Here is a 115,343-nt window from a genome sequence, read left to right as displayed (position 1 = left end):
TCGCCGCGGCCGCCATCGTCGGTCTGTTCGGGGCATTCATCCCCGCCGCGGCCGTCGGCTGCCTCGGTGGCATCGTCGCGGTCGGCGCGCTCGGTGTGCTGGCGGGTCAGATCCTGGTGACCGCTCCGGTCGCGATCGGTGCGGCAGTGCAGTACTTCACCACGGTTGGTGCCCCTTTCCAGGGGAAGTAGCCCGGCTCCGCACCACCAACCCTTGGCCGATCAGCGCGGACCGTCGGCACCGTTGAGGGCGGGCAATGCCTGTAGGCCGCACCGAGATCGAGTACCACCTGTGGACCGACCAAGGATCGACCGGTCAACTGCTCGACCCTGCGGGTCCGGTAGCGGACCGTATCGGCGTGAACGTACAGGCGCCGGCCGAACCGCCTGCTGCGAACCAATACTCGAGGGTTTCCAGCAGCCGGGTCCGCTCCTCGCGTAGCAGCGCGAGGAGCGGACCCGCGGGAAAGGCCAGTACAACGATCTGCTGGTCGGGCAGCTGCCGCCGGTCCGACAGAATCTGCGAAACCCGAAGGGCCGCTTCGATACCCGGCACAGCCTCGCGGCCGGGCGGCGGCACTGAATTCCGCACAACGCCACCCGCATCGGCCCGCACCGCGCTTCGGTACGGCGACGATGACCTACGCAAGCCCGGACCCATCGGGATCCCGATTCCGGGCGTCGAGGTGCGGCTCATCGACGTGGCGGAGGGGATCAGCGAAATCACCTCCCGCGGACCGAATCTCGTGAAGGAGTACTGGGAGATCCGGAGGCGACCCGGCCGCCATCCCGGACGGCTGGCTGCGCACCGGGGATCTGGCCCGACAGACGGCTACCTGTTCATCGTCGACCGCAAGAAGGACATGATCATTCGCGGCGGCTATAACGTCTACCCGCGCGAAATCGAGGAACTACGCTACGAACATCCGGATGTGGTGCAGGCCGCGGTGATCGGCGTTCCTGACACCCGGCTCGGCGAGGAAGTCGCCGCCGCCGTCGTGCTGCGAACCGGCGCGACGACGACAGCCGATGAGTGCGGATCTTCACCCGCGCGCATCTAGCTGCGGACAAGTACCGGCGGCAGGTTTGACTGCTCGATGAGCTGCCCACCGACCGAGCGGCAAGATCCTCGAGCGCGCCACCCGCCTGCGCCCGAGAAGGTGACATTACTTCCCACACAACCACTTTCGCCTCGCACCACCGATCGCAGCACACCAGGAGCCAGCAGATGTTCACCTTCCCGAGCGCGGACGGCGTCACCATTTACGTGCACACCTGGGCTCCGGCCCGACCGCAGGTGCGTGGAGTCATTCAGATCGCGCACGGCATGGGCGAACACGCCGCCCGGTACGCCCATCTGGCCGAACGGCTTGTCGCCGCAGGCTATGTCGTCTACGCCGCCGACCAACGCGGCCACGGGCACAGTATCGCCGGTACGCCGGGTGATCTCGGACCCGACGGCTGGAATATGTTCGTCGCCGATATGGTCGCGCTGACGAAGATCCTGCGCGATCGGCATCCCGCGGTGCCGCTGGTATTGCTCGCGCACAGCCTCGGCGCCATGGCCGCGCAACAGTATCTACTCGACGAGGCCGAATTACTCGATGGCGTAGCACTTTCCGGCGCGACAGCGGTCGACAAGCTGTTCGAGAACATCGCGGCCGCGGGCGGCGATCTGCTCGGTTTGTTCAATGCCGCATTCCAGCCCCTACGCACCGCCGCCGACTGGATCAGCCGCGACGAAGCCCAGGTCGATGCCTATGTCGCCGACCCGTGGTGTGGTTTCGCCATCGACGAGACGAGCATGACCACCCTCGCCGCCAACGGGGTCGACCTGCTCGCCAGGCCGACCCCGGTCCCCGCGGACCTACCGTTCTACATCATGGTCGGCGACCGCGATCCCCTCAACGACGGCCTGAAGCTGAGTGACCTTGCGGTGCAACGCTATCGAGATGCCGGTGCCACCGACATCACCTACCGCAGCTACCCCGACGCCCGGCACGAAATCCTCAACGAACTCAACCGAGAAGAAGTCGAAGACGATCTGATCGCCTGGATCGAGCGCGTCACCAGCTGACACGCATTTTGCCGACTCAGCGATAGGTGTATGCATCGACGACCCGTTTTACCTTTCCCAGCGCTTGGCGCAGGGTGTCCAGATTTGTCGAGCCGAGAGCCAGCCGGAGCGCATGTGGCGCGTGCGCAGACGTGGCGAACGGTTCCGCCGTGGACACCAGTACGTGTTCGCGCATGAGCGCGGCCGCAATCTGGTCGGCTCGTACGTCCTCGGGCAGCGGGAGCCAGAGGAAATACGACGACGGATTGCTGACCTGAGGTAGCCCTGCCAGCACGTCGCGGGCGATCGACTGCCTGATCCTCGCATCATCGCGCTTTTGCGTCTCCAGCTCGGCGACGGTGCCGTCGTCGAGCCATCGGCACGCGATCGCTGTCATCACCGCAGGGGTGTTCCAGGTCGTGGCGCGGATCGCACGCTCGATGGCGGGCACCAATGTTTTTGGGGCAGTGACGAATCCGAAACGCAGGCCGGTCGCGACGTTCTTGGAGAGCCCAGAGACGTTGACAGTCCTTTCCGGTGCGAGCGCCGCCAGTGGGGGTGGTGGCTGTTCGGCCAGGAAGGCATACGCGGCGTCCTCGATGATGAGCAGTTCGTATCGGCGCGCGATCTCGACCAGCTGCTCACGGTGGTGTTCCCCGGTGACCCATCCCAACGGGTTGTGCAGTGTCGGCATCGTGTACACGGCACGGACTCGCCGCGTCGCGCAGAGCTGTTCGAGGGCGTCGAGTCGGGCGCGTGGCCCGCCGCCGGAAGTGGTGCCAGTTCCACGTGGAGCGCATGGGCGAGCACCTTGAAGCCCGGATAGGTCAGGGCATCGGCGGCTACGACGTCTCCGGGCCGCAGCGTCGCCATGGCGGTGGCGGCCAATCCGTGCTGAGCGCCATTGACGATCAGCACCTGATCGGCGCCGACCGCTAATCCATTCCGCCGCAGATGGCGGGCTACGGTGGCCCGCTCATCAGGTCGCCCACCATGGGGCTGGTAGCGCAACAGGGCCTCCAGGTCACCCCGGGACGCCAACTGACGTAATGCCTGCCGCAGCATCTCGGCCTGACCAGGTAGTGCTGGGTAATTGAAGTTGAGATCCACCACGTCCGCCGCAGCCGCCTGCAGGTCGATGCCATGGCTGGGCGGCAGCGCGATCTCGCGCACAAAGGTGCCCCGGCCGGGTTCCCCACTCACCAGGCCCATGGCTTCCAGCTCGGCATAGACCCGCGACGCGGTCACCAATGCCAGCCCTTCGCTGGCCGCGAGTCGGCGATGGGTCGGCAGCCGCGTCCCGGCCGGCAACCGCCCCGCCCGGATATCGGACGCCAACGCGTCCACGACGCCTTTGTATCTCGAAACTGCCACGCCCCGATTGTATGCATGACAATTTCTTGATTGTATTGGATCGCGGTCATACGGTGCCTGGTAGCGACCGGGAAAGGCAACCGTCATGCATATCGCCATCCTCACCTTCGAGGGCTACAACGAACTCGACTCACTCATTGCGCTCGGCGTTCTCAATCGAGCCAAGAAGACCGACTGGCGGGTATCGATCGCCAGTCCTACGCAGCGAGTCCGGTCGATGAACGGTGTGGTCATCGAGTCGATGGCCACCCTGGAGGAAGCCAGCGCCGCGGACGCGGTCATCGTGGGCAGCGGGGTGCAGACCCGCGAAGTCGTCGCCGACCAGGAGCTGATGGCGCGGCTGCGACTCGACCCGTCTCGGCAACTGCTGGCCGGACAATGTTCCGGGGCGTTGGTGCTGGCCGAGCTCGGACTGCTCGACGGCGTTCCCGCCTGCACCGATCTGACGACCAAACCGTGGGTCCAGGCAGCCGGAGTCGCTGTGCTCGAGCAGCCGTTCTTCGCCAAGGGCAACCTCGCCACCGCCGGCGGCTGCCTCGCATCGCACTACCTCGCGGCCTGGATGATCGCCCGCCTGGAAAGTGTCGAAGCGGCCGAAAGCGCTCTGCACTACGTCGCTCCGGTCGGCGAGAAGGAAGACTACGTGGCACGCGCGATGGGCAATATCAGGCCATACCTGCACGAGGAACTGGCCACGGCGTCAGCTGGACGCAACGGCTGACCGGCCTCGCAAGACCAGCACCATCGACATGGGCGCCAGATCTTCGTAACCGCCTACTCGCGATCGGTGTGGCGGGACGAGTCAGCGCGCATGCTTTACGCTGATGGACAGCATCAGCCCTGGCTTCGTCGGGGGTTGGCGCGCGGCGGTGGGGCCCGCCGTACCCGAACCGCGGCAGCACCGCCGCCAACGGTCCCTGCTTGTGAGACATGCGCCCGTACCCGGGTGCCGCACGAGTGGGAGATATACCTATGGGAACACCTCACCCCGACAACATCACCGGCACAGACCCATTCGCTGCGACAGCACCGCGTGGACGACTGCGCGAGAACGCTCCGGTGGTGGCCGTCGTCGCTGTCGGCGGTGTGGTCGGGGCGTGTGCCCGGTACGGGGCGGCACTGTGGTGGCCGACCACGGCCGAGGCGTTTCCGTGGACGACGCTGGCGGTCAACGTCACCGGCTGCGCGGTAATGGGGATCTTCATGGTCCTGATCACCGAGGTGTGGTCGGCGCATCGGCTGCTGCGACCGTTCTTCGGCACCGGGGTGCTGGGCGGCTACACCACCTTCTCCACCCACACCGCCGATATCCAACGCCTGGTCGAGTCCGGCCACGCGGCGCGCGGGCTGGCCTATCTGTCGTTGACTCTGATCGCGGCGCTCACCGCGACGTGGACCATGGCCGCACTCACCCACCGAATCTTCACGAGGAGGACGCGATGACCAGGCTCACCGGTACCGCGCTGCGGCTGACCGTGTTCATCGGCGAAAGCGACACCTGGCACCACAAGCCACTGTTCACCGAAATCGTGCACCGCGCCCACCACGCCGGGCTGGCCGGTGCCAGCGTGTTCCGGGGCATCGAAGGCTACGGAGCGTCCTCGCACGTCCACACCACCCGGTTGCTCTCACTCAGCGAAGATATGCCCGTCGCGATCGTCATCATCGACGCGGCCGAACGGATCCGCGCCTTCCTGCCACAACTCGACGAGTTGGTAGGTGAGGGCCTGGTGATCCTCGACGACGTCGAAGTCATCCGCTACGTCGGCCGAAACACGTAACGATGAACTGGCTACTCGTCATCGTCGGCGCGGCGGTCGGTGCACCCCTGCGCTATCTGACCGACCGGATCGTGCAATCCAAACACGACACCCTGTTCCCCTGGGGCACATTCGCCGCCAACCTCACAGGCTGTCTCAGCCTCGGCATACTGACCGGCGCAGTCACCGCAGGAGCTGCCTCCTCACACATCCAACTACTCGTCGGCACCGGATTCTGCGGAGCCCTGTCCACCTACTCCACCTTCTCCTACGAAACACTGCGACTGGCCCAAACCGGCGCACGCTTCTACGCCGCGGCCAACATCATCGCCAGCGTGATCGCCGGACTCGGCGCGACCTTCACCGGAACCGCCCTCGCGCAAGCCATCTGGACCTGAACCGCGAACCGTCAACGGCATCGGATCGCAAGCCCTGCCGGCACGCGGTGAGCGTCACTCGTGCACGCTCGCTGAAATCTGCCACTAACGGATGCGGCCCGCACGACATCATCGGTGCTGAAACGTCTTGAGCCACAGTGCTTCAGGAATGATGGTCGTCGAATCGCCAGCATGTCCGCTGATCACTTGTCGGAGCCGACCGGGCTAGCATGCTTCTACTTCCAGAGACTCTGGAAGCGGGAGAGGATAGAGATGAGCTTCGAAAACAAGCTGTTGCCGCGGATCGCCGCGCTCTCCGCGATGGCCAGCGCCGCCCTATTGATCGGTGCGGGTGCCGCCACCGCCGATGACTGGCCCTCGGATGGCGGGGGCGCATTGTCGGTGTATGAGACGAAGGACTTCGCGGTCCAGCCCGACCCCGACTACTGGAATCCACTGTCCGAGCGGAACCGGTTGACCTCGCCGTTCGGTACGAGCACCCGCATCGTGTGCACCGGTTTCCATGGCGTACAGCAGGATTGCTGGCAAGCAGACCTCGACGGTAACCCGCACAAGCTCAATATCGCCCCGCTCGACGTGCCCTACGCCGGCTCGAGCGGAACAGGCCACTTCGGGCCCAAACATTACCTCTACCCGGGCTGATGCCATCGGATTCATGACCGCGGATCGGCGACACAGGTGAAATACGCTCTGTCGCAAAGTGTTCGGGTTGTCAGCGGCGGCCGCGGAAGGTGCGGCGGAGGTCTTCGGTCCATTCGGTGGGGATTTCCCAGGGGATGAAGTGGCCGCCGTTGGCGTGGGCGGTGAGGTTGACGTGGTTGTACCAGGGGGCACGGTCGCTATCGAGGAAGTTCTGGACGCGGTGGTCGGTGGTGACGCCGGGTGGGTTTTCGTAGCCGACGAAGGTGATGCCGGTGGGGGCTTCGATGACCGGTTGGCGGTTGTGCGACGGGGTCCAGGGGTAGCGGTTGTTGTTGGCGTAGGTGCGGATCGAGGTGCTGATCGAATTCGTCACCCAGAAGATCATGGCGTGCGTCAGCAGGTCGTCCTTGGGAAAGACGGTTTCGATATTGCCGCCGTCATCGCTCCATTTCATCCAGCGTTGCAGGATCCAGGCGAGCATTCCGGCGGGTGAGTCGGATAGGCCGAAGGACAGGGTGCTCGGTTCCAAGACGTGCGCGGCCAGGTGGACGGCGAAGCGGTGTTCCAGCTCGATGATTCGGGCGTGCACGTCGGCGGGGAGGCCGTCGGGAATGGGACGGCCGCCGGTGAGATCCCAGGCGCGTTCGCCCTCGAACAGCGTCAACTTCTGGCCGGATCCGATGTGGATCGCGTAGAGCTCGTCGGCATATTTGTGGCCGAGTTGACCGGTGACGAGCGCGCCGACATCACAGCCCGCCGCGGCGTACTTCCGATAGCCCAGGACCGAGGTCATGAGGGTGTGCCAGAGGTCGGCGACCTTCCAGAAATTCATATCCGGGTTGTTCGGCAGCGGGGTGGAGAAGCCGAAACCGGGGAAGGACGGCACGATCACGTCGAATGCTTCGGCGGGGTCGCCGCCATGCGCGCCCGGATCGGCGAGCGGGTCGATGACCTTGGACCAATGCCAGAACGTCCACGGCCAACCGTGCGTGAGGATCAGCGGTGTCGGGTTCGGGCCGACACCGGGCTTGCGCATGAAGTGCACGGGAACACCGTCGACTTCGACGCGATAATGCTCGTAGGCGTTGATCGCGGCTTCGGCCTTGCGCCAGTTGTATTCGGTATGCCAGTACTCGACGAGTTCCTGCAGGTAGCGGCGATCGACGCCGTAGTACCGGTCGTCATTGCCCGCGTCGTCGGGCCATCGGGTCATGGAGAGCCGCTGCCGGAGATCGGCGAGCACCTCATCGGGCACATGGATCGGCGTCGCCGGCAACGGAAACGGAAACGGCCGGTTCTGGGCGCGGTGTGATCCGATGGACTCGTGGCTCAATGGTCGTCTCCTGCGCGGCATCTCGGGTGTTTCGACCGTAACACCCCAGAGTCATCGATCCGCGTCGGTCATGGTTCGGGCGGCGAATCCGCCTCGGCGGCGGGCGCATCGACCTTGGTCGGCACCGGTACCGGCCGCAACACCACCCAGACCAGGAAGGCCAGCGCCACCGCACCCATGCCGATACCGGCCCAGAGGTTCACGTTCACGCCACCTGTCTTGGCCTCCTCGGCGGCGGTGTCGTGCACGAGCCCGGTCACGATCAGGATGACGGCATAACTGCCCAACAGCGTGCCGACAATGGTGCGGATATCGAAAAGCATCGGCTGGCCTCCCTATCCGACGATGATATTGAGGGCGATGACCAGGATCAGCGCAATGCCCGCGAGCAGCACCGGACGCTGATACCAGGGCAGACTGGCCTCGTCCGGATCGTGGCGCAGTTCCTTCGGCGTCTCCGAATAGACGAGCCCGACGAGTTCGGCATCGGGTTTCGACTGGGTCACCTGGGTGACCGCGACGCTGACGGCGATATCGACGACAAAGGCGACACCGGCCGCAACGAAACTCGATCCCTGGCCGGATAATTCGAAGACATCGGTTTTGTGCAGGATGAAAACCACAATGGCCGAGAGGGTCCCGCAGACCAGCCCCATCCAACCCGCCGTCGGCGTCATCCGCTTCCAGAACATGCCGAGGATGAACGTCGCGAACAATGGCGCGTTGAAGAAGCTGAACAGCGTCTGCAGATAGTCCATCATATTGCTGAAATTGCCCGCGATGAACGCGGTTCCGATCGCCGCGACGGTCGCGCCGACCGTGGCCAGCCGCCCCACGGTCAGGTAGTACCCGTCCGGCCGATCCCGGCGCACATACTGCTGCCAGAGGTCATAGCTGAACACCGTATTGAAGGCGGAGATATTGGCGGCCATCCCAGCCATGAACGCCGCGAGCAGGCCGGCCAGCCCGACGCCGAGCAGCCCGTTCGGCAGCACATCCTTCATCAGATACAGCAGCGCCTGGTTATAGGTGACATCACCGGAGAAGTTCGGATCGGCCGTCACCGCCGCCTTGTATTCGCGCATCTGCGGCACCAGCACCGCGCTGATCATGCCGGGAATCACCACGATCAACGGAATGAACATCTTCGGGTATGCGCCGATGATCGGCGTGCGCCGGGCGGCGGAGATGGAATGCGTCGCCAGCGCGCGCTGCACCTCGACGAAGTTGGTGGTCCAGTAGCCGAAAGAGAGCACGAATCCGAGGCCGAACACGATGCCGACCACGGACAGAAAGTTATTGGAGAACCCGCTGAGCGCGGTGCCCGGCCAGGATTCCAACTGTTCGGCGCCGCCCGGCGATCCGGTCACCTTGTCCCGCAGCCCTTCCCAACCGCCCGCCTTGTGCAGGCCGACCAGGGTCAGCGGCAGCAGTGCGGCGACGATGACGAAGAACTGCAGCACCTCGTTGTAGATCGCCGCGGACAATCCGCCGAGAGTGATGTAGGAGAGCACGATCACCGCCGCGACGATCACCGACACCCACAGCGGCCAGCCGAGCAGCACATTCAGGATGGAACCGAGCAGATACAGATTCACCCCGGCGATGAGCACCTGCGCGATCGCGAAGCTCAGTGCGTTGACCAGATGTGCGCCGGTGCCGAAGCGCCGTCGCATGAACTCCGGCACACTGCGCACCTTGGAGCCGTAGTAGAACGGCATCATCACCACACCGAGGAACAGCATGGCCGGCACCGCGCCGATCCAGAAGTAGTGGAAGGTCGGGAAGCCGTATTCGGCGCCATTGGCCGACATGCCCATGATCTCGACCGCGCCGAGATTGGCGGAGATGAAGGCGAGGCCGGTCACCCACGCGGGCAGCGATCGTCCGGAGAGGAAGAAGTCGATACTCGACGAGACGCGCCGCCTGGCCAGCAGACCGATGCCGATTACGAAGAGGAAATACAGCGCGACCAGCGCATAGTCCACGGGCTGCGCATCCAGGCGCAAGGTCGACGAGGCCTGGACCGAGACGGTATCCGGAGTTGATAGGAAAGCGGTCGAATCGGCAAGCGGCACAGCGTCGTCCCTCCAGGTGGTGAACCGGGCGTCGAGCCATCGTGCGTTCTACTGTGCGTGATTGTGCCGCACCCGCGCGACACAATCACGCACAAAGATTGGACATTTGCCCAATCGGTTGCTCAGTCGGCGCGGTGCGCGCCAGCGCCCGGCAGCACAACGAAAGTGCGCGGCGGATCGAAACCCGATCGCGCGAACCGAGTTCGCACCGCGTCCGCGACAGTCGCGGTGTCATCGCAATCGACCAGCGCGATGACACTGCCGCCGAACCCGCCGCCGACCATGCGCGCGCCGTGCGCCCCGGTGTCGAGCGCCGTGGCGACAGCGGTGTCGAGTGCCGATGTCGACACCGCGAAATCATCGCGTAGAGATTCGTGCGCCGCGGTGAGGATCGGTCCGATCTCGCGCGGATCCGCACCAGCTCGCAACTTTTCGGCAACCAACAGAACTCGGGCATTCTCGGTGACGACGTGTCGAGCCCGCTGACGCAACACCGGGTCGACGATCCGATCGAGAGTCGCGATCGAATCGACATCGCGCAGTGCGGGCACGCCGAGTTCCGCGGCCGCCGCCTCGCACTGGGTACGCCGGGCGGCGTAACCCCCGTCGACCAACTCGTGCGGCTGTCCGGTATCGATCACGAGCAGCGCCAATCCGAACCGGTTCAGGTCGAACGGAATCTGTTCGTATCCACCGCCGCGGCTCGCCGGCGCCGCACCGAGAAACCGACGAACGTCGAGGAAGAGCGCATGCCCCGCTCGGCACAGGACCGAGGCGCACTGATCGAGGACCCCGGTCGGCACGCCCGCGTAGTCGTTCTCGGCGGCCCGCGCGATATCGATCAACTCCCGATCGGTGACGCTGGGCGCGAACAGATCTCGCAGGGCGAGGGCCACCGAGCAGGACAACGCGGCCGAGGAGGACAACCCGGCGCCGATCGGTACCGCGCCGTCCAGGTCGAGATCGACCCCATCGACCGGATACCCGTGCCGGATGAATTCGGACACAACGCCCAGCGGGTACCGCGCCCACGGCGGCAGCCGATCCCGTTCGGCGCCAAGGTCACCCGGCTCGACGAGCACCACCTCGCCGGGGCGCTGCCGCGATGCCACCCGCACCAGGCCGTCTCGGCGCACCTCGGCCGCACACTCGACGACCAGCGGTAATGCGATGGGCAGCACGAAGCCGTCGTTGTAATCGGTGTGCTCACCGATGATATTGACCCGCCCGGGCGCCACCCATTTCGGCACGAAATCCTCACTTCGTCATATCGCCAGAGCCCACGCTTGCCATCCCAGCAACCACCGGAACCACACCCTACGAGACACGCCGCGCGAGCACGGTCTTCGGTCGGCGCGGATGCGCGATCGATCTTCTTGACGCACAGTCGAATTTGACGCAATACCGGCCTATAAAATCGGCCGACGGTTTCGGGAGGGCATTATGATTCACACGACCCCACGCAGCGGCCTACTCGGGCTGCAGTGGATCGATCGACTACTCCCGCCCATGGGCAGGCCGGAACGCGGCGATCAGCGTGACTCCGGAGCTCCACTGACGATCGAGATCGGCGCGGCGACCGGGGCGGGCCCGACGGCTATGTCGGCCTTCGATGCGGCACTGCGTGACCTGGGAGTGGGTGATGCCAACTTGATTCGCCTGTCATCGGTCATACCGCCGCGCGCTACCTTGGCCCGCACCGGTCGCGTCCGCAAGCCGATCCCCTGGGGAGATCGGCTCTACTGTGTGTACGCAGCGCAGCACGCCACCGCGGCGGGCGAGCGGGCCAGCGCCGGCATCGGCTGGGTACTGCGCGACGACGGCTCGGGCGCCGGACTTTTCGTCGAGCACGAGGCCGAAACCGCCGCGGAGGTCGCGCGACTGATCCGATCCAGCCTGACCGATATGACCCGCAACCGGCCGGAACGATTCGGCCCGATCCAGTTGTGCACCACCGAGGCCCGCTCCGATGGCACGCCGACCTGCGCGCTGGTGCTCGCGGCATATCACACCACCCCGTGGGAGCCACGATGACGGCGGTATCGCGTAGCGATTCGATCGGGGGTGGCGCTCGGGTGACGGGTGGGCGGCACGAGGTTCACGTCACCATCGAATCGAGCATTCCCGACGACCGGATCGAGATGTTCCACCGGCTCTACGAGGAGGCTTTCGGCCCGTTGCGCACCAAGGCCATTGCCAGACAGGTCCTGCACCGGTCCGAATTCCACGAGGAGATGGTCGACCCACGGGTCGCCAAACATGTCGCGCGCACCGCGACCGGCGAACCCATCGGGGTGACGACACTGACCAAATATCTCGAGACCGTGCCGTGGATCAGCCCGGAGTACTTCGCCGCCCGCTATCCCGAGCACGCGGCACGCGATGCGATCTACTACGCGGGTTTCACCCTTGTTGCGCCAAGTGCGCGACAAGGCGCCGCGTTCCATGCCATGATCAAATCAGTTGTCCAGGTATTGGTGGCCGAGCGCGCCGCGGTCGGTTGGGACATCTGCTCGTACAACAACACTCGGTTTTCCTTCGCCGACAGCATTCGAGCGGTGCTCGATGAGCAGCAGGCGAACGTCGAAGTCGCGGTGGAGGATTCGCAGACCTACTACGCGGCGCGGTTCACTGGGGATGGAGCGACCAAGGGGGGCTGATGACAGTCAGCGAAGAGCAGCCGACCGCCCGGCACCGCTTCGAAATGCGGTGGTGCACAGTACTTCTCGTGGGCGCCACGATCGGCCTCGCGATACTGCTCCTCGTTGATCGGCGCCCGCTGTCGCTGCTGACCATGGCCACCGTGGTCATCGCCGCGCTCACCATGATCGGCGTCGGTCTGCGGCGGCATCGGCCCGAGCGGCCGCTGCCCTGGTACCTGCTCTCGGCCTCGGCCGTACTGTTCGCGGTGGGCACGGCCACCCGCGAGATCGACGATCACGCGCTGCACCCGATCGACGACCTGTTCACTCTCGCAGGCTATTTCGGCATCGGCGTGGCTGCCACACTATGGCTGCGCCCGCGCCAGGTCCGGGCCGACTACGACCTGCTGCTCGACTCCGCGCTCATCGGGCTCGGTGCGCTGCTGACTTCGTGGACCTTTCTGATCTCACCGATTCTGCAGTCGCACGACACCACCACGAACACCCTGGTGGCCGCGACCTATCCGGTACTCGACGCATTGCTGCTGACCCTGGTCGCGCATTCGATGGCCACCGCGACCCGGTCGGAGACCTCGCTACGCCTGCTGCACGGCGGCCTGATCGCCGTACTGATCGGCGATCTCGGCTACAGCCTCGACACCGTCGGCAACGCACCCATCGGGCACGAGATGCTGCTGGCGCCGCTGCTGGTCGCCTACCTCATCGTCGGCGTCGCGGCACTGCATCCGACCATGGCCACCCTCGGTGCGCCCCGGCGCATCCACCCGCATCACTCGCGGCAGCGGGCCAGCTCCATCGCGGTCGCGTTGATCGTGGCCTCGCTGGTTCCGGTGGTCGGCTCCAGCCTGGACACCCTGGATCGGGTGGTGGTCTCCTCACTGTGCGCGCTGCTGCTCATCGGCGTGCTGGTGCGCAGCGAACGCGCCATCGTGCGCAGTGCGCGCAGCGAACGGCGCGCGCAGTACCAGGCAGATCACGACATGCTCACCGGATTGCTGAACCGGTCCGCCCTGCTGCGCGCGCTGAATCGCAATAGCGAGCACTGGATCGAGCAGCCGTTGTGCCTGCTGTTCATCGACCTCGACGGCTTCAAGATGGTCAACGACAGCTATGGCCACGCGGTCGGCGATGAGATGATCGCGAATGCGGCATCCCGGATCCGGCGGGTCATCCGACGCGAGGATGTGGTGGCCCGCTACGGCGGCGACGAATTCGTGGTACTCGCACCGCTCGACCGGCAAGAGGCGGCCATGCTCGCGGAACGACTACTCGGCGCCTTCGTTCGGCCGTTCGAGCTGAGCGCGGGCGAGATTCCGATCACCGCGAGCGTCGGGCTGGCCTGCGGCAGCCCGCGCAGCTCCCAGGACACCATCTACGACCTCATCCGGGACGCGGATTCGGCGATGTACCACGCGAAGGAGTACTCGCTCGGCTACGCGTTCCACGACGATCTTCGCCACGGCACCGACGCACGCAGTAGCGATACACGCCACGGCACCGCCGACTCGGGACGCCGGATCTGGCGCCCGAGCGGCAGATCGCACAATGCCAGCGGCAAGTCCGCCAGCACCGCGGTCTGATCAGCCAGCACCGCGGTCTAGTCCGACAGCTCCTCGAGCAGCCGCCGCGCTTCCTGTAACTCCACCTGCAACTGCTGCACCTTGGACTCCTGCACCACGCGGGCCGCCTCCAGAATTCCGGCCACTACCTCGGCCACCTCCGGATGCAGCACCTTGGCGGCCTGCGCCACCGCCGAGCTGGTCACCGGCAGCCCGCGCACGGACTTCTTCTTGCCGCTGACCACATCGACCGACCATTCGCCGTCCGCGGTTCCGGTGAGCGTCACCGTGACCTCCGGCGCCTTCGCCTTGGTCCGCGCGGCGGCGGTGGCCTTGGTCGCGGGTTTCGCGGGGCCCGCGGATGCCGCCGGCTTGGCCGGTTCGGCCGCGGGGGCAACGGGTTTCGGGGCGACCGGGGCCGGGCTGGGCGCAGGGCTCGGCGGGGTGGCGGTGCTCGTCGTGAAGGTCGACGGCTGGGTCACAGTGGATTCCTTCCTGGTTGTCGACTTCGGCTGGACAGGGCTAGCGGTTGCCGCCTTATCCCGCGGCGGCTTGGTCAACGTGACTTCGGTCGGAGAAAAGGACAGTACATCCTTCGATCCGGTCGGCTTGACCCGCAGGAAGTCACTCTCGGATCGATCACCGATCTCGACCACCTTGCCGGACCGTCCTTCCGGCACGCCCACCGCGGCCGCGGTGAACCACACCATCGGTGGGCGACCGCCCGCGATGTCCGTGGCGATCTGCTGAATCTCAGTGTCCGACAACGGCTGTGGTTTCGTTCTTGGGGACGGCATGGGGCACTCCGAGCGGTATTCGTGGATGGCTGCGTGCACAGATGATGCCGCACACCACCGACAGATTCACAGCCACCGCCGAAATCGCCCAGGAACAGGCAAGATTCCAAATCTCAGCGAATGTCTAGCTAACAGAACTTCGGGGTATTCGCTGTATAGCCCGACCCGCGCTACGTCGCGGGCGCTTGGAGTGCTGGGAACCAGATGTCGGTGAGGACCTCGGCGGCCTGGTCCGCGGTGACGTCGATGATGCCCTGCATGGCCCACCGGGTGAAGAAGCGTTCCAGTTGGGCAACAAGGAGTTCCACGCGAAGGCGGGCCTCATCTTGCCGGTCCTCGGGCCAACGAGCGAGGTAGGAGGTCATGGCGTTGGGCAGGGCGAGGATGCCGCTGCGGGCGATCTCGCGGAATTGCGGTTCCAGTGCGGTGGCCTCGTCCCAGGCGGGCAGCAGGTCCTTGTATTCGTGGAACCAGGCGATGGCCCGGGTCACCCAGTCCACGAACTCCGCGCGCGAACCGGTATCGAGCACCCGGTCCAGATCCTCATAGAAATGCAGGGCGGTCGGGGCGGTGCTCTGTTCGGCGATGGCGCGCAACACCTCCAGCTTGCTGGCGAAGTGCAGGTAGAAGGTGGCGCGGCTGCAGCCGACGGCGGCGACGATGTCGTCCACCCGGACCGCCGCGTACCCGCGTTCGATGAACAGCGCCTTCGCACCCTCCATCAGTTTGGCGCGGGTCTGCAGCTTCTGCTCCTCGCGCAGGCTCAGTGCGGGCGGGTTCGACTTGGTCGGCATGGTAGACATCATGTCATTCACTAGACACCACGTCCAGCCAGTGCTAGTTTGTTGCCTACGTCACTCCACGGCCGCAGGCGGCTGGGGATGGTTCGGGCACCGCATCCGGTGCCGCCGGTAGGTGACGGCAAGCCTTCAGACGAGGACTAGTGAATTGACTCAACGCAATCTGCCCCGGGTATGCGTCATCGGCGCGGGCCCCTCCGGTATCACCGCCGCAAAACGCCTGCAGGACTTCGACATTCCCTTCGACGTCTACGAGGCGAGTGATGAAGTCGGCGGCAACTGGTACTTCAAGAATCCCAATGGCATGTCGGCCTGCTACCAGTCGCTGCATATCGATACCAGCAAGTTCCGCCTCGCCTTCGAGGACTATCCGGCACCAGCGGAATGGCCGGATTTCCCGCACCATTCGCAGTTGTTCCAGTACTTCAAGGATTACGTCGACCATTTCGGCTTCCGCGACAAGATCCTGTTCGATACCAAGGTCACCGCGGCCGAGCGCCAGGACGACGGCAGCTGGCTGGTGACCGCGAGTGACGGCCGCACCCGCGGCTACGACGTGCTGATCGTCTGCAACGGCCATCACTGGGATCCGCGCACGCCCGACTACCCCGGCGAATTCGACGGGGTGCTGATGCACAGCCATGCCTACAACGATCCATTCGACCCGGTCGATATGCGGGGGAAGAAGGTCGTGGTGGTCGGCATGGGCAATTCCGGGCTGGATATCGCCTCGGAACTGTCCCAACGCTTCGTCGCGGAGAAGCTGACCGTATCGGCGCGGCGTGGGGTCTGGGTGCTGCCGAAATATGTGCACGGCACGGTCGGTGACAAACAGAGTGTGCCGCCGTGGATTCCGCGCAAGATCAGCATGAAGCTCAAGCAGCGCTTCGTGCGCAAGTTCCGCGGCGATATGGAGTTCTACGGATTGCCGAAACCGGATCACAAACCGTTCGAGGCACATCCGTCGGCCAGCGAGGAGTTCCTGCACCGCGCCGGATGCGGCGATATCGCCTTCAAACCGGCCATCACCGCACTGGAAGGTCCGCGGGTGCGCTTCGCCGATGGCAGCACCGAGGAGGTGGATGTGATCGTCTGCGCCACCGGCTATCACATCAGCTTCCCGTTCTTCTCGGATCCGCAGCTGGTGCCCGACGAGCAGAATCACATCCCGCTGTTCAAGCAGATGATGAAGCCGGGCGTGGACAATCTGTTCTACCTCGGCCTGGCCCAACCGCTGCCGACCCTGGTGAACTTCGCCGAACAGCAGAGCAAGCTGGTCGCGGCGTATCTGACCGGCAAGTACCTGCCACCGTCGCAGGCGCAGATGAACGCGGAGATCGCCGCGGCCGAACAGCGCCGCAGCGGCCGGTATTACAACTCGCCTCGGCACACCATCCAGATCGAATTCGAGCCGTACGTGCGCGATATGAACCGGGAAATGGCCCGGGGCGCGAAGCGAGCCGCCGCGGCGGGCAATGCCCTACCGGTGCCCGCCCGGACGCTCGAGAATGCCTGAGGGGCCACTCATCATGACGACATCAGGATTCTGTGCCGACGAATTCGCCGGTGTGCGAACCGAATTGGCGAATCAGATCGCCTCGGGCGAGGAGCTGGGCGCAGCGATCTGTGTAATGGTCGACGGCGAACCGGTCGCCGATATCTGGGGCGGACACCACGATCTCGAACGTACGGTGCCGTGGACCGAGGACACCCTGGTCAATGTCTTCTCCATCAGCAAGACCATGACCGCGCTGTCCGCGCTGCTGCTGGTCGACCGCGGTGAACTGGATGTGCAGCAAAAGGTCGCGCATTATTGGCCGGAATTCGCCGCGAATGGCAAGGGCGATATCGAGATCCGCCAACTACTCGGGCACACCTCCGGCGTCTCCGGCTGGGAACGGCCGATCGAGCTGGCCGATATCTACGACACCGAAGCGGCCAGCGCTCGGCTCGCCGCGCAGCCGCCATGGTGGGAGCCCGGCACCGCATCCGGATATCACGCGCTGAACTACGGACATCTGGTCGGCGAAGTGATCCGCCGCATCACCGGCCGCACGCTCGGGGAGTTGTTCGCCGAGGAACTCGCGGGACCGCTGCACGCCGACTTCCATATCGGCACCGGCCCCGAACATCACCACCGAATCGCGCCGCTGGTCCCACCGCCGCTGCTGGAATTCGATATGGCGGCCCTCGATCAGGAGAGCATCCTAGTCAAGACGCTCACCAGTCCATTGCTCGATATTCCCGAGGCCAATAGCGCCGCGTGGCGGGCGGCCGAGATCGGCGCGGTGAACGGGCACGGCAATGCCCATTCGGTGGCCCGCGTGCAGTCGCTGGTGTCCTGCGGTGGCGAGCTGAACGGCCGAAGGTTGTTGTCGGAGAAGACGATCGACCTGATCTTCGAACAGCAGTCCGACGGCGTCGATCTGGCGCTGCTGCTGCCGCTGCGCTTCGGACTCGGATACGGACTCCCCCAGCCGCAGACCGCACCGGAGGTCCCCGGCGGCCGGGTCTGCTGGTGGGCCAGATTCGGCGGCGCCATCGTGGTCAACGACCTCGAGCACCGGGTCACCTTCGCCTACACCATGAACAAGATGGCACCGGGACTCATCGGCTCCGATCGCGCGAATGCCTATCTGCGCGAGGTGTTCTCGGTGGTGCGGTCATGATGCGGGCATTGCAGCTCACCGATCCGGGTGTACTCGAGCTGCGCAAGGTCGCGGTGCCCGAGATCGGGCCGACGGATCTGCTGCTGCGCGTCGGCGCGGCCGGAATCTGCCATTCGGATCTGCATGTGCTGCATATCCCGTTCAAGATGCGCGAGCAACCGCTGACGCTCGGGCACGAGGTCGCGGGCACCATCGAAGCGGTCGGCGCGGGTGTCGAGGGTCGGGTGGCCGGTGAACGCGGCATCGTCTACCTGTGCTGGTCCTGCGGCGTCTGCCGAGAGTGTGTGAGCGGCAACGAGAATGTCTGTCTCGCCGCCGGTCGCACCGCCATGCCACCGTGCCCCGGACTGGGTCCGGACGGCGGTATGGCGGAGTACATCCGTATTCCCGCACGCTCTTTCGTGCCCATCGGCGACCTGGATTTCCTGCAGGCCGCGCCGCTGGCCGACGCGGCGCTGTCGAGCTATCACGCCATCGAGGGCGCTCGGGCACAGCTGCGACCGGGTTCGGTCGCGGTGGTCATCGGCATCGGCGGACTCGGCCATGTCGCGGTGCAGATCCTGACCGCGACCAGCGCGACACACGTGATCGCAGTGGATATGAGCGAGGACAAGCTCGCACTGGCCACACGCTGTGGTGCGGCCGAAGGGCTTATCGCCGGTGCCGATACGGCACGAGAAATCCTGGACCGCACCGACGGTCGCGGCGCGGATGCCGTCTTCGATTTCGTCGGTGTCGATGCGACCGCCACGCTGGCGGTGGAATCGGTAGCCCCCAACGGCGCGTACCGCATGATCGGACTCGGCGGCGGCGCACCGGAGATCACCGCGGGACCGGCGGGCGGCCCCGGCTGGCCATGGGGCGCTTCGATCCGAAAGTCCTACGGCGGCACCAAATCCGACCTGATCAACTCCGTGGCGCTGGCGGGGTCGGGCAGGCTCACGGTCGAGGTCGAACGCTTCGATCTCGCGGATGGCCGCGAGGCCCTGGATCGACTGGAGCGCGGTCTGGTCACCGGCCGCGCGGTCCTGGTTCCCTAGGCGACCATGATGCCCAACCAACCTCGTCGTTCCGAGGCAATGACTACCCATGAGGAAGAGCTACCTATGACAAAGCCCTTCGACCCACAAGCACTGGCGGCCGCGGCCGTGGCGAAGCTGACCGGGCCGGGTGGACAGTTCGAGATGTCGGTGGAGGATGTGCTCGGCGCCGCCATTCCGGTGATCAAGGACCGCGGCCACTCGCTGGGCGAGGTGCTCGGGGCCTCGGTCGCGATGGGTGATCGAGACTACCTGGTCACCGAAGAACGCCGGATATCCTATGCCGAGCACGCGGCGGCGGTATATGCGCTGGCTCGAGCGCTGCGGGACCGGTACGGCGTCGCGAAGGGCGACCGGATCGGCATTCTCGCGGCGAATACCCCCGAATGGGTGGTGGCGTTCTGGGCCGCACAGGCGCTCGGCGCGATCGCGGTCGGCTACAACGCCTGGTGGATGCCGCGCGAAATCGCCTACGGCGTCGAGCACACCGGTCCCGCCGTGCTGATCGTCGACGCGAAACGCGCGGCGCAGGTGGCCCAGCTCGACATTCAGGTGCCCGTTCTCACCATGGAACACGACCTGCCCGCGCTGATCGCCGACTTCGGCGACGGCGAGCCGCCGCACACCTCGGTCGACGAAGACGATCCCGCGGTCATTCTGTACACCAGCGGTACCAGCGGCCGCCCCAAGGGCGCGGTGCACACCCACCGAAATCTGGTGGCAGTCATCGACTATCACCGTTTCAACGACGCACTCGCCGCCGCCTTCCAGGGTGGTGTCGACGACGGAAGTCCGAAGGGCCGCCGCTTCCTGCTCACCTCACCGCTGTTCCACATCGCCAGCCTGCACAATCTGGTGCTGCCGCGGATGGCGACCGGCGATACCGCCGTCATCTATCAGGGCGCGTTCGACGCCGAGCGGATACTGCGGCTGATCGAGCGGGAGCGGATCAGCAACTGGGGCGCGATGCCGACCATGGCTACTCGACTGCTCGAGGTCGATGTGTCGAAGTACGACTTGTCCTCGCTTGCCGCCTTCTCGCTCAACTCCGCACCGTCCTCGGCGGCGTTGCAACAGCACCTGCGCGAACAACTTCCGGTCGCCAAGACCGCGTTGGTGACCAGTTACGGCATGACCGAATGCAGTACCGCGGCGACCATCGCGGCACCGGCCGAACTCGCGGCATTCCCGGATACGGTGGGTCGCCCGGTAGTCGGCGTCGAGCTGTCGATCCGCGACGAGCTCGGCGAGCCCGTCGATGAGGGGGTGGAAGGCGAGATCTGGGTGCGCAGCCCGTACGTCATGCTCGGCTACTGGGCCGACGACGCCGCGACCGCGGCCGCCATCACCCCCGACCGCTGGCTGCGCACCGGCGATATCGGCGTGGTCGAGCAGGGCCGACTCCGATTGTCCGGCAGGCGTTCGGATCTCATCCTGCGCGGGGGCGAGAACGTCTACCCGACCGAGGTCGAGCAGTGTTTGGACGAACATCCCGCAGTCGTTGAATCCGCCGTCGTCGGCCTGCCCGACGACGACCTGGGACAACAGGTCGCCGCCCTGGTGGTTATCGAGAATCCGTCCGCCACAACCGAACAGGAACTGGCGGAGTTCGCCGAGCAGCGCATCGCCTACTACAAGGTCCCCGCACGCTGGCGGCTCACCACAACACCCTTGACCCGCAATGCGACCGGCAAAGTCGTGCGCGCCGGAATCGCCGAAGCCCTGTCCGCCGACTCGGCCTCGGATCAGCACTGAGATGTGAGAAGTCATGTACGACACGATCATTAAAGACGGGCGCTGGTTCGACGGCGCGGCCTCCCCCTCGGCCATCCGCCATCTCGGCATCCGCGACGGCAGCATCGCCGTCGTCTCGGCCGAACCCCTCGATGAGACCGACTGCCCGAATGTCATCGATGCCGCCGGGAAATGGGTGATTCCCGGCATGATCGATATCCACACCCATTACGACGTCGAGGTGCTGCGGAGTCCGGCGCTCGCCGAATCCGTCCGGCACGGCATCACCACCGTACTGCTCGGCTCGTGCTCCCTGTCGACGGTGCATGTCGGCGCATCCGACGCCGGTGATCTGTTCGGGCGGGTCGAGGCCATCCCACGCAAACATGTGATCGCGGCGATGACCGAAACCAAGTCCTGGACTTCGGCGCACGAATATGTCGAGGCGCTGGAGGCGCTGCCGCTCGGGCCCAATCTCGCCGCGTTCATCGGACATTCCGATATCCGGGCCGCGGAGATGGGATTGGATCGCGCCACCCGCAAGGAGATTCGCCCCACCGAGGCCGAATTGACCGCCATGGCTGCCAAGCTCGACGAGGCGCTGGACGCCGGCTTCGTCGGCATGTCCTCCCAGCAGCTGTTGTTCGACAAACTCGACGGCGAGGTGTGCCGATCGCGCACCCTGCCATCGACCTATGCCAGCGCGCGGGAACGCCGCAGACTCAATGCGATCCTGCGTCGCCGCGGCCGGGCGCTCCAGGGCGGTCCGGATGTGGCCCGGCCGCAGAGTCTGGTCGCGATGGCGGCGAGCAGCCTCGGCATATTCCGCAAACCGCTCAAGGTCAGCTTGCTCTCGGCGGCCGATATCAAGGCCATTCCCGCTGTCGCCCAGATGTTTCCGCTGATCGCCCGCGTGCTCAACCGACTGGGCGGCGACTTCCGCTGGCAACATCTGCCGGTGCCGTTCGAGGTGTACTCCGACGGTATCGATCTGCCCGTCTTCGAGGAATTCGGTTCGGGTGCAGCGGCATTGCACCTGTCCAACCAGTTGGAACAGCGCGGGGAGCTGCTGCGCGACGAAGGCTATCGACGCCGGTTCCGCACGGACTACGACAAGAAGTTCGGGCCGCGGGTCTGGCATCGCGATTTCTTCGATGCCGAAATCGTGGAATGCCCGGATCAATCGGTCCTCGGCAAGACCTTCGGTCAGGTCGGGCTCGATCGCGGTGGACTGCACCCAGTGGACGCGTTCCTGGACCTGGTCGTGGAATATGGCAGCAAAGTGCGGTGGCGGACGACCATTTCCAACCACCGGCCGCAGGTGCTCGACAAGTTCGCGGCCGATCCCGGTGTGCAGCTCGGCTTTTCCGATGCCGGTGCACACCTGCGCAATATGGCCTTCTACAACTTCGGGCTGCGGTTCCTGCGCCGGGTACACGACGCCGAGCGCGCGGGGCGACCGTTCCTGTCCCTGGAACGTGCCGTACACCGCATCACCGGCGAACTCGCCGACTGGTACGGCATCGATGCGGGCCACCTGCGCCCGGGTGACCGCGCCGACCTGGTCGTCATCGATCCGGCACATCTCGACGAGACTGTCGAGGCCTATGCCGAACATCCGATCGCGGTATTCGACGACCTCTCCCGGATGGTCAACCGCAACGATGCGACCGTGACCGCGGTACTGGTCGGCGGGGAATACGTCTTCGGCAATGGTGTGGCGGCGTCGGTCCTCGGCACCGAACGCACGGGGCGATTCCTGCGGGCGGGCGCGGCGAAGAGCTGACCCGCCGTACCGACCGGCCGCTCGGCGATTCGCTTCGCCGCCCGATCCGCGCTACCTTATCTGTTACTGGCGAACACAGGTGTTCGCCTATCCACTCGCGAGGAGGCGATGTGGCGATATTCGCGCACCGGGGTCGGGATGTGGTCTATGACCGAGTCGGCAGCGGCCCACCCGTCGTACTCCTGCACAACGCGGGTACCCAACGCCATATCTGGGACGATCAGGTCGGCGAATTGCGACATCACTACGAGGTTTTCGCGCTCGACCTGCCTGGTTACGGAGAATCCGACCAGCCGGCCGACGGATACCGGCTCGCGGACTACGCGGATATGCTCGAGGCCTTCCTCGCCGCGCAGGATCTCGCCGATGTCGTGCTGATCGGGAACTGCCTCGGTGCCGCTACCTCGTTGCGGTACACGATGACGCATCCGGACACCGTGCGGGCACTGGTGCTGTGCAACCCCTTGACGTGGAATACCGTGCGCGCCGGGCGTCAGGCCGGACTCGCCTGGGTCGACGCCCGGCTCCCGCTCGGACCCGTGGCGCGCAGGCTGGCGCTGCCCGATGCGGTCGTCTCCCGGATCATCGCGGACCAGTTGGGCGCGGACGGACGGCGCCGCGATCTGCACCACTCGCCGCGCCTCACGGCGCACTGGGGCGATAAGGGGCGGCTGCAGGCGCTGCACGGCTTGGTCCAGGACTTCCCGACATATGCCGACCTGGATGCTTTCACCCCCGGCCCCGGATTCCCGCCCATCTGCACCATCTGGGGCGAGCAGAACCGCATCCTGTCGGCCCGCGCTGGCGCCCAGCTCGACGAGACGCTGCATCCGCACACCCGAATCCAGCTCCCCGAATGCGGCCACCTGCCTATGGTGGAGTCTCCAGAGAGCGTCACGAACATCATCACCACCTTCCTATCCAGTCAGGAGGTACGGCCGTTCGGCGCAACAGAACACCCGGTCAAAACCTGATTCCGAGGTGTTGATCTTGTTGTTTGTCGGTGCCGAACGCGGGAACCCGAACCTCAGCCACCGAGGAAAGGGATGTCATGTTGCTACGCCGATTCGCCCGACCACTGCTGGCGACCGCCTTCGTCGCCGATGGCGTCGATGCGCTTGTCCACCCTGAGCAGCGCACCAAAGCGGCCACGACGCTGGTACAGCAGGGCCAGCAATCGCTGCCCGACAATCTCGCCGTCAAATTGCCATCGGATCCGGGGACGGCCGTCAAACTCAACGCGATCGCCCAGGTCTCGGCCGGAGCATTGCTCGCACTGGGCAAGCTGCCTCGACTCGCCTCGCTCACCCTGGCCGCGACGGTGATCCCGGCGACGATCACCGAACAGGACTTCTGGGCGGAGAAGGATCCGGATCGCAAGGCGGCCAAGCGCACCGCCTTCCTCAAGGATGTGAGTCTGCTCGGCGGTCTGATGATCGCCAGCGCGGATACCGGAGGGAAACCGTCGCTCGGCTGGCGTGGCCGCCGGGCCGCGAGCAATGCCAGCGCGGCGGTCTCGGCCGCATTGCCGTTCGCGGCGGCGGATTCGCCGACCGGCGAGGCGCTGCGTCGACATGCGTACGACGCCGCCGTCCGCGCCAGGGAACTCGGCGATGTCGCCGCGACGAAGGTTGCCGCGGTCGCGCAGGAGCGGGGCTCCGAGATTGCCGATACGGTCAAGGAGCACGGTCCGGAGTGGACCGAACTCGCCAGGGCGCGTGGCGCGAAGCTGGCCGAGAAGGCCGCCGAACTCGCCGAGATAGCCAAGGAACGGGGTCCCGAACTGGCCTCGACCGCACGCGAACGCGGCGCACTCCTGGCCGAGAAGACTCAGTACCGCGGTGTCGAACTGGCCGAAATCGCCCAGCATCGCGGCGCCGAATTCGCCGAAAAGGCCCAGCACCGCGGCGCCGAATTCGCCGAAAAGGCCCAGCACCGCAGCACCGAACTCGCCGAAAAAGCCCAGCACCGCGGGATCGAGCTGGCCGGGATGGCCAAAGCGCGTGGGCCCGAACTGGCCTCGACCGCGCGGGCGCGCGGCGTTGGGCTGTCGGAGAAGGCACACCGGCGTGGTGCGCGTCTGGCTGCGAAGGCCGAGCGGCGGGCCAAGCGGGCGCAACCTCGGATCGATAGGGCCCTGCGCCGACTCGATAGAGCCCAGGAACGTATGGCGCTGGCGCAGGACCGAATTGCACAGGCGCGGGAACGCCTGGAGACGCGGCGCCGCTGAGTCGCGCCAGCCGAGATCGCCGGAACCTACACCGGGGCCGCACATCCCGGTGCGGTGTCCGCGAGTGCCGCGGCCAGGGAACCGACGCGGCAGAACATCGTGGACAACCCGGTGATCTCGAGAACGCGATCGACGCAGCGCACCGTGGTGATCAACACCATTCGGCGATCGGCCCTTTCGGCCGCCGCCTGGGCCTCGATCAGCGTCGTCAGCCCGGCGGCGGCGAAAAAGGTGACCGGTGAGAGATCCACGACCATGGTCGATTCCTGGGAACCGAAGGCGCGCAACAGCTTATCCCGCAGCAACGGCGCGGTGCACAGATCGACTTCACCAGCGACAACCACCAGTGTCACATCGAAGCGTGGGTGGCTCACCGAGAGCTTGATGATCCGGGCTCCGGGCACGGCCGAAATATCGACGCACTCACCGTGTTTCGGTTCGTCACGGTCAGCGGGTCGCCCTGGCGGATAAGCGAAGTGGGTGGACATGCGCTGGCTCCTGCGGTCCGGGTGCAGACCTGTCCCACCAGTGAAGCAGGGTCCGCCGGGTCTGTACAGGGTCGGCGCGCGCCCATGACAATACTCGGTTCGCGTGCGCGGCCCGGAAAATTGCCGGGAACCAGACCACTGGACCGGACGACCAAATGGTCATGCAACACACAGCACTGCGGGTGCGACCGCGCCACGGGCGCACCGAAAGCCCGACCCCGCCCCTGAAACATGCCGCTGTGCTCGCCTTGGCCGTCGGCGCCATCGCCGGATGTTCGACCACGGTGACCGAATCCGCGACCACCGCACCCACGGCCGCGACCGAGGGCGTCACCCACTATCCGATCACCATCGACAATTGCGGTAAGAGCTACACCTTCACCGAGCCCCCGAAGCGGGTCGTTGTGATGAACGGCGGCTCCATCGGCGAGGTCTCGTCACTGGTCGCCCTCGGTGTCGGCGACCGCGTCATCGCCAACGCCCAGTCCTACGGCACCTCCGAGGTGCCCGGCCGCGCCGCCGCCATCGCGGCGCTCCCGACCGGCGGTATCACCCCGAACAGCCTGCAGGACATCCCCCGCGAGGCCATGCTCGCCCAGCATCCCGATCTCGTCATCTCCACCGGGGGCGGCGGCTTCGCGGCCGATCAAGGCTTCGCCACCCGCGCGGAGCTGTCCAGCGCGGGCGCCAATACCTATGTGCCCCGGGCGAACTGTGGTGTCACCGGCGCGGTCACCGGCACGCCGACCATCGAGGACAGCTACGCCATGCTGCGCGATTTCGGGAAGATCTTCGACGTACCCGGCCGCGCCGAACGGCTCATCGACGACACCGAACGCAAGATCGCGGAGACGGCCGCGCGGGTCACCGGACAGCCCACAAAGAATGTGCTGCTCATCTTCCCGGGCATGGGTATGGGCGATGCGGGCGACTTCTCGGCCATCGCGGCGGGCGGCATCTGGAACGACATCATCGAACGGGCCGATGCGGTGAACCCGTTCAACCGCACCGACGGCACAACTTTCGTGACGATCAGCAAGGAACAGCTCGCCGTCACCCCGATCGACGGGCTCATCGTGGTCAACTACCGCAATCCCGATATCGATGCGGCGGCCAAACGGATCCTCGAGCAGTTCCCGCAGTGGAACGCCAGCAAGAACACCAACTACACGGTGCTCTCGGATTCCATCTACCTCGGCCCGAGCAATGACATCGCGGTGGCGAAAATCGCCGGACTCGTTCACCCCGAACAGTTCTGACCGATGACGCGCACCTCTCGACAACGGCGTCTGCTGGCGGCCACACCTCTGCCCATCGCGATTACCATCGCGCTGGCCATTCTGTTCGCGGTGATGCTGGTATCCATCGCCGTGGGATCGGTCACCGTCTCGATCACCGATACCGGCCGGGTCATCCTCGCCCACGTATCCGGTAGGACAGCCGACGTCGGGTTCACCGTCGACCAGATCGTCTGGAACTATCGGCTGCCCCGGGTCATCCTGGCCGCACTGTGCGGCTGCGGGCTGGCGGTCTCCGGCGTGATTCTGCAAGCGCTGGTGCACAATTCGCTCGCCGACCCCTATGTGCTCGGCCTGTCCTCCGGCGCGTCGCTCGGTGCGGTGACGGTCATCGTCACCGCGGGGGCGGCACTCGGCGGCATCGGTGTGTCCGCGGCCGCCTTCCTCGGCGCGATCGGCACCGCCGCAGTCGTTTTCGCACTCGGACAGCGGCGCGGCACACTGGCACCCACCCGCCTGGTGCTGGCCGGTGTCGCCGTCGGCTATCTGCTGCTGGCGGCGACCAACTACCTGCAACTGCGCGCCACTCCGAATGAACTACGCGCGGTGCTGTTCTGGACCATGGGCAGTGTCTCCGGCGCGAGCTGGTCCCGACTCGGCCCGGTCACGCTGGTGGTAGTCGTGGTCGTCGCCGTGGTACTGGCCTTCGGCCGACGTCTCGATGTGCTCGGCACCGGTGACGAACAGGCCACCGCACTCGGCGTCGACGTCCGCACCACCCGCATCGTTCTGCTGGTGCTGGCCTCGCTGCTGACCGGCGTACTGATCGCGGTGGCGGGCGGAGTCGGCTTCGTCGGCTTGATGGTTCCGCATCTGGTGCGCCTGACCTGCGGCATGGGCCACCGGCGGGTGCTGCCCCTTGCCGCACTGCTCGGCGCGGCGTATCTGGTTGCGGTGGATCTGCTTTCCCGCACCATCGACGCCCCCGACGAACTCCCACTCGGCATCTTCACCGCTGCCTTCGGCGCACCCTTCTTCCTCTGGCTGCTGCGCCGTGACGGAGGCCTCGCATGATCGGACACCCCAGCCGTGCACCGGGCAGCGCGGTTGGGCCACCGCGTACTCGGAGCGCCGAGCTGTCGATTGTCGGGGTGAATGTGGGGCTCGGGGGTGCGCAGGTGTTGGACGCGGTGACATTGCAGGCGCCGCCGGGGGCGGTGGTGGGGGTGATCGGGCCGAATGGAAGCGGTAAGACGACGCTGCTGCGGACGATCTACCGGTCATTGCGGCCCGACCGCGGCATGGTGCTGATCGACGGCTCGGATATCACCGGAATGTCCGTGCGCGGTGCGGCCCGGACCACCGCATCGGTCCTGCAGAACGGGGCCGGATCACCCGAACTCACCGTCGCGGAAATGGTTGGTCTCGGCCGCAATCCACACCACGCACTTTTCAGCCGCGATACCCCGGCAGACCACGAGGCCGTCGAAAAGGCCATGGCGCGAACGGGTGTCACCGCCTATGCCGATCGCGCCATCGGCTCCCTCTCCGGCGGCGAACGCCAACGCGTCCTGCTGGCCAGGGCGCTGGCACAGCAGCCGCGCCTGCTCGTCCTCGACGAGCTGACCAACCATCTCGATGTGCGCGCCCGATTCGAACTACTCGACCTGGTCCGCTCGACCGGCATCACCACCCTCGCGGTGCTACACGAACTCGACCTTGCCGTCCGCTGCTGCGACCGCCTGGTCGTACTCGATCGCGGCACGGTCGTCGCGGCGGGCGCGGTACTCGAGGTCATGACCCCCGAACTGCTGCGCACTGTCTTCGGCGTCAATGCAAGGGCCGGGCAACACGACGATGGCATCGTCCGATTGCATTACGCCGCACAACCTTTGGCCGCCGAGTGAGACCAGCGTGCGCGCGGATCAGCCGTTGGCGCGGCGCTGGCCGCCGAAACGGGTGGTGGCGGACCAGGTCCGCACGCGCACGCGCCACCGGGAACCGCACCGTCCCCACCGGACATCCGCGTATCGCCGCCGCGAGTGCCAGCCGAGTCGTCGCGGCATCCTCGGCGGGCGTCGGGAGCAACCGGTGGGAACTTTGCGATCGGCCCAGCCGACAATGTGGACGTGGAGTGCAAGATATGCCGGACCGCACTGTCGGCCCGGATCGATGGCGAACGCGAAGCCGTGCCCGCGGCGCGCGTGGATGAACACCTGGAACAGTGCGCGCGGTGCTGCTCCTGGTACGTCGCCGCCGTAGAGACCTCGCGCCTGCTGCGCAGTGGTTCGCGGTACGCACCCGACCTCACCGACGCCATCTTCGCCGCCGCCGACCTGCAACGCCCGCGCGGCTCGCGGTGGCGCACCGCATTGTCCGGAGTCGGCCGGCCCGAGTGGACCAGGCTGCTGCTCGGCCTGCTCGGCGTCGTGCAATGCGCAGTGGCGATCGGTCAGTTCGCCGGATTCGACTTCGGTATGACCCACCATCACGGCGCCGAGCCGACCCGGCATCTGATGAACGAGTCCACCGCGTGGAGCCTCGCGATCGGCATCGGGTTCATCTGTTGCGCGGTGCGGCCGCATGCGACCTCGGGGGTGCTGCCGGTGCTCGGCGTACTGGTCGCGACACTCACCGCATTCGTCATCGGTGATCTGTACTCCGGAGCCGTGCCGATCTCCCGGGTGCTCTCGCACGGCATCCTGGTCGCCGCGCTGGTGCTGGTCGTGGTGGTACATCGCACCCGCCGACCGGAAACCGCACCACCGACCCGGACGAGCAATCCGGTGCCCACCGACCTCGTCCTGCCGCCCGGCGCACGATTCGGCCGCCGCACCGGCCATCTGCGCTCGACCCGAGATCCTGCCGCCTGACCGAACGGAACCGCATGAATACAGCATTGAGGGAGGGCGCGACGGGTGGGCCCGGCCGCGCCACCGTGCCGCCGCCCGCCACCACCCGGATCTCGCTCGCGGTGTCCGGAATGACCTGTGCCGCCTGTGCCAACCGGGTGGAGCGCAAGCTCAACAAGGTCGACGGCGTGCTCGCATCGGTGAACTACGCGACCGGCGTCGCCACCGTCGATGCGGCCGAGGATATTTCGGCCGAACAGCTCTGCGCCGAGGTGATCTCGGCGGGCTACGGCGCGGAGCCGATCATCGAGGGCACCGGCCCGATCTCCTCGGCCCCCGAGGAGGCCGCGGTCCGCGATGTGTTCCGCCGCTTGGTCGTCGCGTTGCTGCTGTTCTTTCCACTTGCCGATCTTTCGGTGATGTTCGCGATGGTGCCCGCGACGAGGATCACCGGCTGGCAGGTCATGCTGACCGTGCTCGCGCTGCCGGTAGTGGTGTGGGCGGCCGCGCCGCTGCACCGAAAGGCGTTGGCGGGTGCGAAGAATTTCACCGCCAGCATGGACACCCTGGTATCGGTCGGTGTGACGACCGCGACGCTGTGGTCACTGGACACCATGTTCCTGCACGCGGACCGGACCGAAACCCCCGACGGTGTATGGGACGCGTTCTGGTCCGGTGATTCGATCTACCTCGAAGCCGCCGCTGGCGTCACCACATTCGTGCTCGCCGGACGGTATTTCGAGGCGAAGGCCAAACGTTCGGCGGGCAGCGCACTGCGGGCACTCGCCGCGCTCGGCGCCCGCGAGGTCACGGTGCTGACCCGCGACAAACGCGAAATGCGGGTTCCCATCGGCGAACTCGTCGAGGGACAGCGCTTCGTGGTGCGTCCCGGCGAAACCATTGCGACCGACGGCTTGGTGGTCTCGGGTGCATCGAGCGTCGATGCCAGCGCGATGACCGGCGAATCCATACCGGTCGATGTGATCGAGGGGATGGCGGTGATCGGCGGCACGACCGCACTGACCGGTCGCCTGATCGTGGAAGCCGCAGCGGTCGGCGCGGATACGAAGCTGTCCGGCATGATCCGGCTGGTCGAACAGGCACAGACCGGGAAGGCGCGCATGCAGCGCGTCGCCGACCGGGTCTCGGCGGTGTTCGTCCCGTTCGTCTTCGCCGTGGCGGCCGGCACCTTCCTCATCTGGTGGTTGCTCGGTTCCGGTGTCGACCGGGCCGCCTGCGCCGCCTTGGCGGTGCTGGTGATCGCGTGCCCGTGCGCGCTGGGGCTGGCGATTCCGACGGCGCTGATGGTGGCCTCCGGCCGCGGTGCGCAATTGGGCATATTCATCAAGGGCCATCAGGCGCTCGAGGCCACCCGCGATGTGGATACGGTGGTGCTGGACAAGACCGGAACCGTCACCAACGGCGTAATGAGCGTCGTCACGGTGACCGTGACCGATGCGCTGACCGAAACCGACGTGCTGCGGCTGGCCGGTGCGGTGGAGGCAGCCTCCGAACACGCCGTCGCCGCGGCCATCACCCGGCATGCCACGGCGACGCTCGACGAATTGCCCGAGGTCGAATCCTTCGCAGCGCTACCGGGATTGGGTGCGCGTGGCGTTGTCGCGGGCCGCGAGGTGCTGGTCGGACGCCTGCGCCTACTGCACGATCGCGGCATCGCCGTACCGCAGCAGCTGAGTCGTGCGGTGCGCCACGAGGAACGGGCCGGACGCACCGTGGTGCTGGTCGTGGTCGACGGCGCGGCCCACGCAGTGATCGCGGTCGCCGATACCGTCAAGGACTGCGCCGCCGACGCCATCGCCCGGCTGCACGCGCTCGGTCTGCGCGTCATGATGTTCACCGGTGACAACGCCTATGCCGCCCAGTCGGTCGCGGACGAGATCGGCATCGATGAGGTTGTCGCCGAACTACTTCCGGAGGGCAAGGTCGAACTCATCGCCGGCATGCAGGAGCAGGGCCGCCGCATCGTGATGGTCGGTGACGGCATCAATGACGGCGCGGCGCTGGCCACCGCCGACCTCGGCATGGCGATCGGGGCTGGCACCGATGTCGCGATCGCGGCCGCCGATGTGATCCTGGTCCGCGATGATCTCGCGGCCGTCGCCGATGCCATCGAACTCGCGCATGCCACCTTGCGCACCATCAAGGGAAATCTGGTGTGGGCCTTCGGTTATAACGTGGTCGCCATCCCGGTGGCCGTGCTCGGCTTCCTGAATCCATTGATCGCCGGTGCGGCCATGGCGTTCTCGTCGTTCTTCGTGGTCTCCAACAGTCTGCGGCTGCGCCGCGTTCGGCTCGCGCGCTGAGTCAGCGGCGCGACTGCGCCAACTTCTCCAACATCGCGTTGTAGGCGGCGAGTTCGGAATCCCCGTACTCGTCGTCCTTGCGGTCGGTGCGCACCGCGGTGCGGCGATCCTGGGCCACCCACTGGGTCAGCAGTGCGCCCACCACGAGCAGGATCGGGATTTCGCCGGAGACCCAGGCGATACCGCCGCCGACCCGCTGATCGGCCATCAGGTCGAGATGCCATGACAATTGGAGTTGCTGATAGAACCGCTCGCCGATGATGGTGTTCATCGACATCACCGCGACACCGAAGAAGGCGTGAAAAGGCATGATGGCGAACAACATGCCCAACCTGCCCAGATGCGGCAGGCGGCGCGGGCCGGGATCGATGCCGATGATCGCCCAGTAGAACAGGTAGCCGATGATCAGGAAGTGCACGTTCATCAGCACGTGCCCCCAGTGATAGCGGATCAGGTTCTCGAACAGCGGCGTGAAGTACAGGCCGTAGAGCGAGACCACGAAGGCGCTGATTGCGGTGCCGGGATGGGCGAGTATCGCGGTCGGGCGCGAATGCAGAATCCACAGCACCCATTCGCGCACACCGGGAACCGCGTCCTTCGGCGCCGCGGGCACGGTGCGCAGCAGCAGGGTCACCGGCGCGCCGAGCACCAGCAGCACCGGCACGAACATATTCAGGGCCATATGCGTGATCATGTGCATGCTGAACATGGCGTAGCCGTAGCTGCCGATCCCCGATGAGGTCGAAATCAGCAGGGCCACACAGCCACTCGTCCACGACAGGGTGCGCCAGGGCGACCAGGTGTCGCCGCGCCGCCGCAGTCGCAGCGCACCGGCGAAGTACAGCGCGATACCGGCCAACGCGGCGGTGCCCAGGACGATATCGAAGCGCCACATGGTCATCAGCTGCCAGAGGTCGGCCTTGTCCGGCAGATCGAACCCGAGGAAGACCTCCTGCGCGGTGAACGACCGATCGGCGAAGGCCGGGGCGGGTTGTACCGCCATCGACACCAATGCCGCCGTCGTCACCACCGACAGCGCACCGGTACCGGCGATCAGCTGTCCGGTGCGAGGCAGCGAATCCGGTTCGGCCGCAATCCTGCTCAGCATCAGTCCGATGCCGATGGCCGCCGCGACCACGAACAGTGCGAGCCGCCCGTAGCCGGTGTCGAACAGTGCCGACCACGGCACGAGGATCGCGCCGAGTACCAGCCCGCTGACGGTGGCGGCGGCCAGGCACAGCAGGCCGATGCGCGCGTAGCGCCGAACCGCGGTCGATACGTGGGAACCGTTGCGGCCCACCTGCGCCGCGACACACCACGCCGCACCCGGCAGCACCGAGACCGCCAGCTGGAAGATGATCATCGCGCCGGTCCCGAAGTCGTGATCCGGTCCCTCCCCCGCATTGCCGACCATCGCGGGCGGTAGCACCGCGAGCAGCGCGAGCACGGTCGGCACGACCAGACCGGTCCATGCCAAGGTCAGCCGCGTCACGAGCGCGACGACACCGGCCAGCGCCGCGACCACGATCCACGCCTTGGGCTTCTCACTCGCATCGATCAGCGCGCCGATCGCACCGCGCTCCAGCGCGGCGCTCATCGATAGTCCGCCCACATTCGCCGCGCTCATCGGAATGAGGATCAGCGCCGAAGCCAGCCACACCGGGCTCGCCCGCTCGGCCACCCGGACCCCGGCGTACCCGTCCACATCGACGCGCCCGCGCGCGGTGATCACGGTGCAGCACAGTGCGTAGATCAGCGCGCCGACGGTGACCGCACCCGCCAGCGCCGCCACCACCCGCAGCGCGACATAGCTCAGGACATCGAGGAATCCGGGATACCCGATACCCGCCGAGCGGTAGGGCATATCACCGGCCGCGATCACCGAGACGAGGACGAGCGCGCCGGCGGCGACCGCCGCGATCAACCAGATGAGGTGGTCGGGCGAGCGCTTCACCTGCACGTTTTCCACCAATCCTCGAAACGAAAGATGTGTGACGGGCATCGGACGTGCCAGCCCTCGCACATACGTCGGCCGCGGCGCGACACCAGTTCCCGGGCCGCGTGGGATGCGACGCACGTCACATGGCGGATCGATCAGGCGACGTCGAAGGTGGCCACGACCGGGGCGTGACCGGATCTGCGGATATTCGATATCGGTTGCGAACGCACCGCGCTGGCTACGGTTCCGCCTGAGGTGCTTCGGATTCGGCCTTCGCGTGTTCCGCGACCGCAGCGGCGTGTTTGGCGTCCGAGCCCCAGCCGACATGCAGTTCGGAGCGCATTCGATCGACCATGTGCGGGTAGTGCAGCTCGAAAGCGGGACGCTCGGACCGGATCCGCGGCAACTCGTAGAAGTTGTGCCGCGGCGGCGGGCAGGAGGTGGCCCATTCCAGCGAATTGCCGTAACCCCACGGATCGTCCACGGTGACGACCTCACCGTAGCGGTAACTCTTGAAGACGTTCCAGATGAACGGCAGCATCGACGCGCCGAGGATGAAGGCACCGATCGTGGAAATGGTATTCAGCGTGGTGAATCCGTCAGAGGGCAGGTAGTCGGCGTAACGACGCGGCATACCCTCGGCGCCGAGCCAGTGCTGCACCAGGAAGGTGGTGTGGAAGCCGACGAGCGTGGTCCAGAAGTGCCATTTGCCGAGGCGCTCGTCGAGCAGTCTGCCGGTCATCTTGGGGAACCAGAAGTAGATACCGGCGAATGTCGCGAACACGATGGTGCCGAACAGCACATAGTGGAAGTGCGCGACCACGAAATAGCTGTCGGTGACATGGAAGTCGAGCGGCGGGCTGGCCAGGATGACACCGGAGAGACCGCCGAACAGGAACGTCACCAGAAAGCCGACCGAGAACAGCATGGGCGTCTCGAAGGTCAGCTGCCCGCGCCACATGGTGCCGATCCAATTGAAGAACTTCACGCCCGTCGGCACCGCGATCAGGAAGGTCATGAACGAGAAGTACGGCAGCAGTACGGCTCCCGTGGCGTACATGTGATGGGCCCATACCGCGATCGATAGCGCGCCGATGGACAGCGTCGCGTACACCAGGGTGGTGTAGCCGAATAGCGGCTTACGACTGAACACCGGGAAGATTTCGGTGACGATGCCGAAGAACGGCAGCGCGACGATATACACCTCGGGATGTCCGAAGAACCAGAACAGGTGCTGCCACAGCAGGATTCCGCCGGTGCCAGGATCGTAGATATGCCCGCCGAGATGCCGATCGAAGGCCAGCGCCATCAGCGCCGCGGTCAGAATCGGAAAGGCGAGCAGGATGAGAATGCTGGTCACCAGGATGTTCCAGGTGAAGATCGGCATCCGGAACATCGTCATGCCCGGACACCGCAGGCAGATCACCGTGGTGATCATATTGACGCCGCCGAGAATGGTTCCGACACCGGAGACCGCCAGGCCCATGATCCACAGATCCGCGCCAGCGCCCGGCGCATGCTCGATGGTGCTCAGCGGGACGTAGCCGGTCCAGCCGAAGTCGGCTGCGCCGCCGGGGGTGACGAAGCCCGCCGTCGCGATCGTCGCGCCGAACAGGTACAGCCAGTAACTGAGGGCGTTGAGTCGTGGGAATGCCACATCCGGCGCGCCGATCTGCAGCGGTAGGACGCAATTGGCGAAACCGAACAGGATCGGCGTCGCGTAGAACAGCAGCATGATCGTGCCGTGCATGGTGAACAGCTGGTTGAACTGTTCCGTCGACAGGAACTGCATGCCCGGGCGGGCCAGCTCACCGCGCATCAGCAGCGCAATGAGACCACCGATGAAGAAGTAGGTCATGGCGGTGGTCAAGTACATGACCCCGAGCACCTTCGGATCGGTGGTCGTGATCATTTTCCAGAGATAGGAGCCCTTTGGCCCGACCCGCCGCGGATAGGGCCGAACAACTTCCAACTGAGTTGTACTCACGGCCGTCGCCACCTTCCGATCGCCGAGCAGCCTTGTCCGGATTATGCGCCTATTCGATCACCGACATGCCCGCTTTTGCCCCATTGACGCCGTCGCGCCGCGCGTACGAATCGCGACCGGTTGGCACTGAGCGACGCAACCACACCGCGGCAGCCCCGAACAGCGCGAGCGTCAGCCAGACGTAGCCGTTGTGGAAGAACACCGTGAGGTGGTTGCCCGAGGGATAGTCGAAGATGCTGACCACGGTGGGATCGAGGACGGCGATCAGACCACCCGACGCGGCCGCCAGCGCCACCAACAGTCCGAGCGGTGCGGCGACACCGCCACGGCGCAACGCCAGATCGGCCAGGTAGACCAACAGTGGTGCGAGCCAGACCCAGTGATGCACCCAGCTGTAGGGGGAGACCGCGGTGGTGGTGAGTCCGCAGAGCACGACGGCGGGCAGTTCGCGTCCGGTCAGTGACAGCCGCCGCGCCAGCAGCAGGCAGACCGCCGCGATGGCCGAAGCGGCTACCAGCCAGAGCAATTGGTGCGCACCATCGACGCCGATGGTCCGGGCGAGCAGCCCACGCAGCGATTCGTTGCGCGGATTCTCCGGCACGCCGACGCGGGTGGGATCGACGAAGGCACCGCTCCAGTACGTCAGCGAATCCTTGGGCAGTGCCGCGAAACCGATGAGCACGGTCGCCGCGCATGCGCCGATCGCCGTCACCGCGGCGCGGTACCTGCGGGTGACCAACAGATAGATCACGAAGAAGGCGGGGGTCAATTTGATTCCGGCCGCGATCCCGGTCAGCACCCCCTTCCAGCGCGAGGAGTCGGGCAGCGCCATATCCGCGAGCACCAGCAACAGCAGCAAGATGTTGATCTGCCCGAAGGCCATGGTTTCGCGCACCGGCTCGCACCACATCAGCAATCCGGCGATCGGCGGACCCAAGAGCACCAATCGCCGGTCGCGCCGGTAGCCGAGCATCGACAATGCCGCCCAGACGGACCCGGTCAGCATCGCGAAGTTCCCGAATGCGCCGACATAGGTGTACAGCTCGCCGTGCAGATCGACGAGCGGTACGAACAGCAGCGCGGCGAACGGCGTGTAGACGAACTCCCAGACGCCGCGCGTGTGGCCGAGTAGCGGGGTGTCATAGACGGAAACCCCGTCGACCACACGGTTCCCGGCGATCTGGTAGACGCCGAGATCCATCAGATGCATCATCACCTGCGGCGTGTGGAGAACCTGCCCGAGGTAGCAGATACCGGCGGCCGCCCCGAGCACCGAGATCGCCCAGTAGGCGAAGGTGGGGATGGTGCGGCGCTGCGGCACGTTGTGTTCCGCGGACGGCGGCGCCGTGTGCTCGATCGTCGATAATGACACGCTCATCTCCCAGCGATCGGGTCCCGATTCGCCGCCCCACGGTAGTGGCACTCGCGTCGAGCCGCACACCGCAGCCACGACCCGGTCCGCCCGGGACCGCTATGGTCCTGCGGTGACTGCTGGCCCTTCATCGCGGATGTACGACGGACGACCCGTCGCCGACCGCCGGGCCCAGCGGCGCGAGGAGTTCCTGGCCGCCGGGGTCGCGGTGTTCGGGAAGCGCGGGTATCAGCACAGCTCGATCACCGCGCTGTGCCGGGCGGCCGGGTTGGCACGCAGCCAGTTCTACGAGCTTTTCGACAATCGCGAGGAGCTGTTGATCGCGGTCTACGACATGATCCAGGTCGAAACCAGGCAGGCGGTCACCGCCGCGACGGCCGCGGCCGCCCCCGGTGATGCCCTCGGCCGGGCCCAGGCGGCGGTGCGGGCCTATGCGGAGTCGATCGGTCGCGACCCGCGCCGGGCCCGGATCGCACATGTCGAGGTCGTCGGCGTCAGCGAGCGGGTCGAGCAGCGCAGGCTCGAGCAGCGCGACCTGTGGATGGCATTCTTCGAGGACCAGATCCGGCGGGCGCTCGGACCGGATTTCGTGCCGCCCGGCGGGTTCAACGCCGCCGTGACCGGATACTTCGGTGCGCTGCTCGCCCTGGTGCAGCAGTGGAGTACCGGAGATCCGGGCACCGACCTCGCCGGGGTCACCGAGGTGCTGACCCGTTTCCTGGTCAGCCTGATGACGCCCTGATTCAGCGACTCGGCCGGATATTCGCGCGGACCGCGGCGATATCCGGATACCCGTTGACCGCCATCAGCAGATCGGCCTCCGCCAGCAGCATCCGGAGCACGTGCACCAGACCCGAAACCCCGCCCAGCGCAAGGCCGTACACGTACGGACGGCCGATGCCGACCATCGTCGCACCCAACCCGAGCGCCTTGATCACATCGGTGCCCGAGCGCACACCGGAGTCGAAGAGCACCGGTACCCGGTCGTCACATGCTTCGACCACTCCGGGCAGTGTCTCGAGCGCACTGAGACCGCCATTGGCTTGGCGTCCACCGTGATTGGAGCAGTAGATGCCGTCGACGCCCGCATCGATCGCCCGGCGCGCGTCCTCGGGATGCGAGATGCCCTTGAGAACGATCGGCAACTCGGTCAGTGATCGCAGCCACGCCAGATCGTCCCAGGTGAGCGGATTTCCGAAGGTCTGAACCCAGTGCAGCACGATGGATTGCGGATCGTCGGAACCGACCATCTTCCGGAAGACCGGATCGGTGGTGTAGTTCTTCAAGACGTGCCCGCGCAACTGCGGAAAGTTCCCACTCGACAGATCGCGCGGACGCCAGCCGGGCACCCAGGTATCCAATGTGACGGTGATACCGCGATATCCGGCCGTCTCGGCCCGGCTCACCAGACTCGCGGCCAGATCGCGGTCCTTGGGCGTGTACAGCTGGAAGAAGCTCGGCGTCGTACCAGCGTGCCCGATGACCTCCTCCAGCGGATCCTCCATCAGCGTCGAGAAGACCGCGGGCACACCGGTTTTCGCGGCGGCCTCGGCGACCGCGATATCACCGTGCTTATCCCCGACCAATCCGATCACACCGACCGGGGCCATGAAGATCGGGCTGGGGAAAGTGAGTCCCCATGCACTGACCGACAGGTCGCGCTGCGCCGCGCCGACCAGCATCCGCGGCACCACACCCCAGTCCGCGAACGCCTCGACATTGCGCCGCTGGGTCAGCTCGTCACCGGCACCGCCCGCGATATAGGAGTGCAGCGACGTGGGCAGTGCGGCGGCGGCCTTCGCCTCGAGCGTCGCGTAGTCCATCGGGAAATCCGGGGTGCGCCCACCGAGTGCAGCGAAGTAGATCTCGTTCTGGTAGTCGGCGAACGCCACTGTTCTGCCCTTCGGTAGGGGTCGATCGGAGGGGTGGTCTCCACTTGCCCGAATATTAGACGCTAATGTCCATGATCAAGACCGGACGAACAGCGAAACATTCGACCACGGCACAACGAAGGACTCTGTGCGATGTGCGTCACAGTGCCGGAGTGGTTCGAACCGGATGACCTGCGCATCGAGGTCCGATGACCGTACCTGCTGTAGCGCGAGTAACCGCTGTAGCGACGGGTATTCCGGGAACAGATGACAGATTGTGAGAACCGCGCCGTGAATCTCGACTACCTGCCAAGCCCCAGTGACCACGACATTCTCGTGGCGAGTCAGATCATGAGTAGCCCACTACGCCGCCTCGTCCATCTAGCGCTCGGGCTGTCCACGGAGTCCATGGACCTACTCACGGCACTCACCGACCGATTGCGGACCGCCGAGGGCGCGCTGGCAGACCCGGCGACCTACGGCGAGTTCTAGTTCTCCCCCACATCCGGCACCGCCTCGATGATCGAATGCGGCCCGGCCGTCGCCACCACACGACGTAGCCGGAGGCCGCCGCGTGCGAGCAGGTCGCCATATTCGGCGGCGGTACGTTCCCGGCCGCCGATGGACAACAGCACCGCCAGGTCGAGCCAGCGGCAGCGCGACGTCAATTCCGCTGTGGTGCAGACACTTCGAGGAAGCTCGACCAAGCCGGTGGACACAACTACCCGCTACTGGCGGGAGTTCGCGCGTCCGCGCGGGTCTGCCGCACCGCGGGCCTTGCTGGCGGCCCGGCCGAACTGTTGTGGCAGACGCCACTGCTCACTCTGTTCGTTCCATAGGCGCATCGCACCGAGCAGGTCGATGCGGCCGCAGCACGACTTGGCCGAACCGGTTCACGGCATCGGCCAAGTCGTCCGATAGTCATGCTGGCGGGGGAACGACCGGTGTCAGGAGCATTCGACCGGCGGCGGCAACGGTTTCCTCGAGGGCTCGCAGCGTCATTCCGCGGAGCAGGCTGTTGTCGCGTTGTATCCAGAGCATCTGTGTGGTGGCCCAAGCGCTGTCTCGGGCGCGGCTGATGCTGAAACTGGTCAGGATGTGCTTCAGCGCTTCGGCGTCCTTGGTCGTCAGCTTCAGCAGCGCGGGTTCATATTCCGCCCGGACCTCCGCCTCGATCTTGGCCAGCAGTTGGTTGACCTTGAGGTAGTCGGCATGCACCGGTTCGGTATCGGGCGTGGTGCCCCGCTCCTTACAGGTTTCGACCACCGCGACCGCCAAATCGTGGTTGATGTGGGCGTTCATACCCGCGAGCGCGAACTGCAACGGCCACACGGTGCGGTTGGATCGGGAATCGAAGACCGGTCGCCAGACCGGTTTGGGCCGCTTGCCGCGTTCGGCGGCGGCGACCGCGTCGAAATACAGCTGCGCGAAGTTCACATCGAGGCGTTCGACGAATTCAGGGCCCGCGAAGAATCCTTCCGTGATCTGCTGTCCCACCAATTCGGTGACGCGCAGGTACATGTTGTTGAAACTCGCGACTCCGTCTCGCGGATCGAGTTCGTCTTTGATGGTGCGCATCCGCCGGATTACCTGTTCGACGGGGCCGGGAATTTGGGTAGTCTTCATAATGTCCTCCTCCGCAGGGATTTTTTGTCGTGTCACTACCGGTTTCGAAATCCGACACGTCGGTTCAGGAGGCGATGATGCGGGCGCGGCGATAGGCGGCGCGGCTCCGCGATCCAGATGGGCTGCGGCCGTGGATGTACAGCTTCGCGACGTGTGCATGTGCCGACGTGACCTGCATTGCGAACACCGCCCCGCCCGCTCCGGTGGCGAGCACCTCCTCGCCACCGAGAAGTATCGGAGCAGCGGTGAGACTTACGGCTGTCAGCGGGCGGAGATGGGTGATTACTACGTGCCTGTATCAAACCGACGCCCCCAATTCGACGGCCGACTTCACGTACCGCCCAAATATACTGGCAAGCCACCATACTTACCAGACAACGACGATTTCTCTCAGTCGGACTTCGCCAAGCCGAAGATGCGACTCGCATTGCCGGACAGGAACAGTTCGCGGCATTCGTCGTCCAAGCCGAGATCGTCGAGTCCCGCCAGTGCCCGCTGCGGCAGGATCATCGGATAGTTCGTGCCGAAGAGCACCTTGCCGCGGCCGTGAGATTTCAAGTAGGCCACCAGTTCTGGCGGATACCTGCGTACCGTGTATGCGGAGGTATCGATGTAGACATTCGGGTATTTCGTTGCCACCGCGATCATTTCGGTGGTCCACGGATAGCCGATATGTCCGCCGACGATGACCAGTTCGGGAAACTCCAGTGCGACATCGTCGAGATACGGGATCGGGCGGCCGGTTTCGGAAGTGCGCAGCGGGCCGGTGTGCCCGACCTGCGTGCAGAACGGGATACCCAGTTCGACACATTCGGCGTAGAGCGGATAGTAGCGCCGGTCGTTCGGCGGCAGACCCCACAGCCACGGCACGATGCGCAGCGCCTTCATCCCCAATTCGGTGACCGCGCGGCGCAGTTCGCGCACCGCGACCATCGGCTTGCGCAGGTCGACCGAGGCGACGCCGACCAGCCTGCCCCCGGATTCGGCGACGAAACCGGCCACCTCGTCATTGGAGATCAGTACACCTTCCGGCCCGTACCAGGCACTGATCAATGCGGTATCGACCCCGCCCGCGTCCATGGCCGCCAGCGTCATCGAGACCGGTGGCGGCTGGTCCGGAATGGTGTCACCGGTCCAGCGGCGCAGCGAGTCGAGCATTTCGTGCCGCAGTAGCCGTACCGTCGGATGCTGGGCCCAAGCATCGATGATCGCCATCACCCCACTGTATGACTTCTCAGATAACGAAGGGGATCAATGCCTTTCGATCGACCGGATAATCGGCGAACTTCTCCCGGTACCACTTGTGTGTGGCGAAAGCCCGCGGCACCAGATTGCCCGCGGTGATCAACAAGATCACCACACCGGCCAACGACCAGGTGAGCAGCGCGAAGCCCGCCCAGGCGATCAACTCGGCGAGGTAGGCGGGGCTGGTGACGAACCGGAAACCCGCACCGTGCGGAATCCGATACTCGGTCGCGCCCGGATTGTGCTTATCGCGCAGATTGCGCACGATCGACTCGGAACGGACCAGCAGCGCGAAGCCGCCGAGGTAGGTGACCAGACCGATCGGGAAGCGCGGGTCCGTCAGCCAGTCGGTGCCGTACTGGTGCAGGTAGTCATGACTGAAGAGCGCGCCGTTGAGGTAGCCGTGCATTGCGGTGACGAACATGCCCGCGGCGATCACCGATACATTGAAGCTGCTGCGCTTACCGGGGACCTGGCGGATGGACAGCGGGAAGAACCAGCCGCGGTTGCCGTAGTGCAGCACCCAGATCGCGGCCAACACCAGCGAGGTCGGTTCGAACCGGTCCGGACCGGTCAGATAGAACACCGCGAAGACCACCGTCGCCGGAATCTCCATCAACCACCAGCCGAGCTTCGGGTTGAGGTTGAAGCCGAGCTTCGTGGTACCGAAGCGACCGTAGGGACTCTGCGCGAAAAGACCGCCGACCAGCACGAATGCCGCGAAGGCGAAGGCGATCGTCAGCGCGGTGTCGTAGGCGGTATTGCCGGTGTACCAATCCATGGGAGTCCTTGTCGAGCGGGACGCCGGGCGGTTCTCCTGAACCCACGGCGCCAAAATTAGAACATGTTCTACCATGTGACGCAGTAGCTAGGAGGAACTGTCATGCCGCTGGATTCCACAGCCCAAGACCTACTCGCGGCCGTCCAGGCGTCACCGCGCGCGGTAGCGGCACACGACAAGGCGGCCTGGGTCGACCTGTTCGCCGCCGACGCCACCGTCAACGATCCGGTCGGGTCGCGTCCGCATATCGGCCGCGCCGCGATCGAACGGTTCTACGACACCTTCATCGGCCCCAACACCATCGCCTTCCAGATCAACCACGACTTCGTCGGCCCACCGACGGTGGTCCGCGACCTGCTCATCCGGACCACCATGTCGACCGGCGCCACCGTGGCCGTTCCGATGCATCTGCGCTACGACCTTGTCGAGGAAGACGGCGTCTGGAAGATCACCCGACTGGCCGCGCACTGGGAATTAGCCGCGATGATCGTGCAGCTGCTGCGCACCGGCCTGCCGGGACTGGGCGCGGCACTGAAGTTGGGCCCACAGCTGATCGCCAACCAGGGCTTCGACGGCATGCTCGGCATGATGCGCGCACTGCGCAGCGTCGGGCGAGCGGGCAAACGTACCGCGGCCGAGGTGTTCTCGGCCGCGGCGGCCACCGATATCGCGCGGGTGCGGCGACTGCTCAGCGACCACACGATCCTCGAACTGCCCGCCGGAACCAGGATCTCACTCGAGGAGTTCACCAACCGCACCCGAAATATGCAGTGGGACAAGCTGATCGCCGCCGGTCGAACGGTGAGCGCCAGCGTCCGACTCGATGCGGCCCACGGCGTCGCCTTCATCGAATTCGCCACCGACACCCGCCATATCACCGCGATCCGGGTCTTCACCCACTCGAGCTGAGACCGCATCGCACCTGGCCGACTTCCCGGTGCGCAAGCCCGCCAGCGTGACCGCGGGCATATCGTTCCGCGCGCCCGAAACGCCGCTCGGCCGTGGCCGCGCCGATGACGAACTGCGTTCACTACACCCAGGGCTGATGAGTCTGCGCGCCTGGCTGATCCGCACTGGCGCGCAGCTCCTGCAGCCGCCACTGGTCACGACGCTAGGCGGCGACAGATCCCTTGACCGCTGACTCGGTGGCGAGGGCGGGCACGGTTTCGGGTCGCATGGTTTCCGACCAGCCGGGCGGGCCGAAGATGTAGCCGAGGCGGCCCTTCCACGTATTCGCATGGCGCACATCGCTGATCAGTACGCCGAGTTCGTGATAGTTGACCTTCAGCGGGTTGTCGGTGTCGATGTTCTTGGTCAGGCCGTAGCGAATGGGTTCGCTCTGTGCGGCGAAACTGCCGAACATGCGGTCCCAGATTATGAAGACGCCGCCGTAGTTCTTGTCGATGTAGGGCTGATTCGAACCATGGTGGATCCGGTGGTGGGCCGGGGTATTGAACAGGAACTCGATCGGGCGCGGCAGGGTGTCGATGCGCTGGGTATGGATCGGGAATTGATAGAGCAAACCGATGGTCTGCAGCAGGAAGATCATCCACGGCGGCAAACCGAGCAAAGCCGCTGGCACCCAAGCGAATCCACGCACGATGCTGGCCGCCGGATGCACCCACGGCAGCCGGATGGCGGTGGAGAGATTGAAGTACTGACTGGAATGGTGGACGCTGTGCGAGGTCCACAGCAGCCGGACCCGATGGTCGGCGCGATGCGCCCAGTAGTAGCAGAAATCGGTGACCACCAGCCCGAGCACCCACACCCACCAGCTGTGCGGCGACAGGTGCAGCGGCGTGATCGCGGCAGCGACCACCACCGCCGAGAACGGAATCAGATACTGCAACACCGGCTTCAGGAATCGACCGAGCAGGTAGGTGGCGATGTTGGACGCCGTATCCCGCCCGGAATATCCGTTGGCCGGGCGATCCGGATCGCGCCGATATTCGATCCACTCCACGAACATGAGTACGGCAAACGCCGGTAAGGCGTAGATGAATAGCTGCGCACCGTTCACAAGGGCTCCTCTGCTCTGCGTCGACCGCCACGTTACGGCCGCTGGCCTGCGCAAACATCGCGCTGACGAGGGATCGACCGTCCCTCGTGCGGGGGATGCACCGCGGCGCGAATCCGGGCAGAGTGCGGTCACGAGCACCGCGGCGAATGCTGAGTAGGATCGCCCGCGGACGGCTCGACCCGGACTCTCGGACAGCGCGAAGGTGGTGGCGAACTGTTGGATGTGAGCAGGTCGCTGGCGCGCCAATCACTGGTGGTCGCAGTGGTGGCCGCGGCTGTCGACGCCTCGATGCTGATGTTGAACGGGATCTTCGCGGTGGCGCCCTGGCAGGCGACCGCGGTGCTGATCGGAATCGTCGCGGCCGATCTCGCACTGGCCGCGCCGCCGCGCACCGCGGGTGCGGTCGCCGTGATCCAGGTGGCGCTACGGCTGGTGGAGGCCGTGATGCTGCACCGGCACGGCTTCGCCGCCCGATTCGCCGATGTCGGATTCCTGGTGGCCGGATATCGGGCCGGAGCCTGGATGGTCGGCCCGAAATCGGTCGCGACCGTCATCACCCTGTGCACCGGTTGCGCGACCGCGCATCTGCTCGTCGGCAGCAATACCTCGCACGATTGGCGATTGCTGCTGGCGTCGACGGTATCGGTCGGCGTGGTGCCGTGGCTGGTCGGCCGATACACGGCGGCACGGGGCGCCTATATCGCCGATCTCGAGCAGCAGGCCAAACTGCGCGAGCAGGAGCAACGGACCGCGCTCGCCCGCGCCGTGGCCGAGGAACGCGCCGCCATCGCCCGAGATCTGCACGATGTGATCTCCCATCACGTCAGCGCCATCGGCATCCACGCCGGTGCGGCCCGAATCGCCATGGCCGACACCGGCAATGCCGCCGCGACCCGCTCACTGACCGCGGTGGAATCGAGCAGCCGGGCGGCCATGGTCGACCTGCGCCGACAGCTCGACCTGCTGCACGGGCGCGAGGAGGACGGTCAGCGTCAACCGGGACTCGCCGATATCGATGACCTGCTGGAACGGGTGCGCGCGGCCGGTTTGGCCGTCGAATTCACCGTGCGTGGTGCCGCGGTCGAGCTGCCGGACTCGCTGAACCTGACGCTGTATCGGATCGTGCAGGAGATGCTCACCAATGCCCTGCGCCACGGCGACGGCGCGCACGCGGACCTGGTGGTCGACTACCAGCCCAACCGAGTGGTGCTGGAGACGGTCAACCCGCTCGCCGACACCGCCGACCGGAACGACGCGACCGCGCACCGCGGTCTCGGCGGCATCCGGCAGCGCGCCGAATTGTTCGGCGGCGAATTGCGATTCGGTCCCGACGACACCCGAACCCATTGGTATACCAGGGTTTCCCTACCGATCGGAGGATCGTGAGCGCATCGGTCCGCGTGCTGATCGCCGACGACCACAGCATGTTCCGCTCCGGACTGCGCGCCGTGGTCGACAGTCAGGCCGATCTCGAATGTGTCGCCGAGGTCGGCGACGGCCGGGACGCGATCGCCGAAACCGCCCGGCTGCGACCGGATGTCGCGATTCTGGATGTGCGGATGCCGAAGCTGGACGGGCTCGCGGCCACCGCGGCCATCGTCGCGGCAGGCGGCACCCGTGTCCTCGTGCTCACCACCTATGACAGCGACGCCAACCTCTACCGCGCACTCCAGGCGGGAGCCAGCGGATTTCTGCTGAAAAGCCTGCCACCGGAAGAACTGGTGGCCGCCATCCGCATCGCGGCCCGCGGCGATGCACTGATCGATCCATCGATGACCCGACGCTTGATATCGCGCTTCGCCGGCACACTCGCACCGCCGCACACCCCGCCGGAAGTGGAACAACTCACCGCACGCGAACGAGAAGTGTTGCTGCTCTTGGCCGATGCGCTCAGCAATGCCGAGATCGCCGCGGCCCTCGGCGTCGGCGAAGAAACGGTGAAGACCCATGTCTCCCGGATACTCGCCAAACTCGGTGTTCGTGACCGCATCCACGCGGTGGTGTACGCCCACAAGCACGGCCTGGTCCCTCCCACCTAGGGCCACGGTTTCCGGAACTGGTCATCATCGGAACCGGTGCGATACATCTCGCCGCCCGCTACGGAGATTCCGGCGTGGCCCTCGCCGCCGGCGCCTGGGCACCCCACACCGCATGTGCGCCGGAATCCCCCACCCGGTACACCTGCACGAGCGCCGCACCGCCCACGATGATCGCCAGCACCGCGGCCAGTACGGTGATGGCGCGTGCCACCGGCCGTCCGCGCTCGGCCCGCAAGTGCACGACGATGAGCAAGGCCGTGACGAGTAGCAGTGGCACCACGAAATAGATCATCGTGTTGCCGCGGTCCGCGTGCAGATCGATCGCCGGTGATCCGCCGAGCTTGTGCTCGAGCCATTCCCCCGCCTCTGTCGTCACCGGCGTCAGCGCGACGGTGATCGCGGCCAGTGCCGTGACCAGCCAGATCAGCCGACGGCGCGCTGCCGGCCAGAGTGCCGACAGGATCAGCAGGACCGCGGTCAGCGGTACGAATACGACAATGACGTGCACCAGCAGCACATGGGCGGGTATACCGTTGATCGTCGACATGAGGCGCTCTCCTGGGGTTATCGACCGCCGCGGCGTTGCGGCCCAAGTGTCTCCCTCACCTCACGGTTCTCCACGCCGACCGGTTCATTCCGGCACGGGTGTCCAGCCGTTTGGCCGCCGCGATGTAGTCCACGAGGTGGTGCAGATCCGGATACAGCCGGTGCGCGAGTCGCGGGGTTTCCTGGGTCGGCGGCGCCGGATCGGGCACCCGAATGCAGCGCAGCCCGGCAGCGTGTGCGGCGCGAACTCCGGCGAAGATCAGTCCGCCTCGACGACCTCCGTCTCCTCGACCACCGGATAGAAGCGGTGCACGGTGAGTGCTGCGGCGAGCAGCCGGGAGCCGTTGGGTTCGCTCGGATCGATGCCGGTGAGTTCGGCGATGCGCTTGAGCCGGTAGCTGAAGGTATTGGGGTGCACGTGGACCTCGGCGGCGGCGGCCTTGCGATCGGATCCATGCCGCAGGTGCGCTTCCAGTGCCTCGAACAGGTGCTGGCGCAATAGCAGTGGTGCGATGCGGTCGGCGAGGCGATCGCGGGCCGGACCCGGGCGGGTGAGCTGATACTCGAGCAGCAGATCGTCGAGGTCGTACAGACCGCTCGGCCGGTTGAGCAGCCGGGCGAGTTCGGCCAGATCGGTCGCCTCCTGAACCGCGTGCGGGAGCAGATCCCGTTCGACCGCACGGCGTTCGGCGAGGAAGACATCGACGCCGAATTGTTCGGTGAGTTCGGCGGCCAGCCGCTGATACTCCTTGGAGTCGGATCCGCTCGGCAGCAGGGCGATTCCGGTGGTGCCGTCGAAGGTGCTCAGCGCCTTGGTCCCGGCGATACCGTCCAATGCCCGCTGCAGCACCCGGATGCGGCGGCGGGTGAGCAGATCGGCGACCACGATCGGGTGATCGTCCGGGCGGATGTGGATGGCGAGCACCGTATAGCGTTCCGCGAGAACGACATCCGCGCGTGCGGCCAGTTCCTCGGCGGGCTGGCCGCGCAACAGGGCCGAACACAGTGCGCGACGCGCCTCGCGTTCGGCGTGGTAGATCGACTGCTCGACATCGGTATACGCCTCGACCACCACGACATTGATATCCCGCAGCAGGTCCAGCAGCCGACCACCGAAGGCGATCAGATCGTTCATATCCTCGGGTTCGGCCACCGCCGCCGCCTCCTGCAGGATGGCCTGACCGGAGCCGTGTACGGCATGCATCAACAGCCCGAGCGGGATTCGGTCCTCGGCATGCCGCCCGGCCACCGGCCCGACGAACTCGACCACCTCGGCCCCGGTGAAGGTGCGCTGCTCCTGAAGCGCGCGCAGGAAGGCCCGCCCGCATCCGGCGATCGCTGGCAGCACCTCCTCGGTGAAATGCCCGTCCGGCAGATCGGCGGCCGGGGGCGTCGATCCAAGGCCCGCCGCGAGCATGCGTTCGGCGATTTCGGGTAACCGACGGACCAGTCGGGCGATTATCGGGGCATCTCCGGACAACGGGGGTAGGACAACGGGCATGACTGCACGTTACCCAACGACGGCATTTACCAATAAATCTCGTAACCAACCGGCTCATTGTCTCCGATCACAAGTTTTCCGCTGATTCTTCTCGCCCGCGTGCAGTGACAACAAGGCCCGGATGACCCCGCTCACCAGCGGATTCCACGCGCTACCGGGTGACGCCGGTCACCGTCAACACCCCCCATGGGAGAAAAACACCCGACTCAATTGTGTTTCGGGACAATTAATTTCCGCCGCTGCAGTTGCTACGTTGAGAACCAGGATTCCGGCGTCATTTCAAATAAACACCGTGCCGGTGTGCCGTTCGAAAGGATGTACAGGAATGACCGTGCAGGCCGACACCGGGATGGGCCCGGCGCGTCCGATTGTCGAGACTTTCCCGTCGGACCGACCGCTGCGCCCGGAGCTGGATCGGTTCTATCGCCCACCCACCGGATTCGCACGCTTCGCACCGGGCACCGTCCTGCGCACCCGCCGGGTCGAGCTGGCACTGTTCGGGCTTGTGCCCCAAAAGGTTTCGGCCTGGCAGCTGCTCTACCGGACCAATAACCTGCACGGCAGCGCGGAGGCGGCGGTGACGACGGTCCTGCTGCCGTGGGGCGCCGATCCACGCGAGCCACGTCCGCTGGTTTCATTCCAATGCGCCATCGACGGCGTCAGTTCGATGTGTCTGCCCTCTTACGCACTGCGCCGCGGCGCGCGAGCGCTCGGCTCGATTCCGCAGGTCGAACTGCCGGTCATCGCATACGCACTGGCCAAGGGCTGGGCGGTATCGGTTCCCGACCACGGCGGGTTGGCCGGACACTTCGGGGTGCCGCGCGAACCCGGCTATCGGTCCCTCGACGCGATCCGAGCGAGCCTGACCTTCACCCCGCTCGGCCTGACCGAATCGACTCCCGTTGCGCTGTGGGGCTATTCGGGTGGCGGACTCGCCACGGCCTGGACCGCGGAGTTGGCCGCCGAATACGCACCGGAGCTCGAAATCGTCGGCGCGGTCGCCGGTTCGCCGGTCGGCGATCTCGGCTCGGCCTTCACGCGATTGAACGGCACCTTCTTCGCGGCCTTCTCGACGATGGCCGTGGCAGGGCTGCGGCGGGCCTACGGTGATCTGGATCGCATCCTGCGCGCACATCTCACATCCGAATTCCTCGAGATACTCGCAGATGCCGAATCGCGCACCACGCTGCACTTGCTGTTCCGGTTGATGGGCAAGAACATCGACAACTACAGCCACCGCACCTTCGCCGAGCTACTCGCCGAACCCGGCCTGCAGCAGATCCTGGCCGACATCCGGCCCGGTGTGCACGCGCCGGCCATGCCGATGCTCGTCATCCAGGGCGTCAATGACGAGCTGATCGCCGTGGCCGATGTCGACCAGCACGTGGCGCGGTACGCGATCCGTGGTGCGCACGTGCGCTATCTGCGCGACCGTCTGAGCCTGCATATGCCGCTGCTGTTCATCGGCACACCGGTCACCATGAACTGGCTGGCGGATCGATTCGACCAGCGCGCGCTGCCAGCGGCGGGCACCGAAACGGTGTGGTCGGTCGCGTTCACAAAGCGAGAGGCACTGGGCCACTTACGTTTTGCCGGATTGTTCGCGCGCATGCTGACCGGCAGGCCGATCAGGCAATTCCGCATGCCCCGGCAGCGCGCAGCGGCGGGCATGACAGTTGTCATGCCCGACCCGTGATGGTTGGCAGATTCGCCGCCCTGCGCTGATCCGTAACGTCATCTCTCGTAGTGCACAGACGAATTGACCAGCCAGGAGCACCCGAGATGACGACCATCACAGCCGCCGAGCCCGTGGCCGAGCCGACCGATACGGCTCAGACCTCGGCGCCGCGCTTCAACCCGATCCGCGTACTTGCCCCGATCGCGCGGGATATCGCGGTGCCCATCGGCGCCTACTTCCTGCTGACCGGCCTCGGTTACAGCGACTTCGCCGGACTGCTCGCCGGATCGCTCTTCTCGGGCGCGGTTCTGATCATCGAGACGATCCGGTCGCGCCGCCTCGAACCGTTCGCCGCGATCATGCTCGGCGTATTCGTCTTCGGCCTGGTCGGCTCGCTGATCAGTGGCGACCCCCGCATGATGATCGTCAAGGATTCCGCGGGCACCGCGATCGTCGGCATTGCCTTCCTGATCAGCACAGTGGTCGGCAAACCGCTGACCTACCTGTCCGCACGCAAGGCGCTCTCGGCCGCCGGACCGGCCAAACTCGCCGAATTCGAGGAGTCCTACCGCGACAATCCGGCCAAGCGTCGCGGCTTCACCATCCTGTCCGCGGCCTGGGGCATCGGCCTGCTGTCCGAGGCTCTGGTCCGGATTCTGCTCGCCTACCAACTCCCGGTCCACACCATGGCCTGGCTATCCCCCGTCCTGTCGATCATCTTCTTCGCCCCGCTGATCGCTCTCACCGTCCGCTTCGTCAAACGCGCCCGCCGCGTCTGACTGCCCTACCCGCGCCGCCGGTCCCGATACTCGGGGTCGGCGGCGAGGTCTTCCCAGAACTCGACGTAGGCCTGCTCGTGCAGCATGCCGAGCCGCAGGATGCGGGCGCGGGACACCGCGCGGACCTCATCGGCCGGGTCGGTATCGGCGTGCAGTGACCGATACAGCTCGAGTAGCCGACGATGTTCCGCGGCTTGGCTGTTGGCCAATGTGACCACATCGCCCGGTGCGCCCAGATCGGCGAAGAAGAGTTTCAGTTGAGCCGGGTCGCGGGTCTCCGCGGGCGGGTTGCGCGGGTCGGCGAGCCAGCGCCGCAGTTCGGCCCGGCCCTTATCGGTCAGATGAAAGAGTCTGCGCCGTCGTCCACCCTGCTCGGTCTCCTCGTCGAGCAAACCCTGCTCGGCCAAGCGCACCGGAATCCGATAGAGCTGCGCATGCGGCACCGGCCAGAAGTAATCGACGCTCTCTTCGAGTCTGGCCTTCAACTCGTAGGGCGTGAGCGGCCCGTGCCGGGCGATCAACCCCAGCACGATGTGGTCCTGCGGCCCGAGATCCGGCATGCCTCCTCCATCCCATTGACACCATCTCACTGAGACTATAAATTAGTGCCATCGAGACCGTATCAATGAGATGATTAAGGAGTAGCGATGCGCGATTTCGGCATCACCCTGTTCGACGAGTGGACCGCGATGTGGAACGGCGAGCTGGCGCTCACGGAGAAGATCATGGCCCCCGAATTCACCCTCCGCTACGCCCAGCCGAACGGCAGCGAATACGACGACATCCACGATCCGCAGGCCCTCGCCACCCAAGTCGCCGAATTTCGCGAGCAGCGTCCCGGGATCCGATTCGCACCCCAAGGTGAGCCGGTCGTCGACATGGACGACACCCGAACCGGATTCATCGCACGGCCGTACGGCGCGGAGTCGACCGGTCCCGATGGTGCGACCATTGCCATCAGCGGCACCGATATTCTGCGCACCGTCGCCGGAGTCATCACCGAGGTCTGGTCGGTCTCCGGCGGTCGCGAGGGTCGCAGCTTCTACTGAGCGAGAGTCATCGGGGGGAGGTAGTCGCCGACCAGGGTGCGGTGCCACCACGTTCGCTCGTGTTGCCGCTCGGCGCGGGTTGCGAAGCGGTACAGGTAGATTCGCGCCCGCACATAGGTCGGCGGGGCGTCGGGGAAGGGGCAGCGACGCAGCAGTCGCAGCGTCGCTGGATCATTGCGCAGCAGCCGCTCGACGAAGGCGAGCAGCCAGCTGCGGGCGTAGGCCGGGGAGATCGCGGCGAACCACATCAACCAATCCAGCCGCAAATGGTAGGGGGCGAATTGCCGTGGCATTCGATGCGGATCCCCCGGCTTACCTTTGAATTCGTACTCCCGCCAGTGTGTTCGCTCGGTGATCTCCGCATCGTCGGTGCCCTCGAACACCACCTCCTCGCGGGTCCGGCCGATATTGCCGAACGCACCATAGGTATTGACCAGGTGCAGTGGGTTGAAGGAAGCGTTCATTCGCTGCTGTCGGGATATCAAATTGCGCACGGGCCAGTAGCTCAGGATCGCCACCGCGACGGTGCACGCAATCACCAGACCCGCGAACCACGGCGGTGCGGCGGATAACGCGGGCGGGTCCGGCACCGGTAGCACCGCGGCGGCCGATGATCCGTCGATCACGGTGGTGGCCAACATGATCGTCACCCAGTTCAACCAGGCGAAGTTCCCGGAGAGCACCAGCCAGAGCTGGGTGACGATGATGGCCGACGCGGCCACACTCGCCACCGGCTGCGGCGCGAAAAGCCCCCATGGCACAACGAGTTGGGCACAGTGGTTGGCCGCCACCTCCACTCGATGCAGTGGCCGCGGCAGACGGTGGAAGAACCAGCTCAGCGGTCCGGGCATCGGCTGGGTCTCATGGTGGTAGTACAGACAGGTCAGATCCCGCCAGCAGGAATCCCCGCGCAGTTTGATCAAACCCGCGCCGAACTCCACCCGGAACAGCAGCCACCGCAGCAGCCACAACACCAGCACCGGCGGCGCCACCCGATCGTTGCCCAGGAAGATCGCGAGGAATCCGGCCTCCAGCAGCAGCGATTCCCACCCGAACGCGTACCACGCCTGTCCCACATTGACGATCGACAGATACAGCACCCACAGCACCAGCCACATCAACATCGCCCCCCACAGCGGCACCAGATTCAGCACACCGGCCACAATCGCGGCCGATAACACCGCGCCGGACCAGGCGACGGCGGCGAAGTATCGATCCGAATAGTGCAGCTGAAAGAGGCTGGGCGCACGGCGGAATGGAACCCGCCGGACGAACCGGGGCACCGGCAGCATCCCCCGCGCACCGATCAGCGCCCGAAATTGCCGTGCCGCCGCCACGAACGCGATCAGATAGATCACCGCGAGGCCGTGCTGGAAAACCAGTCTGCCCAACCAGTACTCGGATTCGGTGAACGACGCCATGCGCGCCCTCCTTCGTACCGCTACCCCCGGCGGTGTGGTGCCCGCCCATCGGATAGCTCCGGCTCGGCTCGGCCGGTCCCGAGTTCGGCCAAATCGGGGACGACCACATCCGCCCCGGCTCGGCGCAATGCCTCGGCATGTGTGGCATCGCGCGCTCGATCGATACCGACGACGAATCCGAAGCCACCGACACGACCGGCACGTATCCCGGCGACGGCGTCCTCGAAGGCCGCAGCCTGTTCCGGCTTCGCGTCCAGCGCGTCCGCGGCCGCGAGAAATGCGTCCGGCGCGGGTTGGCCGCGCAGTCCGCGGCGGGCGATCTCGAGTCCGTCGATACACACATCGACGTAACGGCCCAGATTCGCGACCGACAACACCGCGGCGGCATTCGCCGAGGCGGTCACCACGCCTGTTTTGACCCCGGCCGCGCGCACGGCGGACAGATACTTCGCCGAACCCGGATAGACCTGGACACCGTCTCGTTCGAGGAACGACAGCAGCAGTCGATTCTTTCGATTGCCGAGCCCGGCGACACTCGCCTCCCCCTCCGGCGCATCGGGCTCGCCTTCCGGCACCGTGATCCCCCGCGACTTCAGGAACTCCCGGATACCGTCCGCCCGCGACCGGCCGTCCATATAGCCCAGATAGTCCACATCGGAGAACGGCCGGAATCCGCCATGGCCGCGACCGGCCAGGAATTCGTCGAATACCGCCTTCCACGCCCGCCGGTGCACCGCCGCGGTGTCGGTCAGTACGCCGTCGAGATCGAACAGCGCCACCGAGATCGACTCGGGTAAACCCAGCCCCCGCAGATCATGGATCGGCGTCATATCCCAGCGGTACCCGAGAGCCGGATCGGCAAACTCGGCGCAGAGCTGCGGCGACGCAGATCGCCGCGGTGGGCCGCGGCTAGTCGAACAACTGGTCGTCGAGACCGTCGATATCGCCGCCGACGGATTCCAGATGCAACCCGACGGCGGTGACCAGCGCGTGCACGAGTCCGGTGCATGCGGTGAGTGAACGCAGCACCGTGACGGAGCCGGTTTCGACGTAGAACGTCAGATCGGCGATGCGGGCCAGTGGCGAGGACGGGTCGTCGGTGAGCGCGATCGTGGTGGCACCATGGCGTCTCGCGTGCTCGACCGCGCGCACGGTGTCGCTGCTGTACCGGCGAATCGATACCGCGAGGAACGCATCGCCGGATTCGATATCGCGCAGTTCGTCGGTCAGCAGGCGGGTGGAGGCCCCCAGCTGCCGAACCCGTGGCCGGATCATCCGCAGCAGATAGTCGGCCAGACAGGCGACGGCCAGGCAGCGCCGGAAACCGATGACGTGGACGGCCGACGCGGTCGCCAGCGTCTCGACCGCCCGGTCCCAGTCCCCGCGATCGATCCGCGCGAAGGTGCGGGTCAGATTGTTCGTATCATATTCGGTGATGGCACTGAAGAATTCGTCATTCGAGGAGGGCGGCGGTGCGCCAGCGGGCCTACGCACCAGATACGCCTCGGCGGCCAGTTGTCTGCGGCATAGCTCGACCAGAGCCGGATAGCCGGGCAGCCCGAGCATGGTCGCGAACCGTACCAGCGAGGAACGATGCACGCCCGCGAGTTCGGCGCTGCGGCCGATGCTCCGGAAGGCGGTGCCCTCCGGATCGTCCAATATCAGCCTGGCTATTCGCTGTTGACCGTCGGCCAGTTCGGGCAACCGCTGCTGCAGAATGGCACGTAGTTCCTGAAAGGTGGTTGGTGCCCTGTCCAGCACGGTGAGCCTCACGATCACGGGTACTCGAACGATAGGCCCACACAATAACTGACGGACCGTAAGGTTCTAGTGCCCCACATCAACCGCATCCAACCCTCAGGGCCGTTGCAGACTTCGCCAGCTTGCCTGCGCGAATGGATCATCCGGTTGGATGCGATGGGCGACAACGATGTTGGTCGGGAACGTTCTCGTCGAGCATCGGTGATCAGATCTTTCACCGCACCGATCGGCGAATATTGTCAGCCTGCCCACACGCCCGCCTACGACGACCATGGGTTGGGTCCGCCATTCGGATCGAAGCCGTTGAAGTTGGCCAGACGCCGGGTCGACCGCTGCAACGTCTGAAGAAGAATGGGGTCGTTCTGATTGTTGTAGTAATTCGTGGCCGCTTCCTGGTGCCGGAGCGCCAGTTGCCGTCCGATGTGTTGGCGAGTATCGCGCCCAGCGTTGCGCCATTCGTCCGGGGTGATGGTTCTGAGCTGATGTTCGTTGCTGTTCATGACCCGTTGCACAAACGGGTGATTGGGATCTACAGGGTTCATCGGTGCAGTGGAGTGCCGCACGAAATTATCCGCAGCGACCACGGCCTGCCCCGCGAATGCCGGCAGCGCGGCGACGCCTTGGTGGTTCTCCACCGCGTACCCCGCGGCGAGCGCCTTCTGCAAGGGCGCGAAGCCGTTCGGATTGTAGTCCTTCATGCTGGCCTTCTGGACGGCCAACGCGCGCTGGGCATCGATCACCTGCTCATCGGTCGCACCCATCGCCAGCAGAACCGGAGCGATCATCGAGTCCGGGACCTTGCTGTCGCCCAGACCGTCCAGAACATTTTGGACACCGAGAGCAGACCCGATTCCGCCGTCTATTCCGTTCAACCGCCCGGCGGCCTTGACCCGCCAGTTCCCGCGGCCAGCGTGGTTGTACTCCTGCAATTGCCGCGCCATCGGCGAGGCGGCGATGTTGTTGAGATCCATCCGCTTCTTCCTGCGCGACAGCGGGTTCAACGGGCCAACCGTGGCCCCGAGGAGCCACGCGGTCGCGGGCGACGCATTGATCGTGTTCAGCATGCCCATCCCGGACATCAGCCCGCCGTGCACCGAACCGCCAGCCCGAGCATCACCCATGCCGAGTGCCGATCCCCCGCCACCTCCACCGCCGGGGCGCGCTCCAGACCCCTGTATCGCCAGCGCGAACCGGTTGGCGATCCAGTCATTGCCCCGACTCAGACTGCGGCTCAGGCGTTTCAGCTGCGAGACGGCCACGATCTCGACGGTGCCCGCGATCACGATCACCGCCATGGTCTCGCCCTTGGCCTGCGCGAACAGATTGCCCATGAACAGCACGTAGACGCCGAGGAAGATGGTGTAGGCCGTCATCTTGGCCGCCCCGACGATGCTGTCGACGAGATTGCGGACCAGAAAGGTCTGCGTCGGTCCGTATACGAATCCGCCTGCGGCGAAACCGAATATCGACATGAACCCGTGATAGATCGTATCCAGTGCGGCCTTGATCACCCTGACCCCGAGCACCACCGCGAAGACCAACAGAATGCCGCCGCAGATCAACAGCATCAAGCCGGTGCCGACCTGACCCATACTGGGATTCTGCGCCTTGGCGTAGGCGGCGGAGTCGCCGCAGGACTGCATGCCCTTGCGGACCCGTTCGTCGTCGCCGGCGGCCATTCCCGCGGACCACGCCGAACGGCATGCCGGTTGCTCGTCGACCACATGCCCGAAATTCCACACCTGCACCGGGCGGCGGGCGAAGTTATCCGCCAGATCGCGCTGCATGGTCGTGACCAGCTGATTCGGATTCGGATTGTTATTGCCGTTCAATCCGGCGGCGACCGAAATGCCCAAATCCCTGCCCTTGGCGAGCAATCCGTCCGGGGACAGCACATCGGCGAGCGGTTCGGCCAGGAACACCGGGCCCAGGATCGCCACCCCGAGCATCGTCACGATCTGCAGCACCGCCTTGGCGTGATAGCCGCGCATCCAGAACCAGGCGACACAGAACGCACCGATCGTCGCCGCGGTGATCAGCAGCATGGGTGTCGCGATCTGACCGGTCAGCCGGTCCGCGACCCCGGTCAGCGCCGAGCTGAACATATTGAGCCACTGGAAGCTCAAGGCGTTCCCGATCAACCAGATCGCGGTCGTCACGATGGCGATATAGCCGATGAATTCGAAGCCGAGAATGGCCCAGAGGATGGTCGCGCCCGGGTTCAGCACCCCGCCGTGTTCGGTCGCGAACGCATAGTTGGCCAGCGGCACCCCGGACGAGTCTCGGATGTGCATCCAACTGAGCCCGTCGATTTCGGAGACACCGCTGCCGGTGGCCGCGGCCTGGTACTGCGCACTGGCCACCGCGCCGACGACGCCGGGAAAGACGAACAGCACGAACGTGACGACCAGAAACCATCCGATCCGACGCCGCCAAGGACCCGCACCGAACCGGCGCAACAACAGCACGGGGCGCGGACAGCACCCCTGCGGATCCTCGGATCCCCGCCGCGGCCGACTCGGCCGCCTCTTCGACCGTGTGGCCATACTCTCAGCATGACGCAACTATTGTTGCGCGGCAACACTTCTGAGAAACCAAATGTTCACCTAACGTCCACTTCCGTCGATTTCCCATCATCGAGAACGGTCCGCGCTGGAATTGGTTGTGCCGCAGTACAATACGGCCGATATTCAGGAGGCGAGAGGCTGGCCGAGGTCGTAGACCGTAGTCGAACCGATGGTAACCGCCGTGAAGTTGGCCTTGACCCATGCGGTGATCTCGCTGGCACTGCCCGATCCGCCGCCGGGACCACCCATACCGCCGCCCGCGATGAAGTAGTGGATCTCGCCATTGGCGACATACTGCTGGAATTGGGACAGCGTCGGCGAGTTGTCCCCGCCGGTGAAGCCGCCGATGGCCATGACCGATGTGCCGGTGGACAATTCGAGGCTGCCCGCCGATTGGGCGCCCACTGTTGCTGCGGCCCAACGGTTGTCGGTGTTCGTCAGCAGCTCCTGCAACGCGATGTTGTTCGAGGTCGAGCCGCCCGGTCCGCCGCCGTCGCGGGTACGAGACTCGTCGGTATCGGCACGGCCGGGTGCTGCGGCATCGGAAATTGTTCCGGCCGTGCCGGATTCGGTGCCGTCAGGTACCGCGCTGCCACCCATGGGGCCGCCCGGTCCGCCCATACCGCGACCCGTATCCGGACCGGAGGTCGGGATCGAACCGCTGTGTGGTGTCGCCGCGGTCTCGATGGTGTACGCCGTGGTCCCCGCAAGTCCGAACAGCAGACCGGCAATGGCGACCACCGCGGTCGACCTGCCGAGTTGGTTGGCGCCGACAACGATGATCGCGGCGAGCACGATCGAACCGATCAGTACGACCCAGCGCAATGCCGGATACCAGTCGGGAGTGCGGTCGAGCAGGATGAAATTCCAGACGCCGGTCGATGCCAGGATGGCGCCGAGCGCGATGCGGGCCGTCCGGAATTGCCTGCCGCGCCACAGCTCGGTCACCGCGACCGCCACCAGCGCGGCGATTGCGGGCGCCAGTGCCACGGTGTAGTAGGGGTGCATCGTGCCCTGCATGTAACTGAAGACGACACCGGTCACCAGCAGCCAACCACCCCACAGCAGCAGGGCGGCGCGGGTCCGCCCGGTGCGCGGCGTGCGGCGGGTGAACCACAGGCCCGCAACCAGACCGATCAGCGCGGCGGGCAGCAGCCAGGAGATCTCGGTTCCCATCGAATCCCCGAACAACCGCGTAATGCCGGTGCTGCCACCGAATCCGGTATTGCCGCCGCCGCCACCGCCGCCGCCGCCGCCACCGTTGCCGGATCCGCCGAGGACACGGCCGAGGCCGTTGTATCCCAGCGCGAGTTCGAGCAGGCTGTTGTCGGTCGATCCACCGATATAGGGCCGAGAATCACTGGGCCACAAGCTGACCAGCGCGACGAACCAGCCGCCCGAGATCACCATGGCTGCGCAAGCGACCAGCAGCTTGCCGATTCGGCGCCAGACGCCGATCGGCGCGGCGACGAGAAACACCAGGCCGAGTGCCGGCAGCACCAGGAATGCCTGCATCATCTTGGTGAGAAAGCCGAATCCCACTGCGACACCGGCGAATGCGAGCCAACGGCCGCTGCCGTTCTCGGTGGCGCGCACGGTGCAATACGCCGCCGCGACCAGCAGCAGCACCAGCAATGCATCCGGATTGTTGAACCGGAACATCAGTGCCGCAACAGGAGTCAGCGCCAGCGCGGCCCCGGCCAGCAACCCGGCCGCCGGACCGTGCCAGCGCCGGACCGCGGCGTACACCAACCCGACCGATGCCACGCCCATCAGCGCTTGCGGCAACAGCATCGAGAACGAGCTGAATCCGAACAGCCGCCCCGATAGCCCCATGACCCACAGCGCAGCGGGCGGCTTATCGACGGTGATGGCATTACCGGCGTCCAGCGAACCGAAGAGCAGCGCCTTCCAGCTCTGCGTGCCCGCCTGGACGGCTGCCGCGTAGAAGTCGTTGGCAAAACCGGATGAGATATTGTCAAGACCTGTGGATCAGCAAGTTTCAGGCGACCTCCGTTCGGGTGGTTTCGGTCGGGTCGGTTGACGAGGCGGGTGTGATCTCGGCGGGGCGTTCGATGAGTTTGCCCTTGTGGAACAGGTGCCGGCGCGGACGAGCGCGACCAGGTGTGGGGCGTTCACCGCGCGCCAGTGGGCCTGGGCGGTCTCGATCAGCTTGAGGCCATGGCGATTCCCGCCGCGCGCGAACCAGGCCCCTTGGTAACCTTGGTGCGCAACCGGACGGTGGCGAAAGTTGATTCAACCGGGTTGGTGGTGCGCAGATGCACCCAGTGCTCGGCCGAGTATTTGAAGAACTCGAGTAACACGTCGAGGTCGTCGGTGATTTTCGCGACCGCTTTCGGATATTTCGCGCCGTAGTCGATTTCGAACGCTTTCACCGCCAGCTGCGCCTTGTCGATATGCTCAGCCATGTAGATGTCCTTCATCGCCGCTAATGCGCCCGGGTGCGCCGATTTCGGTAGTGCGGCAAGAACATTGGCCTGTTTATTATGGAACCAGCACCGCCGCTCCCTCGTGGCAGGGAACACCTCTCGTAGCGCCTTCCAGAACCCGAGCGCTCCGTCCCCGACCGCCAGCACTGGGGCGGTCATTCCACGGCGGCGACAATCGCGCAGCAGATCAGCCCCGACTCGGTCGATTCCCGATAGCCGTCGGTGATCGCGACCAACTCTTTGCGGCCGTCGGCACGGACCCCGATCATCACCAGCCATCTTTCCATCCTTCACTCGAGGACCCAGCCTCCATCAAACCCAGGGCGGTTCACAGTGCTGTCAGCCGGTCGGTGGCCTTATGGGGTGTCAGCTCGGCGCCCCGTTGGTAGGCGGTGTCGTAGTCGGTGCGGCCGAGCCGTTCCGCGAGCACCTCAGCAAGGGAACGCAGTTCGGTGTCGCCGTGGTCGAAGGTGCCGCGGATGGCCTGGCTCAGGCCGAGCGCGGTGGCCGCGCCGGCCGGATCGCCCTCCAGGAACAGCAGCCGGGCCAGGAGGTGAGCGGCCGAGGGGGCGTCCATGTTCGCTTGCGCGGCGTGGACGGCGCGGGGCAGCAGTTCGCGGGCGCGTACGGCGTTCCCGGCGGTGAGGAGGTTGGCCACCCGAGCGGGGAGCAGCCGATTGTCGGCGCTCTCGGCCGCCAGGGGCAGCCTGCGGGTGAGCGTGTCCATCCGGTCGAGTTCTTGATCGGCGCGTTCGACCTCTCCGGAGCGGCGGTACAGCTCGGCCAGGACGCCGAGAACCTCGATCTCCACCACCGGCTGGCCACGCTGCCAGGCCGCTCGTTCGGCGGTTTCGATGTCGTGTCGGGCGCCGATCAGGTCGCCGGCGCGCATGCGTTCGGTGGCGAGCCCGAGCCGGGTTGAGACCTCATCCTGCGAGCCGAGCTCGGTGGCGATCGCGATGCTGTCCTCGTAGGCGGTGATCGCCTGGTCGTGGTCACCGGCGATGGCGTGGATTTGAGCCAGGCCGTACAGCGCCTTCGCCGCCCACCAGCGATCGCCCACCTCCCCGAACGCGTGCAACGCCGTGGTCATCGCGGTCGCGGAGCTCTCCAGGTCGCCCCGTTCGCGATGCCGCATGGCTTCGATCATGAAGGTGCAGGCGATCGCCCAGCGGTCCGAGCCGCTGCGCACCTGGGCGATCTCATGGTCGGCCAGCTCATCCAGCCCGAGCAGCGGCGCCATCACCAACACGATTGTCAGCAGCATCGGGTAACGCCGAAGCGCGCCCGTGCGCACGCAGTCGTCGATGAGCGCGCGCAGCCGTTCGGGGTCGGTGAGCGGCCCGCCCTCGATGCTCACCAGGTGAATTGCCGTGAACGCGGACCGGGCGGTCGCGGGCAGCGCGTCGCCGAACTCGGCGACCTTGGCGACGTAAGCCTCGGCGCGGGCGTCGTAGCGGTGCATGACCCAGTACCAGTACAGCGGCCCGAGAATCCGGGCGGCGCCCGAGACGTCGCCGCTGTCGATGGCCGTTTGCAGGGCGTACATCAGGTTGTCGTACTCGGCCTGGAACAGCCGCAGCGACTCCGCCTGCTTGTCCGAGCGCAGCAGCGGCTCGTGTTCCTCGGCCAGGTCGGCGAAGTGCCGCGTGAGCCCGCGCAGGACGGCTTCGGTCTCCCCTGCGAGCCGGAGCTTTCCCGCCGCATGGGCCCGGATGGTTTCCAGCATCCGGTAGCCGTCGCCGGCCTGCTCCACGATGGACTTGTCGACCAGGGAATCCAGGAGGTAGGCGACCTCGTCCGCGGGAAGCGCCCCATCCGAATCCGCACAGACCGCCTCGATCACGGCGATACCGGTACGCGCCGGAAATATCGACATCCGGCGGGTCAGTGTGCGCTCTTGTGAGGTGAGGAGTTCCCAGCTCCATTCGATGACCGCATGGAGGGTCTGCTGGCGGGGTTGGGCGGTCCGGTTGCCGGTGCTGAGCAGCCGGAAACGGTCATCCAGCCGCCGGGCGATCTGTTCGGCGCTTATGGTCCGCAGTCGCGCCGCGGCCAGCTCCAGAGCCAGCGGCAACCCGTCCAGCCGGCGCACGATGTCCACGATCGGGGCCGCGGTGGTCGCGTCCAGGACAAAGCTGGGCTGTACGGCTGCCGCCCGGTCGAGGAACAGCCGCACCGCGGCCGATGCGGAGGCACGATCGGGGTCCGCGTGCGCCGGGGGGAGGTCGAGCGGGCCTAGGCGGCACAGCGTCTCCCCCATGACCTCGAGCGGCTCTCGGCTCGTGGCCAGGATGGTCAGGTACGGCTGGCGCTCCAGCAGCTGTCCGGCGAGCTGAGCGGCGGGTTCGGAGATCTGTTCGCAGTTGTCCAGCACCAGCACGCCCTCACCACCGGCGAGCAGGTTGACCACCCGCTCCAGCGGCGTGCCGGACGGCTGGGCTTCGGCGACGCTGAGCGAGCCCAGCACCGCCTCCAGCAGCCCGTCGGCCGTGTCCACCGCGGCCAGGGAGACGAGCCAGACCCGGCCGCGCTGATGGGCCCGACGCCGGCTCACCGCATCCACGGCCAGCCGGGTCTTGCCCACTCCTCCGGGCCCCACGATGGTGACCAGCCGGGAGGTCTCCAGCAACCCGGCCAGCAACCTCAACTCGTCCTCCCGGCCGACGAAGCTGGTCAGCTGGGCCGGCAGACGGCCTCGCACCGCCTCCGGCCGGGCCTGTTCCGCCTCGGGGATCTCCAGCTCACCCCGCAACACGGCGAGATGCGTCTTGCGCAACTCCTCGGAGGGGTTGACGCCCAGCTCCTCGGCGAGCGTGCCACGGACCTCCTCGAACACGGCCAGCGCATCGGACTGGCGGCCCGCCGCATGCAAGGCCCGCATCCGCAGCCCGGCCAGCCGTTCCCGCAGCGGATGCTCAGCGGCCGCCGCCTCCACGTCGGCCAGGATCTCGCCATGGCGCCCGAGCCGCAGCTCCGCCTCGAAGCGGTTTTCGGTGGCGCCGACGCGCAGTTCGTCCAGGCGCGCGCCAGCCGTACCGGCGAAAGGAATGTCGCGCACGTCGGCCAGCGAGTCTCCCCGCCACAGCGCCAGCGCCTCGTCCAGCAGCGAGGCCGCCCGCTGCACAGCGCCCGCGGCCAGTTCGCGGCTGCCTCGCTTGGCCAGCTCCTCGAAGCGGACCGCGTCGACCTGCTCGCTGCGCAGGCGATACCCGCCGGCCACCGTCTCCACGACCCCGGCCCCCGCCAAGGCCTTGCGCAGCCGATGCACCAACGCGTGCAACGCGTTGACGGTGCCTCCGGAGGAGTGTTCCCCCCATAGGCCGTCGAGCAGCGAATCGACCGACACCATTTCGTTCCCGGCCAGTGCCAGCCTGGCCAGCAGCGCGCGAACCCTGGTGCCGCCCAGGTCGATCGGTGCGCCGTCGTCGGCATACGCAAGAACCGGCCCCAGCACCTCAATCCGCATGCTCGACAGGCTATTCGGTGGGCTGAAAGCGCCTTACAGCGAGCCGGTGCCGGATGGAAGAGGGATATAAGAGGCCTGTCAGAGCTGCTGGACATCGTGGAGGACGTCACGAAGAAACATCCCGAAAGGACGTGCGATGGCAACCAACGAGAACGTGCAGCAGGTGCTCGACTGGGCCGTGGCCGAGGTCGGCATCCCCGGCATCGTGGCCGAGGTCAAGGATGGGGACCGGACCTGGTTCGGCACCGCCGGTGTGGCCGACCTGGAGACCGGCTCCCCGCGCCAGCCGGGGGAGAACATCCACACCGGCAGCTGCGGCAAGAGTTTCACCGCCGCCGTGCTGCTGGCTCTGGAGGCCGAGGGCCGCCTCAGCCTGGAAGACACGGTCAACGCCCACCTGCCCGGCGTGCTGGACGTCAACGGCTACGACGGCGACACGATCACCATCAGGCACCTGCTCAGCAACACCAGCGGACTGTTCCCCACCGGCCTGGCCCCGGAGGTCAGCTACCGCTACGCCACCCGCTCCGGGCTCGTCCAGCATCGCTTCGACACCTTCAGCACCGAAGAGCTGCTGCGGGTGGCGGTGTCCCAGCCGCCGGTCGGTGCGCCCGGCGAGCGCTTCGAGTACGCCAACGGCGGCTTCTACATCGCCGGCGCGATTATCGAGAAGGTCACTGGCAACAGCTACGCCGACGAGGTCGAGCGCAGAGTCACCCGGCCGCTCGGGCTGACCCACACCCGCGTGCGCCCCACCACCGACACCGGCTACCCCACTCCGCACCCGCGCGGCTACTCCAACCAGTTCCTCAAGGACGGTGTCGACCCCGCCGCGGTCACCCCGGAGAACTGGCAATCCCTGATGGAGGAGCCCGGCCTGCCGCCGCTGGACGTCACCGAGCTCAACTCCTCGCTGGGCTACGCGGCCGGCAACATCGTCTCCACCACCGGCGACATGATCCGCTTCCTCACCGCGATGACCACCGGCAGCCTGCTGCCGCCCGCCCAGCACCGGCAGATGTGGACCACTGTCTCCACCGAGGGCAGCTACTGGATGCCGCACTCCCGCTACGGCCTGGGCCTGTTCGAGTTCGACAAGCAGGCGACCGGCGGCCGGACGCTGCGCGGCGTCGGCGGCAGCTTCTGGGGCACCTATTTCTTCGCGGTCGGCACCCCGGACGGCCAGCACACGATCGCCGTGCACACCAACACCGAGTGGAAGTCCTGGGACCCCATGTTCAGAGTCATCGAAGCGGAGTTCGGAGTCGCCATCGGTGGGTAAGCACGCAGCCACCTCACCCATTGAAAGAATTGAAAGGCGATCACCCATCAAGGCAAAATCCTCCGCGCGCCACCTGCCTGCTCGCCGCCGCACTGGCGGTGACCGTCAGCACGTCGGCAGCGGTAGCCGACGACCACGCCGGGTCCAGCGGGTGCCGGAGCGGGCCGTGACCGACGGCGGCCTGCCAGGCATCCTGGCTGACATCCGCGACTCGCGGCCGACGGCCGGTTGAGCCTGGACGACACCGTGGAGAAGTGGCTGCCCGACGTGGTCCGCGGCAACGGCCACGACGGCGGCACGATCACCATCAGGCGGCTGCTCAACCAGACCAGCGGCCGCCTGAGTGCGAGAAACACATCTAGCGATAAGGACATGTTCGAATGAAACGCTGTATCGTCGCGTTGCCGTGCCTGGTGGCAGCGACACTCATTGCTGGCACGTACGCGACCGCGTCCGCGGATCCGGTAGCGGACACATCGCGCGAGGTCACCACCGACGACGGGTGGCAGGTGCGAATCACCAAGGTCGCGGAGAATCTGGATCGTGTTCCCAACCTGGCTGCCTCACCGTTCACCCGTGAAGGATTCGTCAGGCTGAAGGCCGTCGCCGACATCACCGGACACGGTCGGGTAGCGGTTAACTCGGGCAGCGTGACGTTGGGTTACCAGATCGGTTGCCAGGTCGATGTGTCCAACGGCCTGACCATCGGGCTGTCCGGGGCGATCGGACCGAACATAGGCATCTCGGTGGGCGGTGCGAACGCCGGCGCGAGCGCACTAGCGATCCCGAGCGTCTCCTTCTCACCCAAGCCGGGCACGATCACCACCGTGCCGTTCGGGACGAAGGAGCTCAGCGGCGCGCATGCCTCGATCACCGCTGATCAGGTGCAGATCAAAGTCGACTCGTGCATGGGGCCGGTGAGCCTGCGCTCGTACGCGATCGCGTCCACCTCGACCGCCGACGCCGACAACTCCGTTGCCGTGTACGGCGACCCGATCTGGCTGTGATACCGATGCGTGTCACCTACTTCTACGCGATCGCGATCACACTGGCCGTCTCCGCAGGCTCGGCATCGGTTGCCCAAGCCGACTCGACAGTGCCCACTTACACCTGCAGCAGTGCACAACCCCGCTCGCCGCAGTGCCCGCCCAAGCCAACCGGAGGCGACACTCACTCATCTGCGCTACCTCCGCTGATGCTGAATCCGCCGCCCCGAAATCCCAATTCTCCAAAGCCGGCGGGCCTAGCCTCCGCACTGACCCCGCCCTCGCCCGGCCCACCCGCAGCCCACCCCATCATTCAGTAGCCGACATGGGTGAGGTGGTCGTCGAAGCCCGACGATTGTCAAATCCTGTGGATGAGGTCTTCTCAGGCGACCTCCGCCGCTGCGGCTGATGACGGCTGGCCGGTCGAGGTTTCGGGTGCGATGGCAGTCGGTCGTTCCAGGAGCTTGCCCTTGTGGAACACGGCTCCGGCCCGGACGAGCGCGACCAATTGAGGCGCGTTCACCGCTCGCCAGTGGGCTTGGGCGGCCTCGATCAGCTTGTAGGCCATCGCAAGCCCGGCCGGGCGGGAACCGGGACCTTTGGTGACCTTGGTCCTCAAACGCACTGTGGCGAAAGTACTTTCGATCGGGTTGGTGCTGCGCAGGTGAACCCAATGCTCGGCCGGATACCGGTAGAATTCGAGCAGTACGTCCATGTCGCCGACGATCTTCGCCACTGCTTTGGGGTATTTCGCGGCGTAGTCGATCTCGAACGCCTTGATCGCGACTTGGGCCTTGTCGATGTCCTCGGCGTTGTATATTTCCTTCATCGCCGCCAACGCACCAAGATGAGCCGACTTCGGCAGCGTGCCGAGGACATTGGCCTGCTTGTGGAACCAGCACCGCTGCTCGCGGGTGTCCGGGAACACCTCTCGTAGCGCCTTCCAGAACCCGAGCGCGCCGTCGCCGACCGCCAGGACCGGCGCGGTCATGCCACGTCGGCGGCAATCACGCAGCAGATCCGCCCACGACTCGGTCGATCCCCGGAACCCGTCGGTGAGAGCAACGAGCTCCTTGCGACTCGTCGGCACGGACCCCGATCATCACCAACAGGCACAGTTTTTCCTGTTCGAGACGCACTTTCAGGTGAATGCCGTCGACCCACAGGTACACGTAATCGGTGCCCGAGAGGTCCCTTGCCTGAAATGTCTTGGCCTCGTCCTGCCACTGCACGGTAAGTCGGGTGATCGCCGACGCCGACAACCCGGCACCGGTGCCGAGGAACTGCTCCAACGCCGGCCCGAAGTCGCCGCTGGACAACCCGTGCAGATACAACAGCGGCAGCACCTCGTTCACCTGCGTCGACTTACGCGCCCAAGCGGGCAGGATCGCCGAGGAAAACCGTTGCCGCTCACCAGTTTCCGGGTCGACCCGCTTGTCGTTGACCCGCGGCGCCTTCACCGCCACCGCACCGGCGGCGGTCAGCACCTCCCGTTCCTGGTGATAGCCGTTGCGGACGACCAGCCGCCGACCGTCCTCGTCGACTTCGCCGACGAACCGCTCAACATAGGCCGCGACCTCAGCCTGCAACGCCGCCGCCAGCATCTGCCGGGCACCATCGCGGACTATCTCGTCGAGCAACGACCGACCGGCACCGGCCACACAGCCCTCATCGTTGGAAGCATCGTTGTTCTGGACTACCTTGAGCACGGGCGTGCCTTCCCGCCAGCGTTGGCGCGCTGGTCTTGATCAGATTCCATTGACTTCGTAGATCATCTTCCTGGGAGGCACGCCCTCCCAGGTCATCCACAGGAATTGATCATTGCTCCAACCGGATCGACTCAGCCCCCACAGATAGAGGACGGCGGTCACCGCCAGCAGTGCCCACAGGCCGGGGCGGGCCCAGCGAGGCTGGTCGCGGGAGCCGAACAGCAGTCGGGTCCATCGTGTTTCCTGCCGTACCGAGCCATCGGACTCGGCGCGTTCGGCACGCCATACGGGCGCTTCGGTAGCGGTAGTCATATCCCGATCCTGATCTGCGGACGTGGGTCCGATATTTGCGGTTGCTATGCACTGTCTGTGAGGTCGAGCAGGTCTTTTCGCCCACCCGCTGGCGCCGAGATCCCACAGGTACAGCACCGCGGTACCGATCAACAGAATCGGCAGCGACAGCCGCCGCCACAGCCGGGCGCGGCCGGACGACGTTCGGCGCGGCGCCGCGTCCTCGGTAGCGGTGGGAGGTCCCAGCAAAGTCGTAGTCACATTTCGATCCTGACCACGCGATGTGTTCCCAGGCTCTGGCGCGGCTGTGGGTTCGCTGTGAGCGGATCGGTCAGGCGGTGGCCGCCGGGTCGGCAGGCAACCGCACGGTGAATTCGGTACGGCCGGGTGTGCTGTCCACCGTGATCTCGCCGCCGTGCGCCTTCACGACCGCGGCGACGATCGCCAGACCGAGACCGGAACTCCCCGCACGCCGCGAGCGCGACGAATCGCCGCGGGCGAATCGTTGAAATATCTCCGGCTGCAACGCGAGTGGTATGCCCGGCCCGTCGTCGGTGACGCGCCATACCGCACCGCCGTCGCCAGCGAAGGCCAGCGCCGTGACGACCGTGGTGCCGGGACCGGTATGGACGCGAGCGTTGGCCAGCAGGTTGGTCAGCACCTGGTGCAATCGGGCAGCGTCGCCGACGACCACGACCGGTTCGTCGGGCAGGTCGAGATCCCACTGCTGTTCGGGTCCGGCGATATGCGCATCACTCACCGCGTCGACCGTGAGCTGGGTCAGGTCGACCGGCTCGTGTTCGAGCGGGCGGCCGGAATCCAGTCGGGCGAGCAATAGCATGTCCTCGACCAGCGCCGACATCCGCCGGGCCTCGGAGTCCACCCGGCCCATCGCATTGGCCACCTCACCGGGCACCTCACCCCGTTTGCGTTGCGCCAGTTCGGCATAGCCGCGAATGGCGGCGAGCGGGGTACGCAGTTCATGGCTGGCGTCGGCGAGGAATTGCCGGACCCGGGTCTCGCTGGCATACCGGGCCGAAAGCGCCCCGGTGATGTGGTCCAGCATCCGGTTGACGGCCGAGCCCAGCTGCCCCACCTCGGTATGCGGATCGGCATCCTCGCGCGGAACCCGCACGGGCAGGGTGACCTCCCCGCGATCCAACTGCAGATCGGCGACTCGGGCGGCGGTGGCCGCGACCCGATCCAACGGCGCGAGCGCGCGGCGAATCAGCCAGATACCCACCGTGATCGCGAAAACCAGCACGATCACGGTCACGATCACCAACACCCACAACACCCGCATGAGCGTGTCGTCGACCGATGCCAACGGCAGCCCGGTGACCACCGTTGTGCCCTGCCAGGTCCGGTCCGCGACCACGCGATAGCGGCCCTCGCCGTCGATATTCACGGTGGTCGGCCTGCCGGTCGCCGCCACCGCGGCGAGTTGGCGGCGCGCGGTGTCCGACAGCGCGGCCTGCATACCATCGCTGCCGATCCGACCCGCGGTGATGACCGTTCCCCGATCGACGATCGCACCGACCGCATCGGGCTGGATGCCGCGCCGGTCCAGGAATTCGGGCCCCGGCCCGGTGCTCTGCGGGTGCGGCGGAGGCGGAGGCGGAGGTGCGGACTGGGTACCGGAAGAGTCGCCGGGCGGCGGCCCCAGCGTGGGACCGCCGCCGGAATCACCGAGTGAGCGCTTCTGCGCGTCGATCAGCTGGGTATCGAGTTGGTGCACCAGGAACTGTTGCAGCGCAAGCTCGGTCGCGGCGCCGATGCCCACCACCACGGTCACGAGCAACAGCGCCTGCCCGACCAACAGTCGGGCCCGCAGCGACCACCGTCGTGGCGACCACATGCGGCGCACCTCAGCCCGCGGGCTTGAGGACATATCCGGCTCCGCGCAGGGTATGGATCATCGGGGCCCGACCGCTATCGATCTTCTTGCGCAGATACGACACGTACAGCTCGACGATATTGGACCGGCCGCCGAAGTCGTAACTCCAGACCCGATCCAGAATCTGCGCCTTGCTCAATACCCTTCGTGGATTGCGCACGAAGAACCGGAGCAGTTCGAATTCGGTGGCCGTCAACACAATCGGCGTACCCGCGCGGGTGACCTCATAGCTGTCCTCATCGAGCACCAGATCACCGACCACGATCTGTGCGCCGCTGTCCTCGCTCGCGACCCCGGTGCGGCGCAGCAGCGCACGCAGCCGCAGCACCACCTCTTCGATACTGAACGGCTTGGTGACGTAGTCGTCGCCGCCCGCGGTGAGCCCCGCGATCCGGTCTTCCACCGAATCCTTCGCGGTCAACAACAGCACCGGCAGATGCGGAACCTGGGCGCGCAGCTTGCCGAGCACCTCGAGTCCGGTCATATCCGGCAGCATCACATCGAGCACCGCCACATCCGGCCTGGTCTCGCGCGCCATGGTCACCGCCGTGCGCCCGTCACCGGCCGTGCCGACGTCCCAGCCCTCGTACCGCAGCGCCATCGACAACATCTCGGCCAGGACCGGCTCGTCATCGACGACGAGCACGTTGATCGGACTGCCATCGGCACGCCGCATGGCAGCTCGGTTGGCCGGGCTGTTTCCAGTGGTCATCGTGGACATGGGCCTCATACTGCGCGCGGCGGCTCGGCGGTGGCTATGCCCTGGCTGTGAGCTTGCTGTGCACCGAATCGGACATAGCGGATCCTGACCTCGCCCACAGCTCGCACCTAACTTCGCCGACCACGGTTGACCCCGAATACGACTACCGGACCGGCGCGCTCACCGGCCGTCACCGCAGAGGAGCACCCACCATGACCACCCCCACCCACCAGCCCCCGCCCGGCCAGGACCCGAATTGGGGCGCACCAACGCCCCCGGCGGCGACCGGCTGGTCGGGCCGAAAGGTCCTGGCCGCCGCGGGTATCGCCGGTGTGATCGCCGCGGCGGGTGGCGGCGTCATCTGGGCGGCGTCCTCGAATCACAGCGATGGCAACCACGGCCCCGGCGGACCGGGCGGACCCGGGATGAGCATGAACGGCACAAACGGCCAGCCCGGCCCGATCGGCGCCGCCGGTCCCGGTGGCGCCATGACCGGCCCGCCACTGCACGGCCAATTCGTGGTGTCCGACGGCAATGGCGGCTACCGCACCGAACTGACCCAAACCGGCACCATCACCGCATTGTCCAGCACCTCACTCACCGCCAAGAGCGCCGACGATTACACCCAGGTCTACTCCATCACCGCCACCACCACCGGCACTGCCACCGTGAAAGTCGGTGACACCGTGAGCATTCGGGGCACCCAGACCGACGGCACCAGCACCGCGACCACCGTCGGCGCGACCACCACCTCGCCGGACGGCATGAACGGTGGCCCGGGTCCGCAAGGCGCCGCACCCGGCGGCAGCACCAACGGCCTGAACGGTTCCGGTATGGGCAGGCCGATGGATGGCCCGCCCACCCGATCCGGCAACTGAGAAACGAGTTCGGATTCGGGATCGGCTCTCAGCCATCGGATTGCCAATGTCTGCTATTGACGAAACTATTGGTCAGCCGATGACCAGCTTCATAGTGTGGTCCCTGTGACGCACTGACGAATCGCGTGCGAAATGTCAGTTCATCGCTGAATAGACCAGCACTGTGGAGGAGAGAGTCCGATGGCAAAGATCCTGTTCGTCATGACCGGTGTCGACTACTGGACGTTGGCCGACGGCACCAAACATCCGACCGGGTACTGGGCCGAAGAGTTCGTCGCGCCCTATGCGGCGTTCAAGGCAGCCGAGCACGAGATCGTCGTGGCGACGCCGGGTGCCGTGGTGCCGACCGTCGACCGCGGCAGCCTGGCGCCCGAGGTCAACGGTGGCCCCGATGGCGCGGAGAAGATCGCCGAAACCCTGCGTAAGGCAACCGAATTGACCCAACCTATCCGGCTGGAGGATGTGCGGGTCGCCGATTACGACGCGGTCTACTACCCGGGCGGACACGGTCCGATGGAGGATCTGGCGGTGAACGCCGACTCCGGGAAGCTGCTCGATGCCACGCTGGCCTCGGGCAAGCCGCTGGGCGTGGTGTGCCACGCTCCCGCCGCGTTACTGGCCACGGCCGATGCCGACGGCAAGTCGCCGTTCGCGGGCTACCGGGTGGCTGCGTTCACCAATGCCGAGGAAGCGCAGGCCGGTCTGGCCGATAAGGCCAAGTGGCTGCTGCAGGACCGCCTGATCGCGCTGGGCGTCGACTACCGCGAAGGCGAGCCGTGGGCTCCGCACATCGAGGTGGATCGCAACCTCTACACCGGACAGAACCCGGCCTCCTCGGCCCCGCTGGCCGCGGAGCTGCTGAAAGCGCTCTGAGCGCAGTGGCCGGTAACCGGCCCGCGGATGTCCTCGACGCCACCATGCGCTGCCTGCTCCGGGTGGGGCGGCGCACCTGACCACACCCCCATTTCCGTCCCACGATTGCATCGCGCCGCCATCGGCCGCCGGCCCGACCTGCGCCGGTGCGCTTCGGCGTGCAGCATGGGCAAATCTCAGACGGACGCCGCGAGACGCCGTTCGATGACCGACAGGGCGAACTCGGCCCAGCGAATGTTCTCCTGCTCGAACGAGATACCGCGGAGCAGAGTCAGATATGGGCCGACCCGCTCGGCCTCGGCCAGATACGCCTGCTCACTGCGGCCGTCGAGCAGGCGGCCACGCAGGCGTTCGTAGCGAGCCAGTTTCGCCTTCGACCACTCCAACTTCTCGGCCACCGCGGCCCGCACCGCGGGTGCGTCCTCGGTCTCCATCCCCTGGACCTTCACCATCATCTCGTCGCGGATCGCGGTGGGTTTGGCGGGTTCGGCGATGAACTCGCGCAATGCCGCCCGGCCCGCGGGAGTGATCGCGTGCAGTCGCTTGTTCGGCCGACGCTCCTGCTGCACGACCCGGGTCTCGATGAGCCCCTCGGCCGCCATCCGGTCGAGCTCTTTGTACAGCTGCTGCGGTGTGGCCATCCAAAAGTTGGCGACCGAGGCGTCGAAGCCCTTGGCGAGGTCGTAACCCGATGCCTCACCCTCCAGCAGTGCGGCCAGTACTGCGTTTCGTAGCGCCATCGCCCCAGGCTACCACTCATCGCGATTATTCAATTTTTTGTGCTGCCAGGCCTAGACACTGCCAAGATGTGGGTCTACCTTTCACAAGTACTACTCAATTAGTTGACTATGAAAGGTGCAGCATGCATCCCTTTCGGGCAGCCATCGAGGCTCGCGACGAGGCCGCCATCGAGGCGTTGCTGGCCGACAATGTCGTATTCACCAGTCCGGTGGCGTTCAAGCCCTACCCGGGCAAGGCCATCACCGCCGCCATCCTGCGCGCGGTGATACGCGTCTTCGAGGACTTCCACTACGTGCGCGAGATCGCCGACGCGAACGGCCGCGACCACGCCTTGGTCTTCGAAGCCACGGTGGACGGTAAGCAGCTCACCGGCTGCGATTTCCTGCACTTCGACGCGGACGGGAAGATCGACGACTTCATGGTCATGGTGCGGCCGCTGTCCGCGGCCAGCGCACTGGCCGCGCGTATGGCCGAGCAGTTCGAGCGCATCAAGGCCGAGGCCACTGCCGAGCTCGACCGCGAGGCGGCCGGAGCATGAACGATTACGACGCCATCGTCATCGGCGCGGGCAATGCGGGACTGACCGCCGCCGCCACCCTCCAGCGCGCGGGCGCGCGAACCCTGTTGGTGGAGCGGCACAATATCCCCGGCGGCTGCGGAACCTCCTTCCGCCGTGGACGTTTCGAGTTCGAGACCGCACTGCACCAGCTGTCCGGCGTTGGCGTCGAAGGCCAGCCGATCTCATTGCGCGAGGGACTGTTCCAGCAACTCGGCATTGCCGACGAGCTCGAATTCGTACAGGAGCACGACATCTACCGGGCCGTCGTCCCCGGACAGCTGGACCTGACGCTGCCTGCCGACTGGGATGCGGCCATCGAGGCCATCGAGGCCGAATTCCCGGGCAATCGGGACCGCGTCGCGAAGTTCTTCGATCTGCTCAAACAGGTGACGTTCTGGCAGATAGCGGCCATGCGCAGGATGCCCGTCGAGCAGATCGACCCGGTGCTGTTCAAGTACGGCCTGCGGCCGCTGCAGCAGGTGCTCGACGAGTACTTCGACGACGACCGCATCAAGGTCGCGCTCGGCATGTACTGGACCTACCTCGGGCAGCCGCCATCGAAGCTGCGGTTCCAGGATCTGGCGCTGACACTGTTCGCCTACTTCGAATTCAAGCCATGGCATGTGCGCGGCGGCTCTCAGGCCATGTCCACGGCCATCCTCGACGCCTTCCTGCGGGCGGGTGGTGAGGTCCGGTTCAATACCGGGGTCGAGGCCATCCTCACCGAGAGCGGGCAGGTACTCGGCGTACGGCTGGAAGACGGGTCCGAGGTCACCGCGCCGGATGTGGTGTCCAATGCTTCGCTGCCCATCACATACGGAATGCTCGAGGGGATCGACATACCCGCCGCGGTGCGAGAAGACCTGTCCACCAGGCGAATCGGCGTCTCCGGCTTCGTACTGCATATGGGCCTGGACGCCACACCGGCCGAGCTCGGCTTCACCACCAGCACCACATTCGTCAATATGGACACCGACGACGACCGCACCTACCACGCGTGGAAGTCCTTCGAGCCCGCACGCGGAATCTGCGTCAGCTCTTACGATGTCGCGCCCATCGGTTTCGCGCCAGCTGGCGCCACCCACGTCAGCCTGATGACGCTGCAGTACGCCGACATCTGGCGGAACCTCGCCCCCTCGGAGTACGCGCGTACGAAATTCGCCTATGCCGAAACCCTGCTCGACCTCGTCGAGACCGTCGCCCCCGGTATTCGCGATGCCATCGAAGAGGTGGACGTCGCAACGCCTTTGACCATGATGCGCTACCTCGGTCATCCGGGTGGCGCGATCTACGGCTATGACCAGGACGCCACCGAAGGCTGGCTGTTCCGCGACAGTGAACGCCGAACCCACGTCCCGGGACTGCACCTCGCCGGTTCCTGGGCCGGCATCGGCGGCTTCCAGCCCACCCTCGAGGCAGGCGCCCGCGTCGCCCGCCGCCTGCTGCGCACCAAGGCCGCCTGAAACGGAGCAATCATGAAACACCCACTCGCAGAACGATTCGACGGCGCGGCCGAGATCCTGACCGAGATCGACGCCCGCATTCCCGACACCCGCGACTACACCACCGAAACGCGCGCCACCATCGACGCCTACCACCCCAAGCGGCTGCTGCTGCGGGTCGCGGCCATCATCGATGAGACCGCGACCACCAAAACCTTTCGACTGAAGAACCACACCGATGACGCCCTCCCGCCGTTCTCCGCGGGCCAATACGTCAACGTCTTCACCGACAGCACCAGCCGCCCCTACGCAATATCGTCGAGCCCAACCACGCTCGGCCACTACGACCTCACCGTGCGACGGGTTCCCGGCGGACGCATCAGCAATATGCTGATCGACACCCTGCGAATCGGGCACCTTCTCACCACGACCGGTCCGATGGGCACCTTCCACCACAACCCGCTCTTCCACGGCGACCGGGTGGTCTTCCTGGCGGGCGGTTCCGGCGTCGCCCCGGCCATGAGCATGATCCGGGAGATCGTAGAACTCGGACTCGAGCGCTCCTTTCACCTGATCTACGGCTCGCGCGATGCCGCGGACATCATCTTTCGCACGGAACTGGACTCCCGCATCGCCGAACACCCCGGCATCACTGTCGACCACGTCATCGCCGAGCCCACTCCGCAGTGGACCGGCCGCACCGGATTCCTCACCGCCGACACCATCCAGGACCTGACCGGCCCGCTGGACGGCCGGATGGTCTATGTCTGCGGCCCCCAAGCGCTCTATCCTTACGCGGTCGAGCAGTTGACCGCACTCGGCCAGCCGCGCAAGCGAATCCGCTTCGAGGCCAATGGAGCACCGAGCGACCCGACCGCACAACCGCATTGGCCCGCGTCCGCCGACCCCGCAGCGGAAGTCACGGTTACCGTGGGCGACACCAGCTTCCGCACGCGCAGCGGCCGCCCGCTGTTGGATGCCCTGGAAGACAACGGGATCCGACCCGAAGCCGCCTGCCGCTCGGGCGAATGCAGCCTGTGCCGAGTACGCATCGTCAAGGGTGAGGTGCACACGGCATCCGAGTCCAGACTCCGACTGTCCGACAACCAGTTCGGCTACACCCACTCCTGCGTCGCCTACCCGATCACCGACGTAGAAATCGACATACACTCCTCGCCGAGCATCCCGCGGGCGATCCGCCGAGCGTAGTAATACGGTCGCTCAGCCAGGTCGCCCTCGGCGCCGCAATCCTCGCGCGGTACGGAAGGTCGGCTCAGTGACCGCCGAACATTCACGCCGCAGCTGACCGCCACCGGCAGCGACCAGCTCAACGTCGTCTGCCGAAGCTGGTCGCTGTCCGTGGCACAGACCGCGCGTGGGAGCTCCGACGCCGTTTCCAGGCGAAGCCGCCGATCTGCCACCGGGCCACCTGGCAGCTACCCGTATCGCTGGCAGGGCTGAGCGCCCGTCCCAGGTGTCAGCTGCCGGGCATGCGGTCGCCGGATGGCGCGGACGGGACGGCCCGCGCATCCGCCGGTCGCCCCAGCCGGGCAGGCATGTGCTCATAACCGTGCAGGGTGGACAGGCCGCGTCGGCGTGGGTCGCCGTCGAGGCGCAGGTCGGGGAACCGCTCGAACAGGGCGGGCAGTGCGTGGACCGCTTCCAACCTGGCCAGACTCGCGCCGATGCAGGCGTGGATGCCGGAGCCGAACGAGAGGTGCTCCTTGGCATTGGCACGGGTGACGTCGAATCGATGCGGATCGGGGAACTTCGCGGAATCACGGTTGGCGCCTGCCAGGGACACGATGATCGACTTCCCTGGCTGAAGGTGAACGCCCGCACCGAGATCCACCGGTTCCAGTACCCGGCGAGCGGTCATCTGCACCGGCGGGTCGAACCGCAGCACCTCCTCGATCGCGCCCGGCCAGCGCTGCGGCTCGGCGCGCACGAGGTCGAGCTGGTCGGGGTGGGCCAGCAGGAGCGGGATCGCGTTGCCGATCAGGTTCATCGTGGTCTCGAAGCCCGCGCCCATCAGTACGTTCGCGCTGGCCATCAGCTCGGTGGTATTCAGTTCGCCCGAGGACACCAGGACGCTGAAGATGTCCTCGCGGGGTTCGTGGCGCAACTTCTCGATGTGGGCAGCGAGATAACCCTGCATCGCCGCCGTCGCGGCCATCGCGCGCCGGTGTGCCCGCCAGGAGATTCCGACGTCCAGCAGCGGGGTGACCACGTCACCCCAGCGCAGGAACAGTTCGCGGTCGGCGGCGGGGAAACCGAGCATCTCGGCGATGACGGCGATGGGGACTTGCGCGGCGAAATCGCCGATCAGGTCGGCCGATCCGTGCGCGGGCATGGCGTCGAGTAGTTCGGTGGTCACCTCACGCACCCGGTCGCCCAGCCGGGCGACAGCGCGCGGAGTGAACGCGGAGGCGACCGGCTTGCGCAACCGGCTGTGCTCCGGCGGGTCCATCATGAACATCGACGGCGCTTCGATCGGGTTGGGCGGCAACACGACTCGCTCGGCGTAGCGGCGCAGCGGGGCGGGCACGGCGGGGTCGATCGGGGTGCGCACGCCGAATCTTCTGTCGCGCAGGATCGCCCGGCACAGCTGGTAATCGTAGGCGGCGTATCCGGTCCGCGTGGTCTGCACCCCGCCCGCCGCACGCACCTGCTCGATCAGTGAATACGGATCGGTGCGGCCTTCCTCGCCACAGAGCAGCCGGGCGAACGGGTCGCCCGAGCGGTGCAGCGCGCGCAACCCCAGCCGCGGCAACCCGTGCTCGGCTGCCCATCTGACCGCATACCGCGCCTTCATCGAACACCTGCATCCCACGGGAAAACTGAATCGAGTACCCAGTCTTCCATGCCCGTAACCATTCAGCAGCGTTTCGTTTGCTGTGCAAGACTGCACTGTGGCCGAGACTGCTGAACTCATTACCAACGTTTCCGACACCGCCCGATGGGTAGCCGCCTACCGCGCCCTCGAATCCGCCCGGCCCGATGCCCTTTTCCACGATCCCCTCGCCGACCTGGTCGCCGGGGAGCGGGGCCGCGCCATAGTCGGCCACGGACCGCGCTTGATGCACAATGGCTGGAACCTGGTCACCCGAACCAAAATCATCGACGACCTGATCATGAAGACCATCGCGCAGGGCTGCGATCGGGTGATCAATATGGCCGCGGGTATGGATACCCGCCCGTACCGGCTGGATCTGCCCGCCGAATTCCCATGGATAGAGGCCGATCTCCCCGAATTGGTCGCCGACAAGAACACGCTGCTGGCCGGTGAGTCGCCGCGCTGCGCACTCACCCGCACGGCGGTGGATCTCGCCGATCCCGAGGCGCGGCGGCAGTTCCTGGACGAGGCCCTCGCGGGTGCGGAGCGGGCGCTGGTGCTCACCGAGGGTCTGGTCTACTACCTCACCGACGACGATGTCACCAGCTTGGCCACCGCGCTCGCTCGTCCTGAAATCGCTTGGTGGGTAGTGGATGTCAACAACCAAGCGCTGGTGAAGCGGATAAACAAATCCACCACCGGACTGCTGGCCAACGCCCCCTGGCGGTTCGGTCCGGTCGATCCGCTGAGCTTCTTCGCCGACCTCGGCTGGACGGCCGACGAGGTGGAATCGCTGGCCTGGACGGCGCACCGGTACCACCGGCTGCCCTGGTTCATGAAGCCGTTCACGCTCTTCCCGGAGCCGGATCCCCGCAAGTCGGTCGAAAAGTCGTGGATGCCTTGGAGTTCGGTGGTGCGGCTCACGCACACACCATCGAACGTTTAGCTCGTAACGAAAGGCTCTCCACCCTATGGGTAATAGCTGGCTACGTCGCCTGTCCCCCTCGCCGAGGGATGGATCACATAAATTGGTTTGCTTTCCCCATGCCGGCGGCTCCGCCATGTCTTTCGGACGATTGGCCGAATGCGTCGGGTCGGAGTACGAGGTTCTTGCTGTCCAGTATCCGGGACGACAAGATAGAAGACGTGAACCGCTCGTAGGGAATATTTCGGACCTCGTCGATGGCCTGCTTCCCGAGCTGATGGAAGCAGTTGGCGGTGCCCAGGATTTTTCCTTGTTCGGGCACAGCATGGGATCTGTCGTAGCTTTCGAGGCAGGCAGGCGGCTCGAGCACGAATTGGGTTCGAGCGCGAGGGTCCTGTTCGCGTCCGGTCGGCGCGCGCCTTCGGCGGCACTACCTGAACTGCGAGTGCATTTGCTGAACGATCGAGAACTCGCTGAGCAACTAGTGCGGTTCGGCGGTACCCCATCTGCGTTGCTCGAGGATCCTGAATTTCGAGAGCTGATCCTGTCGATCGTCAGGAACGACTACCGAGCCATCGAGACCTACGAGTGCAGTACGGACGCGATGGTCAGCAGCCCTATCGTCGCAATTGTCGGCGACCGCGACTCCGATGCGAGTTTCGCGCAAATCGAGGCATGGGGATCGCACACCTCCGGAGGGTTCTTCGCGAAATCATTTCCGGGCGGTCATTTCTTCATCGATTCGAATTGCCGCGCGGTAGGACAGCTGATTCGCGATCATTGCGCTCGAGCGCTGTCGAGTTAGGCCGGAACGACCGGGTGAGCACGTCGCCCACCCGGTCGTTGTCCTAGCTCTCCAGCCACCCCTCGATGGCTTCGGCAACATCCGCCGAACCGTCTTCCAGGATCGTGAAGTGGTCAGCCTCCACCGACACAACGGTATGCGTTGAATCCCACGGTTCGGCCTGCCAGTCCACGCGATCCGATGAGCTCCCCAGGAAGGTCCGGGCGCACTGGACGAACAAGGTCGGCGTGGCGACGGAGCCGGGCACCATCTCCTGTAGCTGCTGCACATACCGGCCCATGCCGGTCAGCCGGGCCTGGTCGAAGCGACCGAACGTCGCTTCGTTCGACACCATATGTTCGGCCATCGCTCGCAGCAGCCATTCACCATCGTCGTCCACCTTGTAGGTGTCCAGCATGACGACACCGGCGGGCGCTGGGCCACCAGCCGCTTCCAGGTACTCGGTGACGAGGTAGGCCAACAGTCCGCCCGAGGAGTATCCGAGTAGCACGAACGGATCTCCCTGCGCCGCCTCGAGGACGCAGCGCGCCAATGCTTCCGAGGCCGCCGTCGGCGTCGTCGGCAGTGACTCTCCCGTCCGGCAACCGATCGCAGGCAGCGCCAAAACGTCACGGGCAGTTCGCAAGTGCGATGCGATCCGCGCGTACTGATGTGCGCCGCCGGTGGCCAGCGGCGGAGCGAGGCAAATGATGCGTGGCAGGGCGGGGCCCGCGGCGAGTCGCGTTGGCACCGGCAGTCGGTCCAGTTCGGCTGCCGAGGAGAACTGCTCGCGCAGCACCGCCGCCGCCCGCAACAGGGCGAAGCCCTCGAGGGCCTGGCCATTCACTACCGCGCCACGGAACATCCCGTACAGCGAGTCGTCCTCGCCGACGTGCTCATTGCCGCTTCGTGAGTCTGTGGTGAGCTCCTTCTGCAGGTATCGGGCCAGCGCCGCCGGCGTCTTGTGATCGAAGATCGCGGCGGTCGGCAGCGTCAGGCCGGTGGAGGCATTGAGCGCGGTTCGCAACTCCATGGCAGCCAGTGAGTCGAACCCCGATTCGAGGAAGTCCCGCTCAGGGTCGAGCGCCTCAGCGCTCTCATGTCCCAGCAGTCTCGCCGCGTGCTCGAGGATGTGCGTCCGGAGCCATTGTTCCTGTTCGGACTCGGAGAGTTGTGCCAGTCGTCTGCGGAGTGCACCCGCATCCTGCGTTCCGGTGCTCTGCCGACGCCCGGTCCGCTTGGCCAAGTCGCGCAGCAGCGCGGGCACCGAGTCCCGGGCACGCAGTGCGGCAAGGTCGATCTCGACCAGTAGGTGTACCGGACGGTTTGTAGACACTGCCGCGTCGAACAGCTCGAGCGCCTTGTCCGCGGCCAGCGGCGGCAGACCTTGGCGGCGCATGCGCTGCCGGTCGGCCTGGCTGAGCCACTGCGACAGTCCGGTTGCGATGTCCCACAGGCCGTAAGCGAGTGAGGTGGCCGGCAGGCCTTCGGCGTGACGGACGGTTGCGAGACCGTCGAGGAATACGTTGGCCGCCGCATAACCGCCCTGACCGGCAGCCAGTATCGAACCTGCCACCGAGGAGATCATCACGAAGGCGGACAACCCGGCGTCACGGGTGAGCTCGTGCAAGTACCAGGCGGCGTCGGCCTTGGCGCCGAGGGAGTAGTCGATCTGCTCCGGCGTCAAGGTGTCGACCAGGCCGTTGTGGGCGACGCCCGCCACGTGGACGATCGCGCCCAGCGGATGCTGCCCGGGTATCGAGGCCAGCAGGTCTCCCAACGCGTCACGGTCGGTGACATCGCAGGCGGATACGCGAACCCGGGCGCCGAGCGCGTCGAGTTCTTCGATGAGATCCTCGGCGGCCGCTGGTCCGCGTCGGCCGGCCAACAGCAGGTGTCGCACACCGTGCTCGCGCACAAGGTGTTCGGCGATGTGGCGACCGATCCCGCCGGTACCACCGGTAATCAATACCGTCCGTTCGGGATCCCAAGGTGCCCGCTGCTCCGGTTCGGGCGATGCGGCACGAACCAGCCGCGGCACCCGCGTCCCATCCGCATGGACAGCCAGTTCCGGCTCACCCGTCATCGCCGCGGCGACAAGATGATTCGTTGCCGTCTGCGCGTGCGCCTCGATGAGCACGATCCGCCCTGGGTTCTCCGCTTGCGCCGCGCGCACCAGACCCCACACCGCAGCCGCGGCGGGGTCGGTCGCGGTATCGGTGATCACGGCCAACGTGCTTGCGGTGTAACGGTCTTCGCTCAGGAACTCTTGGATGACGCACAGCGTCCGGTGCAGAGCCGTGCGCAACCGGACCGGCACTTCACGGCCGTCGACCGGGGGCCGGAAGAAGAAGACCGAGGCCGACTCCGCCGCGCCCCACTCGGCCCAGTCAACTCCTACCGCGGATCGCGGCTGCGGACCGGGCCGCCATATGAGCTCGTACAGCGAGTCATGCGAAGACCGGATCGAAGCCGAGAGCAGTTCGGGGGACAACGGACGCAATGCGAGGGACCGTACCGAAAGTAGTGGCGCGCCACCGGAATCGGCCATCGCCAGACTGACCTCCCCCTGATTCGGCCGGCTCAAACGAACCCGCACCCGCCTGGCACCGTCGGCATGCAAACGCACCGAGGACCACACAAATGGCACGAGGGTCGGCCGCTCGGCATGCTCGTCCCCGCCTTGCGGCAGACCGAAGGGCAGTGCGTGCATGGCCGCATCGAGCAGCGCCGGATGCACGCCATAGCCTTGGGTGGAGGTCTGCTCGGGCAGAGCAACTTCCGCGAAGAGGTCTTCCCCGCGACGCCACAGGGCAGCCAGTCCTTGGAAGGCCGGTCCGTAGTTGTACCCGTTGTCGGCGAGTTCGTCGTAAGCGCCGTCCAACCCGACCTCGGAAGCACCGGCCGGTGGCCACTGAGCGAAGTCGGCCCAGCCTTCCGGTTCGTCGGACTCTCTGCTCGGGCTCACGGTGCCGTCCGCGTGGTGGGTCCACGGGACCGACGGATCGTCCTCGTCATTGCGCGAGTAGATGTCGAGCCGTCGGCGGCCGGACTCGTCACCGTCACCGACGATCACCTGGATCTGCACTCCGCCATGCCCCTGAAGCACGAGCGGCGCCAGCAGCGTGAGTTCCTCGAGTTCCGGACAGTCGACCTGGTCTCCGGCGTGGATGGCCAGTTCGACGAATCCGGTGCCGGGCAGCAGTACGGTACCGAGCACGTCATGATCGGCCAACCAGGGATGGGTAGCCGTGGACAGGCGGCCGGTGAACCGGACGCCCCCGCTCTCCGGCTGCGCCACCAACGCGCCCAGCATGGGGTGCTCGGTGGACCGCAGGCCGAGCGCGTGTGCCTCTCCGGTGTGCAGTTGGCCCGCAATCCAGAAGCGGCGGTGCTGGAAGCTGTATGTCGGGAGGTCTATCTTCGCGCCGCCGGCGTAGTAGCTCGTCCAATCCACCGTCGCACCTGTGACGTGCAAACGGGCGAGGCACGTCAGCATGGTCGCGGGGTCTGCGTTGTTTCGTCTGGTGAGAGCGATTGTGGTTGCGGTGTCGAGTGTTTGGGCGATCATCGGGGTCAACACGGCATCCGGCCCGACCTCGGCGAACCTCGACACACCCAGACCCGCCATCGCGGTCACCGCATCAGCGAACCGCACCGAGTCACGAACCTGACCCACCCAATACGACGGATCCGACATCTCGTGCGCGACCTGGCCACCGGTCACTGTCGACACCAACGGGATACTCGGACGACCGAATGCCAAACCCTCTATTGCCGAAGCGAATTCGGTCAGCATCGGCTCCATCAACACCGAATGGAAAGCATGCGACACCCGCAAGCGGTGTGTGCGCCACCCACGCTCGGTGCACGCCTCGACAACAGCCAGAACCGCGTCCTCGACACCGGACAACACCACCGAAGCCGGGCCGTTGATCGCCGCGATCGATACCCCACCGACCGCCAGCAACGGCAGCACGTCGGTCTCCGAGGCACCCACCGCGACCATCGCCCCACCAGCAGGCAACCCCTGCATCAGTCGGCCACGCGCGGCCACCAGCACGCACGCATCCGCCAGCGACAACACCCCGGCCACATGCGCGGCAGCCACTTCCCCGATCGAATGACCTGCTACCACATCGGTACGCACACCCCAGGATTCGAGCAGCCGGAACAACGCCACCTCGAACGCGAACAACCCCGCCTGCGCAAACACCGTCTGGTCGACCAGATCCTCGCTCACCAAAGCGGCACTCAACGAAACCGATTGCCCCAGTAGCGGATCCAGGAGGGCAACGATTCCATCGAAGTGCTCCGCGAACACCGGATACGCCGCGTACAACTCGGCGGCCATACCCGCCCACTGCGCACCCTGACCCGAAAACACCACACCCGTCGAACCCGACACCACCCGACCGGACACCACACCCGGTACCGGCACACCGGCAGCCACCGCACGCACACCTGCGAGCAGTCCATCACGGTTGTCGGCCACGACAACGGCCCGATGCTCGAACACAGCACGCGTGGACGCCAACGAGAAACCGACGTCCACCGGGTCCAGGTCGTGATCGTCCGCATACGACGCCAGCCGAGCAGCCTGGCCGGTAAGTGCCTCGCTACTGCGCGCCGACAGTGTCCACGGCAATACAGCCGGGACGGTCTCGACCACCGGTACCGACTCCGCCGCCGCAGCCGGTGCCTGCTCGACGATGAGGTGAGCATTCGTGCCACTGATACCGAACGACGAAACACCAGCACGACGCGGACGATCCGTCTCCGGCCACGGCACCGATTCGGTCAACAACCGCACATGGCCTTGGGTCCAATCAACCTTGGTGCTGGGTGTATCGACGTGCAGCGTCCGGGGCAACACACCGTGGCGCATCGCCATCACCATCTTGATCACACCACCCACACCCGCTGCAGCCTGGGCATGACCGATATTCGACTTCAACGACCCCAACCACAGCGGACGATCCGTGGCTCGATCCTGCCCGTAAGTGGCCAGCAGTGCTTGCGCTTCGATCGGATCACCCAAAGTGGTACCGGTGCCGTGGGCTTCGACCACATCGACCTCGACCGGGGACACCCCGGCATTGGCCAACGCCTGCCGGATCACCCGCCGTTGCGACGGACCATTGGGCGCGGTCAAACCATTCGACGCACCATCCTGATTCACCGCCGAACCAGCGATCACCGCAAGAACCTGATGACCATTGCGCTGGGCGTCGGACAAACGCTCCAGCACCAACATTCCAGCGCCCTCGGACCAGCCGACCCCATCGGCCGTGTCGGAGAACGACTTACACCGCCCGTCCGGCGACAATCCGCGCTGACGGCTGAATTCCACCAGGGTTTCCGGCGTGGCCATCACGGTCACACCGCCGGCCAACGCCAGATCACACTCCCCCGACCGCAATGACTGCGCGGCCCAATGCATTGCCACCAGCGATGACGAGCACGCCGTATCCACCGAGACGGCCGGGCCTTCCAACCCCAGGGTGTAGGCGATGCGGCCCGACACCAGACTGCCGGTCGCGCTGCCCCCGCTCCCCTGCGCGTAGTCGTGGTACATCACACCGGTGAACACACCGGTCGAACTGCCGCGCAACACCGCCGGGTCGACACCGGCGCGTTCCAACGCCTCCCAGGACACCTCCAACAGCAACCGCTGCTGGGGATCCATCATCGTGGCCTCGTTGGGGCTGATGCCGAAGAAGTCGGCATCGAATTCGGCTGCGGAGTACAGGAATCCACCCCGGCGGGTGTAGGTCTTGCCCGCCTTGCCCGGTTCGGGATCGTAGATACCGTCGATGTCCCAGCCACGATCCACCGGCAACTCACCGGTGGTATCGCTACCGGAGGTGACCAGATTCCACAGGTCTTCGGGCGAGGCGACACCACCCGGATAACGACAAGCCATCGCAACCAGCGCGATCGGCTCATCGTCGACAGCTCTGCTCGCGGTGACCTCGACGTCCCGGCTGGTACCGGCGAACTCGTCGGCCAGATATTTCGCCAAAGCCTGGGGTGTCGGGTAGTCGAACACCAGAGTCGCCGGCAACCGCAGGCCGGTGACGGTTTCGAGGGCGTTGCGGAACTCGACGGCGGTGAGCGAATCGAAGCCCAGCTCGTTGAACGCCTTATCCGCCGCAATCGCATGCGCATTCTGGTGACCGAGGATGGTGGCGACCTGACCACGGACGATCTCCACAAGAACACCGAACCGCTCGCTGTCGGGAGTGTTCGCCACACGAGTGCGTAGCGCCGTAGATGCGCCCGAGGCTGTTTTGCGGCGATGCGGGATCAGCGCGGAAAACAGTGCGGGCGCGGCGAATCCCGCGCCGCGCATGGCATCCAGGTCCAAACGGGCAAGGACGAGAGCGGCTGTGTCCAGCCCTGTCGCGGCGTCGAACAGCGCGAGGCCCTGTTCCTCCGAGAGCGGCAACAAGCCCGAGCGAGCCATGCGCCGGCGGTCGACGTCGCCGAGTTCTGCGGCCATCCCTCCGACCGTGCTCCACAGACCCCAGGCGTAAGACTTGCCGCAGAGCCCGGATGCCCTACGGTGTGCCGCCAGCGCGTCCAAGCACGCGTTGGCCGCAGCATAGTTGCCTTGACCGGCATTGCCGAATGAGCCGGCCACCGAGCTGAACAGCACGAACGCCTTCAACGGCAGATCGGCGGTCAGCTCGTGCAGGTGCAGGGCAGCATCGACCTTGGGCCCCAACACTGCATCCATCCGAGCTGGAGTCAGCGCAGCGATGGCACCGTCATCGAGGACACCGGCCATGTGGAACACACCCGTGAGCGGGTGCTCGGAAGGCACGCCGGCCAGTACCTCGGCGAGCGCACCGCGATCGGCGACATCACAGGCGACGAACTCGACCTCGGCACCGAGACCCTGCAACTCCGCTCGCAACTGCGCAGCGCCGGAGACGGATTCACCGCGGCGGCTCAACAGCAGAAGTCGGCGCACACCATGTGCGTCGACCAAGTGCCGCGCGAACAACCCACCGAGGTAGCCGCTGGCGCCGGTGATCAGCACAGTGTCATCCGGATCGAAGGAGTCGGTCGCCGCAGCGGTCGTGGCAGTGGAGACGACTCGGGCGAGTCGCGCTCTGTGCACCTGCCCATCACGCACAGCCACCTGCGGCTCCGCTGCAGCCAGAATCCCGCCCAGCAGCTCACCGAGTTCGGCACCGGAATCGGTGTCGACCAACACGATCCGGCCAGGACTTTCCGCCTGCGCGGAACGAACCAGACCACTCACAGCGGCACCGGCCAGGTTCGTAATATCTTCCCCGGCAACCGATACCGCACTACCGGTCCGAACAACCAGCATCGACTCACTGAACCGATGATCGGCAATCCAGGACTGAAGCACTTGCAGCACTTCGTGAGTCGCAGCACGAACAGCGGCGGGATTGTTACCTGTCGGGCAGTCCAGCACCACCACCTGCGGGACCTGCTCGCTCTCGGCGGCGAGGTCCGCCCACGCAACCGCGGCGACTTCACCCTCGGACACCGAGATCGGTGTCCAGCTGATATCGAACACCGCAGTGCGAGCAATGGGGGTGCCCGTGGTGAGTTGCGCGGAATCGATCGGCCGGGAAGCCAAATGCCGCACCGTCGCCACCGGAGCGCCGGTCGAGTCCGCGAGATCCAGAGCTACCGCGTGCTCGCCGGAGCGAGTGAGCCGGACACGCAACGCATCGGCACCCGCCGCATGCACAGTGACACCGGACCACTCGAACGGCAACGCCAGTCCGCTTCCCTGCGCCGACCTGTCATCGGCGAAACGCAAGGCATGCAACGCCGCATCCAGCAACGCCGGATGTACACCGAACCGCTCCGCCTCGGTTCGGGCCTGCTCAGGCAGTTCGACCTCGGCATACAGCAGCCCGTCGGCTCCGCGCCACACCGAACTCAGCGCCTGGAACACCGGACCGTAGTGGTAGCCCTGCGCATCGAGGGAGTCGTAAACACCGTCGATGTCCACGGCGACCGCACCGGCGGGCGGCCACTGCGCCAGCTCCGCCGGCGGACCGTCAACTCCCGACGCGAGCACGCCCTCGGCGTTCAATGTCCACGACGGCACCGAATCGGCGTCATCGTCGGGGCGGGAGAAGATCCGCACACCGCGACGGCCCCCGCCGTCCTCGCCGCCGACGACGACACGCACCGCAACGCCCGCCGACCCCGGCAATACCAGCGGAGCCCGAAGCACCAGCTCATCCAGACTCGAACAGCCCACCCGCTCACCGGCATTCAGGGCGAGCTCGACAAAACCGGTGCCGGGGAACAACACAGTGTCCATGACCCTGTGGTCGGTCAGCCAGGGATGCGTCTGCACCGACAACCTGCCGCTGACGGCGACCACGTCGGAATCCGGTTGCGACACCACCGCCGAGACCAGGGGATGCCCGGTAGCCACCAGACCCATCGCCCGAGCGTCGCCTCTACCGGCGGACCCTTCGGGCATCCAATAACGCCGACGCTGGAAAGCGTAGGTGGGCAAGTCGATTCGCTGGGCCCCGGTACCGGCGTACAGACCGGCCCAGTCCACATCGGCGCCGGCGACGAACAATCCGGCCACCCCACCCAACACCGTGGTCGGATCGGCATGGTTTCGACGCGCCAAGGGCACCACCGTCGATGCGGAACCAGCCGCGCCCGCGTGCCCATCGTCGAGTGTTTGGGCGATCATCGGGGTCAGCACCGCGTCGGGTCCGACCTCGGCGAACCTCGACACACCCAGACCCGCCATCGCGGTCACCGCATCAGCGAACCGCACCGAGTCCCGGACCTGACCCACCCAATACGACGGATCCGACATCTCGTGCGCGACCTGGCCACCGGTCACTGTCGACACCAACGGGATACTCGGACGACCGAATGCCAAACCCTCTATTGCCGAAGCGAATTCGGTCAGCATCGGCTCCATCAACACCGAATGGAAAGCATGCGACACCCGCAACCGGTGTGTGCGCCAACCACGCTCGGTGCACGCCTCGACAACAGCTAAAACCGCGTCCTCGACACCGGACAACACCACCGACGACGGACCATTGATCGCCGCGATCGACACCCCACCAGCCACCAACAACCGCAGCACGTCGGTCTCCGAGGCACCCACAGCAACCATCGCCCCACCAGCAGGCAACCCCTGCATCAACCGGCCACGAGCAGCCACCAACACACACGCATCCCCCAACGACAACACCCCGGCCACATGCGCAGCAGCCACCTCACCGATCGAATGACCCGCCACGACGTCGGCACGCACACCCCAGGATTCGAGCAGCCGGAACAACGCCACCTCGAACGCGAACAACCCCGCCTGCGCAAACACCGTCGCATCGACCGAATCATCGTCGGCCAAGGCGACACTCAGCGAAATCGGCTGTCCCAGTAGCGGATCCAGCTGCGCAACGATCGTATCGAAATGCTCGGCGAACACCGGATACGCCGCGCGCAACTCGGCGGCCATATCCGCCCACTGCGCACCCTGACCCGAAAACACCACACCCGTCGAACCCGACACCACACGACCGGACACCACACCCGGAACGGATTCGCTGCGGCCCAGTGCCTGTGTACCGGCCAGCAGGCCGTCACGTTCAGGTGACACCACCACGGCCCGGTGGTCGAACAACACTCTCGAAGTCACGAGCGAGAAGCCGATGTCGATCGGGTCGTGGTCGTCGACATGCGATGCCAGGCGCCCGGCCTGTTCAGTAAGGGCATCGCCACTACGCGCCGAGATCACCCATGGCAGCAAGCCACCGGCCGGGACCGTCGCGACCACCGGCACCGGAGCGGGGGCCGCTGCCGGTGCCTGTTCGACGATGAGGTGAGCGTTGGTGCCGCTGAGGCCGAATGAGGACACACCGGCACGACGCGGACGATCGGTCTCCGGCCACGCCACCGATTCGGTCAACAACCGGACGTGGCCGTCGGACCAATCGACCTTGGTGCTGGGTGCATCGACATGCAGCGTCTTGGGCAGCACACCGTGGCGCATCGCCATCACCATCTTGATCACACCACCCACACCCGCCGCAGCCTGGGCATGACCGATATTCGACTTCAACGACCCCAACCACAACGGCCGACCCGCATCACGGTCCTGCCCGTAAGTGGCCAACAGCGCTTGCGCCTCGATCGGATCACCCAAAGTGGTACCCGTGCCGTGGGCCTCCACCGCATCCACCTCGACCGGCGAGATGCCGGCATTGGCCAGAGCTTGGCGGATGACCCGCCGCTGCGACGGACCGTTGGGCGCGGTCAAACCATTCGACGCACCATCCTGATTCACCGCCGAACCGGCAATCACCGCAAGGACTTCATGGCCGTTGCGGCGGGCGTCGGACAAACGCTCCAGCACCAACATCCCAGCGCCCTCGGACCAGCCGACACCATCGGCGGCGTCAGCGAAGGATTTGCACCGTCCATCCGGCGCCAGCCCTCGCTGACGGCTGAACTCCAGGAACATATCCGGGGTGGCCATCACCGCCACACCACCGGCCAACGCCAGATCGCACTCCCCCGACCGCAGCGACTGCGCGGCCAGATGCAGGGCCACCAATGACGACGAACACGCCGTATCCACCGAGACGGCCGGGCCTTCCAACCCCAGGGTGTAGGCGATGCGGCCCGACACCAGACTGCCGGCAGTGCTGCTACCGGTGCCGGTTCCCTGCGCATAGTCGTGGTACATCACACCGGTGAACACACCGGTCGAGCTGCCGCGCAACACGGCGGGATCGGCGCCGGCGCGTTCCAACGCCTCCCAGGACACCTCCAACAGCAACCGCTGCTGGGGATCCATCATCGTGGCCTCGTTGGGGCTGATGCCGAAGAAGTCGGCATCGAATTCGGCTGCGGAGTACAGGAATCCACCCTGACGGGTATAGGTCCGCCCCGCCTTGCCGGGCTCCGGATCGTAGATGCCCTCGATGTCCCAGCCACGATCCACCGGCAACTCACCGGTGGTATCGGCCCCCGAGACGACCAGATTCCACAGGTCCTCGGGCGAGGCGACTCCACCGGGGTAGCGGCAGCTCATCGCCACCACCGCGATCGGCTCGTCGTCGGACCGGACCCGGCTGATCGTGCGCTCATCGACGGCCCCGCCGGTGAGTTGGGAATCGATGAACTCGGCGACGATCCGCGGGTTGGGCTGATCGAAAATGAGCGTGGCAGGCAGTTGCAGACCGGTCGCAGCGTTGAGTTTGTTGCGAAACTCGATAGCGCTGAGCGAGTCGAATCCGAGCTGCTGGAACGCTTGATCGGGTTCGACAGCATCGAGGGAGGCGTGCCCGAGGACCTCGGCAGCTACCGAGCGAACGAGGTCGAGCAGGGCGCCCTTACGATCGGTATCGGAGAGACCGGCCAGCTTCTGCGCGAATGCCTGACCTGCTGGGGTTCGGGTATTCCGACGCACAGGGATCGGTGCGATCGCGCGGACCAGGGCGGGAATCTGCTCACCGCGAGTCCGCAGCACGGCCGGATCGACCCGCAGCGCCACCAATTGGGCCGTATCCGTCGCTATCGCCGCATCGAACAACGCCAGACCCTCGGCCTCGGAAAGGGGCGGGAAACCCTGCCTGCGCATCCGATCGAAGTCGTGTTCGGACAGCTCCGCGCCGAGCCCGCTCGATCTCGCCCAGAGTCCGTAGTCCAGGGAGGTCGCGGGCAGTCCCGAGCTGCGACGATGCGCCGCAAGGGAATCGAGGAAGACATTCGCTGCGGCGTAGTTGGCTTGACCGGCGGCCAGCACCAACCCACCCGCCGAAGACAGCAGCACGAACAGCGACAACGCGTGATCGTGAGTGAGTTCGTGCAGGTGCCAGGCCGCATCGACCTTGGGCCGGAACACCTGATCGATCCGGTCCGGCGTGATCGACTCGATCACACCGTTGTCGGCGATTCCGGCCGCGTGCACCACACCCACCAGCGGATGCCGGGCCGCGATGGTGTCGACCAGTGCGGCCAGCGCATCCCGATCGGACACATCGCAGACGGCAATGGTGACCTCGGCACCGAGCTCGACCAACTCCTCGCGCAGTTCGGCAGCGCCAGGAGCATCCAGGCCACGCCGAGATGTCAGCAGCAGATGGCGCACACGATGTTCGGTCACGAGATGGCGAGCGATCACCGCACCGAGACCACCGGTGCCACCGGTCACCAAGACGGTGCCAGGCTCGGTCAGTCGAGCAATCGCACCGGGTGCGTGGCGGGTCAGACGCGGCACGAGCATTGTCGTACCGCGCAGCGCGGCCTCCGGTTCCGCCGCGGCAGCCGCTGCTGCGGTCGCAACAGAGACCGGGTCACGGTCCTGATCCAGGTCGTTCTGATCGAGGTCTACCAGCTGGAATCGACCCGGGTGTTCCGCCTGCGCGGCGCGCAGCAACCCCCACACCGGCGCCTGATCCAGGCGTACCTGCTCGGAATCGGCAACGGCGACAGCTTGTTCGGTGAGCACAACCAAACGGGAACCAGCGAAACGAGTATCGGCCAGCCAACCCTGAACGATGTCGAGGACGTCGCCTACGACCTCCCGTGCAGCCTGTGGCGGCACGCCGTCGTGGAGGGGACACTCGAACAACACGAAGTCCGGAACAACCGAGTCGGGAGTCGCATCGAGATCGGTGATCAAGGCCGCGAGATCGCGATAACGCCGCACCCCAGCAGAGCTCTGGCCGGAACCGAGTACCGCCACCCGGTCCGGCTCGACACTCGCCGACGACGACAACGAAGCAGTGACCCAATCCACACCGAAAAGCGACTCCGACACCCGGTCGGTGCCCAGGCGATCGGCCGACACGGGCCGAGAAACCAGAGCACCCACCGACAGCACCGGCTGGCCCTGCTCATCGGCTATCTGCACGGCGAATCTGTTGCCTTGCAGCACGATACGAACCCGCACCGCGCTAGCACCGACCGAGTGCACCACCACCTGGTTCCAAGTGAACGGCAGCGCCGGGAAACCCTCGCCACCACCGCGAAGGCCATGAACGATCCCGGCATGCAACGCCGAATCGAACAGCGCCGGATGAATCCCGAAACCCTTGGCCTCCTGCGGATCCGGCAGCGCGACCTCGGCGAACAACTCCGCACCGCGCTGCCACGCCGCCTGCAAACCCTGGAAGAACGGGCCATACCCATAGCCGATACCGAGCAGCTCGTCATACGCACCATCGATGTCCAACGGTTGCGCACCCGCCGGAGGCCAGGAGGCGAGGTCGAAATCAGCCACCACCTCACCCGGCGCCAGCACACCCTCGGCGTGCAGCAGCCACGGACCCTCGCCCGCCTGCCGAGAGTGGACACTCAGTCGTCGACGACCCGCCTCATCGGCGGCGGCCACCACGACCTGTACCGCGACACTGCCCTCGGCGGGCAGGGTCAACGGAGTATGCAGGACGAGCTCGTCCACCACAGCGCAGCCAAGGACACCGCCGACGTAGCTGGCCAGCTCGACAAATCCGGTGCCCGGCAGCAGCACGGTGCCGAGCACGCTGTGGTCGGCCAACCATTGCACCGAGTCCACCGACCACCGGCCGGTGAAACTCACCCCACCCGAATCCGGATGCGGCACAACAGCACCCAGCAACGGATGATCCACCACATCCAGCCCGACAGAGCTGACCCCACCCAATTCGGCTCCCAGCCACGACTGGGCCAACATCTGCTTGGCATCGAGCCAGAAGCGCTCATGGTGGAAGGCGTAGGTGGGCAAGTCGATTCGCTCAGCTCCGGTACCGGCGTACACACCGGCCCAGTCGACGTGCGCGCCGGCCACGAACAACCCGGCCACTCCACCGAGCACGGCCGCCGCATCCGCCTGGCCCCGACGAGCCAACGCCACCACCGCAGCAGCCCCGTCATCGAGTGTTTGGGCGATCATCGGGGTCAACACCGCATCGGGCCCGACCTCGGCGAACCTCGACACACCCAGACCCGCCATCGCGGTCACCGCATCAGCGAACCGCACCGAGTCACGAACCTGACCCACCCAATACGACGGATCCGACATCTCATCGGTCACCCGGCCACCAGTCACCGTCGACACCAACGCGACACTCGGACGACCGAACGCCAAACCCTCAATCGCCGAAGCGAATTCAGCCAGCATCGGCTCCATCAACACCGAATGAAAAGCATGCGACACACGCAACCGGTGCGTCCGCCAACCACGCTCGGTACACGCCTCGACAACAGCCAAAACCGCGTCCTCGACACCGGACAACACCACCGACGACGGACCATTGATCGCCGCGATCGACACCCCACCAGCCACCAACAACCGCAGCACGTCGGTCTCCGAGGCACCCACAGCAACCATCGCCCCACCAGCAGGCAACCCCTGCATCAACCGGCCACGAGCAGCCACCAACACACACGCATCCCCCAACGACAACACCCCGGCCACATGCGCAGCAGCCACCTCACCGATCGAATGACCCGCCACGACGTCGGCACGCACACCCCAGGATTCGAGCAGCCGGAACAACGCCACCTCGAACGCGAACAACCCCGCCTGCGCAAACACCGTCTGGTCGACCAGATCCTCCGACGCCAACGCCGCACTCAACGAAACCGATTGCCCCAGCAGCGGATCCAACTCAGTGACAATCGCATCGAAAGCTTCGGCGAACACCGGATACGCACCATGCAGTTCAGTAGCCATACCGGCCCATTGCGCACCCTGACCCGAAAACACCACACCCGTCGAACCCGACACCACACGACCGGACACCACACCCGAAGCGGTTTCGGTGCGCCCCAGCGCCCGTGCCCCCGCCAGCAGACCATCACGGCCCTCGGCCACGACCACAGCCCGATGCTCGAACACAGCACGCGTGGACGCCAGCGAGAAACCGATATCAATCGGATCGTGTTCGCCCACATGCGATGTCAAACGAGCCGCCTGACCGGCAAGAGCCTCACCGCTGCGGGCCGAAACCACCCACGGCAGCAACCCACCGGCCGGGACAGTCTTCGCCACCGGCACCGGATCCTGATCCACCACGGGCTCGGCCACCGGGGCCTGCTCGACGATGACGTGAGCATTCGTGCCACTGATACCGAACGACGACACACCGGCACGACGCGGACGATCGGTCTCCGGCCACGCCACCGATTCGGTCAACAACCGGACGTGGCCGCCGGACCAATCGACCTTGGTGCTGGGTGCATCGACATGCAGCGTCTTGGGCAGCACACCGTGGCGCATCGCCATCACCATCTTGATCACACCACCCACACCCGCCGCAGCCTGAGCGTGACCGATGTTGGACTTCAACGACCCCAACCACAACGGCCGATCCGGGTCACGGTCCTGTCCATAGGTGGCCAAAAGCGCTTGTGCCTCGATCGGATCACCCAAAGTGGTACCGGTGCCGTGGGCTTCGACCACATCGACCTCGACCGGGGACACCCCGGCATTGGCCAACGCCTGCCGGATCACCCGCCGTTGCGACGGACCATTGGGCGCGGTCAAACCATTCGACGCACCATCCTGATTCACCGCCGAACCAGCGATCACCGCAAGAACCTGATGACCATTGCGCTGAGCGTCGGACAGCCGCTCCAACACCAGTACGCCAACGCCTTCCGACCAGCCCACCCCATCGGCCGTATCGGAGAACGACTTACACCGCCCATCCGGGGCCAAACCCCGCTGGCGGCTGAACTCTACGAATGTCTCCGGGGAAGCCATTACCGCCACACCACCGGCCAACGCCAGATCACACTCACCCGACCGCAACGATGCCGCAGCCGAATGCATTGCCACCAATGACGACGAGCACGCCGTGTCCACGGTGACCGACGGCCCTTCCAGACCGAATACATACGAGACTCGACCGGAAGCGATGGATCCCGAATTCGCATTGGCCGGATAGTCGTGATACATCATGCCGACCCACACACCGGTCCGGCTTCCCTTCAGCGAGCCGGGATCGACGCCGGCCCGCTCGAACGCCTCCCATGAGGTCTCCAGCAGCAGAAACTGCTGTGGATCCATCAGCGCGGCTTCATTGGGACTGATATTGAAGAACGCCGGATCGAACTCGCCAGCGGAATGGAGGAAGCCACCCTCGCGGGTGTAACTGCTGTTCGGTGTCTCGCCGGTGTGATCGTAAAGGCGTTCCGTGTCCCAGCCTCGGTTTTCGGGGAACTCCGACGTTGCGTCGGTCCCGTCCGAGACCAACCTCCACAGATCCTCAGGAGAACTGACCCCACCCGGATACCGACACGCCATACCCACAATCGCAATAGGTTCGCGAAGGGCTGCGTCGAGCTTGCGGTTGCGGGCACGCAACCGCTCGGTCTCCTTGAGCGAGACACGCAACGCCTGAGCGAGCTTCTGAGTATTGTCGTCGGGCTTCGTCATTATTGTTCTAGCTCTTCCGCCGTCAGTCTTCTGATGAGTTGTTGTAGGCCATATCGATCAAGTCATCGATATCGAGCTCGTCGATCGATTCATCCGTGATGCTCTGATCAATCTCGCTGTGGCTTTCCTGCCCCTGTGTGAGCTTCATGAGTGCATCCAGCAGGCCCGTCTCGCGGAGACGGGTGAGGGGGATGGTCTGGAGGGCTCTACGAATGTCGTTTTCTGATTGATCTGTCGACTGGTCAGCGTCGTGGTGGTCGGTGAACTCCTCGGCCAGGTATTCGGCCAAAGCCTGCGGTGACGGGTAATCGAACACCAGAGTCGCCGGCAACCGCAGGCCCGTAACGGTTTTGAGGGCGTTACGGAACTCGATAGCGGTGATCGAATCGAAGCCCAACTCGTTGAAGGCTCTGTCGGCTGCGACCGCATTCGCGTTCTGATGACCCAGAACCGCCGCGACCTGAGCACGAACGATGTCGACCAGCACACCGAGGCGTTCGCTGTCAGGAGTGTTCGCCAAACGAGCACGGAGCGCCGTGGGTGCATCCGAGGCTGTCTTGCGGCGAGCAGGGATCAGACCGGAAAGCAGTGCCGCGGCGAATCCTGCGCTGCGGAGGCTCTCCAGATCGAGACGGGCGAGGATGGGAGCCGCCGTATCGATCTGGGCGGCGGCGGCGAACAACGCCAAGCCCTGTTCTTCCGACAGCGGCAGCATGCCCGACCGAGACATGCGGTGCCGGTCGACGTCGCTGAGTTCCGCGGCCATACCCCCGTCCATGCTCCACAGACCCCACGCAAGAGATTGTCCGGAGCGCCCGGATGCCCTGCGGTGCACCGCCAAAGCGTCCAAGCAGGCGTTGGCCGCGGCATAGTTGCCCTGACCAGGGTTGCCGAACGCACCGGCCGCCGAACTGAACAGCACGAACGCCGTCAACGGCAGATCGGCGGTCAGTTCGTGCAGATGCAGGGCGGCATCGACCTTGGGCCGCAACACCACGTCCATCCGGTCCGGGGTAAGCGAAGCGATGGCCGCATCGTCGAGCACACCGGCCGTGTGGAAAACACCGCTGAGTGGACGACTCGCTGGGACATCGGCCAATACCTCGGCGAGCGCGCCACGGTCGGCGACATCGCAGGCGACGAACTCGACCTCCGCACCGAGACGCTGCAACTCCGCCCGCAGCTCAGTGGAGCCGGGAGCGGACTCACCGCGCCTGCTCAGCAACAGCAAGTGACGGGCACCGTTGGCGTTGACCAGGTGCCGCGCGAACAATCCACCGAGGAAGCCGCTGGCACCGGTGATCAGGACAGTTTCGTCCGGACCGAACGAGGAGCTGAGCGCCGAAGTGGTCGCCGAAGCCGCTCGGGCGAGGCGCGCACTGTGTACCTGCCCGCGACGCACGGCCACCTGCGGTTCCTCGGCGGCCAGAATCCCGCCGAGCAGCCCGTCGAGTTCAGAATCGGTGTCTATCAACACGATCCGGCCGGGGTGTTCCCCCTGTGCCGAACGAACCAGACCACACACGGCAGCACCGGCCAGATTCGGAATGTCCTCCCCGGCAACCGATACCGCACCACTGGTCCGAACCACCAGCACGGATTCACTGAACCGACGATCGGCGATCCAGGACTGCAGCACGTGCAGCACATCGTGAGTCGCAGCGCGAACAGCGGCGGGCTCATTACCCGCCGGGCAGTCCAACACCACCGCGGCCGGAACCTCGTCACCGAGATCCGCCCACGACACTGCGCTGACCTCGGCCTCGGATATCGAGATCGGTGTCCAGTCGACCTGGAACAGCGCATTGGTGACAGTCGATGCGCCAGCCGTGAGCTGCGCGGGATCGATTGGCCGGGAAGCCAAATGCCGCACCGTCGCTACCGCGGCCCCGGTCGGATCTGCCAGATCCACAGCCACAGCGTGGTCGCCGACGCGGGTCAGCCGAACGCGCAACGCGCTGGCCCCCGCCGCGTGCACAGTGACACCGGACCACTCGAACGGCAACGCGAGTCCGGTTCCCTCCGAAGGCAGGTAGCCGGCCAACCGCAGCGCATGCATAGCGGCATCGAGCAGCGCCGGATGGATCCCGAAACCCGCGGCGTCCTGCGGGTCCGGTAGCGCGACCTCGGCGAACAATTCATTGCCGCGCTGCCATGCCGCCTGCAAACCCTGGAAGAGGGGACCGTACCCATAGCCGGCATCGAGCAGCTCGTCATAGACACCGTCGATGTCCAACGGCTGCGCACCGGCCGGAGGCCACGAGGCGAGGTCGACAGCAGCCACCACGTCATCCGGCGCGAGCACGCCTTCGGCGTTCAGTGTCCACGACGGCGTCGAATCGATGTCATCGTCGGGGCAGGAGAAGATCCGCACCGCGCGACGCCCCGTCTCGTCCTCGGCACCGACCCCAATGCGCACCGCAACCCCGCCGAACTCCGACAGCACCAGCGGAGCCTGCAGGACCAAGTCCTCCAGAGTCGAACAGCCCACCTGCTCCCCGGCGTGTAGGGCGAGTTCGACCAAACCGGTACCAGGGAACAGCACGGTGCCCAGCACCATGTGATCGGCCAACCAAGGATGCGTCTGCACCGACAGGCGACCGGTCAGGATCACCGCACCGGTGTCCGGTTGTGATACCACCACCGAAACCAGAGGGTGCCCGGTAGCGACGAGACCCATCGCCCGGGCATCACCACTACCGGCAGACCCGTCGAGCATCCAATAACGCCGACGCTGGAATGCGTAGGTGGGCAAGTCGATTCGCTGGGCCCCGGTACCGGCGTACAGAGCGGCCCAGTCGAGGTCGACACCGGAGACGAACAACCCGGCCACCCCGCTCAACAGAGTGAACGCATCGGCCCGGTCTCGACGCGCCAGCGCCACCACCGTAGAAGTCGCAGCCGCCTGCCCGGCATCCACGATCTGATCGACCATCGGGGTCAGCACCGCATCGGGCCCGACCTCGGCGAACCTCGACACACCCAGACCCGCCATCGCGGTCACCGCATCAGCGAACCGCACCGTCTCCCGAACCTGACCCACCCAATACGACGGATCCGACATCTCATCGGTCACCCGGCCACCGGTCACCGTCGACACCAACGCGACACTCGGACGACCGAACGCCAAACCCTCAATCGCCGAAGCGAATTCAGCCAGCATCGGCTCCATCAACACCGAATGAAAAGCATGCGACACACGCAACCGGTGTGTGCGCCAACCACGCTCGGTACACGCCTCGACAACAGCCAGAACCGCGTCCTCGACACCGGACAACACCACCGACGACGGACCATTGATCGCCGCGATCGACACCCCACCAGCCACCAACAACGCCAGCACGTCGCTCTCCGACGCACCCACAGCAACCATCGCCCCACCAGCAGGCAACCCCTGCATCAACCGGCCACGCGCAGCCACCAACACACACGCATCCGCCAGCGACAAGACCCCGGCCACATGCGCGGCAGCCACCTCACCGATCGAATGACCCGCCACGACGTCGGCACGCACACCCCAGGATTCGAGCAGCCGGAACAACGCCACCTCGAACGCGAACAACCCCGCCTGCGCAAACACCGTCTGGTCGACCAGATCCTCGCTCACCAAAGCGGCACTCAACGAAACCTGCTGCCCCAGCAACGGATCCAACTCAGCGACAATCGCATCGAAAGCCGCAGCGAACACCGGATAGGCACGAAGCTCGACAGCCATACCCGCCCACTGCGCACCCTGACCCGAAAACACCACACCCGTCGAACCCGACACCACACGACCGGACACCACACCCGGTACCGGCACACCAGCAGCCACCGCACGCACGCCCGCGAGCAGACGATCATGGTTGTCCGCCACCACAACAGCCCGATGCTCGAACACAGCACGTGTCGACGCCAACGAGAAGCCGATAGCGATCGAGTCGTGTTCGCCCACATACGATTCCAGGCGCACAGCTTGACCGGCCAGAGCGTCACCACTGCGTGCCGAGAGCATCCACGGCAACATTGCCGGCACCGAATTCGCCACCGGAGCCTGTTCCACTACCGGCACGGTCACCGGTGCCTGCTCCACGATGAGGTGAGCATTCGTGCCACTGATACCGAACGACGAAACACCAGCACGACGCGGACGATCCGCCTCCGGCCACGCCACCGATTCGGTCAACAACCGCACATGCCCCTCGGACCAATCAACCTTGGTGCTGGGCTGATCGACATGCAGCGTTCGGGGCAACACACCGTGGCGCATCGCCATCACCATCTTGATCACACCACCCACACCCGCCGCAGCCTGAGCATGACCGATATTCGACTTCAACGACCCCAACCACAACGGCCGACCCGCATCACGGTCCTGCCCGTAAGTGGCCAAAAGCGCTTGCGCCTCGATCGGATCACCCAAAGTGGTACCGGTGCCGTGGGCTTCCACCGCATCCACCTCGACCGGCGACAGCCCGGCGTTCGCCAACGCCTGCCGGATCACCCGTTGCTGCGACGGACCATTCGGCGCGGTGAAACCGTTGGACGCGCCATCCTGATTCACCGCCGAACCGGCAAGCACCGCCAGCACCTGATGACCGTTGCGGCGGGCATCGGACAACCGCTCCAGCACCAACACACCGGCGCCCTCGGACCAGCCGACCCCATCGGCCGCATCGGCGAACGACTTGCACCGCCCGTCCGGCGACAGGCCCCGCTGCCGTCCGAATTCCAGGAACATATCCGGCGTCGCCATCACCGCCACGCCACCGGCCAATGCCAGATCGCACTCTCCCGACCGCAGCGACTGCCCGGCCAGATGCAGTGCCACCAGCGACGACGAACACGCCGTATCCACCGTGACCGACGGCCCTTCCAGACCGAACACATACGACACCCGACCCGAGACCAAACTGCCTGCGGCGCCGCTACCGGTCCCGGTTGCTTGGGCGTAGTCGTGGTACATGAGACCGGTGAACACCCCGGTCGAGCTGCCACGCAACGCCGCCGGATCCATGCCGGCGCGTTCCAGCGCCTCCCAGGAAACCTCCAACAGCAACCGCTGCTGCGGATCCATCACCGCGGACTCGTTGGGACTGATCCCGAAGAAGTCCGCGTCGAAATCGGCTGCGGAGTACAAGAACCCACCGCTGCGCGTATAGGTCTTGCCCGCCTTACCGGGTTCGGGATCGTAGATGCCCTCGATGTCCCAGCCTCGATCCACCGGCATCTCCCCGGTGGTATCAACGCCCGAAACGACCAGACTCCACAGATCCTCCGGCGATGCGACCCCACCTGGATAGCGGCAGGCCATCGCCACCACCGCGATCGGCTCGTCGTCGGCTCGGACCCGACTGACCGCGAGCTCTTCGACAGCTTCGGTGCCGGTGAGTTGCGAGCCGATGAAGTCGGCGACGATCTGCGGGTTGGGGTAGTCGAAGATGAGCGTGGCCGGCAATTGCAGACCGGTCGCGGTGTTGAGTTTGTTGCGGAACTCGATGGCGCTCAACGAGTCGAACCCGAGCTGCTGGAAAGCCTGCTGGGGTTCAACGGCATCGATGGAGGCATGTCCGAGGATGCCAGCGGCCACCGAGCGGACGAGCTCGACCAGAGCACTGGCACGATCGGCCTCCGCCAGGCCCGCCAGCTTCTGCACGAACGCCTGACCCGCCGGGGTCCGGCTGTGCCGGCGTACAGGGGCCGGCGCGATCGCGCGGACGAGAGCCGGGATCTGCTCGTTGCGGGTTCGAAGCACCGCCGGATCGACCCGCAGCGCGACCAACTGGGCGGTATCGGTGGCGATCGCCGCATCGAACAGTGTCAGGCCCTCGGCCTCGGTCAGCGGCGGGAAGCCCTGCCTGCGCATCCGATCGAAGTCATCCTCGGACAGCTCCGTGCCAAGGCCGCTCGATCGCGCCCACATGCCGTAATCGATCGAGGTCGCAGGCAATCCCAGACTGCGACGATGCGCCGCGAGGGCGTCGAGGAAGACATTCGCCGCGGCGTAGTTGGCTTGACCAGCAGCCAGCACGAGCCCACCCGCCGAGGACAGCAGCACGAACAGTGACAGCGAGTGCTCGCGCGTGAGCTCGTGCAGATGCCACGCGGCATCGGCCTTGGGCCGGAACACATTACCGATCCGGTCCGCCGTCATCGACTCGATCACACCGTTGTCCGCGATTCCGGCCGCGTGCACCACACCCACCAGCGGATGCTCGTCGGAGATACCGTGCAGCAGCGCGGCCAGTGCGTCCCGATCGGACACATCACATGCGGCAATGGTGACTTCGGCACCGAGCTCTACGAGCTCATCGCGTAGGTCGGCAGCGCCGGGAGCGTCCAGGCCGCGCCGAGACGTCACAAGCAGGTGCCCCACACCATGTTCGGTCACCAGATGGCGAGCAATCACCGCACCCAGACCACCGGTACCACCGGTGACCAGGACGGTGCCCGGCTCGGTCAGCCGAACGATCGCGCCCGGTGCGTGGCGGGTCAGACGCGGTACGAGCACGGTCGTGCCGCGCAGCGCGGCCTCCGGTTCCCCAGCAGCGGCTGCCACCGCCGTCGCGACAGCGAACGGGTCGCCGTCCGCATCCAGATCCAGTAGCTGGAATCGATCCGGGTGTTCCGCCTGCGCCGCGCGCAGGAGACCCCACACCGGCGCCTGATCCAAGCGCACCTGCTCGGAATCCGCGACGGCCACAGCTCGTTCGGTGAGTACCACCAAACGGGAACCGGCGAAACGGCTTTCCGCCAGCCAACCCTGGACGGTGTCGAGCACATCGGTCAGGCTCTGCCGGGCCGCCGCTGTCGGCGGACCGTCGTGGAGCCGGCACTCGAGCAGCACGATGTCAGGAACGACCGACTCCTCGGCCGCATCCAGATCGGAGATCAACGCCGCGAGATCACGACCGGAGCCGAGTACCGCCACCCGGCCGGGCTCGACGCTGGCCGCCGACGACGGCGCAACGGTGACCCATTCCACGCCGAAGAGGGCATCCGACACCCGGTCCGCGCCCAGGCGCTCGGCCGATACGGGCCGAGACACCAGCGCGCCCACCGACAGCACCGCTCGGCCCTGGTCATCGGCTATCTGCACGGCGAAGTTGTCGCCTTCGGGGACGCTCCGTACCCGCACGGCGGCAGCGCCGGCCGAGTGCACGACCACACGGTTCCAGGCGAAAGGCAGTACCGCGGAACCACTGTCGCTGCGACGACCATGAATGATCCCGGCGTGCAGGGCCGAGTCGAACAATGCGGGATGGATCCCGAAGCCCTCGGCCGCCCGCGGGTCCGGTAGGGCGACCTCGGCGAACAATTCATCGCCACGACGCCATGCCGCCTGCAAGCCCTGGAAGAACGGGCCATACCCATATCCGAGTTCGAGCAACTCGTCATAGGCACTGTCAACGGGCAACGGCTGCGCCCCAACCGGAGGCCACGAAGTCAGATCGAAGTCAGCCACCACGTCACCCGGGGCGAGCACGCCCTCGGCGTGGAGCGACCACGGACCCGCTGCGGCCTGTCGAGAATGGACAGTCAGTCGTCGGCGACCGGCCTCGTCGGCAGCGGCCACCACGACCTGTACCGCGACACTGCCTTCGGCGGGCAACGTCAACGCGGTGTGCAGGACGAGCTCGTCCACCACCGCGCAGCCCAGCAGACCGCCGACATAGCTGGCCAGCTCGACGAATCCGGTACCCGGCAGCAATACGACTCCGTGCACGCTGTGGTCGGCCAACCATTGCACCGAGTCCACCGACCAACGGCCGGTGAAGCTCACCCCACCCGACTCCGGGTGCGGCACAACAGCACCGAGCAAGGGATGGTCCACCGCATCGAGCCCGACAGCGGTCACTGCGCCCAGTTCGGCACCGAGCCACGACTGCGCCAATATCTGCCGGGCATCGAGCCAGAACCGTTCATGCTGGAAGGCGTAGGTAGGCAAGCCGATTCGCTGAGCTCCGGCGTAGAGACCGGTCCAGTCCACCTCGGCACCGGCCACGAACAACCCGGCCACCCCGCTCAGCACGGTGGACACATCGGCATGGTCTCGACGCGCCAACGCCACCACCGCAGCGGCCGCAGCCGCACCATCCACGATCTGCGCGACCATCGGGGTCAACACCGCGTCGGGGCCGACCTCGGCGAACCGGGCCACGCCCAAACCACCAGCCGTGACCACCGCATCGGCGAAACGGACGGTCTCGCGGACCTGACCGACCCAGTACGCCGGATCGGTCATCTCGTCGACGACCTGGGCACCGGTCACCGTGGACACCAGCGCAATGCTGGGGCGGGTGAATTCCAGACCCTGGATCGCCGTGGCGAATTCGGCCAGCATGGGCTCCATCAACGCCGAGTGGAAGGCGTGGGAGACCCGCAAACGATGCGTGCGCCAACCACGTTCGACGCACGTGTCCACCACAGCCAGGACCGCGTCTTCGACACCGGAGAGCACCACCGACGCCGGACCGTTGATCGCCGCGATCGACACCCCGCCGGCCAGCAACGGCAGCACGTCGGCTTCCGACGCACCGACAGCGACCATCGCTCCACCGGCAGGCAGCGCCTGCATCAACCGGCCACGCGCCGCCACCAGCACACACGCATCCGCCAGCGACATCACTCCCGCGACATACGCCGCGGCGATCTCGCCGATCGAGTGACCGGCCACCACATCGGGCCGGACACCCCACGACTCCAGCAGGCGGAACAGCGCCACCTCGAACGCGAACAACCCCGCCTGCGCGAACACCGTCGCATCGACCGAATCATCGTCGGCCAAGGCCACACTCAGCGAAATCGGCTGTCCCAGAAGCGGGTCCAGCTGCGCAACGATCGTGTCGAAATGCGCGGCGAACACCGGATACGCCGCGCGCAACTCAGTAGCCATACCCGCCCACTGCGCACCCTGACCGGAGAACACCAGCCCTGTCGACCCGGACACCGCGCGGCCGGTCACCACACCCGGTGCCGGCACACCCTCGGCCAGCGCCCGCGCTCCCGCGAGCAGACCATCACGGTTATCGGCCGAGACAACAGCGCGATGCTCGAACACACTGCGCGTGGACACCAGCGAGAATCCGACATCCACCGGATCCAGGCCATGATCGGCCACAGCCGAGGCCAGCCGCCCAGCCTGAGCGGTAAGCGCCTCACGATTGCGCGCCGAAACCACCCACGGCAGCAACCCGCCCGCCGGAACGGTGTCGACCGCCGACGCCTGGGCAGATTCCACGATCGGGGCCTGCTCGATGATGACGTGCGCGTTGGTTCCACTGATACCGAACGAGGACACACCGGCACGACGCGGCCGATCCACCTCCGGCCACGGCACCGACTCGGTCAACAACCGCACATGGCCTTCGGACCAATCAACCTTCGTGGAGGGCCGATCCACATGCAGTGTTCGGGGCAGCAGACCGTGCTGCATCGCCATGACCATCTTGATCACGCCACCCACACCCGCGGCGGCTTGGGAGTGACCGATGTTGGATTTCAACGATCCCAACCACAACGGACGATCCGCATCCCGATCCTGACCGTAGGTCGCCAGCAACGCCTGCGCCTCGATCGGATCACCCAAAGTGGTACCGGTGCCATGGGCTTCCACGACATCGACCGCGTCCGGCGAGACCCCGGCATTGGCCAGGGCTTGACGGATCACCCGGCGCTGCGACGGACCATTCGGCGCGGTCAAACCGTTCGACGCACCATCCTGATTCACCGCCGAACCCGCGATCACCGCCACAACCTGATGACCGTTGCGCTGAGCGTCGGACAACCGCTCCAACACCAGCACACCGGCACCCTCGGACCAGGCGACACCATCGGCGGCATCGGCGAAGGATTTACTCCGCCCATCCGGGGACAACCCCCGCTGGCGACTGAATTCCACAAAGGTCTCCGGCGTAGCCATCACCGCCACACCACCGGCCAACGCCAGATCGGACTCCCCCGACCGCAGCGACTGCCCGGCCAGATGCAGAGCGACCAGCGACGACGAACACGCCGTATCCACCGTGACCGACGGCCCTTCCAGGCCGAATACATACGAAACCCGGCCCGAGGCAATGGATCCCGAGTTCGCGTTGACCGGGTAGTCGTGGTACATCATGCCCGCGAAGACCCCGGTCGAACTGCCACGCAGCACCGCCGGATCGATACCCGCCCGCTCCAACGCCTCCCATGAGGTCTCCAGCAGCAGGAACTGCTGTGGATCCATCAATGCCGCTTCGTTGGGACTGATCCCGAAGAACGCCGGATCGAATTCACCTGCGGAGTGCAGGAATCCACCCTCGCGGGTGTATGTGCTGTTCGGTGTCTCGCCGGTGGGATCGTAAATCCGTTCGGTATCCCACCCACGATTGACCGGGAACTCCGATGTCGCGTCGATCCCGTCGAAGACCAACTTCCAGAGATCCTCGGGCGAGCTGACATCACCCGGGTACCGGCATGCCATGCCGACGATCGCGATCGGCTCGTCGTCGACAGCTCTGCTGGCGGTGACCTCGACGTCCCGCGCGGTGCCGATCAGCTCGTCGGTCAGGTATTCGGCCAGCGCGCTGGGTGTCGGGTAGTCGAAGACCACCGCGGCCGGCAGTGACAGGCCGATGGCGGTTTTGAGCCGGTTGCGCAGCTCGACCGCGCTCAGGGAATCGAAACCCAGGTCCTGGAACGCGCGATCGGGATCGATCGCGGACGCACCGTCATGACCGAGTACGGCCGCGCTGTGGGTGCGCACGGTATCGAGTACCGCCTGCCGCTGCCGATCGGCGTCCAGACCGGCCAGCCGTTGCTGCAGACCCGACACCACCGCCGAGGTCGCCGCCGGGCGCCGGGCCACTGTCGGTGCCAGTTCCCGCAGCAGCGCAGGCAGGAGTCCGGCCTCGGCCAGCGCGCGGATCGCGGCGATGTCCACCGCGGCGATCACCGCATGTGCCGCGCCTCGTTCGAGTACCGCATTCCAGCCGGCCAACGCCTGCTCATCCGGCAGCGCGGTGAATCCGCCGCGGCTCATCCGGGCCACATCGGTCTCACCCAGGTTTCCGGTCATACCGCTCGAGCGTGCCCACGGACCCCACGCCAGCGACTGGCCGGCCAAGCCTCGTGCTCGACGGTGGGCCACCAGACCGTCGAGGAAGGTGTTCGCGGCCGCGTAGTTGGCCTGTCCGGGTCCGCCGATCGTGCCCGACACCGACGAGAACACCACGAACGCAGCCAGATTCAGATCCGCGGTCGCCTCGTGCAGATGCCAGGCGGCGTCCACCTTCGGCGCCAGGACCGCGTCCACCCGCGGTGCGGTCAACGACGCGATGATCCCGTCGTCGAGCACGCCCGCGGCGTGGATCACGCCCGTCAACGGATACTGCGCGGGTACTTCGGCCGGCAACCCGGCCACCGCGTCGGCGTCGGTGACGTCGCAGGCCACCACCCGCACCTGTGCACCCCATTGCTCCAGCTCGGCGCAGAGCGATGCCACGCCTTCGGCCCGCGGACCGCTGCGGCTCACCAGCAGCAACGACCGCACGCCGTGCTCGGCCACCACGTGCCGGGCCACCACCGCACCCAAACCGCCGGTGCCGCCGGTGATCAGCACCGTCCCCGCGCCGAAGGCGCAAGCATCAGCGCCCGTCACCGAAGACGCCGCGGTTGTGGGGCGGGTGAGTCGAGCGGTGTAGGTGACGCCGGCGCGCACGACCACCTGGGGTTCGTCCACAGCCATCACGGCAGCTGCGAATTGCTCGTCGATGCCAGTGTCCGCATCGACCACGACGATTCGACCCGGATCCTCCGTCTGCGCAGTACGCACCAGGCCCCAGACTGCGGCACCCGCGAGGTCGGTGAGGTCTGCACCGGGCAGCGCGACCGCGCCGCGCGTGGCGATCAGCAGGGTGCTCGAAGCGAACCGATCCTGATCCAGCCACGCCTGCACCACCGCGAGGATCCGTGCGACCTCGGTATGGGTAGCGGTCACCACATCGGTGCCCATATGTTCGTTCCACCCGGACCCGGCCTCGAGCACCACCACCGGGGGTACCGGTGACTCCGGATCCAACCGGTCCCACCACCCCACGCCCGCATCCACCACCGCGGACTCGGATGCGGCCGGTGACCACACCAGTTCGAGAACCGAGTCGGCCGCGTCGCGTGTCCCCGCGGCGGCAGCGGCAAGCTGCTCCCGTGGCATCGGCCGGGTCGTCACCGATCCCGACAGCACCGGTTGTCCCTGCTCATCGGCCGCCCACACCGACACCGACGATCCGGTCGCGGTCAGGCGCACACGCAGCACCGACGCGTCGGCCGCATGCAGCGACACCGATTCCCACGAGAACGGCAACACCACCTGCCCCGCCGGCACCGTGAACGGTGATTCCGCCTGTCCCGCATCACTTTCGAGCACACCGGCCAGCAGTCCCGCCTGCAGGGCAGCATCCAGCAGTGCCGGGTGGATCCCGAATCCTTCGGCTCGCACCCCAGTGTCGGCATCGGCGGCGATCTCGGCGAACACCTCCTCGCCGCGTCGCCACAACGCCCGCACACCCTGGAAAGCCGGACCGTAGTCGTAGCCACGCGCCAGCAGGCCCGTGTACGCGGCCGCGACATCGATACCGGTCGCCGCGGCCGGCGGCCATGCCTCTGGTTCGGATTCGGTCGTATCGTCTCGGGTGGTCAGCAGGCCCCGCGCGTTCAGTACCCACTCGGCGTCGCGGTCGTGTTCACCGCGGGAGTAGATCGATATCGGCCGTTGCGAGAACTCAGGTTCGGGCCCGCCGACGACGACCTGGATCTGCACACCGCCTGTCGCGGGCAGTACCAGTGGCGCGTGCAGCGTCAGTTCCTCGATCACCGGGCATCCGGCAACGGCGCCGGCGCGCAACGCCAACTCCACGAACCCGGTCCCCGGCAACAACACCGTCCCGGCAACCGCGTGGTCGGCCAGCCAAGGCTGTGTCGCCACCGACAACCGGCCGGTCAACAGCACACCACCGGATTCCGGTACCGACACCACCGCGCCCAGCAACGGATGGTCCACCGCACCCAATCCCACGGATTCGACACCAGCGGTGCCGGCAGCGGGCTCGAGCCAGTAGCGACGGCGCTGGAAAGCGTAGGTGGGCAACGACACTCGCGAGACCGAGCGGGCAGCGAAGAACACCCTCCAGTCGACATCGACGCCGACCGTGTACGCGTGCGCCAAGCAGTTCACCAACTGCTCGACCTCGGCCCGCCCGCGACGTGCCCCGGCGACCACCGTCGACTGCGATTCGATATCTTCGGGCAAGCATTGCCGGGTCATTGCCGTCAGCACCGCATCCGGACCGATTTCCAGGAATCGGCGCACACCCGAGGCCACCAGAGTGTCTACGCCCCGAGCGAACTGAACGCTCGCCCGCACCTGCTGCACCCAGTAGGCGGGTTCGAGCACTTCATCGCCGGCAATCCGGCCGGAGAGATTCGATACCAGTGGAATCTGCGGGCGATGGTAGGTCACATCCCGTGCGACAGATTCGAACTCGGCCAGCATCGGATCCATCCGGTGGGAATGGAATGCGTGCGACACCGTCAACCGCGATGTCTTCCGCCCGCGGTCGGCGAACCACTGCTCGAGCGCCGCCACCGCGTCCTCGTCACCGGAAACCACAACGGCTGCAGGAGAATTCACCGCAGCGATGGACACTCGGTGCTTGTCGTCGACGAGCGCGTCGGATACCTCGCGCTCGCTCGCCGCGATGGCCAGCATCGCGCCGCCTTCGGGCAGCTGCCCCATGAGGCGACCACGGGCTGCGACCAGCCGGCAGGCGTCCGGCAGCGACCACAGACCAGCGATATACGCGGCGGCCAGCTCACCGACCGAATGTCCGGCCAGGACATCGGGTGTCACGCCGAACGAGTCCAAGAGTCGGCACAGCGCGACTTCGTATGCGAACAGCGCGGGCTGGGTGAACTCTGTCCGGTTCAGCACAGTGGCATCAGCAGGGCCACCATCGACCAGCTGACCGGTGAACATCAACCGTTTGAGCGAACCGCCCAGTAGTGGATCGAACTGCTCGCAGATCTCGTCCAGCGCGGCGGCGAACACCGGGAACGCCTCGTACAGTTCACCTCCCATCCCGACCCGCTGCGCACCCTGTCCGGTGCACAGGAAGGCTGCCTTACGTGTGACCGCCCGCCCCGTCGCCACGCCATGGGCGGAGCTCGCCGATCCGTGTTCGGCCAGCGCTGCCAGTCCGGCGAGCATCGTGTCCCGCTCGTCGGCCACGACCGCGCCCCGCCAGTCCAGCCGGGCGCGGGTCGTCGAGAGCGAATAGCCGATGTCATCGATTGTCAGGTCGGGGTTTTCGGTCACCCATGTCAGCAGTTTGGCCGCCTGCGCACGCAGGCCGTCCTCGGTTTTCGCCGAGAGCAGCCATGGGGAGACACCGGACGCCACTGCCTTCGCGCCACCGTCGGCGGCATCGTCCTCCGGGTCGGCAGGGGCCTGCTCCAGAGCGGGGGCCTCCTCCAGAATCACGTGCGCGTTGGTGCCGCTGGCGCCGAAGGAGGACACGCCAGCGCGACGCACCCGCTCGCCCGCCGGCCACGGTTCCGCCGTGGTGAGTAGCCGCACCGATGCCGACCAGTCCACATGCGGGGTCGGCGCATCGACATGCAGTGTCGCGGGCAGCGTTTCGTGCCGCATCGCCTGCACCATCTTGATCACGCCACCGACACCGGCCGCGGCGGAGGTGTGTCCGATATTCGACTTGAGCGAGCCGATACGCAGCGGATCTCCGGCGCGATCGCGACCGTAGGCGGCGATCAGCGCCTGCGCCTCGATCGGGTCGCCGAGGCTGGTGCCGGTGCCGTGCGCTTCGACCGCATCGACGTCGGCGGGCGTCAGACCGGCATTGGCGAGGGCCGCCGCGATCACCTTCTCCTGCGAAGGACCGTTCGGGGCGGTCAGCCGGTTGCTGGCGCCGTCCTGGTTGACCGCGCTGCCGCGGATGACCGCGAGGACCTGGTGGCCGTGACGGCGTGCGTCCGACAACCGCTCGACCGCGAGCATGCCGAGGCCCTCGGAGAATCCCGTTCCGTTCGCCGCTGCCGCGAAGGCCTTGCACCGCGCATCGGGGGACAGCGCCCGCTGCCGGCCGAATGCGATCAGCAGGGTGGGGTCGGGCATCACGGTGACGCCGCCGACCAGGGCGAGCGAGGTCTCGCCCTGGCGCAATGACTGACAGGCGAGGTGCAGGGCGACCAGCGACGACGAGCACGCGGTGTCCACCGAGATCGCCGGGCCTTTGAAACCGAAGATGAAGGAGACGCGCCCGGACAGGACGCTGGCCGAAACACCCGGGTAGGCATGGCCTTCCGATTCGGCGCTCAGGCCCGGCGAGCCCACGCGGGGGCCGTAGTCCTGGTGGATCACGCCGGCGAATACACCGGTGTCGCCGCCGCGCAGCGACGCCGGATCGATACCGGCGTCTTCCAATGCCTCCCAGGCCGCTTCCAAGAACAGGCGCTGCTGCGGATCCATCGATGCGGCCTCGCGCGGACCTATGCCGAAGAATCCCGGATCGAAATCGCCTGCCGCATCCAGGAATCCGCCTTCCCGGGTGTAGATGGTCCCCGGCTTATCCGGATCGGTATCGAACAGACGCTCGAGGTCCCAGCCTCGGTCCGTCGGAAACGGACCGACGGCGTCGGTGCTGGAGGCGACCAACTCCCACAGCTGCGCCGGAGTTTCGACGCCGCCCGGGTAGCGACAGCTCATACCGACGATCGCGATCGGTTCGCCGGCACGGTCTTCCAGGTGCTGGATGTGCTTCTTGGCGGCGCGGAGATCTCCGGTGAGCTTGCGCAGATACCGGCTGAGCCGTTCCTCGTTGCTGGTGCCGGGGTTGCTCATGCTGGACCAAACTCCTCGTCGATCAGATCCAAAAGTTCACTGTCGGAATGGAATTCGAGATCGTCGTATTCACTGTCCGACCACTTGTCGCCCAGGAAGCTGCGCAGGCGCTCGTTGACACCCCGCAATCCGGCGACGGTGTCGTCGTTGTCGCTGCCGCCCGCGATAATCCGCTCGAGCAGGACCTCGAGCCGCGCGATGTCGTCGGGCACCGTCGATGTGGGTTGCGTCGGTGCCGTCACCACGGTCTGCGCCAGCAAGTAGTCGGCGATATCGCCCGCGGTGGGGTAGTCGAATACCAGGGTCGAGGGCAGCGACAGCCCCGTCACCTTCGACAGCCGGTTCCGGAACTCGACTCCGCCAAGGGAATCGAAGCCGAGTTCGTCGAAGCCGCGATCGGGTCCGATGTCGTCGACCGACCCGTAACCCAGCACCGCAGCCACATGTTCGCGCACCAGATCCAGGACGACCCCACGCCGCTTCGCCTCCGCCACACCGTGCAGACGCTCCCCGAGCGAGGGTTCACCACTCGATGTCGTGGCCGACCGACCACGTGTGTGAACGAACCCGCGCAGCACCGCCGGGACCGGACCGGTACGGGCTTCCAGGCGCAGTTTGTCGGTATCCAGGTGCAACAGCGCTGACACCGGTTCCGCCGTGGTCAGCGATTCGTCGAACAACCGCAAGCCGTCGGTGCGCTCGAGCGGGGCCAGACCCATTCGGTCCAATCGGCCCATGGCGGAGCGATCCAGCACGCCGGTCATACCGATGTCCTGCTGCCAAGGACCCCAGGCGAGTGCGAGTGCCGGTAGTCCTTCGGCGCGGCGTTGCATCGCGAGGGCATCCAGGAAGCTGTTCGCGGCAGCGTAATTCGCTTGCCCCGGTGAACCGATCATTGCGGCAATCGACGAGAACATCACGAACGCGGACAGATTCATATCGCGAGTGAGCTCGTGCAGATACCACGCCGCCTCGGCCTTGGGAGCGAACACCCGATCGACCTGGTCATCGGCGAGCGTGTGGAACGTGCCGTCGTCGAGCACACCCGCGGTGTGCACGACACCGGTGAGTGGGTGCTCCGCGGGAATGCCCGACAGCAGATCTGCGAGCGCGTCGCGGTCGGAGACATCATAGGCGGCGATCCGCGCCTCGGCGCCCAATCCGGACAGCTCCGCCGCGAGTTCCATTGCGCCGTCGGCACGCTCGCCACGGCGAGATACCAGCAGTAGCCGTCGCACACCGTGCGCGGTGACCAGGTGCCGGGCCAGCAGCGCGCCCAGTCCCCCGGTCCCGCCGGTGATCAGCACGGTCCCGGACCCGAACGAAACCTTCTCGACCGCAGCGGATGTCACCGCCTCCAGCCGCGGCGCCAGGACGCGGTCGCCCCGCACCGCCAGCTGCGGCTCTCCGGTCGTGATCGCGGCTCGGATCGCCTCGGCCGAAATATGCTGTGCACCATCGGGTTCGTCTGCGTCGAGCAGCACGATCCGCTCCGGATATTCGGTCTGAGCGCTGCGTATCAGTCCCCATATCGCAGCCGATGCGGTATCCGGCGCCTCATCGGGCACGGCTGCCGCACGTCGGGTCAGCACAACCAGCTGCGACCGTGCGAATCGCTCGTCGGCCAGCCAGCCGTTGACCGTGTGCAGGGCGGCCTTCACCCGATGACTCGCGGTCGATTGCGAATCAGCTTGCAGTGCAGGGGCTTCGGACCAGACGACAACGTCCGGGACGGTCGGCGCCGAAGCGAGTGCCGCCAGATCCGGATACCGCTCGTCGATTCCGGGCACCTGCGCGGTTCCGAGCACGGCTGTGCTCCCGGTCGGGGTGAGTCCCTCGGACGTCCCGACCGCCGCCCAGCGCAACCCGTACCGGGCCGCACGTCCACCCGACAGCGTGGCGCCGAATTGCTGGACGTCGTAGGAGCGCATGACCACTTCGTCGACGGAAACCACCGGATTTCCGTCCTGGTCGACGGCGACGACACTGATCGTCTCACCGCTGCGCTGGATGGCCATCACCCGCAACGTCGTGACCTCGGCCGTGGTGTGGAATTGCGTTGCGCCCCACCGGAACAAGAGTTTGCCCTCAGCAGGATCGCTCTTCTCGTCGGACCAGATCAAACAGACAAGTCCGGCATGTAGCGCCATATCGAACAGCGCCGGATGCAGCTGGAACCGCTCGGCCGGGATCTCCGGGTTCAGCGTGACCTCGGAGAAGATGGTGTCGCCACGGCGCCACGCGGCGTCGAGGCCGATGAACGATGCACCGTATTCCAGTCCGGCGACCCGCGCCACCTGGGCCGGAATCCAGTCGGGGTCCACCGATTCGGCGTCGACCGGCGGCCACGGCTCGTTTCGCAGCATGTCCACGAGTCCGATGTCGATCAGTTGTTGACCGCTCAACACGCCACTGGCGTTGCGCGTCCACTCACTGTCGGCGGCGTCGCCGGTGAGGCGGTAGTGGAACGTGAACGGTCGTCGTCCCGACGAATCCGGTTCCCGCACCAGTACTTGCAGTTCGACATCGCCGTCCGCCGGCGGGAGGATCGGCGCCTCGAGGGTCAGCTCATCCACGGCGTCGCAGCCGATCCGCCGACCCGCGACCAGCAGCATCTCCATGAGCGCAGCGCTCGGGACGAGCACCACACCATAGGTGGTGTGGTCGGCGATCCATGGATGGGTGCGTAGCGAAAGCCGCCCCGTGAACAGCCATTCGTCGCGGTCGGCCACTCGCACCACATCGGTGAGCAGCGGGTGTTCCGATGCATGCCGGGGCTCCCCGAGGCTGGGTTCGAGCCAGTACCGCCGATGTTCGAAGGCATAGGTGGGCAAGGCGACTGGTGAGGTCCGGCGGGCGGTGAACAGCTGCTTCCAGTCGACAGCCACTCCGGCGATATGCGCGTGGCCGAGCATCGTCAGGACCTGTTCGACCTCGTCGTGATCCCGACGAGCCGCCGCGGCAACCACCGATCGAGCCTCGACATCCTCTGCAAGTGTCTGCCGCGTCATCGCCGCCAGCACCGCGTCGGGTCCGACTTCGAGGAACCGGCGTACGCCCGAGGCCACCAGCGTCTCGACACCGGGCGCGAAACGCACCGCGGCGCGCACCTGCGACACCCAGTACCCCGGATTCAGGATCTCCTCGCCGGCCATCTGGCCAGAAATGTTGGACACCAACGGAATCCGTGGGGCATTGAAGGTTACTGCCGCAACCAGGGTCTCGAACTCGGCCAGCATC

At 66.2% G+C, this 115,343-nt stretch carries 76 protein-coding genes and 4 pseudogenes (2 of these 80 running past the window's edge); 41 read left to right on the top strand and 39 right to left on the bottom strand.

Annotation, left to right across the window (positions count from 1 at the left end; all coding sequences use genetic code 11):
* A protein-coding gene (locus ACQP1G_RS09225; RefSeq protein ID WP_433200835.1) for a hypothetical protein crosses the window boundary here: on the top strand, positions 1-191 show its end. It extends 511 nt beyond the left edge of the window; the window shows 191 of its 702 coding nt (coding positions 512-702); its start codon lies off the left edge, out of view; it ends in the stop codon at positions 189-191.
* Here ACQP1G_RS09225 and ACQP1G_RS09220 read toward each other — a convergent pair.
* The gene (locus ACQP1G_RS09220) at positions 107-400 is read right to left on the bottom strand and encodes a helix-turn-helix domain-containing protein (RefSeq protein WP_433200832.1); all 294 of its coding nucleotides are present in this window, start codon (positions 398-400) and stop codon (positions 107-109) included. The genes ACQP1G_RS09225 and ACQP1G_RS09220 overlap by 85 nt on opposite strands.
* Positions 316-591, bottom strand: coding sequence for a hypothetical protein (locus tag ACQP1G_RS09215; RefSeq protein WP_433209572.1), 276 nt, complete (start codon positions 589-591; stop codon positions 316-318). The genes ACQP1G_RS09220 and ACQP1G_RS09215 overlap by 85 nt, the downstream gene beginning before the upstream one ends.
* A 94-nt stretch (positions 592-685) precedes the next feature.
* Between ACQP1G_RS09215 and ACQP1G_RS09210 the strand changes: the two genes are divergently transcribed.
* Both ACQP1G_RS09210 and ACQP1G_RS09205 read left to right on the top strand, forming a co-directional pair.
* Positions 686-1,060 carry an AMP-binding enzyme gene (locus ACQP1G_RS09210; RefSeq protein WP_433200829.1) on the top strand — a complete coding sequence of 125 codons (375 nt, stop codon included), beginning with the start codon at positions 686-688 and terminating at the stop codon, positions 1,058-1,060.
* Between the two features lie 167 nt (positions 1,061-1,227).
* Entirely contained in the window at positions 1,228-2,076 is an 849-nt protein-coding gene (locus tag ACQP1G_RS09205) for an alpha/beta fold hydrolase (protein WP_433200826.1), read from the top strand.
* 16 nt (positions 2,077-2,092) lie between these two features.
* Here ACQP1G_RS09205 and ACQP1G_RS09200 read toward each other — a convergent pair.
* Positions 2,093-3,429, bottom strand: a pseudogene (locus ACQP1G_RS09200) (PLP-dependent aminotransferase family protein).
* Positions 3,430-3,514: 85 nt separating this feature from the next.
* Between ACQP1G_RS09200 and ACQP1G_RS09195 the strand changes: the two are divergent.
* The 5 genes from ACQP1G_RS09195 to ACQP1G_RS09175 all read left to right on the top strand — a co-directional run bounded on the left by ACQP1G_RS09195 (position 3,515) and on the right by ACQP1G_RS09175 (position 6,229).
* Positions 3,515-4,150, top strand: coding sequence for a DJ-1/PfpI family protein (locus ACQP1G_RS09195; protein ID WP_433200823.1), 636 nt, complete (start codon positions 3,515-3,517; stop codon positions 4,148-4,150).
* Positions 4,151-4,401: 251 nt separating this feature from the next.
* Complete coding sequence (locus ACQP1G_RS09190; protein ID WP_433200821.1) at positions 4,402-4,872, top strand: fluoride efflux transporter FluC; 471 nt, start codon at positions 4,402-4,404, stop codon at positions 4,870-4,872.
* Complete coding sequence (locus tag ACQP1G_RS09185; RefSeq protein WP_433200818.1) at positions 4,869-5,210, top strand: DUF190 domain-containing protein; 342 nt, start codon at positions 4,869-4,871, stop codon at positions 5,208-5,210. Before ACQP1G_RS09190 ends, ACQP1G_RS09185 begins: the two co-directional genes overlap by 4 nt.
* Positions 5,211-5,212: 2 nt before the next feature.
* A complete protein-coding gene (gene crcB, locus ACQP1G_RS09180) occupies positions 5,213-5,587 on the top strand; it encodes a fluoride efflux transporter CrcB (protein WP_433200815.1) in 375 nt (124 codons plus the stop codon).
* A gap of 252 nt (positions 5,588-5,839) precedes the next feature.
* Positions 5,840-6,229, top strand: a complete 390-nt coding sequence (locus ACQP1G_RS09175) for a hypothetical protein (protein WP_433200812.1) — start codon at positions 5,840-5,842, stop codon at positions 6,227-6,229.
* Positions 6,230-6,299: 70 nt separating this feature from the next.
* Here ACQP1G_RS09175 and ACQP1G_RS09170 read toward each other — a convergent pair whose 3' ends face one another.
* The 4 genes from ACQP1G_RS09170 to galK form a co-directional block, all read right to left on the bottom strand.
* Entirely contained in the window at positions 6,300-7,562 is a 1,263-nt protein-coding gene (locus ACQP1G_RS09170) for an epoxide hydrolase family protein (RefSeq protein ID WP_433200809.1), read from the bottom strand.
* Between the two features lie 68 nt (positions 7,563-7,630).
* On the bottom strand, positions 7,631-7,885 hold the full coding sequence (locus ACQP1G_RS09165) for a hypothetical protein (protein WP_433200806.1): 255 nt from the start codon (positions 7,883-7,885) through the stop codon (positions 7,631-7,633).
* Positions 7,886-7,897: 12 nt separating this feature from the next.
* A complete protein-coding gene (locus ACQP1G_RS09160) occupies positions 7,898-9,640 on the bottom strand; it encodes a sodium:solute symporter family protein (protein ID WP_433200803.1) in 1,743 nt (580 codons plus the stop codon).
* Positions 9,641-9,762: 122 nt separating this feature from the next.
* On the bottom strand, positions 9,763-10,890 hold the full coding sequence (galK, locus tag ACQP1G_RS09155; protein WP_433200800.1) for a galactokinase: 1,128 nt from the start codon (positions 10,888-10,890) through the stop codon (positions 9,763-9,765).
* A gap of 193 nt (positions 10,891-11,083) precedes the next feature.
* On the opposite strand from galK, the gene ACQP1G_RS09150 reads away from it, so the two are divergent.
* The 3 genes from ACQP1G_RS09150 to ACQP1G_RS09140 are packed head-to-tail and all read left to right on the top strand — an operon-like array spanning position 11,084 to position 13,883.
* Positions 11,084-11,674, top strand: a complete 591-nt coding sequence (locus tag ACQP1G_RS09150) for a pyruvoyl-dependent arginine decarboxylase (protein ID WP_433200797.1) — start codon at positions 11,084-11,086, stop codon at positions 11,672-11,674.
* A complete protein-coding gene (locus ACQP1G_RS09145; RefSeq protein WP_433200794.1) occupies positions 11,671-12,300 on the top strand; it encodes a hypothetical protein in 630 nt (209 codons plus the stop codon). Before ACQP1G_RS09150 ends, ACQP1G_RS09145 begins: the two co-directional genes overlap by 4 nt.
* Positions 12,300-13,883 carry a diguanylate cyclase domain-containing protein gene (locus ACQP1G_RS09140; protein ID WP_433200791.1) on the top strand — a complete coding sequence of 528 codons (1,584 nt, stop codon included), beginning with the start codon at positions 12,300-12,302 and terminating at the stop codon, positions 13,881-13,883. Before ACQP1G_RS09145 ends, ACQP1G_RS09140 begins: the two co-directional genes overlap by 1 nt.
* A 17-nt stretch (positions 13,884-13,900) precedes the next feature.
* Here ACQP1G_RS09140 and ACQP1G_RS09135 read toward each other — a convergent pair whose 3' ends face one another.
* Together ACQP1G_RS09135 and ACQP1G_RS09130 are read right to left on the bottom strand one after the other, a co-directional pair.
* Positions 13,901-14,629 carry a DUF6319 family protein gene (locus ACQP1G_RS09135; RefSeq protein ID WP_433200788.1) on the bottom strand — a complete coding sequence of 243 codons (729 nt, stop codon included), beginning with the start codon at positions 14,627-14,629 and terminating at the stop codon, positions 13,901-13,903.
* A gap of 200 nt (positions 14,630-14,829) precedes the next feature.
* On the bottom strand, positions 14,830-15,453 hold the full coding sequence (locus ACQP1G_RS09130; protein WP_433200785.1) for a TetR/AcrR family transcriptional regulator: 624 nt from the start codon (positions 15,451-15,453) through the stop codon (positions 14,830-14,832).
* Positions 15,454-15,607: 154 nt separating this feature from the next.
* Here ACQP1G_RS09130 and ACQP1G_RS09125 point away from each other — a divergent pair, with 154 nt between their 5' ends.
* From ACQP1G_RS09125 to ACQP1G_RS09095, 7 genes are all read left to right on the top strand, one after another.
* Positions 15,608-16,975, top strand: a complete 1,368-nt coding sequence (locus ACQP1G_RS09125) for a flavin-containing monooxygenase (RefSeq protein WP_433200782.1) — start codon at positions 15,608-15,610, stop codon at positions 16,973-16,975.
* A gap of 13 nt (positions 16,976-16,988) precedes the next feature.
* On the top strand, positions 16,989-18,128 hold the full coding sequence (locus tag ACQP1G_RS09120; protein ID WP_433200779.1) for a serine hydrolase domain-containing protein: 1,140 nt from the start codon (positions 16,989-16,991) through the stop codon (positions 18,126-18,128).
* Complete coding sequence (locus tag ACQP1G_RS09115) at positions 18,128-19,168, top strand: NAD(P)-dependent alcohol dehydrogenase (protein ID WP_433208339.1); 1,041 nt, start codon at positions 18,128-18,130, stop codon at positions 19,166-19,168. Before ACQP1G_RS09120 ends, ACQP1G_RS09115 begins: the two co-directional genes overlap by 1 nt.
* 66 nt (positions 19,169-19,234) lie before the next feature.
* Positions 19,235-20,923, top strand: coding sequence for a class I adenylate-forming enzyme family protein (locus tag ACQP1G_RS09110; protein WP_433200776.1), 1,689 nt, complete (start codon positions 19,235-19,237; stop codon positions 20,921-20,923).
* A gap of 13 nt (positions 20,924-20,936) precedes the next feature.
* Positions 20,937-22,688, top strand: coding sequence for an N-acyl-D-amino-acid deacylase family protein (locus ACQP1G_RS09105; protein ID WP_433200773.1), 1,752 nt, complete (start codon positions 20,937-20,939; stop codon positions 22,686-22,688).
* 110 nt (positions 22,689-22,798) lie between these two features.
* Positions 22,799-23,662: an alpha/beta fold hydrolase gene (locus ACQP1G_RS09100; protein ID WP_433200770.1), complete on the top strand. Its 864-nt coding sequence runs from the start codon at positions 22,799-22,801 to the stop codon at positions 23,660-23,662.
* Positions 23,663-23,739: 77 nt separating this feature from the next.
* Entirely contained in the window at positions 23,740-24,918 is a 1,179-nt protein-coding gene (locus ACQP1G_RS09095) for a DoxX family membrane protein (protein WP_433200767.1), read from the top strand.
* Positions 24,919-24,944: 26 nt separating this feature from the next.
* On the opposite strand, the gene ACQP1G_RS09090 is transcribed toward ACQP1G_RS09095, so the two are convergent.
* Positions 24,945-25,406 carry an STAS domain-containing protein gene (locus ACQP1G_RS09090; RefSeq protein ID WP_433200764.1) on the bottom strand — a complete coding sequence of 154 codons (462 nt, stop codon included), beginning with the start codon at positions 25,404-25,406 and terminating at the stop codon, positions 24,945-24,947.
* A gap of 161 nt (positions 25,407-25,567) precedes the next feature.
* Here ACQP1G_RS09090 and ACQP1G_RS09085 point away from each other — a divergent pair, with 161 nt between their 5' ends.
* The 5 genes from ACQP1G_RS09085 to ACQP1G_RS09065 all read left to right on the top strand — a co-directional run bounded on the left by ACQP1G_RS09085 (position 25,568) and on the right by ACQP1G_RS09065 (position 31,820).
* The gene (locus ACQP1G_RS09085; RefSeq protein WP_433200761.1) at positions 25,568-26,665 is read left to right on the top strand and encodes an ABC transporter substrate-binding protein; all 1,098 of its coding nucleotides are present in this window, start codon (positions 25,568-25,570) and stop codon (positions 26,663-26,665) included.
* Positions 26,666-26,668: 3 nt separating this feature from the next.
* Positions 26,669-27,718, top strand: coding sequence for a FecCD family ABC transporter permease (locus ACQP1G_RS09080; protein WP_433200758.1), 1,050 nt, complete (start codon positions 26,669-26,671; stop codon positions 27,716-27,718).
* The gene (locus ACQP1G_RS09075; protein WP_433200755.1) at positions 27,715-28,551 is read left to right on the top strand and encodes an ABC transporter ATP-binding protein; all 837 of its coding nucleotides are present in this window, start codon (positions 27,715-27,717) and stop codon (positions 28,549-28,551) included. The genes ACQP1G_RS09080 and ACQP1G_RS09075 overlap by 4 nt, the downstream gene beginning before the upstream one ends.
* 222 nt (positions 28,552-28,773) lie before the next feature.
* A complete protein-coding gene (locus tag ACQP1G_RS09070) occupies positions 28,774-29,517 on the top strand; it encodes a zf-HC2 domain-containing protein (protein ID WP_433200752.1) in 744 nt (247 codons plus the stop codon).
* A 14-nt stretch (positions 29,518-29,531) separates the two neighbouring features.
* Positions 29,532-31,820 carry a heavy metal translocating P-type ATPase gene (locus ACQP1G_RS09065; RefSeq protein ID WP_433200749.1) on the top strand — a complete coding sequence of 763 codons (2,289 nt, stop codon included), beginning with the start codon at positions 29,532-29,534 and terminating at the stop codon, positions 31,818-31,820.
* Position 31,821: 1 nt separating this feature from the next.
* Here ACQP1G_RS09065 and ACQP1G_RS09060 read toward each other — a convergent pair whose 3' ends face one another.
* The 3 genes from ACQP1G_RS09060 to ACQP1G_RS09050 all read right to left on the bottom strand — a co-directional run bounded on the left by ACQP1G_RS09060 (position 31,822) and on the right by ACQP1G_RS09050 (position 37,118).
* Positions 31,822-33,789 (bottom strand): cytochrome c oxidase assembly protein, encoded by a 1,968-nt coding sequence (locus ACQP1G_RS09060; protein ID WP_433200746.1) that lies wholly within the window; start codon positions 33,787-33,789, stop codon positions 31,822-31,824.
* 208 nt (positions 33,790-33,997) lie between these two features.
* Positions 33,998-35,758 carry an aa3-type cytochrome oxidase subunit I gene (gene ctaD / locus ACQP1G_RS09055; protein WP_433200743.1) on the bottom strand — a complete coding sequence of 587 codons (1,761 nt, stop codon included), beginning with the start codon at positions 35,756-35,758 and terminating at the stop codon, positions 33,998-34,000.
* 37 nt (positions 35,759-35,795) lie between these two features.
* Positions 35,796-37,118, bottom strand: a complete 1,323-nt coding sequence (locus ACQP1G_RS09050) for a glycosyltransferase 87 family protein (protein ID WP_433200740.1) — start codon at positions 37,116-37,118, stop codon at positions 35,796-35,798.
* A gap of 112 nt (positions 37,119-37,230) precedes the next feature.
* Here ACQP1G_RS09050 and ACQP1G_RS09045 point away from each other — a divergent pair, with 112 nt between their 5' ends.
* Positions 37,231-37,860, top strand: coding sequence for a TetR/AcrR family transcriptional regulator (locus ACQP1G_RS09045; RefSeq protein ID WP_433200737.1), 630 nt, complete (start codon positions 37,231-37,233; stop codon positions 37,858-37,860).
* 1 nt (position 37,861) lies between these two features.
* Here the strand turns inward: ACQP1G_RS09045 and ACQP1G_RS09040 are convergent, their stop codons facing one another.
* On the bottom strand, positions 37,862-39,010 hold the full coding sequence (locus ACQP1G_RS09040) for an alpha-hydroxy-acid oxidizing protein (RefSeq protein ID WP_433200734.1): 1,149 nt from the start codon (positions 39,008-39,010) through the stop codon (positions 37,862-37,864).
* A 330-nt stretch (positions 39,011-39,340) separates the two neighbouring features.
* Here ACQP1G_RS09040 and ACQP1G_RS09035 point away from each other — a divergent pair, with 330 nt between their 5' ends.
* The gene (locus ACQP1G_RS09035; protein WP_433200731.1) at positions 39,341-39,481 is read left to right on the top strand and encodes a hypothetical protein; all 141 of its coding nucleotides are present in this window, start codon (positions 39,341-39,343) and stop codon (positions 39,479-39,481) included.
* Here ACQP1G_RS09035 and ACQP1G_RS09030 read toward each other — a convergent pair.
* The 4 genes from ACQP1G_RS09030 to ACQP1G_RS09015 form a co-directional block, all read right to left on the bottom strand.
* Positions 39,478-39,708 (bottom strand): hypothetical protein, encoded by a 231-nt coding sequence (locus tag ACQP1G_RS09030; RefSeq protein WP_433200728.1) that lies wholly within the window; start codon positions 39,706-39,708, stop codon positions 39,478-39,480. The genes ACQP1G_RS09035 and ACQP1G_RS09030 overlap by 4 nt on opposite strands.
* Before the next feature lie 202 nt (positions 39,709-39,910).
* A complete protein-coding gene (locus ACQP1G_RS09025; protein ID WP_433200725.1) occupies positions 39,911-40,615 on the bottom strand; it encodes a DUF5995 family protein in 705 nt (234 codons plus the stop codon).
* 390 nt (positions 40,616-41,005) lie between these two features.
* On the bottom strand, positions 41,006-41,830 hold the full coding sequence (locus ACQP1G_RS09020; protein ID WP_433200722.1) for an amidohydrolase family protein: 825 nt from the start codon (positions 41,828-41,830) through the stop codon (positions 41,006-41,008).
* Between the two features lie 19 nt (positions 41,831-41,849).
* The gene (locus ACQP1G_RS09015; RefSeq protein ID WP_433200719.1) at positions 41,850-42,641 is read right to left on the bottom strand and encodes a 3-oxo-5-alpha-steroid 4-dehydrogenase; all 792 of its coding nucleotides are present in this window, start codon (positions 42,639-42,641) and stop codon (positions 41,850-41,852) included.
* Between the two features lie 102 nt (positions 42,642-42,743).
* Here ACQP1G_RS09015 and ACQP1G_RS09010 point away from each other — a divergent pair, with 102 nt between their 5' ends.
* Entirely contained in the window at positions 42,744-43,550 is an 807-nt protein-coding gene (locus ACQP1G_RS09010; protein ID WP_433200716.1) for an SgcJ/EcaC family oxidoreductase, read from the top strand.
* Positions 43,551-43,752: 202 nt separating this feature from the next.
* On the opposite strand, the gene ACQP1G_RS09005 is transcribed toward ACQP1G_RS09010, so the two are convergent.
* The gene (locus ACQP1G_RS09005; protein WP_433200713.1) at positions 43,753-44,661 is read right to left on the bottom strand and encodes a sterol desaturase family protein; all 909 of its coding nucleotides are present in this window, start codon (positions 44,659-44,661) and stop codon (positions 43,753-43,755) included.
* 222 nt (positions 44,662-44,883) lie between these two features.
* On the opposite strand from ACQP1G_RS09005, the gene ACQP1G_RS09000 reads away from it, so the two are divergent.
* Both ACQP1G_RS09000 and ACQP1G_RS08995 read left to right on the top strand, forming a co-directional pair.
* Positions 44,884-46,047 carry a sensor histidine kinase gene (locus ACQP1G_RS09000; protein WP_433208336.1) on the top strand — a complete coding sequence of 388 codons (1,164 nt, stop codon included), beginning with the start codon at positions 44,884-44,886 and terminating at the stop codon, positions 46,045-46,047.
* Positions 46,044-46,700, top strand: a complete 657-nt coding sequence (locus tag ACQP1G_RS08995; protein ID WP_433200710.1) for a response regulator — start codon at positions 46,044-46,046, stop codon at positions 46,698-46,700. Before ACQP1G_RS09000 ends, ACQP1G_RS08995 begins: the two co-directional genes overlap by 4 nt.
* Before the next feature lie 58 nt (positions 46,701-46,758).
* On the opposite strand, the gene ACQP1G_RS08990 is transcribed toward ACQP1G_RS08995, so the two are convergent.
* From ACQP1G_RS08990 to ACQP1G_RS08980, 3 genes are read right to left on the bottom strand one after another with little or no spacing between them, the layout of a single operon-like run.
* On the bottom strand, positions 46,759-47,247 hold the full coding sequence (locus tag ACQP1G_RS08990) for a DUF2231 domain-containing protein (RefSeq protein ID WP_433200707.1): 489 nt from the start codon (positions 47,245-47,247) through the stop codon (positions 46,759-46,761).
* Between the two features lie 55 nt (positions 47,248-47,302).
* Positions 47,303-47,455, bottom strand: coding sequence for a hypothetical protein (locus tag ACQP1G_RS08985; RefSeq protein WP_433200704.1), 153 nt, complete (start codon positions 47,453-47,455; stop codon positions 47,303-47,305).
* Between the two features lie 50 nt (positions 47,456-47,505).
* Entirely contained in the window at positions 47,506-48,747 is a 1,242-nt protein-coding gene (locus ACQP1G_RS08980) for a PucR family transcriptional regulator (protein WP_433200701.1), read from the bottom strand.
* A 325-nt stretch (positions 48,748-49,072) separates the two neighbouring features.
* Between ACQP1G_RS08980 and ACQP1G_RS08975 the strand changes: the two genes are divergently transcribed.
* Together ACQP1G_RS08975 and ACQP1G_RS08970 are read left to right on the top strand one after the other, a co-directional pair.
* Entirely contained in the window at positions 49,073-50,443 is a 1,371-nt protein-coding gene (locus ACQP1G_RS08975) for a lipase family protein (RefSeq protein ID WP_433200698.1), read from the top strand.
* Between the two features lie 86 nt (positions 50,444-50,529).
* Positions 50,530-51,204: a VC0807 family protein gene (locus tag ACQP1G_RS08970; protein ID WP_433200695.1), complete on the top strand. Its 675-nt coding sequence runs from the start codon at positions 50,530-50,532 to the stop codon at positions 51,202-51,204.
* Positions 51,205-51,209: 5 nt separating this feature from the next.
* Here ACQP1G_RS08970 and ACQP1G_RS08965 read toward each other — a convergent pair whose 3' ends face one another.
* Entirely contained in the window at positions 51,210-51,764 is a 555-nt protein-coding gene (locus tag ACQP1G_RS08965; RefSeq protein ID WP_433200692.1) for a PadR family transcriptional regulator, read from the bottom strand.
* Between the two features lie 87 nt (positions 51,765-51,851).
* Between ACQP1G_RS08965 and ACQP1G_RS08960 the strand changes: the two genes are divergently transcribed.
* Positions 51,852-52,253: a hypothetical protein gene (locus tag ACQP1G_RS08960; RefSeq protein ID WP_433200689.1), complete on the top strand. Its 402-nt coding sequence runs from the start codon at positions 51,852-51,854 to the stop codon at positions 52,251-52,253.
* On the opposite strand, the gene ACQP1G_RS08955 is transcribed toward ACQP1G_RS08960, so the two are convergent.
* From ACQP1G_RS08955 to ACQP1G_RS08925, 7 genes and pseudogenes are all read right to left on the bottom strand, one after another.
* Complete coding sequence (locus tag ACQP1G_RS08955) at positions 52,247-53,674, bottom strand: lipase maturation factor family protein (protein ID WP_433200686.1); 1,428 nt, start codon at positions 53,672-53,674, stop codon at positions 52,247-52,249. The two genes, ACQP1G_RS08960 and ACQP1G_RS08955, sit on opposite strands and share 7 nt — an antisense overlap.
* A 20-nt stretch (positions 53,675-53,694) precedes the next feature.
* Complete coding sequence (locus tag ACQP1G_RS08950) at positions 53,695-54,504, bottom strand: HAD family hydrolase (protein ID WP_433200683.1); 810 nt, start codon at positions 54,502-54,504, stop codon at positions 53,695-53,697.
* 79 nt (positions 54,505-54,583) lie between these two features.
* Positions 54,584-55,453, bottom strand: a complete 870-nt coding sequence (locus tag ACQP1G_RS08945) for a MurR/RpiR family transcriptional regulator (protein WP_433200680.1) — start codon at positions 55,451-55,453, stop codon at positions 54,584-54,586.
* A gap of 242 nt (positions 55,454-55,695) precedes the next feature.
* Positions 55,696-57,981 carry a hypothetical protein gene (locus ACQP1G_RS08940; RefSeq protein ID WP_433200677.1) on the bottom strand — a complete coding sequence of 762 codons (2,286 nt, stop codon included), beginning with the start codon at positions 57,979-57,981 and terminating at the stop codon, positions 55,696-55,698.
* 144 nt (positions 57,982-58,125) lie between these two features.
* Entirely contained in the window at positions 58,126-59,976 is a 1,851-nt protein-coding gene (locus ACQP1G_RS08935) for a glycosyltransferase family 39 protein (RefSeq protein ID WP_433208333.1), read from the bottom strand.
* 28 nt (positions 59,977-60,004) lie between these two features.
* A pseudogene (locus ACQP1G_RS08930) lies at positions 60,005-60,727 on the bottom strand (IS256 family transposase); the annotation flags it as partial.
* Positions 60,728-60,780: 53 nt separating this feature from the next.
* Positions 60,781-63,921: a BTAD domain-containing putative transcriptional regulator gene (locus tag ACQP1G_RS08925; protein WP_433200674.1), complete on the bottom strand. Its 3,141-nt coding sequence runs from the start codon at positions 63,919-63,921 to the stop codon at positions 60,781-60,783.
* A gap of 136 nt (positions 63,922-64,057) precedes the next feature.
* Between ACQP1G_RS08925 and ACQP1G_RS08920 the strand changes: the two genes are divergently transcribed.
* The 3 genes and pseudogenes from ACQP1G_RS08920 to ACQP1G_RS08910 all read left to right on the top strand — a co-directional run bounded on the left by ACQP1G_RS08920 (position 64,058) and on the right by ACQP1G_RS08910 (position 66,210).
* Positions 64,058-65,203: a serine hydrolase domain-containing protein gene (locus ACQP1G_RS08920; protein WP_433200671.1), complete on the top strand. Its 1,146-nt coding sequence runs from the start codon at positions 64,058-64,060 to the stop codon at positions 65,201-65,203.
* 219 nt (positions 65,204-65,422) lie between these two features.
* Positions 65,423-65,587, top strand: a pseudogene (locus tag ACQP1G_RS08915) (serine hydrolase); the annotation flags it as partial.
* Positions 65,584-66,210 carry an MspA family porin gene (locus ACQP1G_RS08910; protein ID WP_433200668.1) on the top strand — a complete coding sequence of 209 codons (627 nt, stop codon included), beginning with the start codon at positions 65,584-65,586 and terminating at the stop codon, positions 66,208-66,210. The pseudogene ACQP1G_RS08915 and the gene ACQP1G_RS08910, both read left to right, overlap by 4 nt.
* 361 nt (positions 66,211-66,571) lie before the next feature.
* On the opposite strand, the pseudogene ACQP1G_RS08905 reads toward ACQP1G_RS08910, so the two are convergent.
* The 4 genes and pseudogenes from ACQP1G_RS08905 to ACQP1G_RS08890 all read right to left on the bottom strand — a co-directional run bounded on the left by ACQP1G_RS08905 (position 66,572) and on the right by ACQP1G_RS08890 (position 70,762).
* Positions 66,572-67,898: pseudogene (locus ACQP1G_RS08905) on the bottom strand (IS256 family transposase).
* Between the two features lie 39 nt (positions 67,899-67,937).
* Complete coding sequence (locus ACQP1G_RS08900; RefSeq protein ID WP_433200665.1) at positions 67,938-68,210, bottom strand: hypothetical protein; 273 nt, start codon at positions 68,208-68,210, stop codon at positions 67,938-67,940.
* Between the two features lie 310 nt (positions 68,211-68,520).
* Complete coding sequence (locus ACQP1G_RS08895; RefSeq protein ID WP_433200662.1) at positions 68,521-70,080, bottom strand: sensor histidine kinase; 1,560 nt, start codon at positions 70,078-70,080, stop codon at positions 68,521-68,523.
* Entirely contained in the window at positions 70,058-70,762 is a 705-nt protein-coding gene (locus ACQP1G_RS08890; RefSeq protein ID WP_433208330.1) for a response regulator transcription factor, read from the bottom strand. Before ACQP1G_RS08890 ends, ACQP1G_RS08895 begins: the two co-directional genes overlap by 23 nt.
* 236 nt (positions 70,763-70,998) lie before the next feature.
* Here ACQP1G_RS08890 and ACQP1G_RS08885 point away from each other — a divergent pair, with 236 nt between their 5' ends.
* Both ACQP1G_RS08885 and ACQP1G_RS08880 read left to right on the top strand, forming a co-directional pair.
* Positions 70,999-71,664, top strand: coding sequence for a hypothetical protein (locus tag ACQP1G_RS08885; RefSeq protein WP_433200659.1), 666 nt, complete (start codon positions 70,999-71,001; stop codon positions 71,662-71,664).
* Between the two features lie 180 nt (positions 71,665-71,844).
* On the top strand, positions 71,845-72,537 hold the full coding sequence (locus ACQP1G_RS08880; RefSeq protein WP_433200656.1) for a type 1 glutamine amidotransferase domain-containing protein: 693 nt from the start codon (positions 71,845-71,847) through the stop codon (positions 72,535-72,537).
* A gap of 176 nt (positions 72,538-72,713) precedes the next feature.
* On the opposite strand, the gene ACQP1G_RS08875 is transcribed toward ACQP1G_RS08880, so the two are convergent.
* Positions 72,714-73,277 carry a PadR family transcriptional regulator gene (locus ACQP1G_RS08875; protein ID WP_433200653.1) on the bottom strand — a complete coding sequence of 188 codons (564 nt, stop codon included), beginning with the start codon at positions 73,275-73,277 and terminating at the stop codon, positions 72,714-72,716.
* A 122-nt stretch (positions 73,278-73,399) separates the two neighbouring features.
* Here ACQP1G_RS08875 and ACQP1G_RS08870 point away from each other — a divergent pair, with 122 nt between their 5' ends.
* Genes ACQP1G_RS08870 through ACQP1G_RS08860 form a run of 3 tightly spaced genes read left to right on the top strand, consistent with a single transcriptional unit; the run spans position 73,400 to position 76,488 of the window.
* Positions 73,400-73,816: a nuclear transport factor 2 family protein gene (locus ACQP1G_RS08870; protein ID WP_433200650.1), complete on the top strand. Its 417-nt coding sequence runs from the start codon at positions 73,400-73,402 to the stop codon at positions 73,814-73,816.
* Positions 73,813-75,300 carry a phytoene desaturase family protein gene (locus ACQP1G_RS08865; RefSeq protein ID WP_433200647.1) on the top strand — a complete coding sequence of 496 codons (1,488 nt, stop codon included), beginning with the start codon at positions 73,813-73,815 and terminating at the stop codon, positions 75,298-75,300. The genes ACQP1G_RS08870 and ACQP1G_RS08865 overlap by 4 nt, the downstream gene beginning before the upstream one ends.
* Before the next feature lie 12 nt (positions 75,301-75,312).
* Positions 75,313-76,488, top strand: a complete 1,176-nt coding sequence (locus tag ACQP1G_RS08860) for an FAD-binding oxidoreductase (RefSeq protein WP_433200644.1) — start codon at positions 75,313-75,315, stop codon at positions 76,486-76,488.
* Between the two features lie 268 nt (positions 76,489-76,756).
* Here the strand turns inward: ACQP1G_RS08860 and ACQP1G_RS08855 are convergent, their stop codons facing one another.
* On the bottom strand, positions 76,757-78,094 hold the full coding sequence (locus ACQP1G_RS08855) for a cytochrome P450 (protein ID WP_433200641.1): 1,338 nt from the start codon (positions 78,092-78,094) through the stop codon (positions 76,757-76,759).
* A gap of 97 nt (positions 78,095-78,191) precedes the next feature.
* On the opposite strand from ACQP1G_RS08855, the gene ACQP1G_RS08850 reads away from it, so the two are divergent.
* Together ACQP1G_RS08850 and ACQP1G_RS08845 are read left to right on the top strand one after the other, a co-directional pair.
* Complete coding sequence (locus ACQP1G_RS08850; protein ID WP_433200638.1) at positions 78,192-79,061, top strand: class I SAM-dependent methyltransferase; 870 nt, start codon at positions 78,192-78,194, stop codon at positions 79,059-79,061.
* A gap of 25 nt (positions 79,062-79,086) precedes the next feature.
* Positions 79,087-79,845: a thioesterase II family protein gene (locus tag ACQP1G_RS08845; protein ID WP_433200635.1), complete on the top strand. Its 759-nt coding sequence runs from the start codon at positions 79,087-79,089 to the stop codon at positions 79,843-79,845.
* 43 nt (positions 79,846-79,888) lie between these two features.
* Here ACQP1G_RS08845 and ACQP1G_RS08840 read toward each other — a convergent pair whose 3' ends face one another.
* The 3 genes in view from ACQP1G_RS08840 to ACQP1G_RS08830 are tightly spaced (at most 22 nt apart) and all read right to left on the bottom strand, a layout consistent with a single transcriptional unit that may run on beyond the window.
* Positions 79,889-96,229 carry an SDR family NAD(P)-dependent oxidoreductase gene (locus ACQP1G_RS08840; RefSeq protein ID WP_433200632.1) on the bottom strand — a complete coding sequence of 5,447 codons (16,341 nt, stop codon included), beginning with the start codon at positions 96,227-96,229 and terminating at the stop codon, positions 79,889-79,891.
* Positions 96,230-96,251: 22 nt separating this feature from the next.
* Positions 96,252-112,103: a type I polyketide synthase gene (locus ACQP1G_RS08835; RefSeq protein WP_433200629.1), complete on the bottom strand. Its 15,852-nt coding sequence runs from the start codon at positions 112,101-112,103 to the stop codon at positions 96,252-96,254.
* Positions 112,100-115,343 carry the 3' portion of a type I polyketide synthase gene (locus ACQP1G_RS08830; protein WP_433200626.1) on the bottom strand. Its footprint extends 7,667 nt past the window's final position, so only the last 3,244 of its 10,911 coding nucleotides appear in the window; its start codon lies beyond the right edge, outside the window; it ends in the stop codon at positions 112,100-112,102. The genes ACQP1G_RS08835 and ACQP1G_RS08830 overlap by 4 nt, the downstream gene beginning before the upstream one ends.

It is taken from the genome of Nocardia sp. CA-107356 (genome assembly GCF_050946365.1).
Taxonomy (GTDB): domain Bacteria; phylum Actinomycetota; class Actinomycetes; order Mycobacteriales; family Mycobacteriaceae; genus Nocardia.
Note: the sequence above shows the minus strand (reverse complement) of the source record. Positions and strands in the feature narration are given on the sequence as shown.

Excerpts from the sequence above, each read along its gene's own strand:
- ACQP1G_RS09175 (WP_433200812.1), top strand. The coding sequence starts at position 5,840 with ATGAGCTTCGAAAACAAGCTGTTGCCGCGGATCGCCGCGCTCTCCGCG.
- ACQP1G_RS09025 (WP_433200725.1), bottom strand. The coding sequence starts at position 40,615 with ATGAAGACTACCCAAATTCCCGGCCCCGTCGAACAGGTAATCCGGCGG.
- ACQP1G_RS08845 (WP_433200635.1), top strand. The coding sequence starts at position 79,087 with ATGGGTAATAGCTGGCTACGTCGCCTGTCCCCCTCGCCGAGGGATGGA.
- crcB (WP_433200815.1), top strand. The coding sequence starts at position 5,213 with ATGAACTGGCTACTCGTCATCGTCGGCGCGGCGGTCGGTGCACCCCTG.
- ACQP1G_RS08865 (WP_433200647.1), top strand. The coding sequence starts at position 73,813 with ATGAACGATTACGACGCCATCGTCATCGGCGCGGGCAATGCGGGACTG.
- ACQP1G_RS09195 (WP_433200823.1), top strand. The coding sequence starts at position 3,515 with ATGCATATCGCCATCCTCACCTTCGAGGGCTACAACGAACTCGACTCA.
- ACQP1G_RS09085 (WP_433200761.1), top strand. The coding sequence starts at position 25,568 with ATGCAACACACAGCACTGCGGGTGCGACCGCGCCACGGGCGCACCGAA.
- ACQP1G_RS08835 (WP_433200629.1), bottom strand. The coding sequence starts at position 112,103 with ATGAGCAACCCCGGCACCAGCAACGAGGAACGGCTCAGCCGGTATCTG.
- ACQP1G_RS09065 (WP_433200749.1), top strand. The coding sequence starts at position 29,532 with ATGAATACAGCATTGAGGGAGGGCGCGACGGGTGGGCCCGGCCGCGCC.
- ACQP1G_RS08860 (WP_433200644.1), top strand. The coding sequence starts at position 75,313 with ATGAAACACCCACTCGCAGAACGATTCGACGGCGCGGCCGAGATCCTG.
- ACQP1G_RS09010 (WP_433200716.1), top strand. The coding sequence starts at position 42,744 with ATGCCGCTGGATTCCACAGCCCAAGACCTACTCGCGGCCGTCCAGGCG.
- ACQP1G_RS09095 (WP_433200767.1), top strand. The coding sequence starts at position 23,740 with ATGTTGCTACGCCGATTCGCCCGACCACTGCTGGCGACCGCCTTCGTC.
- ACQP1G_RS08925 (WP_433200674.1), bottom strand. The coding sequence starts at position 63,921 with ATGCGGATTGAGGTGCTGGGGCCGGTTCTTGCGTATGCCGACGACGGC.
- ACQP1G_RS08940 (WP_433200677.1), bottom strand. The coding sequence starts at position 57,981 with ATGGCCACACGGTCGAAGAGGCGGCCGAGTCGGCCGCGGCGGGGATCC.
- ACQP1G_RS09035 (WP_433200731.1), top strand. The coding sequence starts at position 39,341 with ATGAGTAGCCCACTACGCCGCCTCGTCCATCTAGCGCTCGGGCTGTCC.
- ACQP1G_RS09205 (WP_433200826.1), top strand. The coding sequence starts at position 1,228 with ATGTTCACCTTCCCGAGCGCGGACGGCGTCACCATTTACGTGCACACC.
- ACQP1G_RS08990 (WP_433200707.1), bottom strand. The coding sequence starts at position 47,247 with ATGTCGACGATCAACGGTATACCCGCCCATGTGCTGCTGGTGCACGTC.
- ACQP1G_RS09110 (WP_433200776.1), top strand. The coding sequence starts at position 19,235 with ATGACAAAGCCCTTCGACCCACAAGCACTGGCGGCCGCGGCCGTGGCG.
- ACQP1G_RS09075 (WP_433200755.1), top strand. The coding sequence starts at position 27,715 with ATGATCGGACACCCCAGCCGTGCACCGGGCAGCGCGGTTGGGCCACCG.
- ACQP1G_RS08875 (WP_433200653.1), bottom strand. The coding sequence starts at position 73,277 with ATGGCGCTACGAAACGCAGTACTGGCCGCACTGCTGGAGGGTGAGGCA.
- ACQP1G_RS09150 (WP_433200797.1), top strand. The coding sequence starts at position 11,084 with ATGATTCACACGACCCCACGCAGCGGCCTACTCGGGCTGCAGTGGATC.
- ACQP1G_RS09140 (WP_433200791.1), top strand. The coding sequence starts at position 12,300 with ATGACAGTCAGCGAAGAGCAGCCGACCGCCCGGCACCGCTTCGAAATG.
- ACQP1G_RS08870 (WP_433200650.1), top strand. The coding sequence starts at position 73,400 with ATGCATCCCTTTCGGGCAGCCATCGAGGCTCGCGACGAGGCCGCCATC.
- ACQP1G_RS08855 (WP_433200641.1), bottom strand. The coding sequence starts at position 78,094 with ATGAAGGCGCGGTATGCGGTCAGATGGGCAGCCGAGCACGGGTTGCCG.
- ACQP1G_RS09185 (WP_433200818.1), top strand. The coding sequence starts at position 4,869 with ATGACCAGGCTCACCGGTACCGCGCTGCGGCTGACCGTGTTCATCGGC.
- ACQP1G_RS08965 (WP_433200692.1), bottom strand. The coding sequence starts at position 51,764 with ATGCCGGATCTCGGGCCGCAGGACCACATCGTGCTGGGGTTGATCGCC.
- ACQP1G_RS08910 (WP_433200668.1), top strand. The coding sequence starts at position 65,584 with ATGAAACGCTGTATCGTCGCGTTGCCGTGCCTGGTGGCAGCGACACTC.
- ACQP1G_RS09015 (WP_433200719.1), bottom strand. The coding sequence starts at position 42,641 with ATGGATTGGTACACCGGCAATACCGCCTACGACACCGCGCTGACGATC.
- ACQP1G_RS08955 (WP_433200686.1), bottom strand. The coding sequence starts at position 53,674 with ATGGCGTCGTTCACCGAATCCGAGTACTGGTTGGGCAGACTGGTTTTC.
- ACQP1G_RS09020 (WP_433200722.1), bottom strand. The coding sequence starts at position 41,830 with ATGGCGATCATCGATGCTTGGGCCCAGCATCCGACGGTACGGCTACTG.
- ACQP1G_RS08950 (WP_433200683.1), bottom strand. The coding sequence starts at position 54,504 with ATGACGCCGATCCATGATCTGCGGGGGCTGGGTTTACCCGAGTCGATC.
- ACQP1G_RS09080 (WP_433200758.1), top strand. The coding sequence starts at position 26,669 with ATGACGCGCACCTCTCGACAACGGCGTCTGCTGGCGGCCACACCTCTG.
- ACQP1G_RS09165 (WP_433200806.1), bottom strand. The coding sequence starts at position 7,885 with ATGCTTTTCGATATCCGCACCATTGTCGGCACGCTGTTGGGCAGTTAT.
- ACQP1G_RS08895 (WP_433200662.1), bottom strand. The coding sequence starts at position 70,080 with ATGTCCTCAAGCCCGCGGGCTGAGGTGCGCCGCATGTGGTCGCCACGA.
- ACQP1G_RS09090 (WP_433200764.1), bottom strand. The coding sequence starts at position 25,406 with ATGTCCACCCACTTCGCTTATCCGCCAGGGCGACCCGCTGACCGTGAC.
- ACQP1G_RS09145 (WP_433200794.1), top strand. The coding sequence starts at position 11,671 with ATGACGGCGGTATCGCGTAGCGATTCGATCGGGGGTGGCGCTCGGGTG.
- ACQP1G_RS08885 (WP_433200659.1), top strand. The coding sequence starts at position 70,999 with ATGACCACCCCCACCCACCAGCCCCCGCCCGGCCAGGACCCGAATTGG.
- ACQP1G_RS08890 (WP_433208330.1), bottom strand. The coding sequence starts at position 70,762 with ATGCGGCGTGCCGATGGCAGTCCGATCAACGTGCTCGTCGTCGATGAC.
- ACQP1G_RS09115 (WP_433208339.1), top strand. The coding sequence starts at position 18,128 with ATGCGGGCATTGCAGCTCACCGATCCGGGTGTACTCGAGCTGCGCAAG.
- ACQP1G_RS08975 (WP_433200698.1), top strand. The coding sequence starts at position 49,073 with ATGACCGTGCAGGCCGACACCGGGATGGGCCCGGCGCGTCCGATTGTC.
- ACQP1G_RS08980 (WP_433200701.1), bottom strand. The coding sequence starts at position 48,747 with ATGCCCGTTGTCCTACCCCCGTTGTCCGGAGATGCCCCGATAATCGCC.
- ACQP1G_RS09105 (WP_433200773.1), top strand. The coding sequence starts at position 20,937 with ATGTACGACACGATCATTAAAGACGGGCGCTGGTTCGACGGCGCGGCC.
- ACQP1G_RS08840 (WP_433200632.1), bottom strand. The coding sequence starts at position 96,229 with ATGACGAAGCCCGACGACAATACTCAGAAGCTCGCTCAGGCGTTGCGT.
- ACQP1G_RS09120 (WP_433200779.1), top strand. The coding sequence starts at position 16,989 with ATGACGACATCAGGATTCTGTGCCGACGAATTCGCCGGTGTGCGAACC.
- ACQP1G_RS08880 (WP_433200656.1), top strand. The coding sequence starts at position 71,845 with ATGGCAAAGATCCTGTTCGTCATGACCGGTGTCGACTACTGGACGTTG.
- ACQP1G_RS08960 (WP_433200689.1), top strand. The coding sequence starts at position 51,852 with ATGCGCGATTTCGGCATCACCCTGTTCGACGAGTGGACCGCGATGTGG.
- ACQP1G_RS09130 (WP_433200785.1), bottom strand. The coding sequence starts at position 15,453 with ATGCCGACCAAGTCGAACCCGCCCGCACTGAGCCTGCGCGAGGAGCAG.
- ACQP1G_RS09190 (WP_433200821.1), top strand. The coding sequence starts at position 4,402 with ATGGGAACACCTCACCCCGACAACATCACCGGCACAGACCCATTCGCT.
- ACQP1G_RS08920 (WP_433200671.1), top strand. The coding sequence starts at position 64,058 with ATGGCAACCAACGAGAACGTGCAGCAGGTGCTCGACTGGGCCGTGGCC.
- ACQP1G_RS08900 (WP_433200665.1), bottom strand. The coding sequence starts at position 68,210 with ATGACTACCGCTACCGAAGCGCCCGTATGGCGTGCCGAACGCGCCGAG.
- ACQP1G_RS08970 (WP_433200695.1), top strand. The coding sequence starts at position 50,530 with ATGACGACCATCACAGCCGCCGAGCCCGTGGCCGAGCCGACCGATACG.